This is a genomic window from Marinomonas pontica (genome assembly GCF_036322735.1).
GTDB lineage: Bacteria > Pseudomonadota > Gammaproteobacteria > Pseudomonadales > Marinomonadaceae > Marinomonas > Marinomonas pontica.
Window position 1 is genome coordinate 472,501 of record NZ_AP027271.1, and the last position, 115,343, is coordinate 587,843.

Annotated in this window: 99 protein-coding genes, 2 rRNA genes, 1 other RNA gene and 1 pseudogene (2 of these 103 only partly in view); 43 read left to right on the forward strand and 60 right to left on the reverse strand. The window is 44.3% G+C overall.

Annotation, left to right across the window (positions count from 1 at the left end; genetic code table 11):
- Both AABA11_RS02250 and rrf read left to right on the forward strand, forming a co-directional pair.
- A 23S ribosomal RNA gene (locus tag AABA11_RS02250) occupies positions 1-2,156 on the forward strand (it extends 734 nt beyond the left edge of the window).
- 235 nt (positions 2,157-2,391) lie between these two features.
- A 5S ribosomal RNA gene (rrf, locus tag AABA11_RS02255) occupies positions 2,392-2,506 on the forward strand.
- A 190-nt stretch (positions 2,507-2,696) separates the two neighbouring features.
- On the opposite strand, the gene ppk1 is transcribed toward rrf, so the two are convergent.
- The 3 genes from ppk1 to AABA11_RS02270 form a co-directional block, all read right to left on the reverse strand.
- The gene (gene ppk1 / locus AABA11_RS02260) at positions 2,697-4,916 is read right to left on the reverse strand and encodes a polyphosphate kinase 1 (RefSeq protein WP_265728629.1); all 2,220 of its coding nucleotides are present in this window, start codon (positions 4,914-4,916) and stop codon (positions 2,697-2,699) included.
- 150 nt (positions 4,917-5,066) lie between these two features.
- Positions 5,067-6,056 (reverse strand): porphobilinogen synthase, encoded by a 990-nt coding sequence (hemB, locus tag AABA11_RS02265; RefSeq protein WP_265728630.1) that lies wholly within the window; start codon positions 6,054-6,056, stop codon positions 5,067-5,069.
- Positions 6,057-6,226: 170 nt separating this feature from the next.
- Complete coding sequence (locus AABA11_RS02270; RefSeq protein ID WP_338265037.1) at positions 6,227-8,152, reverse strand: ABC-F family ATP-binding cassette domain-containing protein; 1,926 nt, start codon at positions 8,150-8,152, stop codon at positions 6,227-6,229.
- 252 nt (positions 8,153-8,404) lie between these two features.
- On the opposite strand from AABA11_RS02270, the gene hslO reads away from it, so the two are divergent.
- Entirely contained in the window at positions 8,405-9,280 is an 876-nt protein-coding gene (gene hslO / locus AABA11_RS02275) for an Hsp33 family molecular chaperone HslO (RefSeq protein WP_265728631.1), read from the forward strand.
- Here hslO and AABA11_RS02280 read toward each other — a convergent pair.
- Positions 9,277-9,684, reverse strand: coding sequence for a CBS domain-containing protein (locus AABA11_RS02280; protein WP_265728632.1), 408 nt, complete (start codon positions 9,682-9,684; stop codon positions 9,277-9,279). The two genes, hslO and AABA11_RS02280, sit on opposite strands and share 4 nt — an antisense overlap.
- Positions 9,685-10,072: 388 nt before the next feature.
- Between AABA11_RS02280 and mqo the strand changes: the two genes are divergently transcribed.
- Together mqo and AABA11_RS02290 are read left to right on the forward strand one after the other, a co-directional pair.
- The gene (gene mqo, locus AABA11_RS02285) at positions 10,073-11,575 is read left to right on the forward strand and encodes a malate dehydrogenase (quinone) (protein ID WP_265728677.1); all 1,503 of its coding nucleotides are present in this window, start codon (positions 10,073-10,075) and stop codon (positions 11,573-11,575) included.
- A gap of 92 nt (positions 11,576-11,667) precedes the next feature.
- Positions 11,668-11,937 (forward strand): hypothetical protein, encoded by a 270-nt coding sequence (locus AABA11_RS02290; protein WP_265728633.1) that lies wholly within the window; start codon positions 11,668-11,670, stop codon positions 11,935-11,937.
- A 62-nt stretch (positions 11,938-11,999) separates the two neighbouring features.
- Here AABA11_RS02290 and AABA11_RS02295 read toward each other — a convergent pair whose 3' ends face one another.
- Both AABA11_RS02295 and rho read right to left on the reverse strand, forming a co-directional pair.
- Positions 12,000-12,728 (reverse strand): NAD(P)H-flavin reductase, encoded by a 729-nt coding sequence (locus tag AABA11_RS02295; protein WP_265728634.1) that lies wholly within the window; start codon positions 12,726-12,728, stop codon positions 12,000-12,002.
- A gap of 147 nt (positions 12,729-12,875) precedes the next feature.
- Complete coding sequence (gene rho / locus AABA11_RS02300; protein ID WP_110576109.1) at positions 12,876-14,141, reverse strand: transcription termination factor Rho; 1,266 nt, start codon at positions 14,139-14,141, stop codon at positions 12,876-12,878.
- A gap of 530 nt (positions 14,142-14,671) precedes the next feature.
- Between rho and AABA11_RS02305 the strand changes: the two genes are divergently transcribed.
- Positions 14,672-16,189, forward strand: a complete 1,518-nt coding sequence (locus AABA11_RS02305) for a Ppx/GppA phosphatase family protein (protein ID WP_265728635.1) — start codon at positions 14,672-14,674, stop codon at positions 16,187-16,189.
- 35 nt (positions 16,190-16,224) lie between these two features.
- On the opposite strand, the gene AABA11_RS02310 is transcribed toward AABA11_RS02305, so the two are convergent.
- Positions 16,225-16,518 carry a hypothetical protein gene (locus AABA11_RS02310; RefSeq protein WP_265728636.1) on the reverse strand — a complete coding sequence of 98 codons (294 nt, stop codon included), beginning with the start codon at positions 16,516-16,518 and terminating at the stop codon, positions 16,225-16,227.
- A gap of 377 nt (positions 16,519-16,895) precedes the next feature.
- Here AABA11_RS02310 and AABA11_RS02315 point away from each other — a divergent pair, with 377 nt between their 5' ends.
- The 3 genes from AABA11_RS02315 (at position 16,896) to amt (ending at position 22,240) form a co-directional block, all read left to right on the forward strand.
- A complete protein-coding gene (locus tag AABA11_RS02315; protein ID WP_338265043.1) occupies positions 16,896-17,312 on the forward strand; it encodes a hypothetical protein in 417 nt (138 codons plus the stop codon).
- A 45-nt stretch (positions 17,313-17,357) separates the two neighbouring features.
- A complete protein-coding gene (locus AABA11_RS02320) occupies positions 17,358-18,923 on the forward strand; it encodes a hypothetical protein (RefSeq protein ID WP_338265044.1) in 1,566 nt (521 codons plus the stop codon).
- Positions 18,924-19,183: 260 nt separating this feature from the next.
- Positions 19,184-22,240: an ammonium transporter gene (gene amt, locus AABA11_RS02325; protein WP_338265045.1), complete on the forward strand. Its 3,057-nt coding sequence runs from the start codon at positions 19,184-19,186 to the stop codon at positions 22,238-22,240.
- On the opposite strand, the gene AABA11_RS02330 is transcribed toward amt, so the two are convergent.
- From AABA11_RS02330 to AABA11_RS02380, 12 genes and pseudogenes are all read right to left on the reverse strand, one after another.
- Positions 22,215-22,592, reverse strand: a complete 378-nt coding sequence (locus AABA11_RS02330; protein ID WP_338265046.1) for a Na+/H+ antiporter subunit G — start codon at positions 22,590-22,592, stop codon at positions 22,215-22,217. The two genes, amt and AABA11_RS02330, sit on opposite strands and share 26 nt — an antisense overlap.
- A gap of 8 nt (positions 22,593-22,600) precedes the next feature.
- Entirely contained in the window at positions 22,601-22,870 is a 270-nt protein-coding gene (locus tag AABA11_RS02335) for a K+/H+ antiporter subunit F (RefSeq protein WP_265728639.1), read from the reverse strand.
- A complete protein-coding gene (locus tag AABA11_RS02340) occupies positions 22,864-23,349 on the reverse strand; it encodes a Na+/H+ antiporter subunit E (RefSeq protein WP_265728640.1) in 486 nt (161 codons plus the stop codon). The genes AABA11_RS02335 and AABA11_RS02340 overlap by 7 nt, the downstream gene beginning before the upstream one ends.
- The gene (locus tag AABA11_RS02345) at positions 23,346-24,857 is read right to left on the reverse strand and encodes a monovalent cation/H+ antiporter subunit D (RefSeq protein ID WP_265728641.1); all 1,512 of its coding nucleotides are present in this window, start codon (positions 24,855-24,857) and stop codon (positions 23,346-23,348) included. The genes AABA11_RS02340 and AABA11_RS02345 overlap by 4 nt, the downstream gene beginning before the upstream one ends.
- Positions 24,858-25,223 (reverse strand): Na+/H+ antiporter subunit C, encoded by a 366-nt coding sequence (locus AABA11_RS02350; protein WP_338265049.1) that lies wholly within the window; start codon positions 25,221-25,223, stop codon positions 24,858-24,860.
- Entirely contained in the window at positions 25,223-28,021 is a 2,799-nt protein-coding gene (locus tag AABA11_RS02355; RefSeq protein WP_338265050.1) for a monovalent cation/H+ antiporter subunit A, read from the reverse strand. The genes AABA11_RS02350 and AABA11_RS02355 overlap by 1 nt, the downstream gene beginning before the upstream one ends.
- A 346-nt stretch (positions 28,022-28,367) precedes the next feature.
- The gene (locus AABA11_RS16665) at positions 28,368-28,814 is read right to left on the reverse strand and encodes a CZB domain-containing protein (protein ID WP_409371092.1); all 447 of its coding nucleotides are present in this window, start codon (positions 28,812-28,814) and stop codon (positions 28,368-28,370) included.
- Positions 28,794-29,456 (reverse strand): annotated as a pseudogene (locus tag AABA11_RS16670) (methyl-accepting chemotaxis protein); the annotation flags it as partial. The gene AABA11_RS16665 and the pseudogene AABA11_RS16670, both read right to left, overlap by 21 nt.
- 220 nt (positions 29,457-29,676) lie before the next feature.
- Positions 29,677-30,288, reverse strand: a complete 612-nt coding sequence (locus tag AABA11_RS02365) for a Yip1 family protein (RefSeq protein WP_265728643.1) — start codon at positions 30,286-30,288, stop codon at positions 29,677-29,679.
- 236 nt (positions 30,289-30,524) lie between these two features.
- Positions 30,525-31,172, reverse strand: coding sequence for a putative periplasmic lipoprotein (locus AABA11_RS02370; protein WP_265728644.1), 648 nt, complete (start codon positions 31,170-31,172; stop codon positions 30,525-30,527).
- Positions 31,173-31,677: 505 nt separating this feature from the next.
- The gene (locus AABA11_RS02375; RefSeq protein ID WP_338265054.1) at positions 31,678-33,102 is read right to left on the reverse strand and encodes a zincin-like metallopeptidase domain-containing protein; all 1,425 of its coding nucleotides are present in this window, start codon (positions 33,100-33,102) and stop codon (positions 31,678-31,680) included.
- A gap of 83 nt (positions 33,103-33,185) precedes the next feature.
- Positions 33,186-34,373 carry a hypothetical protein gene (locus AABA11_RS02380; RefSeq protein ID WP_338265057.1) on the reverse strand — a complete coding sequence of 396 codons (1,188 nt, stop codon included), beginning with the start codon at positions 34,371-34,373 and terminating at the stop codon, positions 33,186-33,188.
- Positions 34,374-35,855: 1,482 nt separating this feature from the next.
- Between AABA11_RS02380 and AABA11_RS16675 the strand changes: the two genes are divergently transcribed.
- The 3 genes from AABA11_RS16675 (at position 35,856) to AABA11_RS02395 (ending at position 36,648) form a co-directional block, all read left to right on the forward strand.
- Positions 35,856-36,008, forward strand: a complete 153-nt coding sequence (locus tag AABA11_RS16675; RefSeq protein ID WP_420915687.1) for a hypothetical protein — start codon at positions 35,856-35,858, stop codon at positions 36,006-36,008.
- Positions 36,009-36,081: 73 nt separating this feature from the next.
- Positions 36,082-36,285 carry a hypothetical protein gene (locus tag AABA11_RS02390; RefSeq protein ID WP_338265060.1) on the forward strand — a complete coding sequence of 68 codons (204 nt, stop codon included), beginning with the start codon at positions 36,082-36,084 and terminating at the stop codon, positions 36,283-36,285.
- 21 nt (positions 36,286-36,306) lie between these two features.
- Complete coding sequence (locus AABA11_RS02395) at positions 36,307-36,648, forward strand: hypothetical protein (RefSeq protein WP_338265062.1); 342 nt, start codon at positions 36,307-36,309, stop codon at positions 36,646-36,648.
- A 64-nt stretch (positions 36,649-36,712) separates the two neighbouring features.
- Here AABA11_RS02395 and AABA11_RS02400 read toward each other — a convergent pair whose 3' ends face one another.
- The 15 genes from AABA11_RS02400 to AABA11_RS02470 form a co-directional block, all read right to left on the reverse strand.
- Positions 36,713-39,964 carry a type I restriction endonuclease subunit R gene (locus AABA11_RS02400; RefSeq protein WP_338265064.1) on the reverse strand — a complete coding sequence of 1,084 codons (3,252 nt, stop codon included), beginning with the start codon at positions 39,962-39,964 and terminating at the stop codon, positions 36,713-36,715.
- A gap of 9 nt (positions 39,965-39,973) precedes the next feature.
- Positions 39,974-40,987, reverse strand: coding sequence for a virulence RhuM family protein (locus AABA11_RS02405; RefSeq protein WP_338265066.1), 1,014 nt, complete (start codon positions 40,985-40,987; stop codon positions 39,974-39,976).
- Positions 40,984-42,327, reverse strand: coding sequence for a restriction endonuclease subunit S (locus tag AABA11_RS02410; protein WP_338265068.1), 1,344 nt, complete (start codon positions 42,325-42,327; stop codon positions 40,984-40,986). Before AABA11_RS02410 ends, AABA11_RS02405 begins: the two co-directional genes overlap by 4 nt.
- Entirely contained in the window at positions 42,327-43,814 is a 1,488-nt protein-coding gene (locus tag AABA11_RS02415; RefSeq protein WP_338265069.1) for an HsdM family class I SAM-dependent methyltransferase, read from the reverse strand. The genes AABA11_RS02410 and AABA11_RS02415 overlap by 1 nt, the downstream gene beginning before the upstream one ends.
- Before the next feature lie 101 nt (positions 43,815-43,915).
- Complete coding sequence (locus tag AABA11_RS02420; protein ID WP_338264436.1) at positions 43,916-47,032, reverse strand: HsdR family type I site-specific deoxyribonuclease; 3,117 nt, start codon at positions 47,030-47,032, stop codon at positions 43,916-43,918.
- Positions 47,033-47,062: 30 nt separating this feature from the next.
- Positions 47,063-48,049, reverse strand: a complete 987-nt coding sequence (locus tag AABA11_RS02425; protein ID WP_338264438.1) for a virulence RhuM family protein — start codon at positions 48,047-48,049, stop codon at positions 47,063-47,065.
- Positions 48,050-48,113: 64 nt separating this feature from the next.
- The gene (locus AABA11_RS02430) at positions 48,114-49,313 is read right to left on the reverse strand and encodes a restriction endonuclease subunit S (RefSeq protein WP_338264440.1); all 1,200 of its coding nucleotides are present in this window, start codon (positions 49,311-49,313) and stop codon (positions 48,114-48,116) included.
- Positions 49,310-50,863, reverse strand: coding sequence for a type I restriction-modification system subunit M (locus tag AABA11_RS02435; RefSeq protein ID WP_338264442.1), 1,554 nt, complete (start codon positions 50,861-50,863; stop codon positions 49,310-49,312). Before AABA11_RS02435 ends, AABA11_RS02430 begins: the two co-directional genes overlap by 4 nt.
- A gap of 54 nt (positions 50,864-50,917) precedes the next feature.
- Positions 50,918-51,115 carry a helix-turn-helix domain-containing protein gene (locus tag AABA11_RS02440; RefSeq protein WP_115469689.1) on the reverse strand — a complete coding sequence of 66 codons (198 nt, stop codon included), beginning with the start codon at positions 51,113-51,115 and terminating at the stop codon, positions 50,918-50,920.
- Between the two features lie 81 nt (positions 51,116-51,196).
- Positions 51,197-51,652 (reverse strand): hypothetical protein, encoded by a 456-nt coding sequence (locus tag AABA11_RS02445; RefSeq protein WP_338264446.1) that lies wholly within the window; start codon positions 51,650-51,652, stop codon positions 51,197-51,199.
- Positions 51,633-53,666, reverse strand: a complete 2,034-nt coding sequence (locus AABA11_RS02450) for a hypothetical protein (RefSeq protein WP_338264448.1) — start codon at positions 53,664-53,666, stop codon at positions 51,633-51,635. Before AABA11_RS02450 ends, AABA11_RS02445 begins: the two co-directional genes overlap by 20 nt.
- A complete protein-coding gene (locus AABA11_RS02455; protein ID WP_338264450.1) occupies positions 53,663-55,393 on the reverse strand; it encodes a site-specific integrase in 1,731 nt (576 codons plus the stop codon). Before AABA11_RS02455 ends, AABA11_RS02450 begins: the two co-directional genes overlap by 4 nt.
- Positions 55,386-56,651, reverse strand: coding sequence for a site-specific integrase (locus tag AABA11_RS02460; protein WP_338264451.1), 1,266 nt, complete (start codon positions 56,649-56,651; stop codon positions 55,386-55,388). Before AABA11_RS02460 ends, AABA11_RS02455 begins: the two co-directional genes overlap by 8 nt.
- Before the next feature lie 71 nt (positions 56,652-56,722).
- A complete protein-coding gene (locus AABA11_RS02465) occupies positions 56,723-57,415 on the reverse strand; it encodes a type I restriction-modification system subunit M N-terminal domain-containing protein (RefSeq protein ID WP_338265071.1) in 693 nt (230 codons plus the stop codon).
- Positions 57,416-57,491: 76 nt separating this feature from the next.
- Positions 57,492-58,352, reverse strand: a complete 861-nt coding sequence (locus AABA11_RS02470) for a hypothetical protein (RefSeq protein ID WP_338265073.1) — start codon at positions 58,350-58,352, stop codon at positions 57,492-57,494.
- A gap of 127 nt (positions 58,353-58,479) precedes the next feature.
- Between AABA11_RS02470 and AABA11_RS02475 the strand changes: the two genes are divergently transcribed.
- Positions 58,480-59,636, forward strand: a protein-coding gene (locus tag AABA11_RS02475; protein WP_374058263.1) for an IS3 family transposase whose coding sequence is annotated in 2 segments (ribosomal slippage) — positions 58,480-58,725 and positions 58,728-59,636 — 1,155 coding nt in all. Because the reading frame shifts where the segments join, the coding sequence is not laid out codon by codon here.
- Positions 59,637-59,643: 7 nt separating this feature from the next.
- Here the strand turns inward: AABA11_RS02475 and AABA11_RS02480 are convergent.
- The gene (locus AABA11_RS02480; protein ID WP_338265075.1) at positions 59,644-60,561 is read right to left on the reverse strand and encodes a relaxase/mobilization nuclease domain-containing protein; all 918 of its coding nucleotides are present in this window, start codon (positions 60,559-60,561) and stop codon (positions 59,644-59,646) included.
- Positions 60,561-60,911, reverse strand: coding sequence for a plasmid mobilization relaxosome protein MobC (gene mobC, locus AABA11_RS16680; RefSeq protein ID WP_420915688.1), 351 nt, complete (start codon positions 60,909-60,911; stop codon positions 60,561-60,563). Before mobC ends, AABA11_RS02480 begins: the two co-directional genes overlap by 1 nt.
- 321 nt (positions 60,912-61,232) lie before the next feature.
- Between mobC and AABA11_RS02485 the strand changes: the two genes are divergently transcribed.
- The gene (locus AABA11_RS02485) at positions 61,233-61,631 is read left to right on the forward strand and encodes a hypothetical protein (protein WP_338265077.1); all 399 of its coding nucleotides are present in this window, start codon (positions 61,233-61,235) and stop codon (positions 61,629-61,631) included.
- Positions 61,632-61,678: 47 nt separating this feature from the next.
- Here the strand turns inward: AABA11_RS02485 and AABA11_RS02490 are convergent, their stop codons facing one another.
- From AABA11_RS02490 to smpB, 3 genes are all read right to left on the reverse strand, one after another.
- Positions 61,679-63,811 (reverse strand): tyrosine-type recombinase/integrase, encoded by a 2,133-nt coding sequence (locus AABA11_RS02490; RefSeq protein ID WP_338265079.1) that lies wholly within the window; start codon positions 63,809-63,811, stop codon positions 61,679-61,681.
- 121 nt (positions 63,812-63,932) lie between these two features.
- Positions 63,933-64,294: a transfer-messenger RNA gene (ssrA, locus tag AABA11_RS02495) on the reverse strand.
- Between the two features lie 111 nt (positions 64,295-64,405).
- Positions 64,406-64,885, reverse strand: a complete 480-nt coding sequence (smpB, locus tag AABA11_RS02500) for an SsrA-binding protein SmpB (RefSeq protein ID WP_265728647.1) — start codon at positions 64,883-64,885, stop codon at positions 64,406-64,408.
- Between the two features lie 181 nt (positions 64,886-65,066).
- On the opposite strand from smpB, the gene AABA11_RS02505 reads away from it, so the two are divergent.
- Genes AABA11_RS02505 through AABA11_RS02515 form a run of 3 tightly spaced genes read left to right on the forward strand, consistent with a single transcriptional unit; the run spans position 65,067 to position 67,138 of the window.
- Complete coding sequence (locus tag AABA11_RS02505; RefSeq protein ID WP_338265082.1) at positions 65,067-66,425, forward strand: sodium-dependent transporter; 1,359 nt, start codon at positions 65,067-65,069, stop codon at positions 66,423-66,425.
- A gap of 1 nt (position 66,426) precedes the next feature.
- Positions 66,427-66,858, forward strand: coding sequence for a type II toxin-antitoxin system RatA family toxin (locus tag AABA11_RS02510; RefSeq protein WP_265728649.1), 432 nt, complete (start codon positions 66,427-66,429; stop codon positions 66,856-66,858).
- A 1-nt stretch (position 66,859) separates the two neighbouring features.
- Positions 66,860-67,138, forward strand: coding sequence for an RnfH family protein (locus tag AABA11_RS02515; protein ID WP_265728679.1), 279 nt, complete (start codon positions 66,860-66,862; stop codon positions 67,136-67,138).
- Here the strand turns inward: AABA11_RS02515 and AABA11_RS02520 are convergent.
- Positions 67,135-67,452 (reverse strand): outer membrane protein assembly factor BamE, encoded by a 318-nt coding sequence (locus AABA11_RS02520; protein WP_265728650.1) that lies wholly within the window; start codon positions 67,450-67,452, stop codon positions 67,135-67,137. The two genes, AABA11_RS02515 and AABA11_RS02520, sit on opposite strands and share 4 nt — an antisense overlap.
- Before the next feature lie 69 nt (positions 67,453-67,521).
- Between AABA11_RS02520 and fur the strand changes: the two genes are divergently transcribed.
- Positions 67,522-67,932, forward strand: a complete 411-nt coding sequence (fur, locus tag AABA11_RS02525) for a ferric iron uptake transcriptional regulator (RefSeq protein WP_265728651.1) — start codon at positions 67,522-67,524, stop codon at positions 67,930-67,932.
- Between the two features lie 76 nt (positions 67,933-68,008).
- On the opposite strand, the gene recN is transcribed toward fur, so the two are convergent.
- Positions 68,009-69,679, reverse strand: a complete 1,671-nt coding sequence (gene recN / locus AABA11_RS02530; RefSeq protein WP_265728652.1) for a DNA repair protein RecN — start codon at positions 69,677-69,679, stop codon at positions 68,009-68,011.
- Between the two features lie 185 nt (positions 69,680-69,864).
- On the opposite strand from recN, the gene grpE reads away from it, so the two are divergent.
- The 3 genes from grpE (at position 69,865) to dnaJ (ending at position 73,786) form a co-directional block, all read left to right on the forward strand.
- On the forward strand, positions 69,865-70,443 hold the full coding sequence (gene grpE / locus AABA11_RS02535) for a nucleotide exchange factor GrpE (RefSeq protein WP_265728653.1): 579 nt from the start codon (positions 69,865-69,867) through the stop codon (positions 70,441-70,443).
- A gap of 102 nt (positions 70,444-70,545) precedes the next feature.
- A complete protein-coding gene (gene dnaK, locus AABA11_RS02540; RefSeq protein WP_265728654.1) occupies positions 70,546-72,459 on the forward strand; it encodes a molecular chaperone DnaK in 1,914 nt (637 codons plus the stop codon).
- A gap of 196 nt (positions 72,460-72,655) precedes the next feature.
- The gene (gene dnaJ, locus AABA11_RS02545) at positions 72,656-73,786 is read left to right on the forward strand and encodes a molecular chaperone DnaJ (RefSeq protein ID WP_265728655.1); all 1,131 of its coding nucleotides are present in this window, start codon (positions 72,656-72,658) and stop codon (positions 73,784-73,786) included.
- Between the two features lie 39 nt (positions 73,787-73,825).
- Here dnaJ and AABA11_RS02550 read toward each other — a convergent pair whose 3' ends face one another.
- Positions 73,826-74,437, reverse strand: a complete 612-nt coding sequence (locus AABA11_RS02550) for a uridine kinase family protein (RefSeq protein ID WP_265728656.1) — start codon at positions 74,435-74,437, stop codon at positions 73,826-73,828.
- A 128-nt stretch (positions 74,438-74,565) separates the two neighbouring features.
- Between AABA11_RS02550 and AABA11_RS02555 the strand changes: the two genes are divergently transcribed.
- From AABA11_RS02555 to gcvA, 4 genes are all read left to right on the forward strand, one after another.
- Entirely contained in the window at positions 74,566-75,123 is a 558-nt protein-coding gene (locus tag AABA11_RS02555; RefSeq protein ID WP_265728657.1) for a uridine kinase, read from the forward strand.
- Between the two features lie 33 nt (positions 75,124-75,156).
- Complete coding sequence (locus AABA11_RS02560) at positions 75,157-75,486, forward strand: DUF3392 domain-containing protein (protein WP_338265088.1); 330 nt, start codon at positions 75,157-75,159, stop codon at positions 75,484-75,486.
- Positions 75,487-75,748: 262 nt separating this feature from the next.
- The gene (locus tag AABA11_RS02565) at positions 75,749-77,122 is read left to right on the forward strand and encodes a glyceraldehyde-3-phosphate dehydrogenase (protein ID WP_265728659.1); all 1,374 of its coding nucleotides are present in this window, start codon (positions 75,749-75,751) and stop codon (positions 77,120-77,122) included.
- A 552-nt stretch (positions 77,123-77,674) separates the two neighbouring features.
- A complete protein-coding gene (gcvA, locus tag AABA11_RS02570) occupies positions 77,675-78,613 on the forward strand; it encodes a transcriptional regulator GcvA (RefSeq protein WP_265728660.1) in 939 nt (312 codons plus the stop codon).
- Here the strand turns inward: gcvA and AABA11_RS02575 are convergent, their stop codons facing one another.
- From AABA11_RS02575 to AABA11_RS02585, 3 genes are all read right to left on the reverse strand, one after another.
- Entirely contained in the window at positions 78,614-79,384 is a 771-nt protein-coding gene (locus tag AABA11_RS02575; RefSeq protein ID WP_265728661.1) for a TSUP family transporter, read from the reverse strand.
- A gap of 125 nt (positions 79,385-79,509) precedes the next feature.
- Positions 79,510-81,009, reverse strand: a complete 1,500-nt coding sequence (glpD, locus tag AABA11_RS02580) for a glycerol-3-phosphate dehydrogenase (RefSeq protein WP_338265091.1) — start codon at positions 81,007-81,009, stop codon at positions 79,510-79,512.
- 184 nt (positions 81,010-81,193) lie between these two features.
- Positions 81,194-81,964, reverse strand: a complete 771-nt coding sequence (locus tag AABA11_RS02585) for a DeoR/GlpR family transcriptional regulator (protein ID WP_265728663.1) — start codon at positions 81,962-81,964, stop codon at positions 81,194-81,196.
- Positions 81,965-82,134: 170 nt separating this feature from the next.
- Between AABA11_RS02585 and glpK the strand changes: the two genes are divergently transcribed.
- Both glpK and AABA11_RS02595 read left to right on the forward strand, forming a co-directional pair.
- Positions 82,135-83,619: a glycerol kinase GlpK gene (gene glpK, locus AABA11_RS02590; RefSeq protein WP_338265094.1), complete on the forward strand. Its 1,485-nt coding sequence runs from the start codon at positions 82,135-82,137 to the stop codon at positions 83,617-83,619.
- Positions 83,620-83,711: 92 nt separating this feature from the next.
- A complete protein-coding gene (locus tag AABA11_RS02595) occupies positions 83,712-84,002 on the forward strand; it encodes a hypothetical protein (protein ID WP_265728665.1) in 291 nt (96 codons plus the stop codon).
- Positions 84,003-84,111: 109 nt separating this feature from the next.
- Here the strand turns inward: AABA11_RS02595 and AABA11_RS02600 are convergent, their stop codons facing one another.
- The 3 genes from AABA11_RS02600 to AABA11_RS02610 all read right to left on the reverse strand — a co-directional run bounded on the left by AABA11_RS02600 (position 84,112) and on the right by AABA11_RS02610 (position 86,696).
- Positions 84,112-84,624 (reverse strand): DUF501 domain-containing protein, encoded by a 513-nt coding sequence (locus AABA11_RS02600; RefSeq protein WP_338265097.1) that lies wholly within the window; start codon positions 84,622-84,624, stop codon positions 84,112-84,114.
- A gap of 36 nt (positions 84,625-84,660) precedes the next feature.
- Positions 84,661-85,071 (reverse strand): energy transducer TonB, encoded by a 411-nt coding sequence (locus AABA11_RS02605; RefSeq protein ID WP_265728666.1) that lies wholly within the window; start codon positions 85,069-85,071, stop codon positions 84,661-84,663.
- 212 nt (positions 85,072-85,283) lie between these two features.
- Positions 85,284-86,696: an aminotransferase-like domain-containing protein gene (locus AABA11_RS02610; RefSeq protein ID WP_265728667.1), complete on the reverse strand. Its 1,413-nt coding sequence runs from the start codon at positions 86,694-86,696 to the stop codon at positions 85,284-85,286.
- A gap of 252 nt (positions 86,697-86,948) precedes the next feature.
- Between AABA11_RS02610 and AABA11_RS02615 the strand changes: the two genes are divergently transcribed.
- Both AABA11_RS02615 and AABA11_RS02620 read left to right on the forward strand, forming a co-directional pair.
- Positions 86,949-88,925 carry a methyl-accepting chemotaxis protein gene (locus tag AABA11_RS02615; RefSeq protein ID WP_338265102.1) on the forward strand — a complete coding sequence of 659 codons (1,977 nt, stop codon included), beginning with the start codon at positions 86,949-86,951 and terminating at the stop codon, positions 88,923-88,925.
- Between the two features lie 62 nt (positions 88,926-88,987).
- Positions 88,988-89,467 carry a peroxiredoxin gene (locus AABA11_RS02620; RefSeq protein WP_265728669.1) on the forward strand — a complete coding sequence of 160 codons (480 nt, stop codon included), beginning with the start codon at positions 88,988-88,990 and terminating at the stop codon, positions 89,465-89,467.
- A gap of 91 nt (positions 89,468-89,558) precedes the next feature.
- Here AABA11_RS02620 and AABA11_RS02625 read toward each other — a convergent pair whose 3' ends face one another.
- The 3 genes from AABA11_RS02625 to AABA11_RS02635 all read right to left on the reverse strand — a co-directional run bounded on the left by AABA11_RS02625 (position 89,559) and on the right by AABA11_RS02635 (position 92,401).
- Positions 89,559-90,827, reverse strand: a complete 1,269-nt coding sequence (locus AABA11_RS02625) for a TRAP transporter large permease (RefSeq protein WP_338265105.1) — start codon at positions 90,825-90,827, stop codon at positions 89,559-89,561.
- 2 nt (positions 90,828-90,829) lie between these two features.
- Complete coding sequence (locus AABA11_RS02630; protein WP_338265107.1) at positions 90,830-91,303, reverse strand: TRAP transporter small permease; 474 nt, start codon at positions 91,301-91,303, stop codon at positions 90,830-90,832.
- Positions 91,304-91,384: 81 nt separating this feature from the next.
- Positions 91,385-92,401 (reverse strand): DctP family TRAP transporter solute-binding subunit, encoded by a 1,017-nt coding sequence (locus tag AABA11_RS02635; protein WP_338265109.1) that lies wholly within the window; start codon positions 92,399-92,401, stop codon positions 91,385-91,387.
- Between the two features lie 659 nt (positions 92,402-93,060).
- Between AABA11_RS02635 and AABA11_RS02640 the strand changes: the two genes are divergently transcribed.
- Genes AABA11_RS02640 through AABA11_RS02665 form a run of 6 tightly spaced genes read left to right on the forward strand, consistent with a single transcriptional unit; the run spans position 93,061 to position 98,027 of the window.
- Positions 93,061-94,068 (forward strand): amidohydrolase family protein, encoded by a 1,008-nt coding sequence (locus AABA11_RS02640; protein WP_265728673.1) that lies wholly within the window; start codon positions 93,061-93,063, stop codon positions 94,066-94,068.
- A gap of 29 nt (positions 94,069-94,097) precedes the next feature.
- Complete coding sequence (locus AABA11_RS02645; protein ID WP_265728674.1) at positions 94,098-94,775, forward strand: 4-carboxy-4-hydroxy-2-oxoadipate aldolase/oxaloacetate decarboxylase; 678 nt, start codon at positions 94,098-94,100, stop codon at positions 94,773-94,775.
- Positions 94,768-95,856 carry a 4-oxalomesaconate tautomerase gene (locus tag AABA11_RS02650; protein WP_265728675.1) on the forward strand — a complete coding sequence of 363 codons (1,089 nt, stop codon included), beginning with the start codon at positions 94,768-94,770 and terminating at the stop codon, positions 95,854-95,856. The genes AABA11_RS02645 and AABA11_RS02650 overlap by 8 nt, the downstream gene beginning before the upstream one ends.
- 49 nt (positions 95,857-95,905) lie before the next feature.
- Positions 95,906-96,778, forward strand: coding sequence for an amidohydrolase family protein (locus AABA11_RS02655; protein ID WP_338265115.1), 873 nt, complete (start codon positions 95,906-95,908; stop codon positions 96,776-96,778).
- A 32-nt stretch (positions 96,779-96,810) separates the two neighbouring features.
- A complete protein-coding gene (locus AABA11_RS02660) occupies positions 96,811-97,173 on the forward strand; it encodes a protocatechuate 4,5-dioxygenase subunit alpha (RefSeq protein ID WP_338265117.1) in 363 nt (120 codons plus the stop codon).
- Positions 97,173-98,027 carry a class III extradiol dioxygenase family protein gene (locus AABA11_RS02665; protein ID WP_338265119.1) on the forward strand — a complete coding sequence of 285 codons (855 nt, stop codon included), beginning with the start codon at positions 97,173-97,175 and terminating at the stop codon, positions 98,025-98,027. Before AABA11_RS02660 ends, AABA11_RS02665 begins: the two co-directional genes overlap by 1 nt.
- Positions 98,028-98,110: 83 nt before the next feature.
- Here the strand turns inward: AABA11_RS02665 and AABA11_RS02670 are convergent, their stop codons facing one another.
- Both AABA11_RS02670 and AABA11_RS02675 read right to left on the reverse strand, forming a co-directional pair.
- A complete protein-coding gene (locus AABA11_RS02670) occupies positions 98,111-99,436 on the reverse strand; it encodes a methyl-accepting chemotaxis protein (protein ID WP_338265121.1) in 1,326 nt (441 codons plus the stop codon).
- A 209-nt stretch (positions 99,437-99,645) separates the two neighbouring features.
- Positions 99,646-100,596, reverse strand: coding sequence for a LysR family transcriptional regulator (locus AABA11_RS02675; RefSeq protein ID WP_265727706.1), 951 nt, complete (start codon positions 100,594-100,596; stop codon positions 99,646-99,648).
- Between the two features lie 166 nt (positions 100,597-100,762).
- Between AABA11_RS02675 and AABA11_RS02680 the strand changes: the two genes are divergently transcribed.
- Positions 100,763-102,178 carry an acetyl-CoA carboxylase biotin carboxylase subunit gene (locus AABA11_RS02680; protein ID WP_338265123.1) on the forward strand — a complete coding sequence of 472 codons (1,416 nt, stop codon included), beginning with the start codon at positions 100,763-100,765 and terminating at the stop codon, positions 102,176-102,178.
- 17 nt (positions 102,179-102,195) lie between these two features.
- Positions 102,196-104,004 (forward strand): sodium-extruding oxaloacetate decarboxylase subunit alpha, encoded by a 1,809-nt coding sequence (gene oadA, locus AABA11_RS02685; protein ID WP_338265125.1) that lies wholly within the window; start codon positions 102,196-102,198, stop codon positions 104,002-104,004.
- Between the two features lie 58 nt (positions 104,005-104,062).
- Here oadA and AABA11_RS02690 read toward each other — a convergent pair whose 3' ends face one another.
- The 5 genes from AABA11_RS02690 to AABA11_RS02710 form a co-directional block, all read right to left on the reverse strand.
- On the reverse strand, positions 104,063-104,884 hold the full coding sequence (locus AABA11_RS02690) for a sugar phosphate isomerase/epimerase family protein (RefSeq protein ID WP_338265127.1): 822 nt from the start codon (positions 104,882-104,884) through the stop codon (positions 104,063-104,065).
- Between the two features lies 1 nt (position 104,885).
- Positions 104,886-105,641: a hypothetical protein gene (locus AABA11_RS02695; protein ID WP_338265129.1), complete on the reverse strand. Its 756-nt coding sequence runs from the start codon at positions 105,639-105,641 to the stop codon at positions 104,886-104,888.
- Between the two features lie 188 nt (positions 105,642-105,829).
- Positions 105,830-106,813: an aldo/keto reductase gene (locus AABA11_RS02700; RefSeq protein WP_338265131.1), complete on the reverse strand. Its 984-nt coding sequence runs from the start codon at positions 106,811-106,813 to the stop codon at positions 105,830-105,832.
- Positions 106,814-106,889: 76 nt separating this feature from the next.
- On the reverse strand, positions 106,890-107,837 hold the full coding sequence (locus AABA11_RS02705) for a Gfo/Idh/MocA family oxidoreductase (protein ID WP_338265132.1): 948 nt from the start codon (positions 107,835-107,837) through the stop codon (positions 106,890-106,892).
- A 148-nt stretch (positions 107,838-107,985) separates the two neighbouring features.
- The gene (locus AABA11_RS02710) at positions 107,986-109,200 is read right to left on the reverse strand and encodes a LysR family transcriptional regulator (RefSeq protein ID WP_338265134.1); all 1,215 of its coding nucleotides are present in this window, start codon (positions 109,198-109,200) and stop codon (positions 107,986-107,988) included.
- A gap of 252 nt (positions 109,201-109,452) precedes the next feature.
- Between AABA11_RS02710 and AABA11_RS02715 the strand changes: the two genes are divergently transcribed.
- From AABA11_RS02715 to aroQ, 6 genes are all read left to right on the forward strand, one after another.
- A complete protein-coding gene (locus AABA11_RS02715; RefSeq protein ID WP_265727699.1) occupies positions 109,453-109,800 on the forward strand; it encodes a protocatechuate 4,5-dioxygenase subunit alpha in 348 nt (115 codons plus the stop codon).
- Entirely contained in the window at positions 109,800-110,648 is an 849-nt protein-coding gene (locus AABA11_RS02720) for a class III extradiol dioxygenase family protein (protein WP_338265138.1), read from the forward strand. Before AABA11_RS02715 ends, AABA11_RS02720 begins: the two co-directional genes overlap by 1 nt.
- 191 nt (positions 110,649-110,839) lie before the next feature.
- Positions 110,840-111,694, forward strand: coding sequence for a shikimate dehydrogenase family protein (locus tag AABA11_RS02725; RefSeq protein WP_338265140.1), 855 nt, complete (start codon positions 110,840-110,842; stop codon positions 111,692-111,694).
- Between the two features lie 108 nt (positions 111,695-111,802).
- Positions 111,803-112,501 carry a GntR family transcriptional regulator gene (locus tag AABA11_RS02730; RefSeq protein WP_265727348.1) on the forward strand — a complete coding sequence of 233 codons (699 nt, stop codon included), beginning with the start codon at positions 111,803-111,805 and terminating at the stop codon, positions 112,499-112,501.
- A 54-nt stretch (positions 112,502-112,555) separates the two neighbouring features.
- Positions 112,556-113,488 carry an AEC family transporter gene (locus AABA11_RS02735; RefSeq protein ID WP_338265143.1) on the forward strand — a complete coding sequence of 311 codons (933 nt, stop codon included), beginning with the start codon at positions 112,556-112,558 and terminating at the stop codon, positions 113,486-113,488.
- Positions 113,489-113,531: 43 nt separating this feature from the next.
- Positions 113,532-113,984, forward strand: a complete 453-nt coding sequence (gene aroQ, locus AABA11_RS02740; protein ID WP_265727346.1) for a type II 3-dehydroquinate dehydratase — start codon at positions 113,532-113,534, stop codon at positions 113,982-113,984.
- Between the two features lie 28 nt (positions 113,985-114,012).
- On the opposite strand, the gene AABA11_RS02745 is transcribed toward aroQ, so the two are convergent.
- Together AABA11_RS02745 and pcaQ are read right to left on the reverse strand one after the other, a co-directional pair.
- Positions 114,013-114,954, reverse strand: coding sequence for an AEC family transporter (locus AABA11_RS02745; RefSeq protein ID WP_338265145.1), 942 nt, complete (start codon positions 114,952-114,954; stop codon positions 114,013-114,015).
- Positions 114,955-114,990: 36 nt separating this feature from the next.
- Positions 114,991-115,343 carry the final stretch of a pca operon transcription factor PcaQ gene (gene pcaQ / locus AABA11_RS02750; protein ID WP_338265148.1) on the reverse strand. The gene runs 610 nt beyond the window's last position, so 353 of the gene's 963 nt are visible here — the last part of the coding sequence; the start codon falls outside the window, past its right edge — the gene reads right to left on this strand; its stop codon occupies positions 114,991-114,993.

Sequence of the window (115,343 nt, forward strand, 5' to 3'; positions counted from 1 at the left end):
TTGAAAAGGCTGGGGATGACTTGTGGATAGGAGTGAAAGGCTAATCAAGCTCGGAGATAGCTGGTTCTCCTCGAAAGCTATTTAGGTAGCGCCTCGTATCTCACCATTGGGGGTAGAGCACTGTTTGGGCTAGGGGGTCATCCCGACTTACCAACCCCATGCAAACTCCGAATACCAATGAGTGCAATTACGGGAGACACACGGCGGGTGCTAACGTCCGTCGTGGAAAGGGAAACAACCCAGACCGTCAGCTAAGGTCCCAAAGTGCCAGTTAAGTGGGAAACGATGTGGGAAGGCTTAGACAGCTAGGAGGTTGGCTTAGAAGCAGCCATCCTTTAAAGAAAGCGTAATAGCTCACTAGTCGAGTCGGCCTGCGCGGAAGATATAACGGGGCTCAAACTGGCCACCGAAGCTACGGATGCTTAGTTTACTAGGCATGGTAGAGGAGCGTTCTGTAAGCCGTTGAAGGTCAAGCTGTAAGGCAGGCTGGAGGTATCAGAAGTGCGAATGTTGACATGAGTAACGATAAGGGGAGTGAAAAACTCCCCCGCCGGAAGACCAAGGTTTCCTGTCCCATGTTAATCAGGGCAGGGTGAGTCGGCCCCTAAGGCGAGGCAGAAATGCGTAGTCGATGGGAAACAGGTTAATATTCCTGTACTCGTGCATATTGCGATGGAGAGACGGAGAAGGCTAGGCCAGCACAGCGATGGTTGTCTGTGTTTAAGGCGGTAGGTTTAGGGCTTAGGCAAATCCGGGCCCTTTTAAGACCGAGAACTGATGACGAGCCCTCTTTTGGGCGAAGTGGTTGATGCCATGCTTCCAGGAAAAACTTCTAAGCTTCAGATATGCAGGAACCGTACCCCAAACCGACACAGGTGGTCAGGTAGAGAATACCAAGGCGCTTGAGAGAACTCGGGTGAAGGAACTAGGCAAAATGGTACCGTAACTTCGGGAGAAGGTACGCCGGCCGGTGTGAAGGACTTGCTCCGTAAGCACTAGTCGGTCGAAGATACCAGGTGGCTGCGACTGTTTATTAAAAACACAGCACTCTGCAAACACGAAAGTGGACGTATAGGGTGTGACGCCTGCCCGGTGCTTGAAGGTTAATTGATGGGGTTAGCGCAAGCGAAGCTCTTGATCGAAGCCCAAGTAAACGGCGGCCGTAACTATAACGGTCCTAAGGTAGCGAAATTCCTTGTCGGGTAAGTTCCGACCTGCACGAATGGCGTAACGATGGCCACACTGTCTCCACCCGAGACTCAGTGAAATTGAAATCGCAGTGAAGATGCTGTGTATCCGCGGCTAGACGGAAAGACCCCGTGAACCTTTACTATAGCTTCACAGTGAACTTTGAACCTACTTGTGTAGGATAGGTGGGAGGCTTTGAAGTGCAGACGCCAGTTTGCATGGAGCCACTCTTGAAATACCACCCTGGTATGTTTGAGGTTCTAACTCAGGTCCGTAATCCGGATCGAGGACACTGTGTGGTGGGTAGTTTGACTGGGGCGGTCTCCTCCCAAAGAGTAACGGAGGAGCACGAAGGTGTGCTCAGCATGGTCGGAAATCATGCATAGAGTGTAAAGGCAAAAGCACGCTTAACTGCGAGACAGACACGTCGAGCAGGTACGAAAGTAGGTCTTAGTGATCCGGTGGTTCTGTATGGAAGGGCCATCGCTCAACGGATAAAAGGTACTCCGGGGATAACAGGCTGATACCGCCCAAGAGTTCACATCGACGGCGGTGTTTGGCACCTCGATGTCGGCTCATCACATCCTGGGGCTGAAGCCGGTCCCAAGGGTATGGCTGTTCGCCATTTAAAGTGGTACGCGAGCTGGGTTTAGAACGTCGTGAGACAGTTCGGTCCCTATCTGCCGTGGACGTTTGAGATTTGAGAGGAGCTGCTCCTAGTACGAGAGGACCGGAGTGGACGAACCTCTGGTGTTCCGGTTGTCACGCCAGTGGCATTGCCGGGTAGCTATGTTCGGACGGGATAACCGCTGAAAGCATCTAAGCGGGAAGCCTCCCTTAAGATAAGATCTCACTGGGACATAAGTCCCCTAAAGAGCCGTTCGAGACTAGGACGTTGATAGGTTGGGTGTGTAAGTGCTGTGAGGCATTGAGCTAACCAATACTAATTGCTCGTGAGGCTTGACCATATAACACCAAAGTGGTTTTAGATGAAGAGAGTGAAAGCTCAAGATCATCAAAATGACAAAGACACAGATACGATACAACATCAGCAATGATGAGCATCGGTTTGATACTTGGTTATCACTATTTCAAAATGAATTGTTAAAGATCCAAGCACGTATTCGCGTGTTTTGAGTCAAGCTAACCTTAAAAGGTCAGCGCACAACACAGTGCAGCTCAGAACAAACGCAAAACGAATTGCTTGACGGTCATAGAGGCGTTGAACCACCTGATCCCATCCCGAACTCAGAAGTGAAAAGCGCCATCGCCGATGGTAGTGTGGGAGATCCCATGTGAGAGTAGGTCGTCGTCAAGCTTTAAACAAAGAGAAACCCCATCCTGCTATGCAGGGTGGGGTTTTTTCGTTATGGGCGAATATTTATTTTTCCTTCGTTTTACTTACTCCGACTCTATTTTGTTTTTATTGGAATATTCTGAGGATAACTCCTAATTTTATACACAAAAAAAGCCCAGCTAATGCTGAGCTTATGTTTAAAAGTAACTATTTATCGTGTGTTGTCTGCTAGTTCACTTAATAGCGCCCGTTGAGCGCTACGGTATTCGCCTTTTCTTGGCTTGGATAGCTGATATGAGCCATCGCTTTGTAAAATCCAGCTTTGCGTATTATCTGTTAGGTAATACTCTAGTTCCTTTTTCACTCGGCGAGTCTGTTTATAATCTTGAAGAGGAAAGGCGACTTCAATACGGTTATTGAGGTTACGATCCATGCCGTCAGCACTAGATAAATACACTTGAGGGTTTCGGTTGTTGTAGAAGTAGTAGACGCGGGTATGTTCTAGGAAACGTCCTATGATGCTTCTTACTCTAATATTAGAAGATATGCCTTTAATACCAGGTCGTAACGTACAAATGCCTCGAACAATCAGGTCGATTTTTACACCAGCTTGAGAAGCTTTATAAAGCGATTGAACCAGCCTCTGCTCTGTCAGTGAGTTTACTTTTATGATGATTCGAGAGGGTTCGCCTCTTAGCGCATTTTCTGCCTCTCTGTTGATCATTTCCAATAAGCGGTCGCGAAGAGTAAAAGGGGCGTGCAATAGCTTTTTCACCTTTAACTCTTTACTCATTCCCGTTAGTTGCTGGAAGACACGATGAACATCGTCACCAATCTCTTTATCACATGTCATGAAACTATAGTCTGTGTAAAGACGAGCGTTACCTGCGTGATAGTTGCCTGTGCCTAAGTGAACATAGCGAGTTAAGTCAGCACCTTCACGACGGACGATTAGAATCATTTTCGCGTGGGTTTTATGTCGAACAACACCATAAACCACAATTGCACCTGCGTCTTGTAAGCGGCTTGCAAGCGCTAAGTTCTCAGCCTCGTCGAAGCGAGCACGCAATTCGATGACTACAGTAACTTCTTTGCCGTTTCGAGCGGCTTCCACCAATGCGTTGGCAATTGGTGAGCGTGAACCTGTTCGATAAAGAGTTTGACGGATAGCAACCACATTGGGGTCTTTGGCTGCTTCGCTTAATAAATCAATGACAGGTGAAAAGCTTTCAAACGGGTGCATGAGTAGATAGTCGCGTTGATGAATCGCCTCAAATAAGCCGCCAGAGCTGGCCAGTTTGCGTGGCAGCCCTGGAGAAAAAGGAGGGTACATCAGGTCAGGACGATCAACGAGCTCAAGGACTGCCATAAGACGACTGAGGTTAACAGGGCCGTCAATGCGGTATAGATCTTGTTGCTCTAGATCAAACTGTTTTAACAGAGAGTCGACAATATGGAGAGGGCAGTTTTCTGCGATTTCTAAACGTACTGAACTGCCGTAATGGCGACTTTGTAGTTCTGTACGTAGCGCGCCTGCCAAATCGACGCCGATGTCGTCTGAATCTACTTCTAAGTCAGCGTTACGAGTAAGCCGGAATTGGAAACACCCTTTGACCGTCATGCCAGGGAATAATTGATCCGCATGAGCGTGGATAATAGAAGACAGAAAGACCAGATTGTCTCCACCTTCGCAGACGTCATCAGGTAATTTTACCAAGCGGGGTAATGAACTTGGTGCAGGCACAATGGCTAAGCCGTTTTCACGTCCAAAAGCATCACGACCTTCTAATTCGACTACGAAGTTGAAGGTTTTGTTTGCCAGTCGAGGAAATGGGTGAGCTGGGTCAAGGCCAATTGGGCTGATAATAGGCAATACGTTATCGCGGAAGTATCGTTTCACCCAAGCGGCTTGTTTTTCGTTCCAAACAGTACGACGAATAAACTTAACGTTTTCTGTTGCTAGCTTAGGCAAAATAATATCGTTGAGAATTCGGTATTGGCGACGTACTAGCTTGTGAGCATGTTCGCTAATTAGACCGAGTACTTTCTTGGGGTGCATCCCATCGGGGCCATTTTTTTCACGGCTGTATTCCAATTGGCTTTTTAGACCCGCGACACGGATTTCAAAAAATTCATCCATGTTAGAGCTAAAAATGCACAAAAACATTAATCTGTTTAGGATAGGGTGGTTTTCGTCCATGGCCTGCTCAAGCACTCGAGCGTTAAATTGGAGGTGACTCAGCTCGCGGTTGAAATAGAGTTCTGGATCCGCCAGATCAATTTCTTCTGGGAGACGCTCCTCAATTGCTATTTTGTTAGGGTCTTGAGGTTGTTCCGGAATGGGTTCCAATACCAATTCAGCGTCCAGCTCCAGAGGGACGCTAGGCGTGGATTCTTTTTTATCTATTTCGTTCACCGACTGCTCAGACATGTGCTTATATTCTCTCTAAATACCATTTTATAGTGTTGTTGGTATGCTTGTTCCTTTTGCCTACAAATGTAGGCATATACTAACAAATTACACCAACGCAGCCTGCTGGTCACCGATTCAATGTACTTATTTCACTAAAAGGTTGAATTGTTAACTTTTTAGCAGGCGTGCTGCATCTTTTGCGAAATAGGTAAGGATGCCATCTGCACCAGCGCGTTTGAATGCCAGTAGTGATTCCATCATTACTGTGTTTTTATCTAGCCAACCGTTTTGAAAAGCGGCCATGTGCATGGCGTATTCACCGCTTACTTGATATGCGAAAGTTGGCACTTCAAGCTCAGTTTTAACTCGACGTACAATGTCTATGTAAGGCATACCGGGTTTTACCATGACCATGTCGGCGCCTTCTTCTATGTCGAGCATCACTTCGCGAATGGCTTCGTTAGAATTGGCCGGGTCGATTTGGTAGGTAAATTTATTGCCTTTACCAAGGTTGCCACTTGATCCAATTGCATCACGGAAAGGGCCGTAATACGCAGAGGCGTATTTGGCGGCGTAGGCCATGATTAAGGTGTTAATAAAACCTTCGGCTTCCAGTTCATCGCGTATTTCACCAATGCGCCCATCCATCATGTCTGATGGTGCAACAACATCAGCGCCAGCTTGCGCATGGGATAAGGCTTGCTTGACAAGCGTGTCAACGGTGATGTCGTTTAAAACGTAACCGCTATCGTCAATGATGCCATCTTGGCCGTGGGTGGTATAAGGATCCAGCGCCACATCTGTTAATACGCCAAGTTCAGGGAAGTCAGCTTTTAGCGCGCGAACGGCCCGTTGTACCAATCCATTTGGGTTGTAAGCTTCTTCGGCGAGCAATGACTTTTTGTCGCTTTCGATGACAGGAAATAATGCAATCGTTGGAATACCCAATTCGACCAGTTCTTTTGCTTCTAAAAGTAGTAAGTCGATGGATAGGCGCTCAATGTTTGGCATTGAAGGAATGGCTTCGCGCACATTTTGGCCTTCGATAATAAACATGGGGTAGATTAAGTCGTCTGCAGTTAGGCGATGCTCGCGCATCAGGCGGCGAGAAAAATCATTTTTACGCATTCGGCGCATACGAGTGTATGGAAATGTCATCCAATATCTCTCCTTTTCGCTGTGTATGAATGTACTTTAGTATTGTTACAATATTAAGACAGTGCCTTTGTAAAAGCGTTGTGTTAGAGCAAAACTTTACAGATTAATAGCACTTAGTCTTTGTTTATTCTCTCTTTTTTAGCGAAGTCACCCAATAAGGTTGGTTAATTTCACAACAATAGCGCTTCCGCTTCTTCGAGTTGCTCTTGTGCTTCAAACCACGCTTCTTCACTTTCTGCTTGGGCTTTTTTCCACTTGGCTTCTTCGCTTAGGAGTTTTTGTAGCTTGTCCCTTTGGTCCGCTTCATAAAGGCTTGAGTCCGCCATGTCCTCAGAAATTCGATCAAGATGCTCTTGCGCTGTTTGAACGGCTTTTTCGTGTTTTTCAATTTGTTTACGAAGAGGGCGTAATTTTTCTCGCATTTCAGCGGCTTTGCGGCGCTCTTCTTTGCGGTCCACTTTGTCGATTTTATCCCCAGCTTGTTCGCCTTTTTCTAGCTGCGCCGCCGTGGCTTGTCTTGCTTGCAACCATGCATGATAAGTGGGCAGATCACCGTCGAAGGCTTGGATTTTGTTGTCAGCGACAAGGTAAAACTCATCAACGGTGCTGTTCAATAAATGGCGATCGTGAGACACCAATAAGATTGAGCCAGGAAACTCTTGTAAGGCCTCGGTTAAGGCCTGACGCATTTCAATGTCCAAGTGGTTGGTTGGCTCATCAAGCACCAATAAGTTTGGTTTTGTCCAAGAGATTAACGATAAGGCAAGACGGGCTTTTTCTCCTCCAGAAAAGCCTTTGACGGGACGAAGTGCGTCATCACCAATAAAGCCAAAACCACCAAGATAACGACGAATGTCACTTTCAAGTATTTTGGGAGTGAGGCGTTGGATATGGAGCAATGGCGAAGCGTCTAAATCGAGGGCGCTGAGTTGGTGCTGAGAAAAGTAACCGATTTTTAGATTCTCTCCCAAGATTCGATCGCCCGCCAATACACCTATTTCGCCAACAATGGATTTGATTAGAGTCGATTTGCCTGCGCCGTTTGGACCAAGCAGGCCAATGCGTTGTCCATCACGAAGGGCGAAATTGGTCTTGCCAAGCTGAACGGTTTTAGCGCCAGATTCAGACGTATAACCTAGGTCAGCTTCCGATAAATTGACCAACAGTTGAGATGTTTTTTCGGCCACAGGAATCGAAAATTCAAATTGCGAGTCAATATGAGCTGGACCAATAATTTCCATTTTCTCAAGCATTTTCAGACGGCTTTGTGCTTGTTTGGCCTTGTCTGCTTTATACCGGAAGCGGTCCACATATTGTTGTAAATGCGCGCGTTTCTCTTGTTGTTTCTCATAGTTGGCTTGTTGTTGCGCTAGATGTTCCGCGCGTTGGCGCTCGTAGTCGGAATAGTTGCCTTTATAAAGCACTAGCTGTTTTTGATAAAGATGAACAATATGACTACAGATACCGTCTAAAAAATCACGGTCATGGGAAATAAGTAGCAGCGTTCCCGGATATTGGCGTAGCCAGTTTTCCAGCCACATAACCGCATCCAAATCCAAATGGTTGGTTGGTTCGTCAAGCAAGAGAACGTCGGAAGGACACATCAAGGCTTTGGCAAGGTTTAGACGAATGCGCCAACCACCTGAGAAATCTGACACTGGTCTTTTCATGTCTGCCATTTTGAAGCCTAGACCTTGCAGTAGAGTCTCCCCGCGTGATTGTGCCGTATAACCGTGGGCGTTTTCGTACTCTCCTAACCAATGGGCATGGGCCTGATCGTCGTTGTTTGCTTGTGCTTTGGCAATATGGCTTTCTATGTCTCTGAGTCGATCATCGCCATCCAAACAATACGCTAGCGCACTGCGTTGAGTCTCTTCTACTTCCTGGGCCATAAAGGCGATGCGACGTTGGCCTGGTAAAATTACTTCGCCAGTGTCGGCGTGTAGTTCGCCTTTGATCATGGCAAATAAAGACGATTTTCCAGCGCCATTGGCACCGATAAGTCCCACTTTTTGGCCTTCAAAAATGGTGAGCGTAGCCTCTTCCAGTAAAAATTGGGTGCCGCGCTGTAAACTAACTTCCGTAAATTGGATCATAAAAACTCGAAATCTCTTATCTCGATGAATGAGAAGTGATGTGGATCGTTTTAATCGTCTTTTCAATAGAAAGCACAATGCGAACATTTTAGAGTGCTGTCAAAGTAAACGAAATAGCAAGCGTGCATATTCCCAGTACATATTCCCAGTTATCACTGTTTAAAGTGGATGATTGCGTTGCTCAAGGGTAAAATGGCGGGATTATTAATTTGAACTTTTTACGTCAGGCTTGCGCCAGACAAGGTGTGCTTTGTGAATAATCCAACCATAAATGAAATACAGCGTTTTTCTTTTGATAACAGCAATGTTCGTGGTGAACGTGTGTTATTAAATGATGCTTATCAAGAAATTATTAAGCGTAAAGACTATCCGCTGGCATTAGAAAAACTCCTTGGTGAGTTTGTTGTAGCAATCGCGCTATTGCGAGACATTGTTAAAATAGACGGTGTGTTGTCTATTCAAGCCAAAGGTAATGGTTTTTTATCGACTTTGATGACGGAATGCGATGAGCATCAAAATCTTCGTGGTATTGCGCAATGGGATGAATCTCAAGACGTTCCTGATGTGATTTCGTTAAAAGAGGTGCTTGAAGGTGGGTACTTAGCCATTACGATTCAGCCTCGCAATGGACAGCGCTATCAAGGCATTGTTGAGATTGTTGGTGATACGTTGGGTGAATGCCTTGAGCAATATTTCTCACAATCTGAGCAATTGCCAAGCCGAGTGTGGCTGGCGGCGAATGGTGCACAATGCGGTGGTTTATTCTTACAGCGTTTACCTGAAGAGCAAGCGAAAGAGGGCGATGAAGATGCCTGGGAGCGCTTAACTCATTTGGCGTCCACCGTGAAGGAAGAAGAACTTCTGGGCCTTGAAACGGGTGAACTGCTGCATCGCTTGTACCATGAAGAAGAAGTGCGATTGTATGACATCAAGACAATGCAGTTTGGTTGCTCTTGTTCCCGCCAGCGTACGTTGGATGCTGTGATGTCCCTTGGAACAGAAGAAATTCGTGAGCTTTTAATTGAACAAGGCAGCATCAAGGTAGATTGTCAGTTCTGTGCTGAAAAATATGAGTTCACAGAAAGCGATTTTGTGGGTTTATTGGGCGACCAAGCACAAACCCACTAATCTTTAAACGTGGCGTGATTGACTAGATCGCGCCACGATATGATGCCAATGACATGTTCTTCGTTGTCGGTGACGGGTAAGCAGGAAATGTCTACTCGTTTTAGCCAAGCAACAATGTCCTCCACTGGCGTGTCTGCTTTTACTGTAATGGGTTGGCGTGTCATGACTTGATGTGCGGCTCGATTAAGCGTGTCTAAGTCTCTGGCTTGCTCAGAAACACTGTCAATAAAAGGGCTAATCAAGCGCAGTAAATCTCTGTCTGATATGATACCAACCAATTTGCCCTTTTCGGTGACAGGAAGGTGGTGAAAGCCGTTGCTCTGCATGAGGTTTTTCACAACCGGTAAGCGTTCATCCATGTCCACACAGATGACATTTTTTACCATGATATCTTGTGCTTTCATCGTCATACTCCTCAGTATCTAAATGGAGAGGATTTAGTATATTTATATTGAATATTTTTAATTCAATATAGCAGCATAATCGAAGCATGTTTTTTATTAATGTTGCTAACATCGTCCTTCTTGTCGCTAAAGTCAATAAAATGTCTGGAATCATGAGTGTTGAAATGTGGATATATCTACATTCTTATACTAAGGTCTCAAGACATTGTTTTTCAAAATCCGTATAATCAAATCACACCTGCTCAGAATCCCTTAACCGCTGTTAGTTTGTTAACTTCAGCATACGAGCAAAGGCGTTCTGAAGAGGGGAGTGGAGAAGCAGACAGTGGATTCGACATATCTGCTGTTGGCCAAAAGCCTAATTTCTCCGCCACTCTCAAATTCACAATTGGCTATGACACGGCGAAATCATATGACCTCAAATTCTGTAGACGTTTTACTAGTCGGGGGAGGTGCTATGAGCACCACCCTAGGAGTGTTACTAAAGCAATTGGATCCTAGCATGACCATGTTGATGGTCGAGCGTTTAGGAAGCGTTGCAAAAGAAAGTACAGATGGCTGGAACAATGCTGGTACAGGCCATGCCGCATACTGCGAGTTAAACTACACGTCTGAAAATGCTGATGGCTCCGTTAACATTGATAAAGCGGTGAATATCAACGCGGCTTTTGAAATTAGCCTTCAATTTTGGTCTTACCTAGTCGAACAAGGTCTGATGCCTGCGCCACAAGAATTTATCCATCGTGTGCCTCATCAAAGTTTTGTTTGGGGTGAGCGCAACGTCAAAATGTTAAAAGCACGTTATGACGCAATGAGTTCGCATCCTGCTTTTAAAGAAATGCAATACACAGAAGATCGTGAAAAAATGCAGGAGTGGATGCCTCTTGTTATGAACAATCGTGATGACAGTGAGCCTCTTGCAGCGACACGAGTGGAACACGGTGCTGATGTCAACTTTGGTGCCATTGCTCGTAATATGAGCAAGCATTTAGAAGCCCTAGAAAACTTCGATCTAGAATTGAACTGCGAAGTAAAAGATCTGCAGAAACGTGCGGATGGTCGATGGGATGTCACACTTGAACAAAATGGCGCTCGTACAACGGTTGACGCAAAATTTGTCTTTTTAGGCGCCGGTGGCGGGGCGTTGCCTTTGCTGCAAAAAGCAGAAGTTAAGGAAGGGAAAGGTTTTGGTGGATTCCCTGTTAGTGGTCAGTGGCTAGTGTGTGAGAAACCTGAATTGGTAGAACAGCACTTTGCTAAAGTGTATGGTGCTGCGCCTATTGGTGCGCCGCCTATGTCTGTACCGCATTTAGACACTCGGATTATTGATGGCAAAAAAGCCATCTTATTTGGTCCTTTTGCTGGTTTTACGACCAAGTTTTTGAAAACAGGGTCGTTCTTTGATTTACCGAAGAGTGTGCGCTTTGACAACATTAAACCCATGTTAAGCGTTGGTAAAAACAACATGGATCTGACTCGTTATTTGATCAGTGAAGTGATGCAATCTCATAAAGATCGTTGTAATTCATTGCGTCAATTTTTCCCTGATGCAAAAGACGAAGATTGGGAGTTGGCTTACGCTGGACAGCGCGTTCAAATTATCAAGAAAGACGATAAAACGGGCGGCAAACTGGAGTTTGGTACTGAAGCCATTACGACAGAAGACGGTTCTCTTGCGGCATTGCTAGGCGCTTCTCCTGGAGCATCAACGACGGTGAATACTATGATTGGTATTCTAGAGCGCTGTTTTGTTGAGCGTGTTAAGTCGGCTGATTGGCAATCTAAAATGAAAGAAATGGTTCCGTCCTACGGTGAATCATTGGTAGACAATACAGACTTGCTTCTTTCTATTCGTGCTAAAACGCTAGAAACCTTAAAGCTAAAACCTTAATCTACTTCGCAAGTAATGAGCGTAAAAAAGCTGGGCACTCCCCAGCTTTTTTGTATTGCAGGCGATAAAAAACGAACATGGTGAGATGGAATATGACGATGACTTTTGCAGAGCGCGCAGACCAATTGTGTGACACATTACGAGATATGGAGCACCACGCTGAAGAAGGTGATCAGCTATTTTACTGTGCATATTTACTGGGTCTATTAGGGCTGCATAGTAGTGTTGAAGGTGAAGGGCAGAGCGAATTTGACGCTGCTTTTACGGGTATCCTGCAAGAAACGCTGGTGGCAGAAGGCGTTACCGATGCAGACCAAGAGAATATTACAGCATTGTGGGACACAGTTCGTACTGCGGCGTAATTTTTCTACGATTACCGTCCGTAGATAAAAAAGAGACAACACGTGTTGCCTCTTTTTTTTGTTTACAGTTTTGGTTTGTCTGGGTGTGGCGCATAAGCAAAAACATCAGAAAAACACCGCTCTTTGCTGAGCCCTTTTGCTTCCAGCTGATCCAGTGTTCCATATACCATACCGACAGAGCCACTGATAAACGCCGCACTTTTACTTAGATCAGGATGGTCTGCCAAAACCGCTTCATACAACCAACCGCTTCGGCCGTGCCACTCATCGTTGCTGTCATTGACAATCACATCCAGTGAAAAAGGCGTGTATTTATGTGCTTCTTCCAGCCAGTCTTGAGCAAAAACATCCATAGGGGTTCTTAATCCCCAATAAAAGGAAACGTTCCCAGTAAAGTTCTGCTCCACCAAATGGCTGAATACACTTTTAATTTGGGCAAATCCGGTTCCGCCAGCGATCAATAAAATATTATCGGGGGCAGTCTCTAAAACACCGTTAGCAATATGGCAGTCACCACCTGGTGCTTTGATGGTAATTGAGTCGCTTGATTTAATGTGTTCAACGACTTTGTTGGCCAGTGAGCTAGGATCTGAAACCAGCACGTACAGGGTTAAAGTAGGTAATTCATGCGGTGCGCTGCCGATAGAGTAAGGAACTTGTTCGCCTGTGGGCAGCATAATCATTAAGTATTGACCCGCTTCAAAAGTAAAGTCTTCTACTTTTAAGGTAATGCGGTAAACATTTTGGTTCATTAATTCGACAGCGTTTACCGTCGCGGTAATCTCTTTCATTTAAACTACTCCAATATAGGTTGCCCTTACCTTGAATACGGAAAGCGAGCAGACGTTGATAATGCATCATGTTTATTGTGTAAGTAAAAAAAAACCACTTCGGAAAGTGGTTTTTGATAGCAGACTTTATTACTGCAAAAAGTCTACTTACTTGTTTTTGCCTTTCATTGATTCAAAGAACTCGTCGTTCGTTTGAGTGACTTTCAGGCGATCGATAAGGAATTCTGTCGCAGCAACATCTTCCATAGGATTCAACAGCTTACGAAGAATCCACATACGTTGTAATTCATCTTCTGATGTTAAAAGGTCTTCACGACGAGTGCCAGAGCGACGAATATTAATCGCAGGGAACGTACGTTTTTCAGCGATCTTACGGTCTAAGTGCAATTCAGAGTTACCAGTACCTTTAAATTCTTCAAAGATAACTTCGTCCATTTTCGAGCCTGTATCAACAAGCGCTGTGGCGATGATGGTTAAACTGCCACCTTCTTCAATGTTACGAGCTGCACCAAAGAAGCGTTTTGGACGTTCTAAAGCATTTGCATCGACACCACCCGTTAGTACTTTACCGGAAGATGGAATGACGGTGTTGTAGGCTCGAGCCAAACGAGTAATGGAATCCAACAAAATGACCACGTCACGTTTGTGTTCTACAAGACGTTTTGCTTTCTCGATGACCATTTCGGCAACTTGAACGTGTCGTGCAGGTGGCTCGTCAAATGTAGAAGCGACCACTTCACCGCGAACGGTACGAGACATTTCTGTAACTTCTTCAGGACGTTCATCGATCAATAAAACGATCAAATGACATTCTGGATTGTTGCGAGTGATCGCATTCGCGATGTTTTGCAGCATGAAGGTTTTACCCGCTTTTGGTGGAGAAACCACCAAGGCGCGTTGACCTTTACCCATTGGAGCAACAAGGTCGATGATTCGAGATGTTACGTCTTCAGTCGAGCCATTACCCGCTTCCATTAATAGGCGCTCATCTGGGAACAACGGTGTTAAGTTTTCAAAAAGAATCTTGTTACGCACACTTTCTGGTTTATCAAAGTTGATTTCATTGACTTTTAATAAAGCAAAGTAGCGTTCGCCATCTTTCGGTGGTCGAATCTTACCGGCAATCGTGTCACCAGTACGAAGGTTAAATCGTCTAATTTGGCTTGGAGATACATAAATATCGTCAGGGCCAGCTAAGTATGAGCTGTCCGGTGAACGAAGGAAGCCAAAGCCATCTTGAAGAATCTCTAAGATACCGTCGCCGTAAATGTCCTCTCCACCTTTTGCATGTCGCTTTAAGATTGAGAAAATAACATCTTGTTTACGTGAACGAGCCATGTTGTCTAGGCCCATTTCTGCTGCGATGTCTAAAAGTTCGTGTACTGATTTCTGTTTTAAGTCGGTAAGGTTCATAAACGGGTTTTGTATTAGCTCATTTGAGGAAAAATGACGGAATTAGAGTTAATCAATAAATAACAATAATTTGTGTCTGGAAGTATCTAACAATGTATCAGCTACTCGGCACCCATAAACACAAAACAAGATGGTTAGATAGTTGTTCTGGTTTAAAGTAGCCCGGATAGGGCAAAGCCAATACAGCGCGAAACAATTTGATTGGGATCTTAATGGCGCATGTTTGTATAAACATCGCAATTAAGACCATCCATACTATAGTTCGACTTAAAGGCGAGGTCTATAGTCAAACTCAGTAAAAAAACACTTTCTGGTAATTTTTTGATCAAAGCAAGGTGTTTCTCCGTATCTACTTCGCTTTTTTGGCGTTCTTATGGCTTTAAACCCTTGCATTTCGAGAAAACGGATAAAATTTTATAAAAAATTCATCTAATCTGATGTTGTTTTTGGCCGCTTGTTGGCAATGACAGCATCAAGTAACTGATATACTCTTGTTCTAAATAAGACTTCTGTAACGTAAGGCTTTCTGAATGCAATCACTCTTTTTGCAACAATCTCATGACTTTCCGTTTGAAAAAATTGCGGCCATTGATTTAGGGTCGAACAGTTTCCACATGGTTGTCGCTCAGGTTACACATGGACAATTACGTATTACTGGAGAGTTTGGCGACAAGGTTCAGTTGGCCGCAGGTTTAGTGAATGGTCGATTAGACGACGAGTCACAGCAACGCGGCTTAGATTGTTTGGCGCAGTTTGCCCAGGTTATCGAAGACATGCCGCCAGGCTCTGTTCGTGTAGTGGGCACCAACGCATTAAGAGTGGCGAAAAATCGCTATGATTTCATTGGCAAAGCCATGGACATCATGAGTCACCCTGTTGAAATTATTGCCGGTCGGGAAGAGGCGCGATTGATTTATGTGGGTGTCGCTCGAACCATGGATCATGGTGATGCCAAACGACTGGTTGTTGACATCGGTGGTGGCAGTACAGAATTCATTATTGGCAAACAACTGGAGCCAATCCTGACAGAAAGCCTTCACATGGGGTGTGTGAGCTTTAAACAGCGATTCTTTGATGATGGCGTGATCAATAAGTCGAACTTCCAAAAAGCGGTGACAGCCGCTCGATTGGAGCTATTGAGCATACAAGACGATTATCTTGATGAAACATGGGATGTGGCGATTGGTTCGTCTGGAACGATCAAAGCGGCCTTTAATATAGTCAAGGAGAACAATTGGAGTAAAAAAGGCATTACTCTAAAAACGTTGAAGCAAATACAGAAAGCATTATTTGCGGCTGGTCATGCAGATAACATTGATTTAGTGGGACTGAAGCCAGAGCGTAAAAGTACTTTTGCTGCTGGTATTGCCATATTGACGGCGGTCTTTGAATGCTTTGATATTAAACAAATGGATTTCTCGAACGGCGCGCTGAGGGAAGGCGTTCTATACGATATCATGGGGCGTTACGCTGAAACTGATATTCGTGAACGTACCGTTAACTACATGCTGAACCAGTATCATATCGACACAGAACAAGCGAAATTAGTGACCCATACCGCCTTGTCTGCTTTGGCTCAGGTAAAAGAAGATTGGAATCTAAACAGCATCTCTAGTGAAGATTTGCTACGTTGGGCTGGCTTGCTTCATGAGGTTGGGGCTGGAATTTCTCATAGCCGATACCATAAGCACGGCGCATATATTATCAGCGAATCAGATATGCCTGGATTTTCGCAGCAGGAACAACAGGCTTTGGCAAACTTGATATTGCGCCATCGTCGAAAATTTTCGCAATCCTTGGATTACCGTTTCACGAAGAGCGACCAGCAGGATTTGGATCGTCTGTCTATTTTATTAAGGCTGTCTATATTATTGCACCACGACAGAAAAGAGGGCGATATGCCTATCTTTACCTTAAAAGCGGACAACAAAACCCTTCATGCTGAGTTTTTGCCTGGGTGGCTTGATAGCCGACCATTAACTCTAGCGAATTTACAACGTGAAGCCGATTCCTTGGTGTCGGAACAATATAATTTAACCTTCAGTTAATGGCGTTCAGTCAATAGCGATAGGTGAAGAAGGGGTTAGGTTAATTTATCGATTGATCGATACAAGGCCGCAACCTCTTCTCGCTGCAACCCAGTCACCCTAGAAAGTCGACCTATACTGGACGAAATCTGGACAGATTCTTTGCCTTCTTCTTTGTTTAACTCGTCCGTCTCTGTTGGCTGGCGCTGAGCTGAAAGCATTTGTTTTGCTCTATCGGACAATTGAACAGGGTCTTGTTGTCGAGTTGAATCAGGGCGAACGTCTGTATCTGCCTGAGACGGAAAGCTAGGCATGTACAAAAGGTTGTTTGATACCGACGAAATGGACACAACTCTCACCTATAAAAATCATCTTAAATCTTTTAAATTGTAGTACAAAAAATGATCTTAATAGAAAGAAATTCGTTTTTTTACCGCATTAAATCGAATCACTTCCTTTGAATGCGAGTAAGACGTAGCGTGTTCGCTGTGTATCGGGGTTCTTGCCGTCTCTGTCCGGATTATTTTGACGTTAATTTAAACCTACCTATCGCATATTAGTGTCATTGCCATATTAAGGATGATATTGTTTGCACAATGTCTACTAACAAGACAACGAATTACGTAGAGCATTTAACGGGTAAACTTTCCGCTTAATAACAAGCTTTTTTGGTTAATGGTGTGAATATTTGTCTGTTGTAAGTTATTAGCTTCAAAAAGGATGCCGCATGAGCCAAGAAAATCTTCCAATAGAACACCTTTATTTTACTGAGACAAACTTAGAGCAGATCTTAGAAAATCTGGATGTTGTTCGTAATCGAATTCACCCGCAATTGGCGGATGAAGAGAATACTAATGATCAAGTGTTTCCCTCTGTGTGCCTAATTGGGTTAGGTCGTTGTGGATCAAATATCGCGTTAGATGTTGCATCGCTTGTTTACGATGCAAGAGCCAACTACATGCGAGAAGTAGAAAGCCAAGAAATCTTAGACAGTGAAAGAGAGTTCCGACCAATGCGTTGGATTCGTAAACACCTTCCGATCGAAGGAAAAGACGGCTTTAAGCCTGTTTTTCTCATTGAACCAATCGTTTTACTTGGTGATTTGGATAAAGACATTGAAGGGCGAATTCGTTTTTCAAACTAAGAAGGTAGAACGAAGTTTTTAGAAGAATACAAAAAGTTGCAGATAATGGACTTGTCAGAAGTTCATGCTGGTGGTGCGGGTAACGCGCCTATTTTAGGGCAGTATCTTGCAAAAATAATTTTGAATAAAGACGCAACGACTTTCCGCAATGAGCACTGGAAGAACATGCATTCTTATTTAGTGGACTCCTGTGGCATTAAAGCAAATCAGTCGCGTCTGTATTTTTATATCTTCAGTGCAGGCGGTGGTACGGGCTCTGGTATGGCGTCTGAATTTGGTTTAGCTCAGCAGTTCTCGTACTTGAGTAAGACCTTCGATTACCGCTCTGATCAGAGTCAAATGGCGGACAAGCGCCATAGTTTCGTGTTTGAACCTATTTTCACGTCCGGTATTTGTATTTTGCCTAATATTTCTGGCAAAAATGTTGAAATCTCAGAAGCCTTACACATTAATGCTGGCCGCTTACTGACGAAGTACATTTCAGAAGAGTGGAACTTCTCTTACAACGAAGAGCGTGAAGACGATGAAGTACCAGCAGATGTGATGGAGCGCATCCGCCCGTGGAACTCCATGATGTTGATTTCCAATGACATTATGCGTTATGCGGAAGAAGAAGATGGCGGTGATGCTGATAACATTGATGTGAATACGATGGAAAAATACGCTAACCAGTATATTTCCCAACAAATCTTTAATATTTTGACCGCTCAAGCAGTAACAACGGATTACGATGAAGACTATTTCCGTCGTGCCGGCATTGATATTGCTGAAACCATCCGTTTGGATGCCAACGATTTGTTTATGAGTTTGGCTGGTCCTGTAGCGGTTGCTTACGCTGAAAGTGTTGTGAGTGAAGGGACGCACCAAGATACAGTCGACATTGATGATTTGTTCTGTCGATCTATTGAGTTGCCACATTTTAATAACGACACATCGGCGATTGAAGGGGTGAGTGTATTGCCCGTTGAATCAGATCGATATCGTGAGGCGATCAAAAATTATCGTAAGAGCGGTTACGATGCGAGTGAACTAAATCACCTGCATTTCTTTAAAAACTGTTCTTCGATTGTGTCCATTATTTCTTTGCCGCGAGATTACAAACTGTCGTTTACTGCATTGAATCGTTTGAAAATGCATCTTAACCGTTTGTGCCCTAATACAACGTTGAAACGCTATGCTTTGGTTATTGGTGCGTCAGCAAACTTGTCATTAACGACATTGATCGCAAAAAGCCCATGCCTAAGTGATGACTTCTTAACGCTTATGGTGGCTTACATGAAGCGCTGTTTTGCTCGTGATGATTACCGTTACACAGACGAAATCGATAAAGCCATTATCCAGATGATTCAAGATGATGAGTTTGATGATTCGTTGGTCGATAAGTTTTTTACGACATACGAGAATCCAGCAAAAATCTTAGACACTAACTGGTACGCGATTAAGCCGATGTACGAGAAAAAATACCGTGAATTAATCGATAATAATCAACGCTTTGTGTCTATTAATGATATCCGTTTGGATATTAATAATGTGAAAAACGCAATTAAGTATCTTCGTGAGATTTACCGTCATCGTATTAGTAAGACCAATGTTCTTACCTTAAACGGTTAATTTTCGGATCGTTTGACCGCATGATTCATTATGCAATAACAGCCACTTAATACATTGTTAAGTGGCTTTTTTGTTTTTATTGCATGCTGATGAGGCCAGTTGCCAATAGTTGGCTTAACAATTGAATGATAAAAAACAGGGCCTTGTGGCGATGGCAAGTGTCGAACTCTGAGACTTGAGCTTTTATGCAGCGTGCATTTTAGGCGCTTCGTTATGTTGCGTGAATCTTTTTGGTGCGATTTCTACTATTTAGGGTGTATATGACGGAATTCTATTGGTTGTTAGTCGCCTCCGCATTGGTGTTTATGATGCAGGCTGGCTTTTTGTGCTTAGAAAGTGGCCGCATTCGCAGTAAAAACAGCATTAACGTCGCGGCAAAAAACATATCCGACTTTATTATCTCAACCACTCTTTTTTGGTTGTTTGGCTTTGGCATCATGTTTGGGGATTCGGTTGCTGGTGTGTTTGGCAGCAGTGACTTCTTATTTGATGACCAGCACTCTCCTTGGGAAATCAGTTTCTTTCTTTTTCAGATGATGTTTTGTGGCACCGCGGCAACCTTGACCTCGGGTGCCGTAGCTGAACGCATGACTTTTATTGGTTATCTGGCGATCACCGTATTATTAAGTGCCATTATTTACCCTGTTGTGGGGCATTGGGCATGGTCCGGTATATACCCTTCAGTAGGGCCAAGTGGCTGGCTTGAAAACCTTGGCTTTATTGATTTTGCAGGATCGACCGTGGTGCACTCGGTGGGTGGCTGGGTTGCTTTGGCCGCGGTCATTATTATTGGCCCTCGATTAGGGCGTTTTGAGGAAGGTATACGTTTACCACCGGGGAACAATTTACCGCTGTCCGCTCTGGGGACCTTGTTAATTTGGTTTGGTTGGATTGGTTTTAACGGCGGCAGTACTTTGGCATTGACGAGCGATGTGCCAATGATCATTTTGAACACCTTTATTTCGGCGGCGTGGGGGGGATTAATCGCGGCCGGTATTAATTATTTTAGAGACGGTTATGTGGAAGTGGGTTTTGTGCTGAATGGCACCATTGCCGGTTTGGTGGGTATTACCGCGTCCTGTCATGTTGTTTCGCCTGCTGCGTCTGTCGTTATTGGAAGCGTGTCTGGTGTAGTGGTGTATTACGGCAGCCTATTTATGGAGCGTTGGCGTCTTGATGATGCTCTGGATGTGGTGCCCGCGCATTTATTTGCTGGTATGTGGGGAACGTTAAGTGTGGCGTTGTTTGGCCAGCCGGACAAAATAGGCAACGGTTTGAGTTTTACCGAACAGCTTTGGGCACAAGCGCTTGGCATTGTGGTTATTGGAGTTTACTGCTTTATTGTTGGTTACGCTGGCATGTGGCTGTTAAATCGCTATATGCCATTGCGAGCCACTAAGGAGCAAGAAGAGCAAGGCTTGAATGTGGCCGAGCACAGAGCGACTACAGAGCTGTTTGATTTGTTGACCTCCATGCAGTACCAGCAAAATAACGCGGACTTTTCCAAGTCGGTTCCTGAAGAGCCATTTACAGAAGTCGGGCAAATTGCGCGAAAGTACAATCAAGTCATAGATCGTGTTAACTCGGAAATTGCTCAGCGTGACGATGCATTGATGCGTTTTCAAGAAAGTGAGATGCGCAAATCGGCCATTTTGAATTCTTCTATGGATTGTATTGTTACGATCAACCGTTTTGGTTCTGTTATGGAGTTTAACCCTGCCGCAGAGCGCACGTTTGGGTGTTTAAAGACCCAAGTTCAAGGTAAAAGCTTTATTGGATTGTTTGTATTGGAAGAAGACCGGATTAAAATTTTTGATAGCTTAAATTCGGGGTTTTCTTCATCGAATGGGCTTATTTTAAACAGACGAAACCCTTTTCGTTTACAGCGTGGTCCTAATCACCATTTTCCTGCTGAAATAGCCATTACCAAAGCAAATACCAAGACATTGCAAGAAAGTGAGTACACACTTCATATTAGGGATATGACGCGGCACGCCAAGTTGCAGCAACGTTTAAAGTTTCTGGCTTACAGCGATCCATTGACCAGTTTGTATAACCGAACCTATCTAATGGATTCACTGGTGAGTGCTCTACTGTTTGCAAGTCGCCAAAAAACATCCGTTGGTTTGCTGTTTTTGGATTTGGACAATTTTAAAATCATCAACGACACATTAGGGCATAAAGCAGGTGACGAACTGTTGTGTGAGGTGGCTAGACGGTTAACCGCTGTCTCCGATTCACGAGATGTTATTGCTCGTTGGGGAGGGGATGAGTTTGTCTTGATGATGACACACAGCGTCAGTGACGCTCGAATGTCTGAGCGTGCTGAGAAAATACTCGAAATCATGCGTGTTCCGGTTCAGTTAAATGATCAGTACTTTACGATTCCAACCAGTATTGGGATTGCGCGAAGTGGTGAGCAAGTATTGGATGCGGATAAGCTGATTCAGCAAGCGGATATAGCGATGTATTGGGCAAAAGAAAAAGGACGAGATAATGCGCAATTCTTTACCCCCAATATGACCAACGCCGTGACGAAAAAATTTAGTTTTGAGAAAGAAGTGAATGACGCATTGGCTTCGGAACAATTCTATTTGGTTTACCAGCCGAAAGTGCAGATGGAAAAGGACAACATATTAGGGTTAGAAGTGCTAATTCGTTGGAATCATCCTGTGAAAGGCTTGGTTCCTCCTGCGGATTTTATTCCCATTGCCGAAGAGTCAGACTTGATCATAAAAATAGACGAATGGGTCATTGACCAAGCTTTAATGCAACTCAAGGCGTGGCGAGATCAGAATTTATCAATAGTTCCTGTTGCGGTTAATTTATCCGGGCGGCATTTGGTCTCGGATGCGTTGGTGACTTATATTTCAGAGAGGTTGTCGTACTATGGTATTGAAGGTCGCTATCTAGAAATTGAGATTACCGAAGGGGTATTGCTTCAAGATATTCAGCGTTGCATCGATGTGATGGCAGAACTGAAAGCATTGAACATAAAAATATCGGTCGATGACTTTGGAACAGGTTACTCTTCATTAAGCTACTTGAAGCGTTTGCCTTTGGATATTTTAAAGATTGATCAGTCGTTTGTGGAGGAGTGCGACTCTCATACGGAAGACGCAAAAATCTGCGAAACAATTATTTATCTGGCACGCAGTTTGGAATTGTTGATTGTCGCGGAGGGCGTAGAAACCGCTCCGCAAGTGAACATGCTGAAGTCTTTAGGATGTGAGATTTTTCAAGGCTACTTCTTCCATAAACCCATGAAGAGCCCGTTAGTAGCGAAATTGCTTATTCCTCGTGCTGAGATTGCTTAGGTGACTCGCGATCTCTAACGATGTCGATCAATTCTGGGTTTTTGGTTTTTTCCACCGGCTGCGTCCGCTGATGCAGTGCTGTTTTCGCAATCATGTTGGCTGCCACAGGCGCAGTGATCAAAAGAAACAAGGTAATCAACAGCTCTTGAATCGATAAAAAACCTTTCAAATGGCTTTGGAAAATCATCGATGCCAGCAATACCCCAGTAATGCCAAGTGTGGAAGCTTTTGTTGGGCTATGTAGCCTCATATATAGGTCTGGCAATCGAACCAAACCATAAGAGCCAACCAGCAAGAATACGCCACCAATCAACAGCGAGACACAAATTATAATTTCTAGATAAAAAGGCATGATAAATCCTATTCGATGATGTCGCCGCGAAGTAAATATTTACATAAAGCCGCCGTGCTAACGAAGCCCAGCATGGCGATCAACACCGCCGCTTCAAAATACAGTGCACTTTTTACATAAATTCCGTACAACAAGATGAGTGCGATCGCATTAATGTACATGGTATCTAATGCCAGAATCCGATCAGATACGGTTGGGCCTTTCATTAATCGCCACAAATTTAAGATTAACGCCGCACAAATACACACTGCGACAATGAGAATTGTCCAACTTAGCATCCAAAAATCTCCTTAATAGGCGCTTCGTAACGCTGCTTAATGGATTCAATCAGTTCGACTTCGTTATCCAAATGCAACGCGTGAATATACAACCAGGCTTTGTCTTTTGAGACCTCAGCACTAACGGTGCCTGGTGTTAGTGACACGGTACTGGCCAAAATAGTAATGCCTAAATCTGAGCTGATATTAATCGGAACAGCAACAAACCCAGGCTGTAGCTTTTTAATTGGACCAACAATCAACAAGGCGACTTCCACATTGGCTGTCACGATGTCTTTCATTACCATCAGCACGTAGCGAATGGCCAACCAAGGTTTGAGTATCTTTGGATGCTCATCGCGCATGCCTGAGACGAGCCAAGGAATTGTGATCGCAAAAAAAGCCGCGAGAACCATGTGGCCCGCACTGACAGAGTTATTTAACAGTAACCACACGACAAAAAGCAGCACGCTGTGGAAAGGCATAGGGAATAACATCATTGGGCCGCTCCAGGTAAAAGTTGATAAGCAGAGGCGTGAATGTCGTGCAAATAACTGGCCGCTTGTTGCGTAAACGTTGTCATGTCACCGCCAAAGATAACCAACACTGGAGACGCCAAAAGTAGCAATGCGACCCCTGCTATTTCCAGTTTCTTAGCGGGCTCGGCTTCCGCCGCAGCCGTGCCATTGTGTCGCCAAAATAGCGTTGTTCCAGCTCGTGAAAATGTGATCAGAGCGGCAAGGCTGCCAAGTAGAATTAATGGCCATACCCACATGGTTTGAGTACTGGATTGGGTTGCTTGCAAAATCATGATTTTACCAACAAAACCAGAAAGGGGTGGCATACCCACCAAAGCCAAAGCCGAAATGGCAAACGCAAACCCTAATAATTTAGGCTGTACAAAGGGGCGAGAGCGCACAAATCGATCTTCCGCCTTGCCACGCTGTCTCGCCATGATATCGGCAATTAAAAACAACGCCGCGGATGCCAATGTACTGTGTACCATATAATAAAGCGCCGCAGAGGTTGCCTCTTCGGAGTTTATCGCTGCACAAGCGAGCAAGCTACCACTGGACACAATGACCAAATTCGCGCTCAAGGTTTTAATGCTTGGGCTGGCAAAGACGCCAATGGCACCAATAGTGATAGTGAGTAAGGCCAAAGGCCACAGCCATGGCGTTGCAATATTGGCCAATTCACCAGCGTGTTCCCCAAAAAGGACGGTGTAGACTCTGAAAATACTGTACACACCCACTTTGGTCATAATGGCAAACAAAGCCGCAACGGGAGCGGTAGCACTCGCGTAGGTTTTTGGTAACCAGAAGTGCATTGGCAGCATGGCGGCTTTTAGGCCAAAAACCACCAATAGTAACAGCGCCCCTGTTTTCGCCAATGTCGCTGTTTCGCCTTCTAGTTGGCCGACTTTTATCGCCATGTCAGCCATGTTTAATGTGCCTAACGTACCGTATAAAATCCCCAGTCCAAATAGAAATAAGCTCGATCCAACAAGGTTGAGAATGACGTAATGCATGGTGGCTTGTGTTTTTTGTTTACCACCGGCATGGATTAGCAAAGCGTAAGAAGCGATCAGTAATACTTCGAAAAAGACGAATAAATTGAAAATGTCGCCCGTTAAAAACGCGCCGTTTATACCCATAATTTGGAACATAAACAAAGGATGGAAATAGGCACCGCCTTTGTCTTGTCCTGCTACCGCGTAAAGCATGACCGCGAATGCCAAAAAGGCGGTCAGTAATACCATCAAACTGGATACTTTATCGGCAACAAGGGCAATACCAAACGGCGCTTGCCACCCACCCAGTGCGTAAAGTTGAACGCCTTCTGAATTGACCGTGTACAGCAAAACAGCGGAAGAGATGAGCAGAAACAACGTGCCCACAACCGACGCAATACGCTGGGAATTGATATCTCGTGAGATGGGCGGCAACAACATGATTGCCCCAAATAACAAAGGAATCAGAATGGGAAAAATGCTCAGGTGTTGCATTTACGGTTTTCCTCCTGACTGTTGAGCCGTGTCAGCGGGTGAGACGGGCAGCGTGCCATCAACATGATCATTGCCTAAATCGGCACGAGCGCGCATCGCAAGAATAACCGCGAATGCCGTCATCGCAAAACCAATTACGATGGCGGTTAGTACCAAAGCCTGAGGCAGCGGGTCACTGTATTGTTCAGATTCACCCAATACCGCTGCGGCATTGAGCTTGAGTCTTCCGCTAGCAAACAAAAATAAATTGACCGCATAAGACAGCAGCGTTAATCCAATAACGACAGAAAAGCTACGGCCTCGCAATGCGAGAAAAATGCCGCAAGCGGTTAATAAACCAACGCAGAATGCGTATAAACCTTCCATTAATCATGCTCCTTCTGAATCGGGCGCTCGCTGGTGGTTAATTGACCAAGATTGGCAAGAATCAACATGGTTGCTCCGACTACCGTCAGGTAAACGCCAAGATCAAATACCATGGCGCTGGCTAATTCGAATTTCCCAATCACGGGCAAATAGAAATAATCGAACCAAGAAGACAAGAAAGTGTGGCCAAAGACCCAGCTTCCTAAGCCGCTTAAGGTGGCAATACCAATGCCCGATCCGATCATGATTTGGTAGTCCAACTTGATGCGTGTTTTTATCCATTCAACACCATGGGCTACATATTGTTGAATGATGGCAACCGAGGTAATAAGTCCGGCGATAAAGCCACCGCCTGGCATGTTGTGGCCACGCAAGAAAATATACGCCGATACTAACAGCGCCAAAGGCAGCAAGCTCTGCGAAATCACCGCTAACAAAATAGGGTGACGATCCTCTGACCATGCCAAGCCATTATCGTCACTGGACGGCATGTAAAGACGCATGCGTGCGATGAGTTTATAGATCCCCAGCGCGGCGATGCCCAATACCGTAATTTCTCCTAAGGTATCGAACCCCCGAAAATCCACCAGAATGACGTTCACAATGTTGGTGCCACCACCACCTGTTTTGCTGTTCTCGGTAAAGAAAGTCGAAATGGTGTCCAATGGGCGAGTCATTAGGGCGTAGCAAATAGTGCCAATTACACCCCCGATCAGAGACGCCAATCCAAGATCACGCACCACGCGTCGTGGAGACGACTCTTTCGGTGTTTTCTGCGGTAAGAAGAACAAAGCCAAAATCAACAAAATGACCGTTACAACTTCAACAGACAATTGAGTCAGCGCTAAATCTGGCGCGGAGAATTGCGCAAAGGCCAATGACACAATTAAGCCCACAACCGACAAGGTCAACAGCGCAACGACGCGCCGTCTATGCCATATCACCGTCGCTAACGCTGAAATACACAACAATATTGCACACGTAATCGACAACGCATCAAGTGGGATTTCTGGACGCTGTCCAGCCGTTGTATTCAACTTCATTAATGATGACGCGGTCATAACGACTGACAACGCCAGCACACAAAAGATATAGCGCTGTAATGATCCGTTCTCCGTCATACTGATGATGCGGCTGGCTTTGTTGACCAAGTACTGAATGACGCCTTCAAACACCATTTTAGGGTCGCTGGTAGGAAATTGCGCCTGGAACTTAAACAAATGTGAGCGGTTGTGGTACATATAAAGACCACCAATCAAAGCAATCACACTCATCAATAGAGGGAAGTTAAAGCCATGCCAAATGGCAAGACTGTAGGTAGGTGCTGGACCATTTAACGTCGCACCCGCCGCTGCAAATAATAGATCGCCTACAACCAAGCTTGGGAAAATACCAACCAGCAAACAAAGACCCACTAATATTTCCACCGGAACTCGCATATAACGAGGCGGCTCATGCGGTGTTTTCGGCAAGTTAATGGGCTCACCATTAAAGAACACATCATGGATGAAACGGGTGGAATAAGCGACGGCAAAGACTCCGCCCAGCGTTGCCAATACTGGAATAAACCAAGAGAGAGAGCCAAGAGAAGCTTGGTGCAGGGTTTCTGTGAAGAACATCTCCTTCGACAAGAAACCGTTCATCAACGGAACCCCCGCCATCGACGCCGATGCAACCATCGCCAATGTGGCTGTATAGGGCATGTATTTCCATAGGCCATTTAACTGACGCATATCGCGAGAGCCAGACTCGTGGTCAATAATGCCTGCCGCCATAAACAACGACGCTTTAAAGGTTGCGTGATTAATAATGTGGAAAATGGCGGCCACCGCGGCAAGGTCTGTTCCCATACCGAGTAGCAAGGTGATAAGTCCTAAATGACTGATGGTTGAGTTGGCTAAAAGGCCTTTTAAGTCGTGTTGGAACAGTGCGATATATGCGCCCACCAAGAACGTCGCTAAACCAGTCAAGCTCACGATCAAAAACCACAGATCGGTATTGGCTAAAGCCGGATAAAAACGCGCCATCAAGAATATACCGGCTTTTACCATAGTGGCAGAATGTAAGTAAGCGCTGACGGGGGTTGGTGCCGCCATGGCATTGGGTAGCCAGAAATGGAAAGGAAATTGCGCTGATTTTGTAAACGCACCCAATAACACAAGCACCACAATAATAGGATAATTTGCACTGGCTTTTATCAGGTCGCCACTATCAAGCACATCTTGTAAGCTAAAGCTGCCCACGGTATTGCCTAAAATAAGCAAGCCAGCTAACAAGGCCAAACCACCGGCTCCGGTAATAGTAAGCGCCATACGAGCGCCTTTTCTGGCGTCTGTTTTGTGCCCCCAGAAGCTGATTAGCAAAAAGGAGCTTATGCTGGTCAGTTCCCAAAAAAACCACAGCTGGATTAAATTGTCAGACAGCACCACGCCAAGCATGGCAAACATAAACAGCATCAGATACGCATAAAACTTCCCGATGGAATCCTGAGCCGAAAGATAATAGCGCGCGTAAAGAATAACCAATAAGCCGATGCCCAGAATGAGAATGGCAAACAGTAATGCCAGACCATCTAAACGAAAGGCGAGCTCAAGTCCGATTGCGGGGATCCAAGGGACAGCGGCTTGAAAACGCTCTCCTTGAAAAATATCACCGGCATGGGATAAGACCAAAAACAAAGTAAGGGCAGGCAAGGCCGCGGTCATGAATGCACATGCCGTCCGGCTGAATCGAGCCGTGATATGGGGAATTAATGTGCCTAGCAGTGGAAGAAAAGGGAGCCAAATCAGGGAACTCAAGGGCAACACTCCTTTCTAGTAAACGATAGTATTATCTCAACGAACAGTGCGAGCATGGTTGTTATCCTAACAATCGGTCTCTTTGTGTAGTGTGTTAGTTTTCGCTTCAAGGCAAGCTAACAAGGCAGAACGTAATAAGCATAGCCTTTTACTAATTTAATCAATAGCCTAAAACCGTAATCATCAGAAAAAAAACGCTGCTTGGTGTACGAATTAGTCAGAAGCTAAGAACGTAGAGTATCGGAAAAGTTCCGCGAAGTAAGGCGCAACACAAAGCGACTGAAATCACCCCCAGTGTGGTTCTTTGGCGATTTCAGTCGTGGGTGAATGGTTGAAGTCTATGGCGTTAGTGGTGTTTCACTTCTTCCATAAGGCTTTCAATGTGTACGACAACTTGCAAACTTGCTACTTCCATTTTATCTAATTGGGCGAGCATAGCGTGGGTGTCACCTTCTTTAGCTGCTTTGAGTGCTGCCCGTCCAGACTCATGAACGGTTTTGTGTGGCACTTCTATGGCTTTGAAACTGTTGGATTTTTGGAAGTGGCGGCTGCCATACCCTTCGTAATACCATTTACCTAAACGACACTCGGTATGTAAATTGACCTCCTCATCGAATTTTTTCTTATCGATGCGATTGTAAACATCATTTTTCCAAACGGCATGATCCAACTTTACTGTGTTCAAAAAAGAGTGAGTAGCCGCTAGGCTGATTACTCGTTGCATGTGATTAGAGCGAGAGATGACATCGTCCACAACTTGGTCAATTTGAACCGAAGATGAGGAAATGTCCATCGCACTGACTTGGTTATTATTCACCATGCTTTTGATTTGATCCGTCTGCAATATCACTTGCTTTACGAGCGTTTCAACTTGTTCGCTTGCGCTGTGGGTTTTTCCTGCGAGGTTACGAACTTCGTCGGCAACCACGGCAAAGCCGCGTCCAGCAGAGCCTGCTCTAGCGGCTTCTATTGCCGCATTTAATGCGAGTAAATTGGTTTGCGAGGAAATCTCTTGAATGCTTGAAACGAGCTGACTAATGCCATTTGCTGTTTTATCAAGCACATTGGCAGCGCCCATGCTGTCATTGGCCTGCTCGTTGATTAGGCTGGCGCGTTCGCTCAATCGAGTTAAAGCAACACGTGTTTCGTCGAAAATATCATCCAGTTTAGCTAAGGCTACCCGTTCTTCGATGAGGCTTTCTGCGCTGTCTGCTAAGCCAAAGCGGATTGAGTTGAGCATCTCTCCACCGCGCAATTGATAACGAATTAGCTCTAAACTGTCGCCTGAATGATGTCTCGATGCATGCAATTCTTCCGTGACGGCATCGAGCTTCGCTTGGAGCGTTTGCATGGCTTGCTGATGGCTAGCGCGTTCGCTTTCTAATTGCAGAGTCAGTTTTTTTGCTTGTTGTTTTAATTGAGAGTTAAAAAACATAAAGGGGTCCAATCCAGATATTGAAAAAGCTCAATAATTGAACGGACAGTGTATCGAATAAAGCATGGCTTGCCCGTGAGGGTAATCAAATTAAGGGCCATGAGTTTGTTGTAAAATGGTAACGAACTGTAAAAAGTGTATTGTTTTACCTAAATAAAATGCCGCTCAAAGCAAATGAGCGGCATTTCTAGGGTGCTCCTGAAGGTGATGACAAAGTTTGCTATTGGAAGAAACGCCAGACAATACTGTGCTCCGACCCTAAGCTCCATAAAAGAACCACCGCAGCCAGTAGCGCCTCTAACACCAAAACCCCAATACCTAATGTCGTGCTTGAAAGAATAAAGCCCTGTTTATGACTGATTCCTAAGAAACTAGGGGTTCCTTTGTATAGAAGGTAGCCCGTGTACGCGACACCCATTACGCACGCCAATAAACACAGCCAAATAATAGGGTAAATAGCAAATAACCCACTCAGAAACATCGGCGTTGCTATGTAGCCTGCAAACACAATGCACTCTTGGCGGGGTGGACGGTTTTCGAAATTTCGTGCCATCCAATGAATAAGGCTACCGACCGCCGAGACCGCAACTAAAATCAGTGCATAGAACAAAACACCCAACCCCAAACCATCCATTAAAGACACTTTTATGGCTTCTTCACCGCCTAGTGTCCAGCCGAATTGCGTCGTCCCAATAAAAGTACTGACAACAGGAATGGTCGCCATCCATAAAACATGATGAAAGTACAAATGACTGACCGACTCATGCTCCTTGTTAATTTCTCGCCATTCTTGATCTGGATGATGAATAAGACCCCAAACATGATTGATCATGGATTCCCCCTTGCTGCACAAAGTGCGCATATTGGTTGTGGAAAAAGTCCTGATACAGCCACGCCCAAACAATAGTGGCTTATACACAGTATAGATGGATACGGGAAAAGAGAGGGAAAAGGTGATAACGTTTTTTTATAAGTGTTTTGCTGTTCAGACGAATTGGTTGTAAACAGAGAGGGGAAAACAACAGCCAAGAATGCAATATGGCGTCTAGGCTGTTGTTTCAAATAGTGTTATTGGCAACTATAGTCTTCTGTCATTTCCACCGTGTAAGGTTTGTCGACTGGGTCGTTAAAGTTGGCTCGTAAAATGGCGTCTTTTGCCAAAAACTCGAACATCTTCCATTTTGAACACTCCTCATGCATCACAGTGTTGCTTGAATCCAGAATAAGATTGCCCGCTTTATCCGTTAGCTTATATTGAAAAGTATAAAGGTTAGTGGGTGTTTCTACCTTGTCGTAGCCTTTCACGATAGGTTCCATAAAATGGCGGTAGCGCGTGTAGCAGGTTCTTGCGTTCGTAGTTGGGTTTCTATGGCAAACGGTATAAGGAGTATTCCGTTCATTATTAAAAATAGGCACTTTCTTCGTTTCGGTGATTTCTTCCGAAGTAAAGTTAATCGCTAAACGATAGTCGGGATTGCTGGTGGAATCGGACACATTGCTAAACCCACGCTCTTTCAGCGCGTTCATAACATTGGCAATGTAGCGCTTGTTGGTCAACTGATCACCATCCTTATCCGGAACCACAGTAATGCTGGCCGATTTATCGATATCGACAGTGGTGTCCACATTACTAACATTATGGCCCGACAGCTTCACATTAGATGAACAGCCCGCGAGAAACACTGAAAACAGCACCAAAAAAGAGAAAAACTTCATAACCCCGAACTCCATGGCGTACCAAACACAACAAATATCAGAACGATATCAAAGCACAAATTATCCACAAAACCGAGTCATGTCATTCGTCTTACACGCGTTTTTCAAAAACCTTACTGTTAAAAGGCGCAACTATGGAAGGCGTTTTGGTTAGCTGGTGGGCGAGAGAGTCGGTTGAAGGGGAGGAGACAATAAAAAACCACCCGAAGGTGGTTTTTTATATGACTTACAAACAGTGTGTCGTTTGTCTGTCGACTTCATTTAAAAAGTGCAAATTCTTTCAAAATCAAGCGCTTGATTGGTGGAGATGGGTGCCTCCGAACCAAATTGAAATCTCATAAATAAAAAAGACAAGTGATTGATTAATAAAAGTATTTATCTTCGTGTTTGGTGGAGTGTATCACGTACTTGGCTCATTTTTCACGCTCATTTTCCATAAAATCGTATGCGATATATGTACTCTAATTTTGAAAAAAAAGGCTTGTCTTTCTGTTGTTACTTATCATTAAAGCCTATGCCTAAAACTCTGATTAAGTTGTTGGTTATCTGGTTTTTTTGAGGCACAAGGGTGGGTGATCTCTTCATTAAATAAAGACTGTTTCATTTCTAACTCAGAGAGTTTTCGCTTGAAGGTCATTGCGGCTGCCCCCTGCAGTTTAACACTCTTTTCTTCGCTAAAAACTTCAATGCCTTCTGAAATGCGATTAAAGCCTATGATTTTTTGACCTTTAAGTGGAATGACACAACCAAACGTATTGGCTTCTTTAGCAATAAACAGCGCCAGTTCTTCTGTGTATTTTTCTGTTAAAGCGAATTTGCTGTCAATGTTGTTTGGAACGACATATTTGGGTTGATTTGCCAGTTTTTGTTTGTGCTCGATGACTTTATCACTGATGTATTTTTGTGCGTCTCTTGCCTGCTTACAGACGCTTAAAAGCACTTTTTTCTTATCCTCAAAGTGGCTTGCCCAACTTTCAAGATATTGAGCGTGAGCGTTAAAAGTGTCCAGACCTTCTTCTAAACACATAAACAAGGTGGCCGTTTCAGCGATCAACTCTTCTTTCATATAGCCAACCGATCCAAAAGCGTGATTTATGTCTCGTCCTAAATCACGAGAAGTTGAATGGCTAAGTTCATGCAAAATGACCGCGAAATAGGCTTTATCTGATTGAAACTTGCTTCTTGGCGGAATAATAATTTGATGCTTATTAGGTAAGTAGTAAGCGCGATCTTGATAGCTTTCAATGACGGGAACACCTATCGCCTCAATGATTAGTTGTGCTTTCTCTACAAACAGTAAGTCCTGCATTTCAGGTGTCATTCTTTGCTGCTCAAGTGCTTCTTGCTCTGCAAAATATTCTCTTTCATCAATGAAAACTTGTGGTAAAAGGTGTTTTATTTTTTCGATCGGAAAGACATTGTATGGTTTTAAACCGTTGCGTTTTTGGTAGCCTCTTTCTTGTATTTGCTTTAATGAAAGTCCTTCTGTCGCACTCTCAAATTGGCTTTTGCTTATCTTTCCACCATCTTTTTTATAGGTTTCAAGATACTTCACAATTTGAGCGTCTAACTTGAGGCCCTTGAGCGGTTTGTTTGGGTCAAAATGGTCTGATTTTTTTGGTAGTTGGCCTTTATATTGCTCTAATAGATCAGTCACTTGTTTGAATGTTGCGTAAATTGGCACTTTTATAGAGTTTTCTTTTTGATATTGAAGCAACATTATAATGTTGACTCCGTTATAAGTATTATCGTGAAAATTCTTTGGTAATGCGTTGAGAGAGCATTTGTAAAAACTCACTTCGATCTCATTTTCAGAGGTAGGTTTTTGGCCTTTTGGGTGTGAAAAATAATCGAATAATCTGTCTAAAATGAGATTTTGTTGGTCTGTTCTTGAGGCCGTGTGCCTGACGCTCGGTTTTTTTTTCTTCATAAGTAACTCCTTTGTGGTTACTTATGTCTTATCACTGCATTTAAAAAAGTGAAGGCCAGACAGAGGTGGCCTCTATTTTTGCTTTAAAAATCAAACGTTTTAATTTTTAAAGCACTCATATTTTCAGGATTAATTTGGATAAATGTCGCATCTTTTTCGCTTGTTGTGCAGATGCTAACTTTTCCTTTTTCACACTTAAACCAATAATCTGAATCGCCTAAGAACGCGCTGAGAAAAGCATAATCTATCTCGTCTACTTCTATTGTATTTCGTGCTTTTAGCTTCTTTTCCTGCTCTTTTTTTGCTTTAAACGCGAAGAAATCAACAACATTATTTTTTGTGGAGTGTGGCTCCGCTGGTTGGTTATCAAGGGCTTTCAATTGAGGAAAGCTGGGTAAGGTTTTTCCTTGCTCTTGGGGCTTTTTATCACTCCTATTGAGGGTTTTACTGATTGGAGTGTAGGGCTGACAATCCTGTTTTTTAGAGGCAAAATCAGGATCAAAGCTGTTGATAATGAAGCGTGAGAACTTTCTTTGGCTGTTAGACGTTATGCAAACTTCTTTCGTGTAATCAATCGCGTTTTTGGATGATAGACTTTTCATCGCGATAGAAAGCTTTTTATTCACATCTTTGGTTATGCCTAAAATATCAGAAATGTATCTCTTCGTTAAAAACGCACTGTTAATGCCTCGCATTGATTGAAAAATGAGAAAAAGAGGTGTTTGATTTTTTCTTTTTACAGCCAAAAAGTCCGTGATTTGAACGAATGTTAAGCTGTATTTTTTTTGGTTGAGATAATCAATGAACTTTTTAGAGAACTCAAAAAACAGCTGCTTATCATCAGGATCAACAGAAAGTATTTTGAAAATATAAATAGGCTCATCATTGACATAAAAAGGCTCTTTGATGAATTTCTCTTCAAACTGAAACAGTTTTTGTTCAATTTCTGAGATAGTGTAGTTTCCTTTTTGCTTTAGATATTTTAAAAGTTTCGAACCTCTACCGTAAGGCTCGAAAGAGCGGCTCATATCGCTACATTTATCGAGTGCATTGGCTTGGTGTGAAATGAGCGTATAGCTGAACAGAAGCGTGTCTATGGTGGTGTCGCAGTAAAGGCTGTTGAGCTGATACTTATTTTTAGTCAGAGAGTGCTGAATGATTTTCTGGCCTTGTTCCTCTGTATTGCGAAAGAAACCGACTTGCAATAGTTCGGTTGGTAGTACAAGCGTTTTACTTGATAAGTATTGATAGTCGTTTAGTGCGTTTTCCATATAGATCTCCTTGTGATTTAACAAGAAAACCTCTGCCAAAACCTCTTTTGTGTTTGTTATTGGGGCACCTTTCTTGTCCTTCCTGTGTTGTATCTTATTTTATTAATACGTCAATGTCCGAAAGACTTTTTTTTAATGGTTTTTCCTTTTTTTTTGTAAAAAACTCATTAAAATCAAAGTGTTAGTTTTTGCTTTTTTACAGGAGTGTTTGTCGATTTGACCTGTTTTAAGGTCTTTTTATTATAAAAAAGTATATCTATTGGTGGAATGTAGTGGAGTAAGGTGGAGGAATGTAATGGACTTTTATAGGAATGTAATGGATTTAGCCCAGTGTTTTATCAGCATCGATTGATATTGCATTAATTATGCATCAGAAAGCATAAAAACCAGATAAACAAAATAAAGTCAACAATTTTTTTAGGAAAAAGCTTGACTTTTTGTAATTAATTGCAGTATATTATAGGCATACCAGTTGACAAGTCATTTAATTGGTGTTTAGAAACTCTGTTTCTGAATATTAAATAATGACTGTCATATACATGGTTAATCTGGATAAATCCTCTCATAGGTTTTTCCCATTTTAGCCACCATTACTATGAACTTTGAACAATGGAGTACGGCTTACTTAGATAAATTGTTTTTTTACACAGAAAAGGTCTCGTATCAGTCTGACTGACAATCGCAAGAGCGTTGGTAATTAGAGTGATATCGATGAACTCGATGTAAATGCAATATCGATGTCCGTCACGTGTCTTTGGCACGAAGTAGATTTTTTTGGCTTGGAAGGCTCGTTTAGAGTGTTCTGGTTGTGTTTATTTTGATAGTGAAATTATCGAAATGAATGTTATGTGTTTTTAACAATATTTAAGTTTGATGTGCTCGTCATTGTGGCGAACTCATTTTTAATTGGTGACTATAAAGAGGAGAAGAATCGTATGTCATTACTGTCTGTCAAAAATCACAATCAACTGCGACTTTTGTTGAACTTCAGCAAAGCTTTTGCGCGTCCAGTTTTTATCTCAAAGCATAACCCCTCTTATTTGATGCGCTTCCCTTAGCGCAGTCTTGTGCTTACTTGTATTTAAAAAACTAGACTAATCAATGTCTTATAGATATACGCCTATATGGTGGGGGTTCTTATGCCCACAAAAAGTTAAACAATAAAAAGGAGAATAAAATGAATGTTAAAAAAAATGTAGAAACGATGACCGAGAATGAGATTATGCAGTTAGCTTCTTATGACCATAGTGCGTTATTTGAACTGGTTAGAAGCTTCTTTTCAAGAGAAAAAGAGGTGGTGGTTACTCGTTCAATTATCGTAGCTCTGTTTGCGCTAAGGCAAACTGACTTTGGTTGCTTGACGTTAAAAGGTCTCAATTTATCAGGTTTGGACTTTAAACAAGTTAATTTTGAAGGCTCACAAATTAAAACTGTAACTTTAATGGTGCCGACCTATCAGGTGCAACATTTGAGTCTGCTCATGTGAAGGGGTGCAACTTTGAGCAAGTAACAATGATTAATACATTTATGTATTCAGGAAAGTTCAGTGAGTGCGATTTTGAGAGTGTAGATATTTTTCAAGCACAAATACTTCCTAAGGATTTTGATACTAAAAATTATAATGTAAATACCTGATTGCACTTCTATTCAAAGTAGAAAAGTTATGTGGCTAAAAAACAAAAACAAAAACAAAAAAAAGGAGAAAAATATGAGAAATGTAATTGCGTTTGACGAATTAATTGATATTGACCACGAGCCAAGCTGCTGTTGGCGATGTAAGGGAAATGATGTAGAACTTGAAAATACAGAGTGTGAGGATGAAAGTATCTGGGCTCACTTTATTTGTAATGATTGCTCAAGTGTCTATCAGGTTGGTTATCAGGCTACACAGATTTATATACCAGAACAATAAAAATACTATAAGGAGAAAAATATGAATGATTTTATTGAAAATATTACCAAGATTGAGCAATGGGCTATAGAAGAAATTAATAGTAATTGGACTATTGAATTTAGCGTTGAACTTAAAGATGATGAGCTACTAGAAAGAGTTGTAAGAGACTTTATGGCAACGCACCCATTAGGCGTGTTTCTAGCAGCACCTAATTACGGACGGTTGCTTGTGATACAGATACTCGATTTTTATGATTTACTTTCAGTCGAAAATATCTACTTTGTTGAAAGTGAGCTGAAAAGAGATCTTGACGATTACACTTGCTATGCTAGCTTTATTGATTGCACGCTACGTCAATTAAAGTTGAAAAGAAGTATCTAAAAGCTCTTAAATCACGAAAGCCCGAAAACGGGCTTGTGTGTTTAAGTATTGACTCAATTTGGATTTAGCCTTGTAATTCATCTGTCTTTCCAAGACCCTTCATCAGAACATCGAACATCAATCCTGCAAAACCTTTCGCTACAGCTTCATTAGAAAGTAGCTTCATCGCCATATCGTTATGAACGCCCATACTTTCAATAACAGCATTGTTGATTGAATTAGGGAACTCACCCAACATTGCTTGCTCCTTGGTGTTGCTGCGAAGCTGATCCATTACCGTATCATTTTCTGAAATCTTTCCAGCTATGGTATTAGCGTAATTGAGCATATCATTTTCAGATAAACCATCTTCAATGAATAAGTCATTCATTCTCTCAATAATTTCGTTAAGTAATTCGGTTTTTGGGTCTTTCGGAACAGCCCCAGCACCTTCTTTTGCTGTTGGCAGGTAAGGTTTAGGCTCTTCACCAATTTTATTGCCTAGTTGTAAGTCCGCTTCACGTTGCTCATGTAACCGATAATGGGTCATTACCACATCAGACAGGTCTACATCATTTTCTTCTATATCTAGGCGTAGCAGTGGATGTAGATGCTTTGCAAAGATGCTCAGCTTCTCAAGCTCAATATCATCAAAATTGACTATCTGGGATGTAAACTCATAGTAGCGATAGAATGAGATTAAATCTTTCTTGAATACCTCCAAAATATCGCGAGCTTCTTTGGCGTGTTTAACGCTGTTCTCTGCAAACTTAACCTTTTTGTCGTTCTTCTCTATTTTCGCTTTAGAAAGCTCAGATTGTGCCGATTTAAGCACCTGAGTGGCTTCTTTATATCGAAGAGTAAATCGTTCAACAGCTGGTTTGCATAAATTAGCCAGTTTAGCTTGGTTGGCTTGTTTGTCATTGTATGCATCAACAAAGGCTTCTACTTCGAACCATTGATAAATCCCAACTTTATTGAGTTTCTTCATCAAGTCATAAACGATGTTAGGGTCGGACACACCGGCCAGTTCTGCTGTTTGAAAGTAGACCTTAAACTCTGCCAAAATCTCTTCAGGGTCATTCACAAAGTCGAGCACAAAAGTCTTGTCTTTGCCCTTAAATGTTCGATTTAGCCTTGATAGTGTCTGAATACATTCCACGCCTTTTAATGGCTTATCGACATACATAGCGACAAGTTTGGGCTGGTCAAACCCTGTCTGAAACTTATTAGCAACCAGCATTACCTGATAGTCCGCAGTATCAAATGCTTTACGCATATCACGACCACGCAGATTCGGGTTCATATTGGTTTCAGTGAAAGGTTGATCAGGTAAGTCTGGGTCATTTACTTCACCAGAAAAGGCCACCATTGCATTGACGTTATCATAGCCTTTTGATTGAACGTATTTCTCAAACGCCAGTTTGTAGCGCACTGCTTCTAAACGGCTACTGGTTACAACCATTGCTTTTGCTTCACCGCCCAATAGATGCTTAATCTTGTCATTGAAGTGTTCAATGATGGTTTCTACTTTTTGGGCAATATTGTAAGGGTGTAAGCGCACCCATTTTGCCATTTTTGAAGCCGCTTTCTTACTGTCTACTTCTTCATCTTTGGCAGGGTTATCGTGAGCCAATTGGTAGGCAACGCGATAGCTGGTGTAATTCTGTAATACATCCAAAATGAAACCTTCCTCAATGGCTTGGCGCATTGAATATACGTGGAAGGGCTCTGGCTTGTTTGTATCGCTTGCTGGCTCATCAAGATTAGGTCTTCGACCAAAAAGCTCTAAGGTCTTGGCTTTCGGTGTAGCGGTAAACGCAAAGTAGCTAAGCTTATTGGAGCCTTTACGAGCTTCCAGCGATAAGCGAAGCATATCTTCACTGTCTAGCTCTTCGTTTCCATCTAATTGCTCGGCCATTAGCACTTCACGTAATTTACGAGCGGTCGTTCCTGTTTGGCTAGAATGTGCTTCATCCGCTATTACTGCAAAGCTTCGGCCTGCAAGAGTGGAGTCTTTACGGATAGCCTCTAAAACGTGAGGGAAGGTTTGAATAGTGACGATAATAATCGATGTGCTTGCTCTTAGCTCTCCTGCCAATTGGTTAGATTTAGAGCCTTGTGCTTCCTCTCGATTAACACGAGCAATCATTCCTTCATTATGGTCAAACTGATAAATAGTGTCTTGGAGCTGACTATCAAGCACTGTTCGGTCAGTGATAACGATGACGGAATCAAAAACTTTATCCCCAGCCTGTTTTTCAAGCTCTGGGTGGTCAGTGTGGTAGTGCTTTGAAGCAAGTTGGTGAGAGAGCCACGCAATCGAGTTTGATTTACCAGAACCAGCACTGTGCTGGATAAGGTATTTATGTCCTGTGCCTTCGCTATCAACGGTATGGAGGAGTTTTGAAACGACCGCCCATTGGTGATAACGAGGGAAAATCATCGTTTCTTTGTTTTTAATAGAACCATCTAGCTGCTCAACATCTTTTACTTCAAGATGGATATATCGGCTTAGTATCAGCAGTAGGTTATCTTTTTGGAAAATCTCATTCCAAAGGTATGATGTGGCATAGCTATCATTACCCTCTGTTGATAAAGCAGGAATGTCATTGCCCTTACCACCTTCCTCTGTGCCTTGATCAAACGGCAAGAAGAACGTCTTTTTACCGTCTAAACGAGTGGTCATTGCTACGTTGTATTGGCTCACGGCAAAATGAACTAATGCGCCACGCTTAAATGTTAATAATGGCTCTGGTTTTTTGGTCTTAGGGTCTTTTGGTTGCCTGTCCTTCATGTATTGGACTTTGGCATTATCAATCGACTGTTTAAACTCAGATTTAAGCTCGCAAGTAGCAACAGGGATACCATTGACGAATAAGGTTAAATCTAAACGACCGTCATAGCCATTGGGTGAGTAAACCAGCTCAGGCACAACACGCAGAATATTTTGCTCATATCGTGCTGTTGCCATTGGGTTTAAGTCGTGATCAGGTTTGAAGCTACACATATCAAACTTAGCACCACGATCACTAAGCTTGTTTCTTAAAACCCATAATGTGCCTTCGTTTTTTAGTTCTCTTACTAATAGCTTGAGCAGTGCATCCGTTGTAGCAGTAGGGTTGCGATCAGTTTCAGGGAAATGCTGGGCTAATTTATCCCATTGCTCTGGTTGAGTAGCTTTAACATAAGCCACCGCATCTTCTGGATAAAGGGCTAACTCTTTGTTGTAATTGCTCGACTTACCCAACATCCAGCCGTGAGACAGCATTTGGTCAAGAATGTCGTTTTGGAACTGTGCTTCTCTGGTGATCGCTTCTTGAGATTTATTGCTCATTTGGCACCCTTAATCCTTTTTACGTTCTAAACTGTTTATAGCCTGAGCTAAATCCTTGTCAATTTGAGTAGGGCTTGCATCAATAACGCGGCGGAACTTATCGTATTCAACTTTAGCTTTTTGTTTCATTTGTTCTGATGATATTTTTCCTGAATGCGTCAAAATATCAAAATCACTGAGCTTCAAAAAATCGTCAAGCTTCGTTGCCCAATCAATCATTCTCATTAACTTACCTTGTCTTGCTTGTAGCTCTGCAAACTCAAGGTAGGAAGTCACCAAGCGATTCAATGTATCTAATTCTTGCTCTGAAAGGTAGTTTTTGGCTGTGATTACTTCTTTTCTGGTAGGCTCTATGCCTTTATAGCTTGTTAGTCCCATATGAGGCTTATCGCCATCTGCTCGTTTAAAAACCAGCTCAGCCGCGGTATGGCCATGAGCCGCCCAGTGCATTTTATTTTGCACCTTAGCAAAAAACTGCATACTGGTTTGGGCACTGCCATCGTAATCAATACTCGTGGCATAAATATCACATACCTTCTGCCAAAATAGCTTTTCGGATGAGCGTATATCACGTATGCGATTAAGCAATTCATCAAAATACTGACTGTTTTCAGGTTCTTTTAGGCGTTCATCATCCATCACAAAACCTTTGGTTAAATAGGTTTTTAGGGTGTTGGTTGCCCATTGACGAAACTGTGTGCCTTGCTTAGAACGGACACGATAACCCACCGCTAAAATCGCATCCAGATTGTAATGCGCCACGTCTCTAGATACTTGGCGAGAACCTTCTTGGCGAACTATTCGGTAATTCCTAATGGTTGCATTTTGTTCAATTTCACCTTCTTTGTAGATATTGCTGAGGTGTTCGTTAATCGTAGGAACGGTTTTTTGATAAAGTTCTGCAATCTGGTTTTGATTGAGCCACAGGTTATCGGCTTCAAAGCGACATTCAACTTGTGTATGGCCTTCAGCACTTTGAAAGAGGATAAATTGCCCTTGGGGTGGGGTGAGTTCAGTGCTCATTTTTGATCCCCTTGTGGTTGCCAATTACGTACATCAATTTTACCTGTCACTGCTGCAGAGATAAGAGCAGCTTTACGTTTATTAATTATTTCAATTGCTTTACCAGCGAGTTTGATTAAGTTGTCTATGTTAGTGGTTCTTTGATCGAGGAAATTAACAATATTTTTTGCTTCTGAATCGGAAGGTGTTGGTATTGGGAAACTATTAATATTTTCTTGAGTCATTGTTGGCATACCGCTACCAGTATTGCTAACTTTAATAATTGCCTTGATCAAGTCACTCGACATAACATACGCTAAATATTTCGCTGATATTTTTGACTTTTTCAATAGTGCCATTTGAGGGTTGATAGTCATAGGCTCAGAGTTGCTCTCAACAATTGCTGACTTCCCATATGTCGACCCCGTTTTAACCAATAAAATATCATTAGGCTCTACAATTATTTCTGGGGATTCATAGTATTTATCCCAACTTAAATAAGCCTTAGAATTTAAATCTAGTTTTCCATTTAAAACATTAGATGGACTTAATACCAATGCACCTTCACCTTCATCAACAATATCATCAGTTGTATAGCCTCTGAACCCGATACGACCAAAAATAGAGGTGACAAATTTTAATCGAGAAGTCCCCCAATGCTCTGGCACTTCACCCAACCATTCCACACCAGAGTTTTTCATTGGTGTATTAGGATTAAGCCCTTTGGTCACTGCGTGAGAAATCACCGCTTGGCGTTTTTCTTTTAACAGCTCAATCAGCTTTTCTTGCTTGGTGATTAAGGTGTCGATCTTGGCGGTTTCGTGATCGAGGAAGCTGGCGATTTTTTGTTGTTCTTCATAGCTACAGTAAGGGAGATGAATAGCACCAAACTGCTCATATGAGATGGACTTCCCATCACGAAGGCTATCTGTAGAAGATTGTAGAGCTGCTATGAACGGCTCACATTTCAACAAATACTTATAGAATGCACTGTGCATATGAAGTGAGGCTTCTAGCACTGTATATGCTGGAGAAACACACCCTTCATAAGCACTATGTTCGATACCACCTTCAAAACTTCTAAGGCTAATCACAAAGTTGTCTTTTTCAACGTGTCTAAATGAGTCTGTTCCTTTTAATGCCAGCATCACTTTAGCACTATTCAATTTCATCATAAGAGATTGAGGAACAACACCATATTTCTGGCTTGCGGCTAGCTGCTCATCAGTATCTTTTGCTGCAACCCTAACAGATGAGAAGATACGTTTTGCTCTCCAAATATTCCATTGGGAAGGTATATCTCCCAACCATTTATGGCCAGAGTTCTTGTATTCTGGATATGCTTTATAATGACCTGTCATTACGAATGCACCTCTTGAAGTAGCTGCATAATCTCAGCCGATACCGCATCTAAATCAGCATCAATCGCTTCTAATGCTCTTGGTGGTTCATAAACGTAGAAGTGTCGGTTGAATGGGATTTCATAACCCACCACACCAACTTCACCATCTAGTTCATCGGTCTTTTTGGTATCAATCCACGCATCAGGTACGTGCGGCAGAACTTCACGAGCAAAGTAATCGTCAACGGTTTCAGTTAGAGGCACATTCTCGTTATCACGCAAGTCTGGGTTAGCTTCAATCTTGCCTTTTGTCTCACACACTTCTGCTTCATCATCGTGTTCACCTAGGTGTTTGGTGATTAGTTTCTGCTGGGCTGCGGTGAGCTTGATGCCGTTTGTTTTAGCGATAAAGGTTTTAAGGAACGTATCACGGGATAAGATTTTATCTTCTGTGAATGAACTAAGGGCTACTAAAACGGCTTGCTGAGCGGTTCCATCAAACTTAGTCCACGCTTTATCCGCTTGCAGTGCTTCAAGGCGTAGTGCATCTTTCGGAAATATTGCGAGTTTTAAAGGGCGTTCAACGGTAATTCTGCGATAGCCAAACTCTTTGTAATCAAAGATTTTACTAAACTCGTTTTCTACAAACTGTCCGTATGTTTTAACAATGGTATCAATCGCTTCAGGTGTAAGCTCTTTACGCTTACTGCCCAGTGATTTACGCATTGCTGCATAGAATACATGTTCGTCATTACCTTCAACTTCACCGCCACCACTTCGACCACGGCCGCCTGTTTTAGCGCGCTCTTTTGAAGCGTTGATGAGCTGCACCTTACCTTTACGGTGAGCAGGTTTCTGAGACGATAAAATCCAGATATAAGTGGCTATGCCTGTGTTGTAGAACATATCCGTAGGCAGAGCGACAATGGCTTCTAATAAATCATTTTCAAGAATGTAGCGTCTAATCTCACTTTCACCGCTACCCGCACCACCAGTAAAGAGTGGTGAACCATTCAAGATAATACCAATGCGTGAACCGCCCTCATGTTGTGGGCGCATCTTGCTCACAAGGTGCATTAAGAACAGCAGTGAGCCGTCAGATACTCTTGGTAAACCTGCACCGAAGCGACCTTCAAACCCTTTGTCTGTATGCTCATCGTTAATAGCTTTTTGGATCTTTTTCCAATCTACGCCAAAAGGAGGGTTTGAGAGCATATAGTCAAACTTATTTGAGCGAAGTTGATCATTAGATAAAGTGTTACCCAATTTAATGTTATCGACTTTTTGCCCTTTTATAAGCATATCCGCTTTACAGATAGCGTAGGACTCTGGGTTTAACTCTTGACCAAAAGCAGACAAAGACGCTTTATCATTTAGCTCATAAAGGTATTCCATACCAGAAGACAGGAAACCACCCGTTCCTGCCCACCCGTAACATTGATTACTGGTGACAAGGGCTGTAGGCCATGATTTCTCTGCATTGTAGGCGATTTCCAAATTGTCCATAGATTACCATTCTAGATGGTGACATTTTTATATTTTTGTCACCACGCAATACGGTCGTGATTGCGTGATAACAGCCTTAAAATTAGCTCTGCTTTGTTCTTTTACTCAACGTTCCCACCTACACCTTTAAACTTCTCTACAAACATCGCGATTTTTTGGAAAACACTTTGCTTCTTAGTTTTGTATTGAGGGTTCAGCGGGCTCATTTTGGGAAGAGCTTCATTTAGCGCCGTTCCATTTTCACTGGCATACTCTCGTTTCAAGGATGCTGAGATATAACGCTTAGCCGCATCTTCATTGAGACCTTCGGATTCAATCAACTCCTTAGCCTCTCTTCGCTGCTCTGCCTGGGCAAAGGTAAAGAAGGCATCAATAATGCTAGCCTTATCGCCAATATCATCGAGGTTGGTTTGGTTAATAAAGTCTACGATCAAGCTCTCTTTGGCGCGGTTACCAAGGCTTGCTCGAATCAGGCGACGGACTTCATCAATAAGCTCTGCCTTACTCTTATTCTTCTTGTTGTGCTCAAAAATCAGTTCCAAAATATAATCAAGGTTGATCTCTTGGGACTTCAACAAATCTACCTCAAAGACCACATCATCCCAGTCGATGGTGGACTTTTCTTTCTCGTCTGCTGATTTTTGTCGGCGCTGCCAATCGCGCACATCGTTGTACGTCGAGCGGTAGTCTTGAATCTTACGCTCGGCAGGAAGGCGTATGGCCTGCAACTCAGCCAGCTTTTCATCATCCAGGTAATGCTCGGTTTTAAACGCTTCAACGGCTTCTTCGTCGCTCATGTCTACGTCTTGAAGGGCTTTCAAAGTGGCAAACTCATCATAGTTTTGCAGCACGTTTTCTACACGCAAGTACTCACCAAACAGTTTGGCAAAGTCTTTCTTGTCGGACTCTTTTTCTATAGCTGAGGGATCAGGGAAGCGCTGTTCTAACTCGCTTACTACGTCCATAAAACCCCGCCGTGCTTCACCTGTCACCACATCGGTAAAGCCTTCCATGTATTCCTTGTAGCTTTTTTCTAGCACGACATTCTTGGTGTTCTTGTCACCAAACAGGGTAATGGCATCTACCGTGGCCCGTTCTAGATCGCGGAAGGTGACAATATTGCCGAACGTTTTGGTAGCGTCGTAAATGCGGTTAGTGCGCGAAAAGGCCTGCATCAATCCGTGATAACGCAGGTTCTTATCCACAAACAAGGTATTGAGTGTCGGGGCATCGAACCCCGTTAAGAACATGCCGACTACAATCAACAGGTCGATCTCTTTAGATTTAACCCGTTTCGCCAAATCACGATAGTAATTCTGGAAGCCATTGCTATCGACACTGAAGTTGGTTTTAAAGAAGGCGTTGTAATCATCTATCGCTGCATTTAAAAACTCTTTAGCGCTACTATTCATCGCCGAGACATCAAAGCTCTCATCCAAAATCTCGCCCACTGCATCCTGCTCTTCATTGGCAGCAAAGGAAAAGATGGTAGCGATTCTTAATGGCTTTTCCTTGTTCTTATATGAAGGGTCTGCCTGCAATTTGTTGAGGGATTCATAATACAACTTAGCTGCATCCACACTGCTTACGGCAAACATGGCATTGAAGCCCTTAGCAGTCGACTGTAATCGGTGTGTCTTCTGGCGGAAGTTTTTCAGTACATACTGGGAGATTTCGCGAATACGCTCTGGGTGCAATAAGGCCTGTTTGTTTTCAAGAGCACTTAGTTTCTTCTCATCTTGCTCTGTTTCAATAGCCTTAAACTGTGCTCGCACATCGTTATAGTCCACCTTGAACTTGAGCACTTTCTCGTCGCGTATCGCATCGGTGATGACATAAGAATGCAGCTCACGACCAAACACGCTAGCCGTGGTTTCTGCACCTAATGCGTTTTGCGGGAAGATAGGCGTACCGGTAAAGCCAAACTGATAGAATCGTTTGAATTTCTTGTTCAGGTTTTTCTGTGCTTCACCAAACTGGCTGCGGTGGCACTCATCAAAAATGAACACTACCTGCTTGTTGTAGATAGCTAGGTCGCCCTCGCTCTTCATCAGGTTGTTGAGCTTCTGAATGGTGGTCACGACGATCTTGTTATCATCTTTATCCAAATTGCGCTTTAAACCAGCGGTACTGTCTGAGCCATTCACACTGTCAGGCGAAAAGCGCTGATATTCTTTCATGGTCTGATAGTCGAGGTCTTTCCTGTCGACCACAAAAAACACCTTGTCGACAAACGCCAGCTCTGTGGCCAAACGTGCGGCTTTAAAGCTGGTTAAGGTTTTACCAGAGCCTGTGGTATGCCAGATAAAACCACCACTTTCTGGTTTGCTCCAATTTTTCGCTTCAAAGGAACTTTTCACCTTCCACAATATGCGCTCGGTAGCGGCTATTTGGTAAGGGCGCATGACCAGTAAAGTATCGCTGACATCAAACACCGAGTAATGCAGCAACACGTTAAGCAAGGTATTTTTTTGGAAGAAGGTTGCGGTAAAGTCTTTAAGGTCTTTAATCAGGCTGTTATCAGCTTTAGCCCAGTTCATGGTGAAGTCGAAGCTGTTTTTATTGCGCTGGGTGGTATTGGCAAAATAACGGCTGTCGGTGCCATTCGAAATCACAAACAACTGCAAGTACTTATACAGCGAATGCTCACTGTTAAAACTCTCTTTACTGTAGCGGTGTACCTGGTTAAAGGCCTCACGAATAGCGACACCGCGCTTTTTCAGCTCAATTTGTACCAACGGTAAACCATTGACCAGAATGGTCACATCATACCGGTTGGCGTGGCTGCCAGTTTGCTCGAACTGCTTGATCACCTGCACCTTGTTACGAGCAATGTTCTTTTTATCCACCAGGTAGATGTTTTTGATGCGGCCATCATCAAACACAAAGTCGTGAATATAGTCATCGTGAATCTTACGGGTTTTATCCAGGATGGTGTCGCTGGGCTTATCCAGATAAGTTTCCACAAAACGCTGCCATTCGCCCTCTAAAAACTCTACATTATTGAGAGTTTGTAGTTGCTGGCGCACATTGGCCAGCATAGCCTCAGGATTATTTAAGCCGGGTAAAAACTCATAGCCTTGGTTTTGCAGATCCTGAATCAACTCACGCTCTAAGGCATCTTCACTCTGGTAGCTTTCGGCCACTTTCCAATCTTTTTTGTATTTATCCAGAACAATAAAGTTGTTCGATTCGGCGATGGTTTTATAGTCAGTCATCCTGTGAGCCCTTATTTTTTAACAGCTTTTTCATTTCCCGATCAAAATCGGATTCGATACCTTGCTGCTTATTAAACTTATCGTATTCCGTATGGGCTTTCTGCTCAGCCAGCTGCGCGAAACACTTCCGTAGCCTTCCAGAATCTGATACTCATTGAACGCAAGAAACTTGTTCACACTCTCGGCAAAGCCTTCCATGGTAAAGGTATTGCGACGTTCAATAATGCCCTCTATGTAATCAAAGAAGGCCGACACCGCGCGTTCCAACTTTTTGATGTCGTCTTCGTTTAAGTAATTTTTAGCCACCGTGGCATCCGATTTTAACACCCGCCCGTCTGGTGCATTTTTATAGGTGCTCATGCCCATCAGGGCTTGGCTGGCATCGGCCTTTAGCGAAATAATCTCGGCGGCGGTATGGCCGGTAATGGCAAAGTGAAACTTGTCTTGCACATGGGCGTAAAACTGCTGGGTGGTTTTGGACTTAGGGTCGTAGTCGATACTGCACTCGGCAAAAATATCGGTGATCTGCTGATAGATGCGCCGCTCGCTGGCGCGTATGGAGCGCACCCGCTCCAACAGTTCACGAAAGTAGTCTTTACCAAAAAAACGGCCATTTTTCAGGCGTTCATCATCCATGGTAAAGCCCTTGATGATGTATTCTTTGATGAGTGCAGTCGCCCAGATGCGGAATTGGGTGGCCTGAGCGGAATTGACCCGATAGCCCACCGAAATCACCGCATCCAGATTGTAGTACTGGGTTTGGTATTTCTTACCGTCTTCGGCAGTTGTTTCCAAAATGAAAAGAACTGACTCCTGCTGTAACTCACCACTTTCAAAGATGTTTTTCAGATGCTTGGAAATGGCCGGCACGCCCACGCCAAACAGCTCGGCCATACGCTTCTGGGTAAGCCATAGGGTTTCGCCACTGAGCAGAACCTCTACTCTTACCGCGCCATTAGGGGTGGTGTAGAGTAAAAATTCAGTGGTTTGGTCTTTCAGGCTCAGCTGTTTGGTCATAGGGTTCCTTCCTTATGAATGAATGTCTGGGGACAGTATGCTCCTGTGAGCTTAAGCGGAGACATCAGGCCGCCGCCTCTGTATCAGGCTTAGGGAAGCTTAATAGTAAATCGCGGTAATACTCGTATTGCTTTTGGCGTAGTTCGATTTCTCGGGGTAGACCTTCGGTGATCGAATTGATGAGCGCGTCGAATTTGTCGAGGATGGCGACTATACGGGCTTGCTCAGCAAGCGATTTTTCAGGATCGTTTGGATACGGTATTGGAATAGATGTTTTTTTAATATTGTCATTATACAACCGCTTAATCACTCCACCGTCTGAAACATTCCAGTTTGCTATTTGATAAAAATAAAATAGAAATTTGTTCAGCACCTTACTTTCATCATTCTCAAGCCAAACAATGTTGCTATCTTGAAAATATGCATCTTCGCCATCAAAAATTACAGCTCTACCTATTGTGCCGCTAGCGGAAATAAGTACTTCGCCAACGTTAGGGTAGTTATATTTATCCCTGTACTCCTCGAAAATTTCGCGTGAAATATACGAGTTAGGTTCTTTGCCAAATGTTCCAATTTTAAAAAATGGGATGTCACCCGCGTCTAAAGTCTGATTTTTCATAATACGCTTACACATGCGAACTTCGCCAATCCAGCCTAAAGTCTTCCACTCCACATCCCCTTCTTCAAAACTCAACAACTGGTCACGATAGTAGTTGTATTGTTTTTTACGGGCATTAAGCTCGGTGGTCAGCTCGGTGGTCAGCTCGGTGAAGGTGTCCAGTATACGGACGATTTCGGCTTGGATTTCCAGTGATTTTTTGGGGTTGTCTGGGCAAGGGATGGGAATTTGGAAATTTTCGAGCATTGGCATGGTTATGTAAGGAACAGAACCTTTTCTCGAATTTTGAGTAATATATGCTTTCAAAGTATGTTTCAAATAGTGAAATAAATACATCACCTGAACGCATTCTTGAAAGTCACCAACGATATAAGTTCTCTGGTAGGCGTTAAACTTACCCTTGTAGTAATTTAAGTGGCCAACTTGACTTCCATTCCCTGATATTAAAATAGCCTCCAAATCAAAGGCATGTGTATTTATCTTATAAGGTGCTTCCTTGCACGTAAAAAATGGATAGATGCCATCATCTTCCATAGCATTAGCGTTTAATTTACCCGTTGTAATCAAACCGCACAGAGATTTCAGTGGTAGCCATTTTGTGACTGCTCCACCCAGCAGTTTCTCCATAAAACTCAATTGGCTCATCCCTCAATCTCCGCAACGATCCCATCGATATCTAAGCGCAGTTGATCGATCTTGGTGACAGTAATCTTCAGCTCAGCATTCAATTCTGCAATATTGGTTACCTCGCGGGTATCTTTAGCCTCTACATAACTGCTCACCGACAGGTTGTAGTCGTTAGCAACTTCATCATAAGGCACAGACCTAGCAAAGTGGTCCACATTTGCTTTGCTATCAAATACGTCCATGATCGCTTTGACGTGTTCATCGGTGAGGGTGTTGTTATTGGTTTCTTTCTTAAACAGCCCGCTTGCATCAATAAACTGGGTATTGGTGTCGGTTTTATGTTTGGAGAGCACTAGAATCGTTACGGCGATAGTGGTACCAAAAAACAAATTGGGCGCGAGTGAAATGACCGTTTCGACGTAGTTGTTGTCTACCAAATACTTACGGATTTTTTGCTCAGCGCCGCCCCGGTAAAAAATACCGGGGAAGCAAACAATCGCTGCACGGCCTTTGCTCGATAGGTAACTCAGTGCATGTAGCACAAAGGCAAAGTCGGCTTTGGATTTGGGTGCGAGCACGCCTGCGGGCGCAAAGCGTTCATCGTTAATGAGCGTTGGGTCGTCACTGCCTATCCACTTCACCGAATAAGGCGGATTAGAAACGATGGCATCAAAGGGTTTATCGTCACCAAAGTGCGGGTCAGTCAGGGTATTGCCCAACTGCACATTGAATTTGTCATAGTTGATGTTATGCAAAAACATATTCATACGGGCTAGGTTGTATGTGGTGTGGTTTATCTCCTGCCCGAAAAAGCCTTCTTCAATAATGTGGGCGTCGAAATGCTTTTTGGCTTGCAGCAGCAGCGAACCGGAACCGGCAGCTGGGTCGTAAATTTTATTGACGCTGGTTTGCTTGTGCATGGCCAACTGGGCAATCAGCTTTGATACGTGCTGCGGGGTAAAGAATTCACCGCCGGATTTACCGGCATTGGCGGCATAGTTGGAGATAAGAAATTCGTAAGCATCGCCGAATAAGTCGATTTGGGCAGCATCACTCTTTTCATAAAAATCATGACCAAAATCCAGGCCTGCCACGCCCTTTAAAACAGCGGCTAAGCGCAAGTTCTTATCTTTAACGGTATTACCGAGGCGGTTACTGGTGGTATCGAAATCGGCAAACAGGCCTTTGATGTCGCCCTCAGAAGGATAGCCACTGGCCGAGGCTTCGATAGCGGCAAAGGTGGCGGCTAAATCGGTGTTCAGACTTTCGTTGTTGTTGGCGTTTTTAGCCACAGTGGCAAACAGCTGGCTGGGGTAAATGAAGTAGCCCTTGGTTTTAATGGCATCGTCTTTGATGTCTGGCGTGATCACCTCATCGCCGAGCGCGGCGTAATGAATACTGTCGTCACCGGCTTCAATATAGAGGGCAAAGTTTTCGCTGATAAAGCGGTAAAACAAGGTGCCGAGGACATATTGTTTAAAGTCCCAACCATCTACTGAGCCACGTACATCGTTGGCGATGGCCCAGATCTGGCGTTGAAGGGCAGCACGTTGTTGTGAGCTTGTCATGTAGTCTTCCTGTTTATAATTGTTGGTTCGTTATCTTTAAAAGATTGTTCATTGCTATGCCAGTTCGAGCAGGTCACCTACCTGGCACTCAAACAGCAGGCATAGTTTCTCAATGGATTCTAGGTCCACTTTCTGGGCCGTTTCTTTGTAGAGCAGCGTGATAGTAGCGCGACTAAGCCCCGTCTCTCTGGCAACGTCAGCAATACGCATCTTGTGTTCGCCCATCATACGGGCGAGATGGCAGCGGATCATGGCTGTGCCTCTAGCAATTTGTTATTAGAATTAACACCGTAGCATACCAGCAATTATAGATTTGAGTAGCATTTTGTGAGTTCAACTTAAATTATTTCGATCAGAGAGATGCGTTACTTTACTGCTTGGTAATTGGGCACGAAGCCGTTGGTTTTCTAAGGTAAGCTCCAGAATGCATGTCTGAGCATCTAGCAATTGGCTTAGCGCCTTATCGCGCTGTTCTTCCAGAGACTTGTATTTCTCTTTTAGATCCCGGTTTCTCGATCTTTGAGCAAGCATCATTTGCCTAGACGATTTATGCGTTTGCTCATCTTTGTGGGTCTCGATCCAATCTTGAATCTCTGACACCAACTCAGGAAATCGTGCTCTACGAAGCGCAGAAGGGTCTACGCCAGCTTCTTTAGCAACATTGTTCTGGCTCAGTGGTGTGCCTTTTGGGACTATGTCTGGCTTTCCAAGTTTGAGACGCTCAAAGGCATCTCGAAACTTTAATTCAGCTTTACTGATTTTCTTTGGTTCAAGTGTTTTCGATGACATTGATTGCTCGCTCCGCTGATTCTAATTGTGCTTGTAATGATTCATGCATGGGTGAGCCTTCTTCGGCTTCAATAATTTGAATAGAAACCACTTCTCTAAGCTGATTTATCATCGGTAGTTTGTCTTTATCCAATAATGCAGATTTGCATGGCTTTTCTTCGCCGAACCCCATACAGGCGCTTATATTGCTGATACCACCTAATGGGCAGGGAGGCCCTGAGTTTGCGCAACCACCTAGAAATGTTTGTCGGTAACTAATATTGCCTGCCTTCGCTGCTTTGATTAGCTGCTTATGATCTTTTTCAGTTATCTCGTGAAGAATCTGATCCTTCCGTTTCTCACCATGAGGAGATACATATTGATCAGATTGTAAGGACTTAAATTCGCGTACCATTGCCTGGTACATTTGACGCAGATAATAACCACGGGTTTCATCGTTCAGTGGTTCTTTTAGGCGATAATAGTTTTTGCCATAGTATTGGCTCATGGCGCGACTAGCATGCTTAAGTTGGTACTGAAGTGAAGCTTCGCTCACCAATCCACTAGCAAGCATATTTACCGCACCGGTGCGTCTCAGTTGATGCCAGGCTAATGGCCACACTTTACCTACAGCAAACTTTTCAGGATCAAGCCCGTCAGTCAACCGGTTAGCCATCTCTAGATCTGCTTCTGTAATAGTCAGTTCTTTAGCATCGAAAAGTTTTGGCCAGATGTTCCAAATATCGCCATAGGATCGCGCCTTTTTGTATTTCTTGATAGGTTGCTTTAGCGGAGCCCGTGGGCTCCATGGCTCATGAGGTAGAGACTGCAAGACTGGATTTTCTATATCTTCCTTGGCTAATTTGATAAATGGGTTTTCTATAGCAGCTTTCATTCGCATACTTGCAACAGCTGTCATCGCTTTAACTGCAATATCTACAGTTGGTGAAACAATCCAACGAGCGTCGCCATCTTCAATGGTTTTAGTCGTAATACCTTTTAAAAGATGGATATCATTACCCAAAGGATCGGACTCTAGCTCATAACAGTCGGCTCTTAGTTTTCCAGCTTCTTCTACACGCATCAAAGAGAAGTTCAGAATATACGCAAGGCCAGCTTGGCAAACTAAACTCAAATAGCTTGAAAGAGTCACTGGCGCCATCTTATTCTCAGTGTTGCACCACTTTTCTAGAAGCCCCTCAATTTTATAATTCCTAATCGTGTCGCGAAACTTTCCATAAAACACTTTACCTGATTTCTGCAAGCCGATAGATCGCCTGCCGTTAAATGGGGCGTTGATTCCAATCCCTCCAAAAGCCATCGAAAGACTGCCTCCGGAATTTTTTGCATAGGCATCCAAACAAAAATTGTAACAAGCTTCGATGTCATCTTTATGGGCCATAAAGTCATCCAGACATTCTCGCAATCGGGTGATCTGATAATTCCAAATACGAACAGGGATATAAGCGGTTTGTATTGTCTCAATATTTGGTAAAGCTTCGCTAAGAATTTTTATCCCTTTTTCATTGAGTAAGGTAAACCCTAATTGTTCCTCGGCATAACTCAACATATTTAGGTACGAGATAAGCCGATTGCCCCTAGCAGAGTAATAGTTAGCAACGTCTTTGATTACTCTGGGGAACTTATATAACTCGGATGCAACTATGCCGTTATCTGTGCACGCTACAAATAGCGGCTTGATAGACTCAAACTTATGAACTAAATAACGGGCCGAGCGCACAGCACCCGCGCCCCAAAGCCACCAAGCAACTATTTGACGCAACAAAGAGGCATTCTCTGGACTTATTTTTTTTCCTTGCCCTGGCCCATCGCCGAAATGAATGGTTAGAGTGTGGCCTGCCCATGGAGATAGATCCCAACGAACATCGCCATAACGCGAAACCACATTTCCTTTAGCATCAGCAATCACTGGAAAATCGATCGGAGGCGGCCAACTAGATGGCCTGAAATTTTCCGCGCCAGTCGTAATTATCGGTGACTCAATTTGTAATCCTGGAAGCTCAGCAACATTCATACAATCATCTCCAACAATTTGATATGCCCGTCCCAATAAGGGTGATACCTGCCCGAGCGAATTGAATCTTTTGCTTCTTTGACCCACATAGCTCTAATTTGACTACCTGAGGCAATCGCTTCGAGTTTTTGAGTGATTCGGTCGATAACGCGATAACCTGGGTGTACTTCTTGTTTATTAGACGGTTTATAGAGAGCCGTCTCCAAACTCTTTATGTGAGAATGAGAAGCGAGTTTCCAACAATATTCAGAACTCATAATATCTCGATGCTTGGTACAGAAAAGACAACCTTCCGGACTAACGCAATCTGGTTTTGGCGCTTCTTTGGGAAGTTCTGCTATCGATTCAGGTTTATGGCCTTCGTCAATACAAAGACCGGGGCCAGGCGGTGAAAAAGCAGGATCTGTTGCGTTGTGAAAATTAATAATTTCAGCGGCTGCTGATTGGTGATGCGGCATCTCGTAGTCACGTAGAAGAACACCTTTATCGTGTGCCATTTGTTCAGCCGTGAGATTTAGGTCACGACTACGTCTAAGCAACCAATTTACTCGGGTTTTACGCAGTTGCTTAGGCCCAATGAACGCTAGGTTGATTTTCTTGAATGTCTCTTTGGTAGTAGAAAACTTCACTTTAGCGCCTTTCGCGCGAATCATTCCTCTACTCAAAAGAGGGAATAATCGATTGTCATGATCACTAAACCCCGTTTCATCTAGCCAAACCATATATTTTTCTAGGTGCTCACGATACGATTTGAAACAACGAAAAATGGCTTCACCACTACGGCGACCTTTATAAACACGAAAGACCTCAAGATCTTCACCGTTTGATTTCCATCGATAGCTCTCCTTTTCAAGACTCGCTGCTTGGGTAAGATTCATTCCAGTTTGCGCAATAAATATAAGCAACTCTGCTTCTACTCTTTGGTTAAGTATTCCAGAACGCTTGTGTCTATCGAACAGGCTTTCATCATCCGTCAATGGCGCTCTGGCAATCTGAGCATTGCGCCTCATGGTCATACCTTTAATAGAGTTTGTGTCCATACCTGGGTCTATTAAATTCCCCGCTAACGTCAGCACCATGTCACTGCCGACATCAATCAGTATCGGTAACTTTCCGCGGACTGTTGTTACATCCAAGGCGCCGCATATTTTTGTTAGTACATGACCATACTCGAATGTGTGATTTAGGTTCTGCTTATCGGCTTCGGCTCCTAAAACGCGCTTCTTCTCAGGCGGTTTTCTCATTCTTGTTTGAAGTACTAAGTTTTTACCGGGTTTAGCCCCAGGTAGCTGTAATGCTTTTGCAATTAGATCAGCCATTCTTGATACTTGCCGATAAGCGTAATTGGCGCTGATTTCTTTTTTGACATGAGATCTATGAATTTGGAGCTCAGTCCATCGTTTGAATATATCGATTAGCGTTTCTCGAGAAATATGCTCCGAATTAGCATCTGACCAAGAAAAAAAACGCCAAAGTACTTCCAAGCTTGATTCAACTAGTGCCCGAGATTTTCCGAGGCTAATCATAGAAGAAATAGCTTCATGAAAAGCAATAACTAGTGGGATTCGTTCTTCGATTGGCTTGCCAAATTCACCCTTATCTATCGATAACATCGCCGATTTTCGGGCTACAGTTGCAGCATCTTTGAATAGTAGTATTTTCATATCCCATGGCACTTGATGTGTACCAAGTGGAAAACTAGGAAACGTAAGATCTAGCTCACTCATCAGCAGATCCTCTAGCAAGCCCCATGAATAAGCTAGTAAATGCATCTGCCGCTTCGGACATTGCCTTATTAGCTTCGATGAACTTTATGTATTTCATGGTTGTGCTTTCATCTTTATGAAGACAGGATTCCCTCACATACTGAATGGCATCACCAACCGGCATGAACTTAAGTGCAACCCGCATTAACTCCGTTGCAAAAGTTGCTCGAGTTCTATGAAAATAAAATCCACGCAGCACTTTTATGCCTTCTTTTTTACCAGCTGACCGTAGGCGCGACATTTCCACGTTGACGGCTCGGCTATCATCACCACTATATGAATTTCCATAACGTGTAAGAAAAAGCAGACCTTGATCTTCAGGACTTGCTAATGCTTGCCGCTTTAGTCGTCTTGTACTGATTGAATAATCGAGCAGAAGATCAAGTAACTCTTCAGGAATTGGCACCGCCCCAGAAACACTAAATTTTGTTGCCACTGGCGGCCTTGCTCCGGGTCCAACTGCCAAACGCTTCCAACCAACCTCTGGAACAATCGTGGCATCCATTAATGTTTTTACTTTAAGGTCAGTGATGGAACCTAATCTCAAGCCAGTGAAGAAACCTATCCTAAGCATCAGCGAAAGCTCTTCTGTAGACACGTTATCTACTAAAGCTAGTATTTCTTTCATTGCTGAAATGGACACGGGTAATAAGCCATCTTCCAGTTGGATTGCTCCGGCAACTTTGCGATTAGGTATCGAGAGATCAGTACTAGACACACGCATAGTGTGTTCGAGACCAAATGAATTCGTGAGAGTTATTCCTACAGAGCGCTCTTCCCACATTGGCCATTCCGGTGAAATAAGCCGACGTGAGAGCATCCATTTATAGAAACGGATCACTGCCGCCATTCTCTGTGACGCAGTGCTTGGCGCAAGCTCGCCATTATTTCTTGCTGCTACCAAAGCCCCTCTGAAACGAATAAGGCATCGCTCACTTTCTCTTTCAGGGAAATGCCTCCAAGTCATTGACTCAGCTTCCAACCATTTCGCATACGCAAGAAGGTGAGATATATTAGAACGGACTGTTTTTAAATCACGCTTCGAGGATGTGGCTTGATCCAACGCCCAAAGATTAGCTTCAGCCCAAGTTGAATTATCTTCCCAAACAATTTGTGGAAGATTTTTGATTGGTTTTCTTTTTAAGTCTTTCCACTGAAGCGAGCCATCATTTATCTCTGCTCGTCGTGGTTGATAATGGATAAGCTCAAGACTGGCCATTAGGTTCCTCCTTGAATAGCTCAATACTAGTCAGCAAGGATTTCCATCTGAACAAAGAGCTTTTTAATTTGTCACCATTGAAGCATGTATGGTGTGGGATTAAAAGAAGGTATGTAACGTTTGCCCGCAGTAGGGTCATAAATGGAGCGCACCAGTCCTGCTTGCGTTAAGGCTTCATCGTCGTTAGCAAAAGCCAATGAGGTGGTTAAACGGACGATATCTCTAGGTGTAAAATGCTCACCAGCGGTTTCGTTAGAGCTTTCAGCGAAGCGTCTAATCAATTCTTCAAACACCAACCCCATTCCGTAGTTGCTTATAGTATCTGGGTGAAGGTCTGTAGACGCAAAACGCTTGGCTACCTTGTAAAGAAGGTCGGCTTCTTCAAGCTTGTCGATAGTGTTGATGAAATCAAAGTGTTCGAAGATCTCACGGGCGTTTGGGCTAAAGGATTGAATATAGCTCTCTAGGTTACTTGCCACTCCAGTTTCACCAAGGTGGTTTAAATCCATTTTTGAAGTGTTGTAGAAACTCAATTGAGCTGCGTGCGTCAGTAATTTATCTTGAGCTTCATACGGCATCGATTTTACTGCCTCGTATTTTTCAAGCACGCTTGGCTTTGTTGCCTCAAGCACACACTCTAAACGCCTTAGTAATGTAAAAGGCAGAATGATACGACCGTATTGAGATTGCTTAAAATCACCGCGAAGAAGGTCGGCTACCGACCATAAAAAAGCAGCTGTTGAAGAGAAGTTTGATGTTGTCATAGTAATCGTTCCGTGAATAAATGGTTTGATTATAACGCTAAACGTTTAAGTTATGTGGTTGTCATTTTAGCAGTGCTTATGAAGGTCTTAGTTTACTGTCTATGGCTCTGTTCGGTCTATTTTGTTTCTGCAAGTGTGTATCATTAGCCAGTTGCTCTTGAATGTCTAATAACACCTTATTTTTTTCTTCTGATGAGCTCTCTAAACTACTTCTGCTTCTTTGGGTGGTGTCAGTAGGTTGGTGTATGAAAGTCTGATGGATGCCATAAAATATTAACTCTTCTGGTGTTTTCGTGTCTAAAACTTCTATATTAAACCCATTTTCTAAAGCGAGTGCATAGCCCTGATCTGAGATATTATCTGAGTTGGACGTTAATTTTGTTATTAGTTCCAAATGAACCATTTTTATATCTTTTTCTTTGATTAGCCTGTTTTTTAACGCTGTTTTAAGGTCATCTACCGTAAGGTTGTCTTTGATTTCTTTAAGGTCTATAAGGCTTAGTGCGTGAGGTGTTTCTGGCTTGACGAAGAACAACAGTTTAGGGTCTTTTGTATAAGCGGCTTTCATCATTTTTTTTAAAAACTCAGGACTTGAGTTGGTTAATGTCGCGCTTTGCCAGCCATTTTGCAGGGCAATACCAATTGAAAGAGACAAGTCGTGATGGTTTGGGGTGGATGGTCCGAACCTTATCAGGTCTCTATTTTGTGAGAGTTTGAGGTTATAGTTGTAAGGTCGTGCTTCAACATTTTTTTTACCAAAATAGATTAGAATATCGCCATTTTTATTGTTTTTGTGCTGTTTATAATACTTGTTGATCTGCTCAATCTGAAAGTCCAGCACCTTTCGTTGTGGCTTGTGCTTTGGGTGCAAGGAAGGGGGCTTTTCGAGAGTATGGATAAAACTCGGAAAACGCTTTTTTATTTTGCCCAATGTCATAGAGCTTGAGATTTTACCGCCTGAAATTGTTTCTCCTTGGTAGTGAAAGGCGACCCCTTTATTTGAATCGCCACTAATTAGCTAGACACCTTTTAGTTAGATAAAATGATCTAAGTGAGAGGTATTTATGAGCAAAGTACGTTACCCAGAACAATTCAAAATTGAAGCGGTTAAGCAAGTGACAGAAGCAGGCTTTAGTGTTGCTGAAGTCGCTAATCGCTTAGGCACCACCACCCACAGTTTATACGCTTGGATTAAACGATATGGCCCAGAGGCAGAATCGTTTGCAGAGGCCTCTGCTGAGTCGAGCGAGATTCTTCGTCTTCGAAAAGAACTCAAACGAGTAACGGAAGAGCGCGACCTGTTAAAAAAAGCCGCGGCGTACTTCGCAAGCCACCCAGACTAAGATACGCCTTTATCAGGGATCACAGTGTCGATTTTTCAGTAAGACGACTATGCAATCTCTTCGATGTTCACCCTAGTGGCTATTATGTTTGGCTGAAAGAGCCAAAATCAAAGCTGGCTAAGGAAAATGAGAGGCTAACAGGTCTTGTTAAACAACTGTGGCTGGAGTCGGGTTGTGTCTACGGTTATCGAAAGATCTATCACGACCTGAGATCCTTGAATGAATCTTGTGGTATTAATCGAGTGCATTATCTGATGCGAAGAGCAGGACTCAAGGCTCAAGTGGGTTACCGCAAGCCTAGGGCTCGTACAGGAGAAACACATACGATAGCTAGCAATGTGCTTGAAAGGCAGTTTAATCCAGAAAGCCCGAATACAGCGTGGGTTACTGATATTACGTATATCCGAACTCATGAAGGCTGGCTGTATTTATCCGTCGTACTCGATCTCTATTCGCGTCGAATAATAGGCTGGAGTATGGGCCCGAGAATGGTGAAAGAACTTGTTCTTGATTCACTGATAATGGCGGTATGGAGAAGAAAGCCAAAGCATAGGGTGACGATTCACTCAGACCAAGGCAGTCAGTTCACAAGCTATGATTGGCACAGTTTTTTGGACGATCACAACTTACAAGCCAGTATGAGTCGACGAGGGAACTGCCATGACAATGCTGTTGCTGAAAGCTTTTTCCAGCTTTTAAAGAGAGAACGAGTGAAGCGGAAGATTTACTCGACAAGGAGCGAAGCAAAACAAGACATTTTTAATTATATCGAAATGTTTTATAACCCTGTAAGACGCCACAGTGCCAATGATATGCTGTCACCTGTTGAGTATGAAAAACTGTTCGAAAAGATGATTGAGAAGTGTCTACTGAACTAGTGGCGATTCAATTCTTACTTGATTTAGTGTATTTCAGTATCTCTACCGTTATTTCCTGCTGTGCTAACTGCTCAATAAAGTCTGCTTCATCGGCTGCTGATTTGTAGAGATTTAGAATTGTCTGCTTAGTCGCTTCAAGCCTTTGGTTCACTTGTTTCTTTTCCGCCATCTTCTGCTGAAATTGCTCATACGCAATATGTTCTACTATCTCCTCTTTACTTTGATAATTATTTTCCATCACTAAGTCATAAGATTTACGTTTTAGCGTGGTTAGTAGAGCATCTTGATGCTTGATTTTGCTGAGGTTTTTCTTGTGTCTGTATTCAGCTTCCAATTGACCGTTTTTCATTACTTTAGCCATTGGGTCATTGGCTGGGCGTATCTCGTTAGAAACATTATTACCAGTGTGTGTAAGGTTGTATTTTCGCTCTATGTCTTCACACGATTGGCGCATTCTTCGCTTAGAGTTTTTAACTCTCTGGTATATTCCGCTTGAGTTATACATTGATCTTACAATATGGAAGTGTAAACGCCCGCTGTCTTTCTGCGGCCAGACAAGATAAGGAGTGTTTTGCATATCATATAAAGTAGATAGTAGCTCTATGCTGATTTTAGCCAGTTTGGCTTCACCAAGGCGAATGTTGTCCTTATCATCAAAACTAATCACTTCGTGAGCATAGAGCTTTGTTTGGCGTTTATTTTTTGATAGTGATTGGTTGAGTGCTATTTCGTCGATAAAACAGTTCATAAAGTCTTGGTAATTCTCAGCATTAGCTATATCAATAACCCCTAAGTTCGAAAAAGGTTGAAGTAAGCGAGGGTTATCAGCTGAGTTAAGGTGTTCTTTGGCTACAGTGTTGTATTTTATAACGCTTTTTAATTGCCTAATCGTCTCTCCTTCGTGAAGTAGCTTTGCGATTGCCATTACTTACTACCTTCAATTACAAACGTCCTTAAAACCTTGCTTTTGATAGAGGATATTTGTATCGCTAGCTTTTTGAGCTTCACTGTGTCCGATACAGTTATTGTTTTGCTGCTATTAGCCACTTTCGTTATTTGATTGAGGTTATTGCCGCAACGCCTCAGTTCCGTCAAAATCTCGAGCAAATATTTGCTGTCTTGAAGTATGACTTTAGGTGCTTCGATTTTTTTTCGATGTAGAAGCTTCTCTAACAATTCTAACCACGTTCGTGCGTTCAATTGTGTTTTAGCTTGTATAAGTGTCGCTTTCTCTGCGTCAGTGCAGCGTATTATGACTTTTGTGTTATTCCTCATGTAATCAATCCTCCAAATGAAATGCGGAAATTTAGACGTCTTTTGAAAGTTTGTTTCTCTAAAAAGTATGGCTTGGCTTATTTGCGTTTTTTCACTTTTTAGTATTTAAAATGTCAAACATTGTCTTTTCAAACAAGTGCTTTGGGGAACCCAAGGCTCAACTTGCCGCTACCGTTTCTGTCTTAATCTCTTATCTTCAAAAGAGCATATTTTGACACTTTGTCAAATGGGGACCTTTGTGATCTTTCTTCTATTTTCTGGCTAACCCCTTGCTATTCGGTTTTTTTGTGATAAATAAATTAAATTGAATAGGAGAAAAAAATGAAGAAAAAAGAAATAGAAAACACATTGCTGGTAAGGGCCAGAGCAGAGCTGCAGAAAACTAATCAATCCATTTTTTCAGGTGGTGCAAAAGATAGGTTATTTGAAAAAATTGATAAAAAGCTTGGTGAGGATGTTATTTTATTAAATGACCTTCAGGCCGCAGGCCTCGAGCCTTCTCAAAAATTGACAGACAGAATTACGGGTAGAGAAGAAGCGTTGGCAGATTTACAGGCAGAGATTAGTTCTAGAGTGACTGAGCTGCACGGTAATTTAGATATAGCTAAAAGTGCGATAGCTGAATTGAGAAAAGTGAACCCGAACAAAGCGAACGAGTTAGAAAACAGCCTTTCATTGAAAATCGAAGGAAAAAAGCGTTCTATTAAAAATAAACGATGAGAGTAATAAATCGTTGTAAAAGACCTACTACTCTTTATCAACGTTAGTTAATCTGTGGCTGTATCTTTACGAGGCTTTCTGGGAACTTCAATAGGCGGTGCTATGTTCAGCACCTTGGCTAATGCCTTATGAACAAATTTATTCGAATGAATGCTCTTTCTGTCGTCCACAAGAGTGTATTTTCGTAAACTGCTTTTTGGCTTAAACTCTTTCCAAAGTCTAAAGGGTTTTATTCTTTGGATCTGTAATTCAGTCAAAGGCTCATAGTTATCTAGAGTGGATTTTTTAAGCGTTATTTTATAGCCTTTAGCATAACGCCCAAGTGTTTCACCGACTATTTCGTGCCCCAATAACTCTGCCGTCATCGTCGGGTTTTCATCATTCTGTTTACGTTCATCTGCGAATGTATGGCGAAAGCTGTGAAACGACTTGCCGGGCGCTTTTATATTGAGAGAACCAATGTATCGGTCAAAAGACTTACTGCTGTTGTGACCATATCCATCACGTCCTTTGACCAAGTCAGGGAAAAGCAATTTGCTGTTAGTTGTTTTGGCTTTGTAGCATTCTTGAAGGTGCTGAACATATTTTACAAAGCCGAGCTTAACAAGGGTTTTGTGAATAGGCACTTTTCGAATACTGTTTACCGTTTTGACCGCTTTATCTTCTTGATCATTGATATCTATAAGCCAAACATTGTCCTCTTTATAAATGTCATCCAAACGTAATTGAGATAATTCACCCAATCGAGCACCAGTATACAAACCAAGCAGCGGTAACCAGTATTCGTAGGTTCTGATGTGTGTGCTTTTGACGTATTTATCAGAGCCAAACATCTGATCTAAATCATCAGCGTTAAAGCGTTCTCTTTGGTCTTTAGCCTGAACCTTCTGAGCTTTATCCTTAATCCGCATCTTATCAAGAATATTGACTGGCATATATTTACGCTGGACGGCCCAGATGAAAACACTTTTTACTTTTTCGATGTTTTTGTTGGCATTAGTCGTTTTCATAGGCTCAAAAGTCCCTTCCATCGCCAGTAAATCCTCAATGGATTTATCACGAAAAGCTGAAAGTTTGTTGCGATTTGCGGGGAGTTTTCTAAGCGTGTTGATGTAGGTATTTGCTACGTCATAATCTAACTCATCAACAAATAGGTCGCCTACGATATCAATAAACGTTTTGTAAAAAGATAGGTTGGTTGAATGGGTTTTTTGATCGCGCCATTCCGCACTTTGTTCGTCATAAAATTTGTTGAATAACTCAGATATTTTTAACATAGATTTCGGGACGATAACAGGCTTTGAAAATGCTTCAAAGTCTTTGGTTTGAACACTTTCACCTTTTTCTAACAGTGAGAGCAGCTTCACAAAGTTATGCGTATCTTCTTCATTATCTAATGAAATATTCTCTAAAATAATATCTTCATATTGGTTGTTCGTATTCGTTCGCACGGCTGGAGTGGTGCCATCTTGCATTTCCCCTTTTATCAGATCAACGACCACGCTACCTGCATTATTACGGCTGGCTTTTGCGTATCGAGTGAGCTGGGATGGTGTCGATGGAGGTGGGGTAGGTTTATGGCGTTTTACGACCATACGACCGATGTTGACAGACTTCAAGTTTGAAGAGGTGTCGTAATTTACTAAACCTTTCTTTTGCTTAAATTGGATTTGTGAAATATACGGCTCTGGATCAGATAATGTGGGTGATGAAAGTAGGTCAATAATGGCAATAAACCGATTAATTTTATCTACACTACCTAAATCAATATCTGACAATGAATAAGGTCGAAGGGCATCAATATTATCAAACGCTTTTTTGATGCGATCTTTGCGCTCCAGTAAAAAGAACAATTGTTGGGTAAACTGCTGGTCGTTAATTGCCTCAACTGCTCGTTGTTGCAACATTAATTCGCGTTGTTGCCCTTCATCCAGTTCTGAAAAAAGGGTGGTCATCCATTCTCGCTTCTTCATACTTTCTCTTATTTCGCCAAATAATAAGTCAAACATTACCTTGTGATGTCGTGCGGCTTCGATGGCTTTGGTTCGACATTTGGTCTGAAGGCTTATTTTAATTTCTTTTTTGGCACAAGGTATGGCATTAAGAATATCGAAAGGGGTGCGTTGGCGAAAGTAAAAAGTATTAAATCGATTGGCGTAAATGAATTGTTTGCTGATCATAATAGTGTGGCTCACCTATGTGGCTCACTTGCTTATAACCGTTATTTGATAAGATTTGCTTTGAAACGGGCAAAAAAAAGACCTATAAACCATTGATTTATAAGTCTTTTTTATTTCTAATTGGTGGAGGCGGGGGGGGTCGAACCCCCGTCCGTCAGTCCGCTGCCATCGGCTCTACATGCATAGTCACTTCTATTATTTGACCACGAACCGCCCGAAGGACAGGGTGTTAATGGCGAGCCTACTTAATCTTATAACCTTATCCCTAGGCGGGGCATCAGTTAGCATCTCGTAATTTATGATACTGCAGAGTCTCTGGCTACAAGCAACCTGAGGGCAGCACACTAGCAGCGGTTTAGGCTGCTAAAGCGTAGTTTTCGTCGTTTGCGACTATTAAATTGATGCGGGGGATTTACGAGATCACGCATCACTCTCGACATGCACCTTTGGGTTTGTAACCGACGTCGAAACCATGTCGCCCCCAAAAAGGTAGCGCTAGTCTATCGCAAACAATGTGCTTACGCTAGAGATAACGCTGAAATGCTTAATCTGTTCATATTCATACACTATTCAGCATAGTCTATGGGTCGCATGCTAAGCACTGTGTTTCATTAATCGTTCTTTGTCTCTTGACCAGTCGCGATCACGTTCGGTATCCCGTTTGTCGTGTTCTTTTTTACCGGTTACTAAGGCCACTTCGCATTTGATTTTGTTGCCTTTCCAGTACAAAGCCATGGCCGCACAGGTTTTGCCTTTTTGCTCGGTAACTTGGATGATGCGATCAAGTTCTTTGCGGTTAAGTAAGAGTTTACGCTGGCGTAGCGGTTCACATACTACGTGCGTTGAGGCACTTAGTAATGGTGTGATACGCGCGCCAACAAGCCACGCTTCGTTTTGGTGGATAATCACGAAGGAGTCGACTAGTTGGGCTTTGCCTTCACGCAGACTTTTTACTTCCCAACCAGATAAAACCAAACCGGCTTCGAACTTCTGGTCGACAAAGTAGTCGTATTTTGCACGTTTATTAAGCGCGATTGTGCCCGTGCTGCTGGATTTTTTCTTTGCTTTACTCATAGTTAGAAATTATACGGTCGATAGAGGCAAAAACCTATGCTTTTCTTGAGGTATGCGCCTGAATGTTAGAAAATTCGTACTTGTTGATTAATTTGTCTGGTTAGGTATCGCGGATGTGTTGGCCACGTGTGCGTTTTATTCCTATCCTTAAACACTTGTTGTGTATTTAGAGCCTAAATTTATGCCGGAAAGTCGATGTTTACAAGGTATCTGGTCCAGTCCGTGGATATTTATTTTTGCAGCTAGCGGATCGGCGGTCGGATTAGGGAATATTTGGAAGTTCCCTTATGTGCTTGGCCAAAATGGCGGCGGTGCCTTTTTGTTGGTGTATTGCTTGTGCTTGTTGTTGGTTGGATTACCTGTGTTGATGGCCGAAGTGGCTTTAGGTCGTACGGTGCGTTCAAACCCTATTGATACGGTGAACGATTTAAGCGAACGTCGGATAGTGCATTCGGCGTGGGTGTTTGTGCCTTGGTTAGCGGGTGTGACGGGCTTTTTAATTCTGACTTTTTACAGTGTTATTGCGGGTTGGTCTTTGGGGTATTTAGATCGGGCTGTTTCTGGCGATTTTGCAGGTATCACGCAAGCTGGTGCTTCGAATATGTTTGATACTTTGTTGGCGACCCCGACAGAGATGTTATTGTGGCATTCGGTGTTTATGGCTTTGGTGGTGTTGACGGTGGGGCAGTCGGTGACCCGTGGTTTGTCTGCTGTGGTGCGTATTCTTCTGCCGGTTCTGGTTGTGACTTTGTTGTTGCTGGCTTGTTATTCCATGATGATTGGTGACATGAATCAGGCGTTGGATTTTATGTTCCGCTGGTCTTGGAAAGACATCACGTTTGATGTGGTGCTGTCGGCAGTTGGATTGGCGTTGTTTAGCTTGAGCGTTGGCATGGGCGCCATGTTTGCTTACGGTGCGTACATGAGTAAGCGAATGTCCATCGCCCGTGCTTGCAGTATTGTCGTAGGCGTGGATTTGTTGGTGGCGATTCTTGCTGGGTTGGTGATTTTTCCATTGGCATTTTCGTTCCAGATTGATGTCGAAGCGGGGCCAAGCCTGACGTTTGTGTCCTTACCCATTATCTTTGGCGGCTTACCCGGCGGTCAATTTTTTGCCGGCGTGTTCTTCTTGTTGCTTGTGGTGGCGGCGTTAACGTCGGCGATTTCTATGTTGGAGCTGTTTGTTGCTTGGCTGCATGAAAAATTTTATATCGCCCGCTTGAAAGCTGCGCTATTGATGGGGATCGCAGTTTGGTTTGTGGGGATTGCGGTATTGTTGTCGTTTAACCATTGGGACAGCAAGCTTTTGTTTGGGCTAAACTTTTTTGAATTGTTGGATGAATTTACGTCTTTGATTTTACTGCCAGTTGGCGCAATTTCTTTGTCTATTTTGGTGGCGTGGTTTATTCCTCATTCTATGTTGCAGAATGAGATGATTACAAAGCAGGTTACTCATTTTCAGTGGTGGTATAAGACGTTGAAATACATCAGTATTCCCGCAATGATTGTGATTACTTTTGCGGGTTGGATAGGAGCGTAGTTTGAGTCATATAGAGCGGTTCGCACATGTGAATTACAGTTGTGAACAGATGTTTGCTTTGGTTAACGACATAGATGGTTACCCTGAGTTTTTACCCGGTTGTATGAGTTCTACATTAATTTCAAAAACGCCTACGGAGATCGTGGCGTCTTTGGAGGTTGGTAAAGGGCCTGTTCGACAGTCTTTTACCACCAAAAATTATTTACAGGCGTGCAATAAAATTGAGATGACCTTGGTAAAAGGGCCATTTAAAAGTTTGCATGGTGTTTGGACATTCACAGAGTTGTCGCCAACAAGTTGTAAAATTATGTTGAGTATTCAGTTTGAGCTGAGTGGCATGTTGAAGTTTGCTTTTGGTGGTGTCTTTAGCCAAATTGCAAATACCATGGTGGATTCTTTTAGCAAACGTGCGAAAGTGGTATACGGTGAGTAGTATGAGAGTGGAAGTGGCGTATGCTTTACCTGAAAAGCAAAAAATTATTGCTTTAGAGGTGGAAGAAGGTTGTAGCGTTCGAGACGCGGTAAGACGTTCTAATATCAATGCTTTTTTTCCGGACGTAGATGTAGAAACGGTAAAAGTTGGCATTTTTGGTAAAGCGGTACGAAATGCCGAAGAGCAGGCATTAAAAGAAGGCGAGCGAGTAGAGCTGTATCGCGAGCTGAAGGTTGACCCTAAACAGGCTAGAGCCAACCGTGCAGCAAAGAATGGTTAATTGTTTTTGATTTCGGTTAAAACGCCGTTGTTAAAAATGAGTACTAGATCGTCGACATCGCTTTTTTTGGCGTCTGGTGCCGTATACAGAGATGTGTACAAGTAGTGCCATTCATTTGGCTTGAAGGTGTCTCTTAACATGGGGTTTCCCAATAGATACGTAACCTGAGACTCGGACATGCCAATTTGTAACTGTGAAAGCTGATCCTTCGTTATTTGGTTTCCTTGTGAGACCGGAACCTTATAAGGAGGCGGAAATAAACTGCAAGCACCCAATGACAGTGCTGCGCATAGTATTAAAACTGTTTTTTTCATTTGTATTATCCTTAGTCTGATATGCTAATGATAAAGTAATTATCAACAAGATCGAATAGAGAATGACTCATGACTAGCGAAAATCAAGAGCTAAAGAAAGCGGGACTGAAAGTTACCCTACCACGCGTGAAAATTTTACAAATTCTTGAAAGTGCGGGCGACCGTCACATGAGTGCGGATGATGTGTATCGCACCTTGTTGGATCAAGGGGAAGATGTTGGCTTGGCGACGGTGTATCGCGTGTTGACGCAATTTGAAAGCGCCGATCTTGTTCAGCGTCACCATTTTGAAGCAGGCACGGCGGTGTTTGAGTTGGCGAAAGGTGATCACCATGATCACATGATCTGCTTAGACACGGGTAAGGTGATTGAGTTTGTCGATCCGATTATCGAGAAGCGTCAGCATGAAATTGCCGAAGAGCATGGTTTTGAAATTGAAGATCACAGTTTGATTATTTACGTGCGCCCTAAGAAAAAATAAACCTTAGGGTCGTAAAGTAGTGTAAGTGTTAAACAGAAAGGTCTAAATGTTGTCATTTAGACCTTTTTTGTGGGGGTTATTGAAGTTGCACGTTGCCCAACATTTCTCTGGCATGGGCTAGCGTTTGTTCGGTGAGCTCTAAGCCACCAAGTAGTCGTGCGATTTCTTGGGCGCGGTCTTGATCCTTGAGTTGTTCGACTTTGGAGGACGTGGCTTGGTTCTCGACCAGTTTACTGACTCGTAAATGCTGGTTGCCTTGCGCGGCGACTTGCGCCAAGTGAGTTACGCAAAATACTTGGCCGCGTTTGCCAACGGAGCGCAGCATACGGCCAACGACTTCCGCGATACCACCGCTGATGCCTACGTCTACTTCGTCAAACACCAGTGTCGGAATAATCGACGTGTGTGCGGTAACGACCTGAATGCCTAAACTAATACGAGACAATTCACCGCCAGAAGCCACTTTGCGCAGTGGTTGCGCTGGCTGGCCTGGGTTGGACGCGATCATGTATTCAATGTCCTCAAAGCCATTGGCTGTGACTTGATTGAGTGGTTGGCATTGAATATAAAAGCGAGCATGTGGCATGCCCAGACCATGTATTTGCTCTTCAACTTTTTGGGCAAGGTCGTCTTTGGCGACAATGCGCTTTTCTGTCAGCGTGGTGGCTAGTGCGGTGAGTTTTTCATAAGCCAGCTCTTCTTTTTCCTTTAATGACTCTAGGCTTTCTTCGCTGCCTTGCAGGCTGTTTAGCTCTGCTTCTACGCTTTCTCGCAACGCTAATAATCCTTCGGGCAGGGTTCTGTGTTTGCGAGCGGTATCGTAAATGTCAGATAAACGCATCTCTATGTCGCCAAGGCGTTCAGGATTTTGCTCTAATGTGTCTTGATAATGGTGCAGGCTGTCCGCGGCTTCTTGGGCTTGGATTAATGCGACATTCATCATTTCTAATGCGTTTTCCAGTTCTTTGGTGGCCGGACGAATCTGGCTGGCGCTGTTAATGGCTTGATGCAATAAAGAGCATACATTGCCTTCGTCGCTGTCGATCAAAATGCCACTGGCTTGATAGGCTTTGAATTGTGAGTCGGCAATGTTGGACAAAAAGGCTTGCTCGTTTTCTAGTTCTTCGATTTCGCCTTCTTTTAGATCCAATTGTTGAAGTTCTTGTGCTTGGTAAGACAGCAGTTGAACTTTGGCGTCTTGTTCAGATGAGCGGTTTTGCATCGCGGACAACTCTTCTTTGAGCTGTCGCCATGTGGTGTATTGCTGGCTGACTTTTTTGCTCAACTCGGTCAATTGGCCGTATTCGTCAAGCTGCTGGCGTTGTGCGTTCTTCTTGAGTAGCGATTGGTGTTCGTGTTGGCCGTGAATGTCGACCAGTTGACTGCCGGCCTCTTTTAAGTCGCTAAGTGTGCATGGACGGCCATTGATGTAGGCTTTGGAGCGACCCTCTTTGCTGATAACGCGGCGTAAAATGCAGTGTTGATCTTGTTCTAGATCGCGTTCTTCAAGCCACTTATAAACATGCGGGTAGTGCTGTATGTCGAAACTGGCGCTGATGTCGGCTTTTTTCTCGCCGTGTCGAACAACGGCGGCGTCAGTTCTATCCCCTAAACAAAGCGATAAGGCGTCCACCATAATGGATTTGCCCGCCCCTGTTTCACCAGAGATCACAGTCATGCCTTGTTTGAACTCCAGCTCTAGGGATTCAACAATGGCGAAGTTGGAAATAGCGATGCTTGTCAGCATAGAGTGCTCCAATTAGAGAATAGATTTATATGGTTATTTATACAGTACTTGGTTGTTTTTTGACAAGTAGCAGGCATAAATTTAATTCCCATAAAATTTATGCGGCCATAGTGTTGAAAGGTCAAAAGCTGTCCCCATATAAGCAGCACAGACAAAGAATTGTTTCTGTTATTTGGAGTTGAAGAATGAGTGAGCAGCAAAAAAATCCTAATCTAGAGGCGGAGCAAGTTTTGAACAGCGAGACGCAGAACGAAACAGTAGAAGAACTTTTAGAACCTGAAGTAGAGGTTTTGGAAGAAGTTACTGAAAACGAAGAGCTTGCAAAAGCGCTGGAAGAAGTCGCTCAGTATAAAGAAGCGGCGCTTCGTGCACATGCTGACGCACAAAATGTTCGTCGTCGTGCTGAACAAGATGTTGAAAAAGCGCACAAGTTTGGTTTAGAAAAGTTTGCTAAATCCATTGTGAACGTTGCAGACAATCTTGAACGTGCCTTGGCCTCTGCGCCAGACACAGGTGAATCTGATCCTGTGCGTGAAGGTGTCGAATTGACGCTGAAAGATTTGCTAGAAACACTGGCGCGTTTTGAGGTTAAAGTGGTTGATCCACATGGCGAACCATTCAACCCAGAATTACACCAAGCGATCACTATGGTGCCGAACCCAGAGCTAGAAGCCAACACTGTTATGGATGTTGTGCAGAAGGGTTACACCATTAACGGCCGCCTTTTGCGCCCAGCAATGGTCGTGGTTTCAAGCGCCGCTTAAAAATACTGTCATTTTTTTGACACTGGACGCTTGAAATACTTTTAAGCGTACCCAAATACAGAATTATCATTGTAACAAACGAATTTATTGGAGATACAAACCATGGGTAGAATCATTGGTATTGACTTAGGTACAACGAACTCTTGTGTTGCTGTTCTAGATGGCGAGAAAGCGCGCGTTATTGAAAACGCAGAGGGCGATCGCACGACGCCTTCTATCGTTGCCTTCTCTGAAGACGGCGAAGTATTGGTTGGTCAGTCTGCTAAGCGTCAGGCGGTTACTAACCCAACAAACACTTTGTTCGCTGTTAAGCGTTTGATCGGTCGTAAGTTCAAAGACGACGTGGTTCAAAAAGACATCTCTATGGTGCCTTACAAAATCATCTCTGCAGACAATGGCGATGCGTGGGTAGAAGTGAAAGGCGACAAGAAAGCGCCACCACAAATTTCAGCTGAAGTTCTTAAGAAAATGAAGAAAACAGCAGAAGACTACCTAGGTGAGAAAGTCACTGAAGCGGTTATCACCGTGCCTGCTTACTTCAATGACTCTCAGCGTCAAGCAACAAAAGATGCGGGTAAAATCGCTGGCCTAGAAGTGAAACGTATCATCAACGAGCCAACAGCGGCGGCTTTGGCTTACGGCCTAGACAAGAGCTCTGGCGACTCTACTATCGCGGTTTATGACCTTGGTGGTGGTACATTCGATATTTCTATCATCGAAATCGCTGACGTAGATGGCGAGAAGCAATTCGAAGTATTGTCTACAAACGGTGATACTTTCCTAGGTGGTGAAGATTTCGACATGCGCGTTATCGAATACCTAGCGGCAGAGTTTAAGAAAACATCTGGTATCGATCTGCACAACGATCCTCTTGCGCTACAGCGTTTGAAAGAAGCGGGTGAAAAAGCGAAAGTTGAGTTGTCTTCTTCTTCTCAAACAGAAGTTAACTTGCCTTACATCACGGCTGATGCGACTGGCCCTAAACACTTGAACGTAAAATTGACACGTTCTAAGTTGGAGTCTTTGGTTGAAGAGCTCGTGTTGAAGTCTCTTGAGCCTTGCCGTCAAGCTCTGAAAGATGCGGATCTTTCTGCTTCTGATATCGACGAAGTTATCTTGGTTGGTGGTCAGACTCGTATGCCATTGGTGCAAGCGAAAGTAACAGAATTCTTCGGTAAAGAGCCACGTAAAGACGTGAACCCTGACGAAGCGGTTGCCATCGGTGCGTCTATCCAAGGTGCGGTATTGTCTGGTGATGTGAAAGACGTTCTTCTTCTTGACGTTACACCTCTGTCTCTAGGTATCGAGACAATGGGGGGTGTGATGACGGCGTTGATCGAGAAAAACACGACGATTCCGACTAAGAAATCTCAGACATTCTCTACAGCGGAAGACAATCAAAATGCGGTAACTATCCACGCATTGCAAGGTGAGCGTAAGCAAGCGTCTCAAAACAAATCTCTAGGTCGTTTTGACTTGGCTGACATTCCACCTGCTCCACGTGGTGTGCCTCAAATCGAAGTAAGTTTTGACATCGATGCCAACGGTATCTTGAGCATTTCTGCGAAAGACAAAGCAACCGGTAAAGAGCAGTCTATCGTGATTAAATCTTCTTCTGGTCTAAGCGATGAAGAAGTTGAAAAAATGGTTCAAGACGCAGAAGCGAATGCGGAAGAAGACCGTAAGTTTGAAGAGCTTGTTCAAGCTCGCAACACAGCTGACGGCATGATCCACGCAACACGCAAAACATTGACTGACGCTGGTGACAAAGCAACAGCGGAAGAAAAAGAAGCGATTGAAACAGCGATTACTGAGCTTGAAGAAGCATTAACGTCTAACGACAAAGAGAAGATCGAAGAGAAAACCAATGCGTTGACTCAAGCGTCTGGTTCTTTGGCTCAGAAGATGTACGCAGAAGCTGAAGCCGGTGCTCAACCTGCTGAAGGTGAGCAAGCTAAATCTCAGGATGATGCGGTTGACGCAGAATTCGAAGAAGTAAAAGACGACAAAAAATAAGCGTTAACCCCTTATTTTGCCCTGATTAACAGGGTCGTTTATGGCAAGCACGGTTTTGAACCGTGCTTTGCTGTTTACACTATCTATGATTGATGAGCACGCAGTGGCATATCTTTCCCTTGACGCTTTTCCGCTCAGACTATCTTAGATACAGAATATTTTTAAATTCAGACTTTTCAATTCAGGAATGCCTGCGATGAGCAAAAGAGACTATTACGACGTTCTTGGGGTGGCCAAAGGCGCGGATAAGAAAGACATTAAAAAAGCTTATCGTTCTTTAGCGAATAAGTACCATCCCGATAAAAACCCAGACAACCCAGAAGCGCTGGATAAGTTCAAAGAACTTGCCGAGGCGTATGAAGTTTTGTCTTCTGACGAAAAACGTTCTGCTTATGATCGCTTTGGTCATGAAGGCGTTAATGGTCAAGCGGGCGGCTTTGGTGGCGGCGCGGGAGCAGGTGGCTTTAGCGATATTTTCGGCGATGTGTTCGGTGATATTTTTGGCGGCGGAGGTGGCGGCGGACAGAGCCGTACTCGTCGTGGTTCGGATTTACGATACACGTTAGAGCTGGATCTTGAGCAAGCGGTTTGGGGTTGTGAAGAAAAAATTCGCATTCCGACACTCGTTGGTTGTAAAACGTGTGACGGTTCTGGTGCGAAAAAAGGATCGACGCCGAAAACTTGTGGCACCTGTGGTGGTGCTGGTCAAGTTCGCATGTCACAAGGTTTCTTTTCTGTGCAGCAGGCGTGTCCAGAGTGTCACGGTGCCGGTCAGGTGATCAGCGACCCTTGTAACGACTGTCATGGCCAAGGTCGTATTCAAGAATATAAAACGCTTAACGTTAAGATCCCAGCTGGTGTCGATACGGGCGACCGTATTCGTTTGTCAGGTGAGGGCGAAGCGGGAACACATGGCGGTCCAGCGGGTGATCTGTTTGTTCAGGTTTCTGTTAAGCCTCACAATATCTTCGAGCGCGATGGCGCTAACTTGTATTGTGAAGTGCCCATCAGTTTCACTACCGCCGCATTGGGCGGGGAAATCGATGTGCCGACATTGGACGGGCGTGTGCGTCTAAAAGTCACGGCTGAATGTCAGTCTGGTAAGTTGTTCCGTTTGCGCAATAAAGGGGTAAAACCTGTGCGCGGAGGTCCAGTTGGTGACTTGATTTGTAAGGTTGTGGTAGAAACGCCGGTGAACTTAACGTCACGTCAAAAAGAGTTATTCACGGAACTGGCAGAAAGCATGGGAGAAGGAACCGATCACTCTCCTAAGCAAAAAAGTTGGTTTGATGGTGTGAAACGTTTTTTCGATGATATTAAGAAATAAACGTGTTTGAGCGATAGCTGCTTCAAGTAAAAAAGGCGCTTATTTAGCGCCTTTTTCTTTTAATAAGTAGTCAATGTAGCTGCGTAGTAAGTTAGCGGCATTGGTAAAACTTTTGTTGTTTGGAATAATGAAATCCGATTTGCTGCGAATGTCGATGGTCTTCAGCGATGCTTGACGGACATGGCGCATGTAGCGGCTGGTCACTTCATTCACATCGCGTCCGCGCTCTGCAATGTCTCGCTTCAAGCGTCTTACGATAGCGATGTCCATGTCGGTATCAACATACAGTAGGTAGTCCACAGCGTCGCGAATGCCTGGGTCTTGGAACATCATGTGCCCTTCAACCAGAACCACATGAGTGGGCTCTAGATTACGATAACCAACACGCTTATGTTGAGAGTGATCGTAAACGGGGATTTCATTTGGCTGCTGGCGGTTTTTGCAGTTATGGATCGCAAGCGTGATGCTTTCTAGGTCAAGCGAGCTTAGATCGTCAAAATTATAAACGTCTGGGTCTATGCTGCCGCATCCATTATAGAAGCTGTCTTGACACAGAACGGTAATCTTGTCGCCTTGGTCTTCTGCTAAAAGAGAACACAGACGGCTTTTTCCGCTGCCAGAAACGCCTGTAATGCCGATTACAAGTGCCATGGGTTACCTCAGTAAATAAAGTGTTGGAGCGCCTTGAATTGAAGGGGCTTATGGTGTTGTATTATACATCAGGTTTGGTGTTTTTTGCTCGCCAAACTGAATCGAGAGACAGTAATAGGGAAGATTAAATGCTCAGTAAAGTGGCCTCAATGTTGATTGTCTTCGCACTTGCTTTATCCTACGGTGAGGCGATGGCTGCAACAGCGGACAATAAGGAAAGTTCGACATTTTCGACGGTGGCTGAGTTGTTTGGTTTGCCGTTGAATGATTTGAGTCTGTCTCAATTAGAAAGCCGGCTAAATACAATGGGGCTGAGTAGTTATCCGTCTTACAAACAAGGTGTGATGACTTACAGTTTGGGGCCTGAAGGAATTTTGGGTGTGACGAATGCTACCATTTATTCGAATCGTTCTGGTTATGTTCGCCAAGTCTTATTGTCTGGTGTCGTTGAAAGTAACGAAAAGCGTAAGAATTTGGGGACGTTGTTGGGGAAAAAATACGGCGCTCCAACGGAAGGTTTTTTAAACAATGGCCTTGGGCGTTCAAAGTGGCACTTTAGTGATGGCACCTCCATTGATTTTCGTAATACGACGTACGATGTTTCTATCTTGTATGTGGATGAACAGCCTAAAGTGGCAACGCGTTCTGGGCAAATTGATGTGGAAGCCTTGTCTCGTCAGAAGTAGTGTTTGTCTCGTTTTTTATGTAGTTAGTTGTATATGATTATTTTAGACCTTAATTTGCGTTTGGCGTATTTTATTCAGCCGCACTTACAAGACATTTCCTTAGCGTTGGTTGCCACTTGTTTGGTTGTGTATGGCGATAAGGTGAATGGCTTTTTGAAAAATTTAGTGTCTTCTTGGGTGTTTATTGCCCGAGTGGTGGCGTTCATTTTGATGTGTACTTTCGGGTATGGTCTCTTAACTTTGTGGAGTCAGCCTTTGGTGTACTGGGGAATTACTCATATAGATCTGATCTATCGGCCTGCTTTTATCCTTTCTTGTTTTTGTATTTTAGGTGTTTTGGCTGAAAGAAAGCGGCATTTGTAAAATAATTCATGAAATTTCCTGTCAGTTTCTGTTGCGAAATTACAACATAATGGTGTCGTAAGTGGCAATGCTTGGCGAAAACGGCGCATTATGTAGTAAAGTTTCTAGACCTTCCGCGTTATTTCGTTATTTCTATAAAAAAACACCCTAAAGTCCCGTTTTTAAAGGTTTTTTGTAGTCTTCTTACAATTTGTTTTTGCCTTATTCTGCCGTTAGACTGCGCCCATATTGATATTACAAAGTCTTTTTTCGGGGGCAGAAAATGACAAGCACTTGGTTACAGGCACTTTCACAAGCAGAATCTATGATTCCTCTTTTGGGTAAACTTGGTCGTGAAAAAGCGGTAAAAGTTCAGTTAGCAGGCAACACCTTAATGGCGGATTCTGTTACTGGTCTGATGGCTGCGTTTGACCAGCATCCTGAATTAGATCTTGTTCAAGTCTATCAAGTGTTGGAGCAAGTATTAGCAAGCGGCGTGTCTCATACCGTTGTTGAGTTAGAAGAATTGATCGCTGAAGCCGATGTGGCGTCTGTATTGGCAAACCAATCGAGCGATGGTTCTGAAACACCTGTTGTGCTGTATGGCTTTGGGCGTATCGGGCGACTATTGGCTCGTCGTATGTGTACTCTTGGGCACACGACTCCAGGTATGGCATTGGCAGCGATTGTTGTGCGTAAAGCATGCGACAACGATCTTGCTAAGCGCGCTAGCTTATTGAAATACGACTCTGTTCATGGCACTTACGAAGGCTTGGTAAAAGTCGACGAAAAAAATCAGTCTCTTATCATTAACGGTTTGACTGTCAAAGTGATTTACGCCTCAGACCCTGCTGAGGTTGATTATCAAGCATACGGTATCAATAACGCATTGTTGGTTGATAACACAGGCCGCTGGCGCGATCACGATGGTTTGAGTGTTCATTTGAACCGTCCTGGTATCGAGCGTGTTGTTCTGACGGCTCCTGGCAAAGAAATGAAAAACATCGTGTTTGGCGTTAACGATGGTGACGTAACTGATGCCGATCGCATTGTTTCTGCTGCGTCATGTACTACCAATGCCATTACTCCTATCTTGTCTGTACTGGAAAAGCAGTATGGCATTGAGTCGGGTCATGTTGAGACTGTTCATGCTTACACCAATGACCAGAACTTAATCGATAACATCCATAAAGGTGACCGCCGTGGTCGTGCTGCTGGCATGAACATGGTTATGACAGAAACAGGCGCAGCGAAAGCGGTTTCTAAAGCGATTCCTTCATTAGAAGGCAAGTTGAGCGGCAGTGCGATTCGTGTACCTGTGATTAACGTATCGATCGCTGTATTGAGTCTGAATTTGAAGTCGGCAACATCGGTTGAAGCCATCAATGAATTGTTGAAAGCGGCGTCTAACAGCGTTGAATTGACGGGACAAATTGGTTTCAGTGAAGAAGCGGACGCAGTAAGTTCTGACTTTATTGGCTCTCAGCAAGCGGGCATTTTGGATTCCTTGTCCACCAAGGTTCGTGGTAATCAAGCGACTTTGTACGTTTGGTACGATAACGAATACGGTTACAGCTGTCAGGTTGTGCGCTTGATGGAGAAGCTAGCCCAAGCAAATTTTACGAATGTTGAGTTGCTTGAGAACGAAGCAGCTTAAGAAATGACCGGACACATTTAATGTGTTATTCAACGGCGGCCTTTAGGTCGCCGTTTTTTTTGGCCATTTTTTGTCACCATCATTGGTTGTATTTTTTGCGCAAAAAAAAGCCGGACAAAGGTCCGGCTTCAACAAAAGTAACTAGCAGTTGTGAATTACATCATCCTGTGGGGAATGGTGAAACTCGCCTAAATTATGCTGTGGGACATAATTTAGAGGCGATACAGTTAGGGCTGTATCGGTAAATATTAGGTCGCTGTTCAACCTAAGAGATGAAGGTATTCTAGCTTTTTAAGTCATGATGACAAACGATATAAATTGATTTGTTGGATTAGTTGAATTAATGCAAAATAAGCAGGCTTTGGCTTCTATATTTTTTGCTGAGTTTGTTTTTTAATTAATTTTTCTGGTTTTGTTGAAAATAGCGACTTATCGCGTCTTTTTTTATATCAATATCCGCCGAATTGATTTTTTGTCGCTTTAATTGTATTTCTGAAAATGTATTTCTTTACGATCTTGCAGTAGCTGAGGTCGTCTTACTTTGGTGATTGTATGAAATCTATTCCATTGGCTGGTCTGGGCACATTTGCGATAGCCGCGCGTCATTTAAGTTTTACTAAAGCCGCGCAAGAGATGCATTTAACGCAAGGTGCCGTCAGTCAGCAAATCCGGCAGTTAGAAGAGCGGTTGGGCGTGACGCTGTTTGTTCGCTACCATCGACGGCTTGAGTTGACGGTGGCAGGAGTGCGACTGGCGGTGCAGCTTAATCATAGCTTTACTGAAATAAGTGACCTGATCTTAGAGCTACAAGAAGAAGAAACCTCTAATATTTTGACGGTGTCAGTGATGCCGTCGTTTGCAACAAAATGGTTGATCCCTAGGTTAGGGAGTTTGCAAGAAGCGTATCCAGATTTGCAATTACGCATTCAGGCGAATGACAGAGAAGTCAATTTCCAGCGGGATCGAATCGATGTGGCGATCGTGCACAGCCATGTGCATAGTTCAAAGGGCTATATTGTTCCTCTGATGAAGGATCAAGTTTTTCCTGTTTGCAGCCCAGCGTTTGCGAAGCAACGTGATTTGTGTGAGCCTAGCCAACTGGCTCAAGTTCCTTTGTTGAATGACGATTCAGAGTGGCGCTTTTCAAGTCCGTATGCAGAGTGGGAAAAATGGTTGCTGCTGGCGAATACTAAAGGGATAAAGGCATCTCGGGGGATAAGCTTTAATCGCGGAGATTTGGCTGTTCAGGCTGCCATTGCAGGCCAAGGGGTGGCATTGGGAAGAACGCCTTTGGTCATGGATGATATTCAGCAAGGGCGATTAATGCGGCCTTTTGAACAAGCGCTGGATGAAGGGCACGCATACTTGTTTGTTTGCCCTGAAATGCAGCGTCAGCGGGAGCCAGTTCAGCAGTTACTTAGTTGGCTGGTCAGTGAGTGTTGTCACTATTCCCCAGAAGATGCGCTGACAACACCCGACCAACTTAACTAATCAGTTGTCCATTATCAGTTTTATGGAAATAGCTAAGCACATAATGATCACCATTGGACGAATCAATGTTGCGCCTTTGGTGATGACAAGACGAGACCCAATTTGTGCGCCAAACCATTGGCCAATGCCCATTACGATGCCTAATGCCCAAATAAGGTGACCGCTAAACGCAAACATAGCCAAAGACGATAAGTTGCTGGTGGCATTCAGCACTTTGGTGTGAGCTGTGGCGGATACCACGGTTAATCCCATCAAACACAAATACGCCGTTGAGAAAAAAGCGCCTGTCCCGGGGCCAATTAACCCATCATAAAAGCCTATGCTGGTGCCAATGATGACCGCAAATTGCACATGAGTCAGTGAGAATTTACTGGCAATGTAAGGCTGAACTTTGGGCAGAAAGAAAAAGAAGATAGCGACAGCAATCAGGATGATAGGGACGGCTTTTAGCAATAAGCTACTGTCCAAATAGGACACCAGTAATGTGCCGCAAACGGCACCGAAGGCGGTCATTGCAATGGGTAGCCACATGTCCGACAACCTGACTTGGCCTTTCTTAATAAAATGATAGGACGCCGAGACAGTTCCGGCGCAGCCTTGCAATTTGTTGGTCGCTAGAGCTTCTGCTGGTGACAGACCCGCGGCCAATAATACTGGTACCGTGATGAGCCCACCGCCACCGGCGATCGCATCGATCGCGCCCGCCAAAAAAGCCGCGCCAAATAGTGCGAGATACACCCACAAAGAGATATCAAAAAATACAAAGTCCATTAGTGCTTTTCCTATCCGGCAGGCAGAGTGGTTTTAGTGATCGATGACTTGGTAGTAGAGCAAAAAAAGCCTATCTAGACAATCATCTAGATAGGCTTTCGGTCTTTTCTTAAAAAGTTGAAAGGTTAGTGTGCAGCGTTAACTTGGCTGGTTATGTACTCGTCAAGAGCGCTGGCTTGCTCTGGTGTAAACTCAAGTCCAAGCTTGGTGCGACGCCATAATACGTCTTCTGCGGTACGCGCCCATTCGTGGTTGATCAAATAGTCGACCTCCACTTGAAACAGTTGATTGCCAAAATGCTGGCCAAGATCGCTTTCGGTGTTGGCCTTGTTTAGCAAGGTGTGAGTCAGTGTGCCGTAGCTGTTCGCAAAACGGCGAGCAAGCTGAGCGCCAATAAAGGGGTAGTCTTTTTGTAACTTCATTGAAAACGCGTCCAGCGGCATACCTAAATCGCCACCCGGTAGCGGTTTGCTGTGCGTCCACTCACCCCCAAGTTTATCAAAATAAGGGGCGAGTTTTGTCATTGCAGAAAGCGCAAGTTTTCGATAAGTCGTTATCTTGCCGCCAAAAATACTCAATAAAGGTGCGTGTTGGTTTTGGTCATCAAGGTGTAATGTGTAATCACGAGTGACGGCAGATGGGTCAGATGATTCGTCTTCTAAAAGTGGGCGAACACCGGAATAGCTCCAAACCACATCGGCTGGCGTCAGTGTCTTTTTGAAATGATCATTGGCCACTTTTAATATGTACTGTGTTTCGTCTTCCGAAATCGCAACGTCATTTGGGTTGCCTTTGTACTCCACATCAGTGGTGCCCAATAAGGTGTAATGCTCACGATAGGGAATAGCAAACACAATGCGTTTGTCGGTGTTTTGCATGATGAAAGCGTTTGAATGTTGGTACAGTTTAGGTACCACAATATGACTGCCTTTGATCATTCGAATGCCATAAGGGGCTTTCTGTTCTAGTTTTGTTTCAATAAATGAAGACACCCATGGACCGGCTGCGTTCACTAACGCTTTTGCCGTGATGTCTAGGATTTCGTTTGTGGTTTGGTCTTCCAGTTGAATGTGCCACTGATTATCAACGCGTTTTGCAGAAATACAGCGTGTTCTGGCAAAAATAGACGTGCCATTTTGTTGTGCGCTCAATGCATTGGTTACGACCAAGCGAGCATCATCAACCCAGCAATCTGAGTATTCGAAACCTTGTTTGATGTCGTCTTTTAGTGGGCTGTCTGCGCCATATTTCACGCCTTTTGAGCCTAAGAGCGTTTCGCGCTTGCCTAGGTTATCGTACAAAAATAAACCGATGCGGATCAGCCAGGCTGGGCGCAAATGCGGTCTGTGTGGCATTTGAAAGCGCATCGGTGTGACAAGGTGGGGAGCGACTTTGAGTAGCACTTCTCGTTCTGTTAGCGCTTCTTTCACCAAGCGAAATTCGTAATGTTCAAGGTAGCGCAGTCCACCGTGAATCAACTTGCTGCTGGAGGAGGACGTTGCGTGTGCCAAATCTCCCATTTCACATAGGCCAACATTCAAGCCTCTTCCTGCTGCGTCTGCTGCGATTCCTGTGCCGTTAATGCCGCCACCAACAACAAATAGGTCAAAATGGGAGTGATTCATGCAAAGCCTCACGGTTAAAAAACGAATTTACATGTTCGAAAGTGAACATTTGTTTTCGATATTAAACCTCTATTGTGCTCATGACAATACGGCTTTGTGAAGTTTTGGTGAATATTTGATCTTATTGCATCGGGTGAGGAGGGTGTTATGCGTATAAAATATACGCGATTTCTGCGCCCAAGGGTTACTTGGGCGAGCAGAGTTCTAAGCGAACTTTGTGTTCCTTCATGAGTTTTATGATGGCTTTAGGGGGCTGCTCATCTGTGAAGATTCGATCGACTTGAGTAATGTTACCCAGTCTAACCACTGCATTGCGGCCAAATTTTGCGCTGTCCGCTGCAAGGAAAACCGTACGTGAATTGTTGATGATGCTTTGTGCGACACGTACTTCTTGATAGTCGTAATCCAGTAACGAACCGTCATTTGGGTCTATGCCGCTGATGCCAATGATCCCGAAATCAACTCGAAATTGGTTGATGAAATCAATGGTTGCTTCACCCATGACGCCGCCGTCTCGCGAGCGAACGGTGCCGCCAGCAATGATTACCGTAAAGTCTTCTTTTCCGCTTAAGATCGCGGCAACATTGAGGTTGTTGGTGATGACCTGTAAGCCTTGGTGGTTCAATAATGCGCGTGCAACGGTTTCTGTGGTCGTGCCAATGTTAATGAATAGTGAGGCGTGATTCGGGATTTCAGCGGCAATGCGTTGAGCTATTTGCTCCTTCGCTGGCAGCTGTAAAATTTGTCGAGTGGCGTAGGCGACGTTGGTTGTGCTGGAGTCATAACTTGCTCCGCCATGGTGGCGACGTATCTGGTCGGCCTTTGCCAATTCATTGATGTCGCGGCGGATGGTTTGTGGCGTCACAGAAAATTGGCTCGCCAGCTCATCGATGGTGACATACCCTTTTTCTTTTACTATGGCGACAATATTGTCTTGGCGAGATAGCTGTCCCATGTTGTTTTCTTCTCCTGGTAAAAGACATTACTTGTTAAACGAGACTTGCTAAAAGAGTGTGCATTGGTTTTTAATAGAGAATATTCGTATTTGAATATTCATGTTCAAAAAACAAAACAACAATTAAGTCGCTTATTCTTGAGTGACTGTGATTTCAAAGAGAATTCACCATGACCCATTATATTCTTGCTATTGATCAAGGCACCACTAGTTCTCGGGCTATTTTATTCGATGAAAAAGGCGCGCGAGTCGGCCAATCTCAGCAAGAGTTCCCACAGATATTTCCCGATGACGGTTGGGTGGAACACGACCCTGAAGACATCTGGTCATCTACTTTAGCTGTCTGTCAGTCTGTTCTCAAGGATACAGGGATCGATTCTCAAGCGATAGCAACCATCGGCATCACCAATCAGCGTGAAACCACGATTCTATGGGATACGGAGACGGGGAAACCGGTTTATAACGCCATTGTATGGCAAGACCGACGTACCAGTGGTTTTTGCCAATCGTTAAGCAATCAAGGTTTGGGTGTCAAAGTTCAAGAAAAAACCGGCTTGTTGATAGATCCCTATTTTTCGGCGACGAAAATTCGTTGGATATTAGACAATGTGGAAGGCGCTCGTGAAAAAGCGCAAGCAGGTCGTTTGGCATTTGGTACGGTGGACAGTTTTTTGCTGTGGCGTTTAACGAATGGCAAATCACACAAAACCGATGCGACTAATGCAGCTCGAACAATGGCGTTCAATATACACACTCAAGAATGGGATGCAGAGCTAATCGAGTTGCTTGGTATAGGGGATGTTTTATTCCCTGAAGTCATGGATTGCAGTGCGGATTTTGGTGTGATTGACGCGAGTTGGTTGGGTGCTGAGATCCCTGTTAATGGTATTGCGGGCGATCAGCAAGCGGCTTTGATTGGGCAAGCCTGTTTTACTCCCGGTATGGTGAAAAGTACCTACGGAACAGGTTGCTTCATGATTCTGAACACGGGTGACAGTGCCATTCATTCGGAACATAAGTTGCTGACGACAGTAGGGTATCGCTTAAATGGACAGGTCACCTATGCACTTGAAGGCAGTATTTTTGTCGCGGGCGCGGCGATTCAATGGCTGCGTGATGGATTGAAGCTATTTTCGGATGCAAAGGAAACTCAAAGCCTTGCCAAGCAAGCTCTTAACGACGATTCCGTGTATTTGGTGCCGGCGTTTACGGGGTTGGGCGCACCCTATTGGGATCCGGATGCGCGTGGTGCCATGATAGGCTTAACGCGCGATACCAGCGTATCCGATATCGTCAGCGCGGGGCTGCGTTCGGTTTGTTATCAAACCCGAGACTTGGTTGGTGCGATGGCACAAGATGGCGCAACCTTCAGCTCTTTGCGCGTTGATGGCGGCATGGTGATTAACGATGTAATGGTGCAATTCCTTAGTGACTTATTGGAAATTACGGTTGAACGTCCTTGTGTGACTGAAACAACCGCATTAGGCGCTGCCTTTTTGGCTGGGCTGCGTGTGGGGCTTTATGATTCATTGGAGGATATTGAGGCATTGTGGAAGGCGGATAAGAGTTTTGAGCCAACCATGGAAAAAGGTACGGGGGATAAGTTGTATCAAGGTTGGCAAAAAGCAGTTGATCGGGTGCGAACCCGAGAATAAGTTTTTACGATTTGATACATGCTTTGGCTTGTACGAACAGTCAAATATGGCTAACTTTAACCAAGGATATCTTTTTATAAAGGGTTTAGAGAATGTCAAAACAGTTTGCCGAAGTACAACAAGACGATTTTATGAAGTTTGGTGGGGAGCGACCAAGCTATTTAGAAATTGAAGATGCATTAATGAAGCTAGGCGGACATGGTGTCGGTGGCAACAATTTCAAAAATGAGATGGTGAAATTGGCAGGTTGGACGGGCGGTGCGTTGACGACATACGCACAGCGAGCGGCTGTGGCTCAGGCTGCGTTCAATCGCATTCGTGAAGTATTGCCAAAAGCGTCTTCTGCGGAAGAGCTAAGAGCGATCTTGAAAAGCTTGAAGTAGATGTTCTAGCGCATTTAGCGATTGAAAAATAAAGGGGGAGTGGCGCTGAATCACTCCCCCTTTATTTTTGTCCGTGTTTTCGCGGCATCCATCTTTTGGGCTGCCGTCTTTACTCGGCGTCTGCGATGGCTTTCATGCCATATTCTTCATCTAAGATACGACCAATGACGTTGTTGCCTGCCAGATGGTGAGCGTATTGCATGTGAAGGCAACGAACTTGGTCCCAGTTGGCTATGCCACCGATCCCCAGTTTATCAAATAAAGGCTTAAAGCCTTTTTCTTCTATTATCGCTTTGTGTTCATCACTCATTACTTCCCAGCGTCTAGCAATGTAGTCACGGTGTGACGCATGGTGTGCTTCTCTGAGCGTTTCATCTTCTTTTATGCGTTGTTCTAGTTCTTTTACGACACCTTGGCTTTCGATTTTTGCCAATGCTTTGTCGATGGCTTTACTGGACAGCCAGTAGAGCGTTGGGAAAGGTTGTTCAAATACCCAAGTTTCCATTTCTAATACTTGAGGAATGCCATTTGGCGAGTAGTGCGCGATGGCGCTGATGCCGCTAGGCGTGCGCCCAAGTTGGGCCGTGATGATATCAATATCATGCTGAGAAAGAGTGGTCATAATGTCTTATTGAGTTGTGTCTTCTTGGCGGAAGAATTAAATAGTAAACGCAGGAAAGCTTGCGGCGAATTTCTGAATCCACTCTGCGGCGGCTTCATTGTAATTGAGTCGTCGCCCTTGGACTTTTGCTTGGCGTCGATAATGTTCTATCTGAGAAAGCTGCTCGATCATGCGAACGCAGTAGCACTCTTCCTTGGTCGGAAATTCGATGGCAATGTGGTAGCCGTCGTCTTCTTTGTTGCACCACGCTACACGGCCAGAGACGCAAAAATTTGGGTCAATCTCTTCCAATGTAATTCTTACAGATCGTCCATTATCAAACGGACGAAGGGCAACATATGTGATACCGACAAACCCAACTCTTTCTTCGTTCATTGGAGGAAAGGGTTGATCTTCAATTAGCGTAATGTCTAAAGGAAGGTCTCTCGGATGTGCAACAAATTCCATCGCAACAAGCCAGCTACTGTTTCAGATATTTATGTTATCGGCCAAGGAGGCAGAGTGTTTAAAAAAGAATGCGAATTGTACGCTTTTTGCTCTGTCTGTACAGATGAATTTTAAGATGTGTTAGAGCAAAAACATAACTTTTACTTATATATGAGATCGCCCCGTATCCAGCACTCTGTCTGGGGTTGTCTCATATGTATCATTCACTTTGGTCAGCTTACTAGCTGTTGGCAAAGTTTGCCTAATTCTTTTAGTGCAGCGTCTGTTTTATTGTCCCAGATTAGGGCGTAATTTAACCTGAAATGATGGTTAAATTGTGCTGTTAAGCTGAATGCTAGGCCGGGTAAGAATCCAATGTTTTTCTCAAGCGCCTGAGCATGTAATGTCATTGCATTTACCGTGCCGGGTAAAGTGACCCACAGCAAAAAACCCCCTTTCGGCTGTGACGTGGTGGTCCCTAATGGGAAATGCTCAGCGATCAGTGCTTGGCATCGCGCGAGGTTGTCTTGGTACGTTTGTCTTGTTTTTCGTAAGTGTCGGTCGTAAGCGCCATTCTCGAGGAAATTGGCGATCGCTGTTTGAGTTAAGGTAGGAATGGCTAAAGATTGAACGTAGGCATAATGTTCTATTTTTGCCTGAAAAGGCCCGCCCACAACCCAGCCAATTCGAAATCCCGGGGCGATGCTTTTTGAGAAGGAGCTGCAATAAATCACAGTATTGTGCGTGTCGTCCGCTTTTAATGAGCGTTCACGTTTGTCTTTGTAGCTAAGCTCGCCGTACACATCGTCTTCAATCAAGGTGAAGCCAAAGGTCACGGATTGTTTAATGAGCCGTTTTCTGGCTTGGTAATTTAAGGTTGCCCCAATGGGGTTTTGATTATTGGGAGTGACGATGCAGGCTTTTATGTCCCACTCTTCTGCCGCCTCTTCTAACAGGTCTAGGTTAATACCGGTTTCTGTACAGCAGGGGATTTCTACCGCTTTCAAGTTCAATACTTCTATGACTTGCAAAACGCCGTGATAAGCAGGGCTTTCGATGGCAATGGTGTCGCCGGCTTTGGCAACGGCTTGCAGCGACAGCATGAGGGCGTTTTGGCAACCAAGGGTAATGGTGATGTCGTCGGGTTGCAGTTGGCAGCCATTGTCTAGCATGCGAATCGCAATTTGGCGACGCAAACTCAATGAACCGGGGGTAAATTCGTAAGCGGCACATATCTCAGGTTCTAGGCGCATTAAACGGCCTACGGAGCGTTGTAGTTGTCTGATGGGAAGGAATTGGCTTTTGGGAATGGCCGCCCCAAATTGAATGATGTCGTTATTTTGCGAGGCGTGCAGCAAGCGGCGCAATAAAGTATGTATGGTGCCGTCGTTCTGAGTCGGTGCAATTTTTGCAGGGTCAGAAGGTTGTAGCCGATGCTCTTGAACAAAGTAGCCTTTTTGTGGGCGTGCTTTGATGGCGCCTCTGTCCTCTAATAAGCTGTAAGCTTGCAGAACCGTGGCAACACTGACTTCCATTTGTTTGCTGGATTTGCGAACCGATGGGATTTTGGAGCCTGGTAAAAAAATACCTTCCTGAATTTGTTGTTCAATCAGGTTGGCGATTTTTTCGTAGAGAGGGAGTTCCATAAGGTGCGAGTCAGTTTCAGAAGAAAGAAAGGCTAATTTATCAGATCGCAAGGGTGAATGAAATCTATGTGACTGGACGACTGTTGGCGTGGATGGGGCGGTTTTTTGAGTAATCGGACGTTTCTGGGGCGTTCTTAATCGTAAGTAAAATGTTATGGTATTCCTGTATCATTGGTCAGGTATAGAAAAAGAGTGGGTGTCTAGAGTAGGCGCATGATAAATGTGAAGCAGATGTTAATGTAGAGGTCGATTATGTCGTTGTCCGTCATCCAAAGAATTTTATTTGGCTTTGGTGTTTTGTTACTGCTTTTGTTGATGATTGCTGCATCCGGATTTGTGGGCATCAACAAAATTGAGGACAGGTTAAACGTGGTCACTGGGAAGGTCGCCACTATCTCGTCTACCAGTACCGCGTTAAAAGAAGATTTGAGCTTGGCGAATGCGTCGGTATTGCAGTATTTGTTAAGTAAGTCCCCCGATGCCTTAGAAGAATTGTCCGGTCGTTTTTTGAACTATAAACAAGAGTTTGATGATGTCTCGAATCAGTTGTCTGTGCAGCTGCAGGGGCTACCAGAGATGAGCCAAGCGTTAAGCCGAATAAACGATGAAGTGGGACGCTTTTTTAATTACACCGATGTGGCCTTTTCTAACCACAAAACCATGTTAGAGCTTCAGGCGATGGTGCCGGATGAAAAGCTGGATTTAAAAGACGCCATTACTTTTGCCGCGGAAGACTTGGGCATATTAGTCACCGACGGTGATACGTCAGAAATTCAGTTTGCGGCTTCCTATATGCACAGCCAAGTCGAAAGCCTACAAGTGTCAGTAAATGATTACTTTGATGTGCGTAGCTTGGAAAAGATGCAGGACCTTCGTGACAGCATGGCGTCCATTATTACGAGCTTAAAAGACAAGCAGTCTTATGTGAACGACGACAATATCAATGATTTGGTCAGCGAAATTGAAAACAGTGTTGTGTCAGACGATGGTGTGGTCGCGAAGCAATATGAAAACACCCGTCTTTTACAGGAGTCTGAAGTACTGGCCAAAGAACTGTCTGAAAGTATGGCCAGTGTGACTACATCGGTACAAGAGTTGTTGTCTGAAGCTTCATTAATGGGGGTAAAGGCGAAAAAAGAAGCCAGCGATGCGGCGGATTTGTCGACTCTTATTATTGAAGTGGTGCTGGTGGTTTCTATTATCATAGCGGTGTTGGTGGCGCTTTGGGTGAGTCGTAGTATTCGACAGCCGCTAAAAGAAGTGATGTCTGTATTGGGTAAAATTGCGGATGGGGATTTCACTCAACGAAGTGCTGTAAAAACCAAGGATGAGTTTGGAGAACTGTCTAATTGGGTCAATGACCTAGTTACTAAGCTGCAAACCGTGATGTCAGAAATCGATCAGGCTTCCAATAAAGTGGCCGCTTCCGCGGGGAGTAATGTGCGTTTGGCCAGCGATTCTAAGCGACTAATGGCCGCGCAAAATGAAAGAACCACAGAAGTTGCGTCTTCGATGTCGGAAATGGTGTCAACCGTTGATCAAGTAGCGAAAAGCTCGGAAGTGATTTTGCATCAGATTCAGTCTGTTGATCAACGAGCAAGTGAAAACCGTGAACAAATGGACGCGAACATTCACAAAATTGAGCAATTGCTAGAGCAAATTGAAGCCTCAACAGTGGTAGTAAATCAGCTGGACGAGCATTCGAAAAGCATCGATCGTATTCTGGACGTGATTCAGGACATTGCTGAACAAACCAACCTACTTGCATTGAACGCAGCAATCGAAGCGGCGCGAGCGGGTGAGCAAGGTCGTGGTTTTGCGGTAGTGGCAGACGAAGTACGTACTCTGGCGACGAGAACTCACAGTTCTACAGAAGAGATTCAACATGTCATTGTGCAGTTGCAACAAGGCGTGACAAAAACGGTGGGAAGTATGGAGGTGAGCAGACAAAGTGCCACTTCCAGCGCGGAAGAGGCGCGCGTTGTTGGCTTGTCTTTGGTCGAGCTGCAAAACAGCATGGCGGAAATCCGAGACCTGAGTACACAGATAGCAACGGCTGCAGAAGAACAATCAGCGGTAGCGCAAGAAATTAAGCAAAATGTTCTCGAAATATCTGAAATGTCGGAACAGGCTGCGTTGGGGTCTGACCAAAGTGAGAAAGACAGCGAAGGTTTGTCAAAATTAGCGTCTCACCAGAAGCAGTTACTTAGTCAATTTAAGATTGTTTGATGGTTTTTCTAACTTGGGTTGCGTTACTATGAGTGCAACTTAATTCTCAGGAGATATTGTCTATGTCGATTCTTGTTGGTGATATGTTGCCCCATGGTACGTTTCAAGTCATGGGGGAAGAAGGACCAGAGACTGTCGATGTTACTGAATTTTTTGCAGGGAAAACGGTGCTGATGTTCGCCGTTCCTGGGGCTTTCACGCCGACGTGCAGTGCCAGTCATTTACCTGGTTTTGTGGTGCATTTTGATGCTTTGAAAGAAAAAGGAATAGACGACATTGTCTGTCTTTCTGTGAATGACGTGTTCGTCATGAACGCGTGGGACAAGGCAAATAATGCCGAAAACCTAGTGATGGCAGCTGATGGTTTGGCCGAGTTTACGTGTTCAATGGGGTTAGAGTTGGACATTTCTGCTGCCAAAATGGGTATTCGTAGCCGTCGATATGCCATGTTGGTAACTAACGGTATTGTTCAGCAACTTTGGTTGGACGAGCCGGGCGAATACAAAGTCAGCTCTGCGGAATACGTATTGTCTCAGCTATAAAATTTTTTTACAGGGCCTAAAAAAAACGACGCACTTGGCGTCGTTTTTTTGTCTAGTACAGTTCAACCGATTGTTTTGACATGGTGTGGTGTTAATAACCAAATAAGGTCGGCAAGAAAGTGACCGTACTTGGTACAAAGGTAATTAAGATCAAAACCGCAAGCTCTACTAAAAAGAGTGGCATGATTTGCTTAGAAATGGCCGCGATGCCAACATTGGCAATCGAGTTGGATACGAACAAACAAATCCCCATAGGTGGTGTCACCAAACCAATCATTAGGTTGAAAATAACCACAATACCAAAGTGCACCGGATCAATGCCAAGGCTCATCGCAATAGGATGAAGGATCGGCAATAAGATCAACATGGCAGCGATCCCTTCTAAGAACAGCCCAACCACCAGCAAAATAACGTTCACAAGAATCAAGAACATCCAAGGGCTGGATACTTGTTCTAGTACCAATTGGCTAACGGTTTGAGGCACGCGTGAGAAGGTCAGTAGCCAGTTCGCCGCCGCCACTACCCCAATGACGATCAAAATAACAGAAGAGTCGCGCATGGCTCGAATGAAAATACGCGGCAAGCTCGATAGCTTGAGGCTTTTCAGAATAAAAATGCCGGCAAGCAAAGCATACGCCGCCGCAAATGCCGCGGCTTCGGTTGGTGTCACGATGCCCGTCAGGATTGAACCCACGATGAAGATCGGCATGAAAAGCGGAATCCATGCATCAACAAAGGCTTTCCAGCGCTCTTTCATAGAAAGTTTTGCTTTGATTGGCGCGTAATGTCCTGCGAAGAAATAGACATAAATCGACAAACCAATCGCGAGGAACAGTCCTGGTGTAACCCCCGCAAGGAACAGGGCCGGTACGGAAACGCCAGTGGTGATCAAAGCATAAATGATGACGGGAATGCTGGGTGGAATCATCGGGCCAATAACGGACGACGCGGCGGTTAATGCTGCCGCGAAGGCGCGAGGGTAACCCTCTTTTTCCATCGTGGGGATGAACACGCGGCCAAGTGCTGATGTGTTTGCTACGGCAGAGCCAGATAGTCCAGCAAAAATCACCGACGCCCAAATGTTGACGTGCGCTAGACCCGCTTTCATGTGACCCACTAATGCGTTTGCGAAATTGATGATGCGGCTGGTAATGCCGCTTTCATTCATGAGCTCGCCCGCCAAGACGAACAATGGGATGGCTAGAATAGAAAACGAATCCAATCCGCTAAAAATACGTTGTGCGACAAGGCTGACGTTGAATGGCAGCGTATAAACGTGTCCAACAGCGGCCAATAAGATGGCAAAGGCAATTGGGCTACCAATCACCAAAAGAACAATAAGAATTCCAAAACCTAGCATGATTATTGTCCCTTCTCTAATGTGGGAGACTGAAAGTATTCAACAAGTCGAATGGCGGCCGCGACGGTAAGGCAAACTCCTCCAATGACCATAGCAACTTGGAAGTAGTACATTTGAATGCCAGTGCCTGGTGCTTGGATCGCACCACGTTTCATCATGAATAAGTAGCCTGAATAGGTAATGACAACGCCACTTACAAGGGCGATAAGGTCAGAAACAAAATGCAGAAGATGGCGGATTTTTTCCGGCACCATGTCTTCTAAAAATGTAAATCGAATGTGAAGCCCTTCTAAATAACACAATGCCATACCAAACATGGTGCCGTAGATCATGGCGTACTTGGCGACTTCTTCGCTCCATTGAATCGGCGAATTTAATAAATAGCGGCTAAGGCTACTGACTAATACGACGGCAAAGATAACGAATAGGGAAGTGCCGGTGAGAATTGCGAGAGTTTTTTTATAGAAGCGCTTCATGGTGAGCTTTCCGGGTTGTGACAAAGGGAAGAGAACCGAACACTTCTAATGACGCGTTCGGTTCTCTGATTTCAATGAGCGTTATTTGTTGGAGTTACTCACTACTTTTACAGACATTTGAGCACGTTCGATCCATTCCGGTTGAACTTCACCTTTCAACCAGTTGATCACCGCTGGCTGAGCGGCATCGCGGAACTTCGTCATTTGCTCTGGTGTCGGTGTGGTAATCTGCATGCCGTTTTCTGCCAGCGATTTTAAGCCTTTTGCAGAGTTGAATTGCTGGATGGCACGACCCATGGTACCAGCCACTTTGGCAGCACGGTTAATGATCGCTTTATCTTCATCGCTAAGAGACTGGTAAACGTCTTCGTTTATCAACAAAAAGTCTGTTCCGTACACGTGTCCATCTAAGGTTAGGTATTTTTGGAACTCATAAAACTTGTTCGCTTCGATTACGCTGACAGGGTTTTCTTGACCATCAACAACACCCGTTGTGAGCGCAGAGGGTACTTCAGGCCATGCGATTGGGGTTGGCTCTGCGCCCATTGCTTTGACCATTTCAACGTATAAAGGCAGAGTTTGAACGCGAATTTTCAGGCCGCTCATGTCTTTGGGTTCTGCAACAGGGCGTTTAGAGTTGGTGAAGTTACGGAAGCCTGTTTCGCCGTAAGCCAGCGTACGTAATCCACTTGCTTGCAAACAATGCTCAGATAGGGCCTTACCAAATTCGCCATCGAGCACTTCCCATGCGACTGGCGCTGATGGGAATAAATAAGGGATTTCTAAAACGGACGCTTCTTTACACACTTTCGCAAACGCACCAGACACCATCGCCATGCTTAGCGTGCCTTCTTGTGCGGATTGAACCAGATCTGTCTCGCCGCCAAGTTGGCCTGATGGGTATACATTTACTTCAATACGGCCGCCGGATTCTGCTTCAACCAGGTTTTTAAATACCTCGGTAGCGGCGCCTTTTTTTGAGGTGCTCCAGTCTTGGGGATCTACATGGCCAATGGTTAGCGTTAAATCCGCTGCGCTAACGCTGCTTACAGCGCCTGCTGCAAGTAAACCAAGTGTCAGTTTTTTTGTTAATTTCATCTTTGCATCTCCAAGCTCGGGACGTTCCCGATCATTTTATTTTTGTATTTCTACACTATAGTTAACTATAGGCAGGTGGTTCAGAATTCGCCATTTGTATCATAAGCCTAATAATATAGGATCATTTTGAAAATACCCTATATTTTTTCGATTAGGATCAACAATGCCCGAATCCAGCTTGCGTTTAGATTAGTGTTTTCATGTGTTTCAGAAAGCTTAGCTTTCGGCTTTGTTTTGTTATCAAAGCATTACCAAAATGTAGCAATTATTGTGATTTTAGAAATGAATTTTTTATGTCTCACGTATATCGAAAAAGGAATATAAAAAAATAATTCTACTGGTTTTTTTTTAAAAAAGTCATAAAAATCAATGTTTTTTTTGTGCTTTTTGTCTGAAGTGGAAGCCTGTTTTTTGTGAGAAATTTAAATTAAATGTCTTAAGTGAGTAAATTCAGAACCTGTGTTAAAAAGTGGCTATCTCAAAATGCAATACCCTTTCGGTTAAATTGAAATAGCCAAAATGTCTCAGCATAAGAATACTCTTTGCAGATTTTATGAAATGACGGTGTAAACCTAGAAGACATTAAGGCGTATCGCGTCACTGCCAGCCTTTCTGTATCACCGTGATTGTTACCTTAAATAAGAATAGAGAGCAGTAACATGATTATAGATTGCCATGGACATTATACGACCACTCCACCAGGTGTGGGTGAATACCGCGATAATCAAAAAGCACAAGTTGCTAAAGACCCTGCGTTTGTAGGTGAAAAAGGTAACGTTGTTGTTTCCGATGATGAAATCCGCGACAGTATTATCAACAACCAGCTTCGTTTGCAGCAAGAGCGTGGCACGGATTTAACCATATTCTCTCCTCGCGCTAGCTGGATGGGCCATCACATTGGCAATGAATACACGAGCCAATACTGGACTGAGCACCAAAACGACTTGATCCGTCGAGTGTGTGATCTTTTCCCTGAAAACTTTGCTCCTGTTGCGCAATTACCACAATCGCCTGGTGTTGATCCTGCTAAATCGGTTGGTGAAATCGTACGTACAGTCGAAGAAATGGGCTTTATTGGTATCAACTTGAACCCTGATCCAAGTGGCGGTTATTGGCAAGATAAGTCTTTGGCCGACCGTTCTTTTTACCCTATCTATGAAAAAATGTGTGAGTACGATATTCCTGCCATGATCCATGTAAGTGCGGCTTGCAATGATTGTTTCCATACTACAGGTTCTCATTACTTAGGCGCGGACACCACTGGCTTTCAACAGCTAATGATGTCTGACGTGTTCAAAGATTTCCCTGAATTAAAAATCATCATCCCTCATGGTGGCGGTGCGGTTCCTTATCACTGGGGACGTTTCCGCGGTATGGCGCAAGATCAAGGTTTTGACCTGGCTGAGCGCGTGTTGAATAACATCTACTTTGATACCTGTGTTTACCATCAGCGTGGTATTGATCTTCTATTAGATATTATTCCAACGAAGAACATCTTGTTTGCTTCTGAAATGATTGGCGCAGTGCGTGGTATCGATCCAGAATCTGGTCATTATTTTGACGATACAAAACGTTATATCGATAACAACACCGTATTGTCTGCCGCGCAGAAACAAGAAATTTTTGAAGGCAATGCTCGTCGCGTCTTTTCAAGACTAAAAGCGTAAGGCTTTCGATTACAAGGGGATAAAACATCATGCGAAATAATGTAGTAGTACAAAATATTGAACGTGCAGACCAAGCGGTAATCGACGGTTTGGCGGAGTGCGGCGTAGCGACAATCCACGAGTCTCAAGGTCGCGTTGGTTTATTAGCGCATTACATGCGTCCGATTCAGATGGACAAAACCATTGCGGGTTCTGCAGTGACTATTTCTGGTGCCGCTGGCGATAACTGGATGATGCACGTAGCTATTGAGCAATGCAAAGCGGGTGACGTGATGGTGTTTGCTCCAACGTCTCCTTCTAATCATGGCTTCTTTGGTGACTTGCTTGCGACGTCTGCACAGTCTCGTGGCGTGGTGGGTCTGATCATCGAAGGCGGTGTTCGCGACACGCGTGATTTGCGTCAAATGAACTTCCCTGTGTGGTCAAAAGCGGTATTTGCAGAAGGTACGATTAAAGAAACCGTTGGTTCCGTTAACGTTCCTATGGTTTGCGCTGATGCCTTGGTGAACCCAGGTGACGTAATTGTGGCCGATGATGACGGTGTGGTTGTAGTGCGTCGTGAGAATGCTGCTGAAGTATTGGAATTGTCTCGTAAGCGTATGGCGAATGAAGAATCAAAACGCATACGTATGGCGAATGGTGAATTGGGCTTAGACATTTATGAAATGCGCCCACGCCTAAAAGAGAAAGGCTTAAAGTATGTCTAAACATTCAGGCGTTATAAAGAGTGCGCCTTGTATGTGGATGCGGGGTGGCACGTCAAAAGGTGCTTACTTCTTAGCCGCAGATTTACCGACTGATGTTGATGCTCGTGCGCAGTTTTTATTGCGCGTGATGGGCTCTCCTGATGAACGTCAAATCGACGGCATTGGTGGCACAGATCCATTGACGTCGAAAGTCGCCGTGGTGAAAAAATCGGAACGCGACGATGCCGATGTAGACTATTTGTTCTTGCAGGTGTTTGTTGATCAAGCGATTGTTACCGATGCGCAAAACTGCGGCAACATTTTAGCCGGCATTGCACCGTTTGCCATCGAACGTGGCTTGGTTGCGGCTCAGGAAGGCGAAACCTCTGTGCGTATCTTCATGGAAAATACAGGACAAATCGCGGTGGCTCGTGTGTTAGTAAAAGACGGCGAAGTGCAGTACGAAGGCGATGCTCGCATTGACGGCGTACCGGGCTTTTCAGCGCCAGTTCCCATTGTTTTCCAAGATACGGCGGGCTCCAGTTGCGGTGCTTTATTGCCAACAGGCAATGTGGTCGATGTGATTGATGGCGTGGAAGTGACGTGCATCGATAACGGCATGCCAGTGGTGATTATGCGCGCAGCGGACATGGGCATTACGGGGACAGAGACTCGTGAAGAGCTTGAAGCCAATGACGTATTGCGTGCGAAGCTAGAATCTATTCGCTTGCAAGTTGGCCCTATGATGAATTTGGGTGACGTGAAAGAAAAATCCGTTCCTAAGATGACCATGGTGAGCGCGGCGACCAACGGTGGCGCGATTTCCACTCGTACTTTTATTCCTCATCGCTGTCACGCTTCTATTGGCGTGTTGGGTGCGGTGAGTGTGGCGACTGCGGCGGTGCTGAAAGGGTCGCCTGCTAATGAAGTGGCTAACTACGAATCAAGCGCGCGTATGACATTAGATGTAGAGCATCCGATCGGCGCAATGACGGTTATTTTGGATCAAGAAGACAATGGCGATGTCGGCTCAGCGGCTATTTTACGCACTGCGAGAAAATTATTTGATGGGCAAGTGTTTGCTCATGGTAATGGTCTATAACGCTTTTTCTTATTGATGATAAAACGAATTATAAAAAAGGTATTTGAACATGATGGACAAAGATTATATTCCATTTCATTCGGCACCAAGTAAGCCAGAATTTAAAGCGCCAGCGGGCGCGATAGACGCGCATTGCCATGTTTTTGGTCCTGCCGATAAATTTCCTTACCATCCAAAACGCAAATACACGCCTTGCGATGCTTCGAAAGAGCAGTTGTTTGCGTTGCGTGACCATTTGGGTTTTTCTCGCAATGTTATCGTACAAGCCTCTTGTCACAGTACCGATAATTCCGCGTTGATTGATGCTTTGGAAACGGCGGGTGATTTGGCGCGTGGTGTTGCGTTTGTGGATGATTCTATTACTCACGAAGACATTGAAAAAATGCACGCTGTGGGCGTCCGCGGAGTGCGTTTTAACTTTGTGAAGCGTTTGGTAGACAGTACGCCAAAAGAAGTATTTTTCTCCATCGCAGACAAAATTCGCCCTTTCGGCTGGCACATTGTTGTGTATTTTGAAGCGGCCGATCTTGAGGAATTGATTCCTTTCTTGAAAGAGTTGAATACCACGATTGTGGTTGACCATATGGGGACGCCAAATGTTGCCAATGGCGTGGATCATCCTGACTTTAAACGCTTTGTTAACTTCATGGCGGACAACGATAATGTGTGGTGTAAAGTGAGTTGCCCTGAGCGTTTGACTCAGCATGCGCCAGATTATTCGGATGTGTATCCTTTTGCCCGTACTTTGGTTGAGCAGTTCTCTGATCGTGTATTGTGGGGAACCGATTGGCCGCACCCGAACATGAAAGTGGAAGCGCCAAACGATGGTCATCTTGTGGATGTAATTCCTCATATTGCGCCAACGAAAGAGTTGCAACAAGCGTTGTTGGTGGACAACCCAATGCGTCTGTATTGGGCATAAATCTAACGACATATAAAGCAGAGGCTACCCATATGGCGAGTAACTATTCAGACAGACAGTTTCAGGGCACGTACCTTTTTGATGGCAAAATGGCCAAAAAAGGCTACGGATTAAACAAAATGTGCTTTTCGTTCAACGATCAAGCGGCACGCGATGAGTTTAATGCGGATCCAGAAGCGTACTGTGAAAAATTCAAGCTGACGGAAGCGCAAAAAGAAGCCATCCGCAACAAAGATGTGATTGGCTTGCTGCGCGAAGGTGGCAGTATTTATTATTTGGCTAAGTTTACCGGCTTGTTAAAGCTAAACATGCAAGACATTGGCGGCTTACAAACTGGCATGAGCACCGATGAGTTTAAAGCGATGCTTGAGAAGAATGGGCGAGGAGAAGTCTAATGGCGAACATTATTGGCGCGGTAACCACGTCTCACATACCAGCCATTGCGAATGCAATGGCCAATGGGTTGGAACAAACCCCTTATTGGAAACCGTTCTTTGATGCTTATCCTCCTGTGCGAGATTGGCTCAATGAGAAAAAGCCAGATGTGATCATTCTTTTTTACAATGATCATGGCTTAGAATTTTTCATTGATAAAAAGCCAACGTTCGCGATGGGTGTGGCGGATGAATACCATAACGCCGACGAAGGTTGGGGAATCCCGACGATTCCACCGGTGACGGGTGAATCGGAACTGTCTTGGCACATTGCGAACAGCATTGTTGACGAAGGTTTTGACATGACTATTTGCCAAGAAATGAAGGTTGATCACGGTCTAACCGTGCCGCTGAACTTGATGTGGCCAGGACACCAATACGGTCATGTGAAAGTCATTCCTGTGTGCATTAACTGCGAACAATATCCAATGCCTCAGCCTTGGCGTACGTTTGAACTGGGGCGAGCGATCGGTCGTGCTGTTCAGTCTTATGAAGAAGACATTAACGTCGTTGTGTTTGGTACGGGTGGCATGTCTCATCAATTGGATGGCGAGCGTGCAGGTTTTATTAACCGCGCATTTGATATCGATTGCTTAGATAAGCTGGTGTCTGATCCAGAAGCGTTAACCAAGTACACCAATATGGATCTTGTTGAACAAGGCGGCGCGCAAGCCGTTGAATTGAACATGCACATCGCCATGCGCGGTACTTTGCTGGGAAAAGTGACGGAATTACACCGTAATTATCATGCGCCTATTTCCAACACAGGTTCTGGTCTGATGTTGCTAGAGCATGAGATGCCGAAAGGCGAGTAACTTCTTGCTGCTGAAAAAGGCGATTCATTTGAAACTCAATGAGTCGCCTTTTTTATTGGGCTAAAAACTCGGTTCTTAAACGCTTAACTCTTTTCTATATCCAGTAGCTTATTGACTGTGTTGGATACATGAAGCGCGCCTTTTAATATCTCATCAATGATGCCTGATGCTTCATCGATTAATTGGGCATTTTCTGTCGAGCGTTCACTCACTTTGCTCATGCTGGACTTGGCTTGTAAGGTTAAATTGCTGTTTTGCGCGACCATTTCTTCAATTTCAATGGTTGATTTACTGGTGCGTGAGGCCAGCGTTCGGACTTCGTCAGCCACCACGGCAAAACCACGGCCATGTTCGCCAGCGCGAGCGGCTTCTATCGCGGCGTTTAGCGCCAACAAGTTCGTTTGGTCGGCAATCGAACCAATGGTGGTGACTATTTTGGCGATGCTCTCAGACTGCTGGTTAAGCTGTTCAATAAGGTTTGTTGACGTTTCCACATCCGCGACGATTTTGTCAGATGTTTCTACTGTTCTGCGTAATATCTGCGCGCCATTTTCAGATACCTGAGCGGTTTCAACGGACGTCGAATGCGCTATCTCAGCGGCATGTTGGATCGCCAGTTGGGAATTAACTCGTTCCGTAATGTCAGAGGCAACTTTAATGACCTTAACAACTTTCCCAAATTGGTCAAACACCGGATTGTAGCTGGCTTCTATCCAAACATTTTGTCCTTGTTTATTGATTCGTTTAAATTGGCCTGTTTTAAATTCACCACTAGCCAGCTCTGCCCAAAATCTTGGGTTTTCTTGATAAAATTCTGGTGGGCAAAATTGACGGTGATGTTTGTTGGTTATTTCGCTTACCGATTTGTAGCCCATGGTGTTAACGAAATTGTTGTTGGCGGTAATAACTGTGCCATCAGGTAAAAATTCGATTATCGCAGAGGATCGATCTATTGCTTTGAAAATAGAGTTTTGACTGTCTGCTGCCATCTTATTTTGGGTTACGTTAGTGGCAATTTTAATGACTTTAACGACTTTTCCTTCTACTTCAACAGGAAAGTAAGTGGCTTCTAGCCAAATATCTGAGCCGTCTTTGTGTTTGCGTAATACGGTGCCTTCTTTGCTTTTTCCGGCGGCTAAATCAGACCAAAAATGACTGTAATCTGGGCTTGAAGTTACTTTGCTTGGGCACAGCATCGCGTGTTTTTGCCCTGCAATTTCTTCTAAACCATAGCCTACTGTGCTGAGGAATAATGAATTGGCGTCAATGATGGTGCCATCAGGTAAAAAGCTAATGGTCGCACAGAATTTTTCCATGGCATTAATGAGGGCTTTGTCTTCTTGATAAGAAGCCGCTGCCTCAATCGCTTTAATGTTTGCGCTTGTTTTATCTTTTTTTGTAAAAAACATAGTGATTCCTCGATCGGGATCTTCAATAAGCCAACCTATTCCTTGTCGTTGTTTGTTTGATTGTCGAAATTTAGTCGATTTTGTGCTTTTTTAATGTTGATGATTTGTTGTATACGTGTGAGGTGTGTGAGCGGTGTATGTGTTTACGTAACCGTTTGGGAAAGTATTTGGAATGAAAGGTTGTATTTGTGTGCAGTAGAAAAGGCGGATTATGGCTCCGCCATTCTTGCAAAGGTTTTCTCAAATTGACCGATATTTTGCTGGATATAGTCGATAAATGACCGCATTGTTGGGGTTGGATGACGACCCTGTGGGTGGATTAAGCACCACGATCGGCGAAGGGGAAAGTCTTTGATCGGCACTTCGACTAAGGAGCCAAGAGCCAGTTCAGACAGAATGCCTAGTTTGGGCAAGACGGCAACCCCCAACCCTGAAATCACGGCGTGCTTGATGGCGTCGTTAGAGCCAATTTCCATTTCCGCTTGTAAGCGAATACGTTGTTTTTGACAGTGAAGTTCCAATGCCAGACGGCTGCCCGAACCGGGCTCTCTTAATAATAGATGTTGGTCTAAAAACGCACTTAACGTGATGTCTGGTGTTTTTAAAATAGGGTGGTTTTTGGGCACGACTGCGATCAGTTCATTGTTTAAAAACGGTATGCTAAACATGGGTTTATCGTTTGGTACCATGCCCATGATCGCAAGTTCATCGTGGTTCTCATTAAGCCGTTCAATGGCGGCGGCTCGATTCATGACGCTGACTTTAACTGTGACATTAGGGTGCAGGCTGGTATAGGCACGAAGTAGGTATGGCACCACATACTGCGCTGTGCTCACCGCCACTAAGTTTAGCTCGCCAGATATCAATCCAGTTTCTTGAGATAGATCGTCTTGAAAGCACTGTATTTCATCGAATATGGCATGAATGCATTTTGCCAAACGTTTGGCTGTAGCAGTGCTGTATAGCTGTCGACCAACGTATTCAAACAGTGGCTTTTCCAGTGCCTGCTCAAGCTGTCGTATTTGGTTGCTGACGGCGGGTTGACTGAGCCCCAGCATGTCACCAGCTCGGCTATAGCTGTTTAGCTCATACACGCTTTTAAACACTTGTAATTGTCTAAATGTCAGTCTATTGACTAAAGTTTGAACGCTTTGAGGCATTGTTTTTGTTTCCTCTTAACTTTTTAGCTCGCTTTTATCTATAAGACTCTTATCCATAAGGTATAGGTTATACATAACCATCGTAATATCAATTTTTACTTTGGTTAATCTTTGAGTAGTCTGCTAAGTGTTCAATAGAAATGCTTCAACAATAAAGGAGTGACTCATGTTAAAAAAAGTGTTGATCGTTAACCGAGGTGAAATTGCGGTTCGTATCATTCGCGCTTGTTCAGAGGCTGGGATTCGCTCTGTTGCTATATTTACGGAACCGGATCGATACGCATTGCATGTAAAACGTGCCGACGAGTCGTACTCGTTGGGCGAAGATCCTCTTGCCGGTTATTTAGACCCGTTGCGTCTTGTCAACTTAGCCATAGAAACGGGTTGTGATGCGATTCACCCAGGTTATGGCTTTTTGTCAGAAAATGCCCATTTTGCGGAATTGTGTGAGCAAAAAGGCGTTACCTTCATCGGCCCTCATTCGTCTGTTATCCATAAAATGGGTGATAAAACCCAAGCCCGCGACAGCATGCGTGCCGCGGGAATTCCCATCACTCCAGGCTCAGAAGGCAATTTAGCCAATCTTGAAGAAGCCTTGGCATTGGCTGGGAAAGTAGGGTATCCGGTGATGATTAAGGCCACGTCAGGTGGTGGCGGTCGAGGTATTCGACGCTGTGACACACCAGAAGAATTAACTTCGCAATATCCTCGAGTTATCTCGGAAGCGACCAAAGCCTTTGGTTCCGCAGAGGTGTTTTTGGAAAAATGCATCGTTGACCCTTGTCACATCGAAGTCCAAGTATTGGCCGACTCTCAAGGCAATGCGATCCACTTGTATGAGCGCGATTGCTCGATTCAGCGTCGTAACCAAAAACTGATCGAAATTGCGCCAAGCCCACAACTCACCCCAGAACAGCGCCAGTACATTTGCGACCTCGCCGTACGCGCCGCCAAAGCGGTGGGTTATGAGAACGCAGGCACAGTGGAGTTTTTATTGTCAGGCAATGAAGTGTATTTCATGGAAATGAATACGCGGGTGCAGGTGGAGCATACGATTACCGAGCAAATTACAGGTGTTGATATTGTTCGTGAACAGTTGCGGATTGCGTCTGGAATGCCACTGAGTTTTCGTCAAGAAGACATCGCCTACCGCGGCTATGCGATGCAGTTCCGTATTAATGCGGAAGATCCAAAGAACGATTTTTTACCCAGCTTTGGTCGTATTACGCATTATTACGCTCCGGGTGGTCCGGGTGTTCGTGTGGATACGGCGATTTACACAGGTTATGAGATCCCACCTTATTTTGATTCCATGTGTTTGAAGCTGGTGGTGTGGGCATTGACTTGGGATGAAATGGTTGCGCGTGGTCGTCGGGCTATTGACGATATGCGTTTGCATGGCATTAAAACCACGGCCAACTATTATCAGCAAATTCTAAAGCATCCAGATTTTATTAAGGGCGAGTTCAACACGGGATTCGTTCCAGCGCACCCTGAATTATTAAATTATTCTGTTAGACGCCACCCAAGTGACATCGCTTTGGTGTTGGCAGCCGCTATTGCAGCGCACGTTGGTCGATAATCCGCAGGAGGAAGAAAATGAGTCAAGTTAAACAAAAAATAGAAGTGACAGATGTTACCTTGCGTGATGCTCACCAATCGCTTATTGCCACGCGTATGCGAACGGAAGACATGCTGCCGATTTGTGAGAAGCTCGATCAAGTGGGCTTTTGGTCTTTAGAGGTGTGGGGCGGTGCGACCTTTGATGCTTGCGTGCGCTTTTTGAAAGAAGACCCTTGGGAGCGTTTACGCCAACTGCGTGCTGCTTTGCCAAATACCCGTTTGCAAATGTTGTTGCGCGGTCAGAACCTGTTGGGTTATCGCCATTATGCTGACGATGTTGTGGAAGCTTTTGTGCAAAAGGCCGCCGACAACGGCATCGATGTTTTCCGTGTGTTTGATGCGCTAAATGATTTGCGCAATATTGAAACAGCCATGAAAGCGGTAAAAAAAGCCGGTAAACATGCGCAAGGTACGATTTGTTATACGACCAGCCCAGTGCATACCCCAGCCTTGTTTGTCCAGCAAGCTAAAGCCATGCAAGCCATGGGCGCAGATTCCATTGCCATTAAAGACATGGCTGGTTTGTTAACACCCTATACGACGTATGACTTGGTGAAAGCCATCAAAGAAGCGGTTGATTTACCTTTGGTAGTACACAGCCATTCAACCTCAGGTTTGGCGCCTTTGTGCCAGCTTAAAGCGATCGAAGCGGGTGCCGACCGTATTGATACGGCGATTTCATCCTTTGCCAGCGGCACCAGTCACCCAGCGACGGAAACTCAAGTAGCGGCATTAAAAGACACAGATTACGACACCGGCTTGGACTTGACCTTGTTGTCCGAGATTGCCGATTACTTCCGTGATGTGCGCAAAAAGTACCATCAATTTGAAAGTGAATTTACTCGTGAAGATGTATCTGTGCAGGTAAATCAAGTGCCGGGCGGCATGATGTCCAACTTGGCGAATCAGTTAAAAGAGCAAAATGCGTTAGACAAAATTCGTGACGTGTTTGCTGAAATCCCTCGTGTTCGAGCTGACTTAGGTTATCCGCCGTTGGTGACACCAACCTCGCAAATTGTGGGAACGCAGGCGGTGTATAACGTGCTGGCGGGGCAGCGTTATAAAACCATTACCAATGAAGTGAAACGCTATTTGTTGGGTGGTTATGGTCAGCCGCCCGCGGCAGTAAATGCGGATGTGCAGAAAAAAGCCGTAGGCAATGAAGCGGTTAATGACGCTCGCCCTGCAGATTCGTTGTCGCCAGAGCTTTATAAACTGCGCAATGAAATCGGTGAGTTAGCGAAATCAGAAGAAGACGTACTGACTTATGCTATGTTCCCTGAATTAGGTCGTGAATTCTTACAGCAACGTGCTGACGGAACCTTGGTTCCAGAAGTCTTGCTACCGCCAGAACAAGCGAGTCAAAGTGCAGCCGCAGGAGGCTTGGCTACCGAGTTTAAGATTGATGTGCATGGTGAAGTCTACAACGTGGAAATCACCGGCGTGGGTGACTTTGGGGTTGGTAAGCGCAAACTTTACCTGTCTTTAGATGGCATGCCAGAAGAAGTGGTATTCGAATCGCTGAATGAATACGTTGCGGAGGGTGGCGCAGGTCGAGCGCGTGCCACAGAGCCGGGTCACGTTAGTGCGGCGATGCCGGGCAATATCATTGATGTGCTTGTTCAAGAAGGCGATGCCGTGACGGCAGGTCAAGCCGTACTCGTAACGGAAGCCATGAAGATGGAAACCGAAGTCCACGCCAATGTGTCTGGAACAGTTAAAGGTGTTTTCGTTAAGAAAGGCGACCGTGTCACACCGGGTGAACTGTTGATTGAGATCGCTTAATTGACATGACATTGAAAGCGCCTTTTCATAAAGGCGCTTTTTTTTGCATTTTTCTGAGTTATAGAACGTCTTGGCAACGAGCTTGGAAGGCCTTTAGCTTTTCGATTAATTCGTTGGTTTCTTGTGATTGGTATTGAGGGTGGTTGGCCTGAATGGAGTAGTGGCCACGATAGCCTTTTTGATGCAGGTGTTCCATCACACTCAAAATACTGCTTTCGTAATATCCATCGCCCGGAATCAGGCGTTTATGGTGATATGTCTCTATTTGATCTTCGAGCGAATAGGTCATGCTGCTATTGAAGTCTGAACATTGCACGAGAAAAATACTGTCGGTTGGAAGGGTTTCAAGTGCATCGATATCTTCCGACTCACTGAGAAAATGAAACGTATCAATCACCAAGCCAAAGTTGGGGCTGTTGACGTCGTTACAAAGTGCGGCCGCGGCTTGGTAACTGCCAATGTAAGGCGACCAAGGCAACGCTTTTAGTGCAATTTTAATACGATAGGGAATCGCTAAATTGGCCAAAGCGCGAAGGTCGGCCAAGATTTGCTGATTGTCGATGTTTTTGGAGCGGATGGTCGGCGGTGTAACAACCAATAAACGACAATGTAATTGCGCGAGTGTTTTTAAATAATTGCGCGCCAAATCCATATCGTATTCGTGGATATGGTTGGTGTTTCCACCAAACTCTCGCAAACTGGAGGCGCTGCTGATTTGAATGTTGTGACGTTTTGTCAGCGCTGCGATGTGTTCGATATCGCGTCTGTCTGCCCCAAAGTCTTTATGTGTCAAATCAATGTGAAGAAATCCATGCTGAGCCAATTCATGGAATCTGCTGTCTAATGTGATGGGTAATAAGTTAGCCGCAACTGTAAGCATGTTATACGACCTCTATGGCAAAGGCGCGATCATCACTGGCCAGTGTTTGCAGCAACGCGGGATGGTGTTCGCCTGCCTTAAAGGTGACGTTACTGAAGAATTCGTTGTCATGCTGTGTCGCGGCCATCTCGACAAAACGAAGGCGTGCAGAGTGTTGTCCGGGCAATTGTAAACACTGCGAATCGACGGCTTGGAAGCCAAATAATCGTTCAAAAAACGTTACCCAAGTGGCGGCTCGGTCTGGATCAACTTGGACGGTAAACTCTTCATAGTGGTCTAATGTATGCGACACATGCGCATTTTCTGTGGCGGCGATTTTTTTGAAATCAATGTCATACACGCTGAGATCATCACGCACTTGATCCACCAAATAAATTAATGTGCCGCCAACGCTTTCGATGCCAGGAATGTTCACTTCCATAGGGCCAGAATGGTTTGAAGAATCCCACGCGCCGCGTTTGATTAGTTCGGCGTGAGCCGCGGAGGCGTCATCACATTTAAATGCCAGCGCAAAAAGCGCAATTCCCATATCGGCGACATACGCCTGTAATGCAGGATCTTGGGAGCAGTTTATGATGATTTTTAACTGGTTCTGCCGAAATAAGAAGACATCTTTGCGGCGATGTTTGGCCGACAGTGTGAACCCCAGTTGATTCAATAATGGCGTCACACTGTCTAACGAGGGCGCCACTATTTCGATAAATTCGATGCCTAGTAAGTTTGCAGTAGACAACGGTTCGATGCCATTTTGACCCATAATATGATCCAGAAAAAGATGAATAATGCTTAGCACATCTTATGAACGCGCTAATGTATAACTCTTTTAACATATAAGCAGGATGGCGGGTGCGCAAATAAAAAGTGCGATTTAGGTATGAAGAAATGATCCAATCGAATCGCTAAAAAATTATAGATTCGATTGGATGGTCGTTATCAAAGGAAGCGTTAGCTAAATTCTTCGGTGTCTATTTCCGCTTGTTGCGCGGCGGTATAGCGTGTTCCATGCACATTATTTTGGTTGATCATTTCGTCTAGCAAACGGACTTGTTTGGCATCCAGTGTTAACTGCCCAGCGTCAAAGTTGTCTTTCATGTGATTGACCGAACGCGTGCCTGGGATAGAGATAATGTTGCTGTCTTTTGCTGTGAGCCAAGCCAAAGCCAATTGAGCTGGAGTGCAGCCAATGTCTTTCGCGAGATTGAAGTAATCATTCAGCAAGGCAAGATTATTCGGGTAATGTTCCGCGTTAAAGCGTGGCATATTGTTACGAATGTCTTTGGCTTCTAAATCGGCAATGTCTTTTAGTGTGCCGGTTAAAAAGCCACGAGCCAAAGGACTGAAAGCCACAAACGTAATGCCTAGTTGTTTGCAGGTTTCCAGTACGGCAATTTCTGGATTGCGCGTCCACAAAGAATATTCCGACTGGATGGCGGTTATTGGGTGCTCGTTATGGGCGCGAGTTAAGGTTTCCGCTGAGACTTCAGACAAACCGACCGCGCCAATTTTGCCTTCTTTTACCAAGTCGCCCAATGCCCCTGCGCTTTCTTCGATAGGTACATTGAAATCCAAACGATGCAAATAATATAAGTCGATGTGATCCGTTTGTAGGCGTTTTAAGCTGTCTTCACATTGCTTGCGAATGTTTTCGGGTCGACCGTTGATCTCCTTTTTGCCATCTACCATGGCCATGCCGCATTTGCTGGCAAGGAAAAAATCATCACGGCGATCTTTCAGGGCTTTGCCGACCAAAAGCTCATTATTACCACCGCCATAAAGTGTGGCCGTGTCAAAGTGTCGGTAGCCCATCTCGAATGCCTGATGGAGTGCCTCAATGGCCTGCTCTTCGGCCACGGGCGAGCCGTAAGCGTGAGATAAATTCATACAGCCTAGGCCGATATTTGGGTTGGTCAGATGTGGATGTTTTGACATAAAAAAATCCTTAATAAAAACAAGGAGCCGAAGCTCCCTGTTTGTGTTTTATCGTAGTATTTCGAGAGCGTCGAACTTAAGCGTCTAGGCATTCTTCTAAACGATGCAAGGTTTCCATTGCTTCAATCGCTTGCGTTACACACGAGTTTGGCGCGCGACCTTCTTGGATAGCGGCAATGAATTCACGATCTTGCAGCTCAATGCCGTTATTTGAAACAGCAACGCCAGTTAGGTCGATTTTGTTGTCGTTACCATCGAACAAGTCGTCGTAGCGCGCTAGGTAAGTGCCATTGTCGCAGATGTAACGGAAGAATGTACCAAATGGGCCGTCATTGTTAAATGACAAAGACAAGGTGCAAATTGCGCCATTAGGCACTTTCATGCCAATGCTCATGTCCATTGCAATGCCAAGCTCTGGGTGAATTGGGCCTTGAAGTGCTTGTACCTTGCTGGCCGTTTCGCCTGTTTGGTACTGGAATAAATCGACAGTGTGGCAAGCGTGGTGCCATAGCAAATGGTCAGTCCACGAGCGTGCTTGACCAAGGGCGTTTTTGTTTGAGCGGCGGAAGAAGTAGGTTTGCACGTCCATTTGTTGAACGTTTAATTCGCCTGCCATGATTTTGTTGTGAATCCACTGGTGTGACGGGTTGAAACGGCGAGTGTGTCCAGCCATAGCAACAAGATTGGTCTTTTTGTGAACTTCAACGACTTTGCGCGCGTCTTCAATGGTGTCAGCCATTGGAATTTCAGACATGACGTGTTTGCCCGCTTCTAGGCACTGGATAGTTTGCGCTGCGTGCATTTGAGTTGGAGTAGCTAAGATAACCGCGTCCACGTCGTCACGAGCCAAACTTTCAGCCAGGTCGGTTGTGTAATGTGGAACGCCACGTTCTTCTGCGAAGGCTTTGATAGCATCGATTTTAGTGCCAACGACAGAAACGACCTCAGCGCCTTCAATTGCCGCAATGGCATCCATGTGTTTCATGCCGAAAGCGCCTGATGCGCCTGCGATACAAATTCTCATTAGTCTACTCCTAAAAGTGCGAGTGTTTATTGTGAGGGCGAGTCGCCCGAGTCTTATATTAGCCACAAATCTAGCATTCGACATCTAATGGGGATAATCAATAAACCGCATTAGCTATTCATTTTATGCAATGCCTCATTTTTTTCACTTACCTGAAGTGCTCGGAAATTTCTCTCAATAAACTCAGAAAATGCGATTGCGTTACCGTTGGAAGCCAGCTTTTACGGACACAAAGGCCAATAGGACGGCGGGTGTGGTCCAATGGGAAATTGAGTACATTGAGTAATTCAATATTAATTTCACGCTCGACTTGATGCGCTGAAATTAATGTAAGTCGGTCGCTTTCGATGAGGAGTTCTCGAATAAGAATTTGAGAACTGGATTCAACCAATCGTGTGGGTAAGGCAACCTTAGCGTCGTGAAAGATGTCTTCAAAGGCTTGCCGAGTCGGTGTGCCTTTGGCGGGAACCACCCAAGCAAACTGGGCTAGTTCTTCGGCGCTAATATGGCGTTTGTTCGTCAATGGGTGTCCTTTACGAGCGACCACCGACAAGGGGGGAGCCCATAGTTCTTCTTGAACCACATCGTCAGCCGGTGTTGGATGACGTAATGCTCCGAGTATGATGTCGATGTCGCCTTGGCGCAGGTGATGAAGTAAGTCGGCGTAGGGGCCTTCAGTGACGTTGATGTTGACGTCTGGGTGGCGCTCGTTAAATTGCAATATGGATTTTGGCAAGATGGTCATACGCGCCAGAGGCATGCTACCAATGGTGATCATACTGACGTCTTTGCTTTGTAGGGCGTTGATCTCATAAATGCCTTGACGTAATTCACTAAACGCCAATTTGGTGGCTTTGGATAATGTCTGTGCGGCTTTGGTCGCGCTGGTGCCAAGGCTGTTTTTTTCGAATAACACCACACCCAGCAGACGTTCTAGATCCCGTGCGGCACGATGAACGGACGATTGCGACACGGCCAAATTACGGCTGGCAATACTGAAGTTTTGGGCTTCACATACCGCGATGAGTGCTCGTAATTGGGTGGTGCTGATCAGCGCGATGAGATTCTTTGGCGTACGTTCTTTTTGGGTGTTGTCTTTAACAATATCGAGGGTTGCCGCATGGATGTGATCTATCGCTCGACTGACTCGTTTTTGCCACACTTCACCCGCTGCGGTGGGGTACATTCCGTCAGAGTGACGTTCGAACAGCGGCGCGCCGAGCAAGCCTTCGAGCTTTGCAATGGCTTGGGTAATCGCGGGCTGAGACAAGAAGATGTGTTCAGACGCTCGGGTGATGCTTTTTAACTCAGCCACAGCAAGAAATACGCGCAAGTGTCGTAAGTTGGGTATCGCAATCTCCATATGACCTCCTGTTTTTTTTAAACTATATCAAAAATGAATATCAAAGAAATCAAAATGAAGGATTAATTGCCTGTTTTTTCCTATATATGGCCATTTTTTTCACGGTTGATAAATATATTAAAATGAATGCGTTCTATTTTTTAAATGTATAAAAATAGATTTAGGTCAAGGATTGTACAAGGTGTTTGTTTTTATACTCGCTGCTAATGAACGTCAGTTCTGTTAAGTACTTTGACTTTTTGTGAGGAAAAAATGAATCAGCTTGGTCCCATTCCGGGCAATATCCTGTTTGATGGCCCCATGGCTACGAAAGGGTATCCCTTAAATAAAATGTGTTATTCGTTCAATAAGGCGGATGCTCGAGCGGCTTTTCTAGCAGATGAAGAAGCCTATTATGACACCTTTGGGTTAACAGAGGATCAGAAGGTGGCGGTCAGAAACCGCGATGTTATTGCCATGTTGGAAGCGGGGGGCAGTATTTATTATCTCGCTAAATTTGCCGGCATATTGGGGTTGAATGTGCAGGATGTTGGTGGATTACAAACCGGCATGTCGACTGACGAGTTTAAAGCGTTTTTAGTGAAGCAGGGAGAAATATAATGGCGAAAATATTGGGCGGCATTGCAACGTCACACATTCCTGCTATTGGTGTGGCGATGGATAAAGGACTTGAGCAAACACCGTATTGGAAATCGTTTTTTGACGCTTATCCACCGGTTCGCGAATGGCTGTATGCACAAGAAGCGGATGTCGCGGTGATTTTTTACAACGATCATGGATTGGAGTTTTTCCATGACCGTAAGCCAACGTTTGCGATTGGTGCGGCGGCACAGTATGAGAATGCCGATGAAGGTTGGGGGATTGCCGAAATTCCACCGGTGACGGGTGAGACGGAGCTGTCTTGGCATATTGTGAATGAATTGGTGGAAAACGAGTTCGACATTACGGTGTGCCAAGAGATGAAGGTCGATCATGGCTTAACTGTACCATTAACCTTGATGTGGCCAGGGCACAAATACGGTCACATTAAAGTCATTCCAGTCGCCATCAATTGTGAACGTCACCCCATGCCAAAGCCAAGCCGCTGCTTTGACTTTGGTAAGGCCATTGGTGATGCTATTCGTTCTTATGCTGGGGATCAGAAAGTGGTTGTGTTTGGCACGGGTGGTTTATCGCATCAATTGGATGGTCAACGAGCGGGTTTTATTAATAAGCCGTTCGATTTGTATTGTATGGATAAAATAGTAGATGAACCTGAAGAACTAACGAAGTTGAGTAATTATGACTTAGTTGAAAAAGCCGGTTCTCAGGGCGTAGAGCTGAATATGTGGTTGGCGATGCGTGGCGCTTTGCAGGGCAAGCTGACTGAACTTCATCGCAGTTATCATTTGCCTATTTCGAACACGGGGGCTGGCTTGCAATTGTTAGTCACAACCGATGCTATTTAAAACAGGGCTTTATCAATTTGTCATGCTGATATAATTTTTCCAATCAAAATACATGTCAAATTGTCATACAACAAAACGTGAGTTTTGGTATACGCTTTCATTATCAAGGATAAAGGAAGCGTTTTTTTTCTTTATCGCTCAATTTTTGTTGTTATGACATTCTTTTTTGGAATACGTTGGAGGCAATTACAATGTTACATCTCGGTCTTATTGGTCAGGCGATTGCCGCTTCGCGCTCTCCTTCTTTGCATATGATGTTAGGCGAGCTAAAAAACTTGCCAGTGGATTATCAATTGCAAGTGCCTGAAGACGATAGTGCTGCCTCGTTTAATGCGAAATTGGCCGAAATTCGCTCTTTAGGTTTTGTGGGAACGAACGTCACTTTTCCTTATAAACAAATTGCTATCGACAGTGCAGACGAAGTGAATGACGCGGTAAAAAAAGTCGGTGCAAGCAATACGCTTTTATTAAAAGACGGCAAGGTGTGCGCGTTTAATACCGATTACACGGGATTTATTCGTGGCTATAAGGGTCGTGTTGGCGATTTGCCTGCAGGTAAAGTTTTGATGATCGGTGCGGGCGGTGTGGGCCGCGCGATTGGTTTTGCTTTATTTGAAGTTGGCGCGACAGAGTTGTTGGTGTCTGACCTAAGTGAGCGCAGCGCGCAATCTCTAGTCGATGCAATCAACGACGCGGGTTATAAAGCGCGTGTCGTTGCAAAAGAAGACATCGCCACAGCGGCGGCCGAAGTCGACGGTTTGGTAAACTGTACCCCAGTAGGCCATATCAAAAGCCCTGGAATGCCATTAGCGGCTGAGTTTATTGAAAATCAAAAATGGGCATTTGATGCGGTTTATACGCCGATGGACACTGAATTTTTGATAGAAGCCAACAAAAAAGGCTTACAAATAGTCTCCGGTTTTGATTTATTCTTTTACCAAGGAATCGATGCGTTCGAAATTTTCACGGGTGAAGTCGTGACGGATGTAAAACCAGTGTGGGATCAGTTTCGTGAAAAATACGATGTCGTTAGTTCATTGATCTAGAGATTGTTGGCAAGCGAATAAACCCATAGAATGAGTGAAAAAAGACGCCTAATGGCGTCTTTTAGTTTGGGTATTACTATAAAAACGCCATGACCCTGAGATTTTTCTATGATTAACCCAGATGACCGTAAGTTAGTAGGACAATCTGTTTACGAACAGCTTCGTTCCGATATTGTGACTGGAAAACTACCACCAGGTGAAAAGCTCAAGCTAAACGCTTTGCGTATTCGGTATAGCGCCAGTGTGAATACCTTACGTGAAACCTTAATGCGTCTGGTGTCGGATGGTTTTGTGCTGTTTGTTGATCAAAAAGGTTTCAGTGTAAAACCGGTTTCTACGGCGGATTTACGAGAGCTATTGGAGCTTCGTCAGATGCTGGAATTATCTGGGGTGCGCAAATCCATGGAAAATACCGTCGGTCATGTGGAATGGAAATCCGCTTTGATTAGTGCACACTTTCGTTTGAATTTTGCTGAAAAGCTGATGATGGAAGATGAGAAAAACCACGTTCAAGTTTGGGAAAAAGCGGATCGAGATTTTCACATTTCTATGGTGTCTCACTGTGGTTCCCAACAACTTATTCGTTACCATGCATCGGTCATAGAACTTTATATGCGCTATCAGGTGTTGGCCTTACATCGTCGCCCATTTCGTGGGCAGGCGTCTGTGTCAGAGCACCAAGCCTTACTTCAATGTCTTCTTGATGATGACGTTGAGTCCGTGATGACCATGTTGGATTCCCATATTCAAAAAGGCTTATATCTTCCAGCCCCTGAATTGCCAATGACGAGTGCGGCCATGGTGTGAGGCAAACGATTAGCTCTTTCTATATCGCATTATTAATCTTGAGGACATGATGACATGGATGCTGTATTAAACATTACTGCTCCGATATTTTTTCTTATCTTGCTTGGGTATGTCGGCGGGCGTTTTCATTTTATTCCGAAAGAGTTTCTACCAGGACTCAGCAAGTTTGTAATGTATTTTGCTTTGCCAGCGTTGGTGTTTACTAAGTTGCTGAGCATGGACCTTCAGTCATTAATTAACCCTCATTATCTTGTGATTTATGCGTTAGGTGGGGTGTCGTCTTTTGCGTTTACCGTGCTGTTAAGTCGGTTGCTGTTTCGTGATCAGTGGGAACAAAGTGGCTTGAGAGGGTTGGGCGCTGCCATGCCTAACAGTGCGTTTGTTGGCTTTCCTATATTGCTGCAGTTTTTCGATCATTCCATGGTGCACGCTTTTGCTATGGTGGTGATGGTTGAGAATGTGATTCTTTTTCCAATTGGACTGATTTTTATTGAAACTGTTTTAGGGAAACGAAACGCAGGAGACAATGCTATTTTTGTTCCTGTAGCGAAACGCATTATAAGTAACCCCATCATTGTAGCCGTGTTCAGCGGCGTTGTTTGCTCGGCTCTTGGCTTCAGCTTTCCGGCGTTCATGATGCGAGGCTTAGAGATGCTCGCTATGGGCTCTGCTCCAGCGGCCTTAATTGTCATTGGTGGTTCATTAGTTGGTTTGTCAGTAAAAGGCAGTCTGGGGCAAATGTCTTTGGTGGCCTTTTCTAAGCTGGTGTTTTTTCCTTGCGTGGTTGCCCTGTTGCTTACCTTGGCTCCGAATATGGCAAGTGACCTGAAAGTGGCGATGATTATTTTTGCTGCATTGCCCATGTTTAGTATTTACCCCATTGTTGGAGGGGAGTATGGCGAGCAAAGTTTTTGTGCCAGTACCTTGTTGATCACAACGGTATTGTCATTTTTTACCTTGAGCGTGTTGTTGCGCTTTTTGGTGTGATAGAACGATTTAATGTTTACGCATAAATTTAGGAGAAACAATTATGTCTACCATTATGGTGTTGAACGGCCCAAATCTTAATTTGTTGGGGACCCGCGAGCCAGCAACGTACGGTTATGAGACCTTAGCGGATGTGGAAGTGATGTGCCGTGATGCTGCTGCGAAGCTTGGCCATGAGGTGGAATGCCATCAATCTAACCATGAAGGTGTATTGATTGATCTAATTCATGAAGCAGGTCGCCGTATTAAAGCGGGCGAAGTATTGGGCGTTGTTTTCAATCCCGGTGCGTATACCCACACATCTGTTGCGTTGCATGACGCCATTAAAGGTGCCGATGTGCCTTTAATTGAAGTGCATATTTCCAACGTACACGCTCGTGAAGCTTTCCGTCATCATTCATACATCTCGCCAGCCGCAGCGGGTATTGTGGTTGGTATGGGCGTACAAGGGTATGTATTGGGCATTCAGGGCTTAGTGCATAAGCTCAAAGCGTAATGTAGACGGTGATTGTTGAGGGCTTGGGTTAACTTAATCCCATCAAAGACAAAATAATCGCCAGTGTGACAAAGGATGTGAGCGTGGTGATGAGCAGTGTGCTGGCACAAAGCGAGCGGAAACCATATTGGCTGCCAATTATTGGGTAGATGCTCATCATAGGTACGGCCGCAATCAAAATGCCTCCGAGCAAGAGGTTGCGGTCCATTTCAGGCATAAATAACGCTACGATAGCGATCATTAATGGGTGTAGTACTAGCTTACCAGCAGTGACAAAACAGATGTCTTTGATATTGCCAGTCAGGCTGGTTCCTACGAGAGACCCTCCAAGTACAATCAGTGCAAGCGTAGCGGATGCGCCAGACAGCATCACTAACACACGGTCAATTACATCTGGCAGTTCCAAATGAAACGTCGATGCTAATACGCCTCCTGTGACGGCCAAAATCAACGGATTTTTAATCAACCTTTTCACGACAGTATAGAGCATACTGAGAGGGTTTAAGCCCTGCCCGCTGGATGAACTGATTTCCAGAATAATAAAGATAATGGGTAAAACGAATAGGTTTTCTACAATCAGCGCCATGGCAAAAGCGGCGGTTGGTGGATCGCTAAAGGCGAGTAACATAACAGGGTAGGCAAAGAACGCCGAGTTAGAGCAGGCCATTCCTGCGCCTTTTAATGTGCTTTCGATTAAAGGGCGCTTCATGATTTTTGAGCTAATGAACATGCCTATCAACAGCGCTAATAGTGAGCCGGTGGCGTAGGTCGCTATGTAACTCGGAATGATGACTTGATCGAACTCCATTCTTGCCAAGGTGCTGAATATCAAGGCGGGAAGCGTAAAGTACATGACGATTTTTGCCATACCCGCAATCGTTTCACCAGGGACTAGGTTAATCCGAACGGCAAAATACCCCAATAAGATCATAATAAATATGGGGGTGGTGATGGCAACAATAGTCAACATGTGAGCGTCCTATCACGGTTTTTATTTAATCAATGCTCAAATAACAGGGCCATCTTTATGATGATCCACAGGTTTATAATAACTGTCCAAAGTCTGTGCAGTGTCCCTAATCGCATTCATAAAAAGTTTTAATGCCATCGAGGGTATGGAGTCGGCTCGAGTGGTGAGTCCAACGGCACCTAGCGTTTCTTTTGTATCAATTGGCAGCTCATCTAATTCACCATCCGCGATTTCTCGCGCGACAACACCACGAGAAATGATCCAGACGGCATCGTTATTACGGATGAACTCCTTGCCAAATGAATCGGATACCGTGTCGATTCGGTCGGTCAAGGTTCCTACCCCTTGAGACAATAAAAAGCGGTCCACGTAAGGTGCTGTAATGGAGC

What these genes read in the sequence shown, in the direction of transcription:
- hemB (WP_265728630.1), bottom strand. Translation starts at nt 6,056, where the DNA reads ATGACATTTCCATACACTCGTATGCGCCGAATGCGTAAAAATGATTTT.
- glpD (WP_338265091.1), bottom strand. Translation starts at nt 81,009, where the DNA reads ATGAATCACTCCCATTTTGACCTATTTGTTGTTGGTGGCGGCATTAAC.
- AABA11_RS02700 (WP_338265131.1), bottom strand. Translation starts at nt 106,813, where the DNA reads ATGTCAAAACATCCACATCTGACCAACCCAAATATCGGCCTAGGCTGT.
- oadA (WP_338265125.1), top strand. Translation starts at nt 102,196, where the DNA reads ATGAGTCAAGTTAAACAAAAAATAGAAGTGACAGATGTTACCTTGCGT.
- AABA11_RS02450 (WP_338264448.1), bottom strand. Translation starts at nt 53,666, where the DNA reads ATGAATGTTGCTGAGCTTCCAGGATTACAAATTGAGTCACCGATAATT.
- AABA11_RS02350 (WP_338265049.1), bottom strand. Translation starts at nt 25,223, where the DNA reads ATGGAAGGTTTATACGCATTCTGCGTTGGTTTATTAACCGCTTGCGGC.
- AABA11_RS02420 (WP_338264436.1), bottom strand. Translation starts at nt 47,032, where the DNA reads ATGACTGACTATAAAACCATCGCCGAATCGAACAACTTTATTGTTCTG.
- AABA11_RS02335 (WP_265728639.1), bottom strand. Translation starts at nt 22,870, where the DNA reads ATGCTAAGTTGGACAATTCTCATTGTCGCAGTGTGTATTTGTGCGGCG.
- AABA11_RS02410 (WP_338265068.1), bottom strand. Translation starts at nt 42,327, where the DNA reads ATGACAGGTCATTATAAAGCATATCCAGAATACAAGAACTCTGGCCAT.
- AABA11_RS02640 (WP_265728673.1), top strand. Translation starts at nt 93,061, where the DNA reads ATGATTATAGATTGCCATGGACATTATACGACCACTCCACCAGGTGTG.
- AABA11_RS02610 (WP_265728667.1), bottom strand. Translation starts at nt 86,696, where the DNA reads ATGGAACTCCCTCTCTACGAAAAAATCGCCAACCTGATTGAACAACAA.
- AABA11_RS02565 (WP_265728659.1), top strand. Translation starts at nt 75,749, where the DNA reads ATGACAAGCACTTGGTTACAGGCACTTTCACAAGCAGAATCTATGATT.
- AABA11_RS02630 (WP_338265107.1), bottom strand. Translation starts at nt 91,303, where the DNA reads ATGAAGCGCTTCTATAAAAAAACTCTCGCAATTCTCACCGGCACTTCC.
- AABA11_RS02480 (WP_338265075.1), bottom strand. Translation starts at nt 60,561, where the DNA reads ATGGCAATCGCAAAGCTACTTCACGAAGGAGAGACGATTAGGCAATTA.
- gcvA (WP_265728660.1), top strand. Translation starts at nt 77,675, where the DNA reads ATGAAATCTATTCCATTGGCTGGTCTGGGCACATTTGCGATAGCCGCG.
- AABA11_RS02720 (WP_338265138.1), top strand. Translation starts at nt 109,800, where the DNA reads ATGGCGAAAATATTGGGCGGCATTGCAACGTCACACATTCCTGCTATT.
- AABA11_RS02320 (WP_338265044.1), top strand. Translation starts at nt 17,358, where the DNA reads ATGGACTTGTCAGAAGTTCATGCTGGTGGTGCGGGTAACGCGCCTATT.
- AABA11_RS02430 (WP_338264440.1), bottom strand. Translation starts at nt 49,313, where the DNA reads ATGAGCCAATTGAGTTTTATGGAGAAACTGCTGGGTGGAGCAGTCACA.
- AABA11_RS02425 (WP_338264438.1), bottom strand. Translation starts at nt 48,049, where the DNA reads ATGACCAAACAGCTGAGCCTGAAAGACCAAACCACTGAATTTTTACTC.
- aroQ (WP_265727346.1), top strand. Translation starts at nt 113,532, where the DNA reads ATGTCTACCATTATGGTGTTGAACGGCCCAAATCTTAATTTGTTGGGG.
- AABA11_RS02660 (WP_338265117.1), top strand. Translation starts at nt 96,811, where the DNA reads ATGGCGAGTAACTATTCAGACAGACAGTTTCAGGGCACGTACCTTTTT.
- AABA11_RS02330 (WP_338265046.1), bottom strand. Translation starts at nt 22,592, where the DNA reads ATGCCTTTTTATCTAGAAATTATAATTTGTGTCTCGCTGTTGATTGGT.
- AABA11_RS02635 (WP_338265109.1), bottom strand. Translation starts at nt 92,401, where the DNA reads ATGAAATTAACAAAAAAACTGACACTTGGTTTACTTGCAGCAGGCGCT.
- AABA11_RS02555 (WP_265728657.1), top strand. Translation starts at nt 74,566, where the DNA reads ATGCTCAGTAAAGTGGCCTCAATGTTGATTGTCTTCGCACTTGCTTTA.
- AABA11_RS02645 (WP_265728674.1), top strand. Translation starts at nt 94,098, where the DNA reads ATGCGAAATAATGTAGTAGTACAAAATATTGAACGTGCAGACCAAGCG.
- AABA11_RS02505 (WP_338265082.1), top strand. Translation starts at nt 65,067, where the DNA reads ATGCCGGAAAGTCGATGTTTACAAGGTATCTGGTCCAGTCCGTGGATA.
- AABA11_RS02470 (WP_338265073.1), bottom strand. Translation starts at nt 58,352, where the DNA reads ATGACATTGGGCAAAATAAAAAAGCGTTTTCCGAGTTTTATCCATACT.
- AABA11_RS02370 (WP_265728644.1), bottom strand. Translation starts at nt 31,172, where the DNA reads ATGAAGTTTTTCTCTTTTTTGGTGCTGTTTTCAGTGTTTCTCGCGGGC.
- AABA11_RS16665 (WP_409371092.1), bottom strand. Translation starts at nt 28,814, where the DNA reads ATGGACATTTCCTCATCTTCGGTTCAAATTGACCAAGTTGTGGACGAT.
- AABA11_RS02695 (WP_338265129.1), bottom strand. Translation starts at nt 105,641, where the DNA reads ATGGGTCAAAATGGCATCGAACCGTTGTCTACTGCAAACTTACTAGGC.
- AABA11_RS02315 (WP_338265043.1), top strand. Translation starts at nt 16,896, where the DNA reads ATGAGCCAAGAAAATCTTCCAATAGAACACCTTTATTTTACTGAGACA.
- AABA11_RS02675 (WP_265727706.1), bottom strand. Translation starts at nt 100,596, where the DNA reads ATGCCTCAAAGCGTTCAAACTTTAGTCAATAGACTGACATTTAGACAA.
- AABA11_RS02605 (WP_265728666.1), bottom strand. Translation starts at nt 85,071, where the DNA reads ATGGAATTTGTTGCACATCCGAGAGACCTTCCTTTAGACATTACGCTA.
- AABA11_RS02485 (WP_338265077.1), top strand. Translation starts at nt 61,233, where the DNA reads ATGAAGAAAAAAGAAATAGAAAACACATTGCTGGTAAGGGCCAGAGCA.
- dnaJ (WP_265728655.1), top strand. Translation starts at nt 72,656, where the DNA reads ATGAGCAAAAGAGACTATTACGACGTTCTTGGGGTGGCCAAAGGCGCG.
- grpE (WP_265728653.1), top strand. Translation starts at nt 69,865, where the DNA reads ATGAGTGAGCAGCAAAAAAATCCTAATCTAGAGGCGGAGCAAGTTTTG.
- AABA11_RS02585 (WP_265728663.1), bottom strand. Translation starts at nt 81,964, where the DNA reads ATGGGACAGCTATCTCGCCAAGACAATATTGTCGCCATAGTAAAAGAA.
- AABA11_RS02340 (WP_265728640.1), bottom strand. Translation starts at nt 23,349, where the DNA reads ATGATGTTATTCCCTATGCCTTTCCACAGCGTGCTGCTTTTTGTCGTG.
- AABA11_RS02490 (WP_338265079.1), bottom strand. Translation starts at nt 63,811, where the DNA reads ATGATCAGCAAACAATTCATTTACGCCAATCGATTTAATACTTTTTAC.
- AABA11_RS02305 (WP_265728635.1), top strand. Translation starts at nt 14,672, where the DNA reads ATGCAATCACTCTTTTTGCAACAATCTCATGACTTTCCGTTTGAAAAA.
- AABA11_RS02710 (WP_338265134.1), bottom strand. Translation starts at nt 109,200, where the DNA reads ATGGAGATTGCGATACCCAACTTACGACACTTGCGCGTATTTCTTGCT.
- AABA11_RS02445 (WP_338264446.1), bottom strand. Translation starts at nt 51,652, where the DNA reads ATGTCATCGAAAACACTTGAACCAAAGAAAATCAGTAAAGCTGAATTA.
- AABA11_RS02415 (WP_338265069.1), bottom strand. Translation starts at nt 43,814, where the DNA reads ATGGACAATTTGGAAATCGCCTACAATGCAGAGAAATCATGGCCTACA.
- AABA11_RS02295 (WP_265728634.1), bottom strand. Translation starts at nt 12,728, where the DNA reads ATGAAAGAGATTACCGCGACGGTAAACGCTGTCGAATTAATGAACCAA.
- AABA11_RS02550 (WP_265728656.1), bottom strand. Translation starts at nt 74,437, where the DNA reads ATGGCACTTGTAATCGGCATTACAGGCGTTTCTGGCAGCGGAAAAAGC.
- AABA11_RS02670 (WP_338265121.1), bottom strand. Translation starts at nt 99,436, where the DNA reads ATGTTTTTTACAAAAAAAGATAAAACAAGCGCAAACATTAAAGCGATT.
- AABA11_RS02345 (WP_265728641.1), bottom strand. Translation starts at nt 24,857, where the DNA reads ATGCAACACCTGAGCATTTTTCCCATTCTGATTCCTTTGTTATTTGGG.
- AABA11_RS02440 (WP_115469689.1), bottom strand. Translation starts at nt 51,115, where the DNA reads ATGATCCGCTGCCATCTCGCCCGTATGATGGGCGAACACAAGATGCGT.
- AABA11_RS02705 (WP_338265132.1), bottom strand. Translation starts at nt 107,837, where the DNA reads ATGAGAATTTGTATCGCAGGCGCATCAGGCGCTTTCGGCATGAAACAC.
- AABA11_RS02395 (WP_338265062.1), top strand. Translation starts at nt 36,307, where the DNA reads ATGAATGATTTTATTGAAAATATTACCAAGATTGAGCAATGGGCTATA.
- ppk1 (WP_265728629.1), bottom strand. Translation starts at nt 4,916, where the DNA reads ATGTCTGAGCAGTCGGTGAACGAAATAGATAAAAAAGAATCCACGCCT.
- AABA11_RS02595 (WP_265728665.1), top strand. Translation starts at nt 83,712, where the DNA reads ATGTCAAAACAGTTTGCCGAAGTACAACAAGACGATTTTATGAAGTTT.
- AABA11_RS02280 (WP_265728632.1), bottom strand. Translation starts at nt 9,684, where the DNA reads ATGAAAGCACAAGATATCATGGTAAAAAATGTCATCTGTGTGGACATG.
- mobC (WP_420915688.1), bottom strand. Translation starts at nt 60,911, where the DNA reads ATGAGGAATAACACAAAAGTCATAATACGCTGCACTGACGCAGAGAAA.
- AABA11_RS02270 (WP_338265037.1), bottom strand. Translation starts at nt 8,152, where the DNA reads ATGATCCAATTTACGGAAGTTAGTTTACAGCGCGGCACCCAATTTTTA.
- AABA11_RS02380 (WP_338265057.1), bottom strand. Translation starts at nt 34,373, where the DNA reads ATGGAAAACGCACTAAACGACTATCAATACTTATCAAGTAAAACGCTT.
- AABA11_RS02515 (WP_265728679.1), top strand. Translation starts at nt 66,860, where the DNA reads ATGAGAGTGGAAGTGGCGTATGCTTTACCTGAAAAGCAAAAAATTATT.
- AABA11_RS02455 (WP_338264450.1), bottom strand. Translation starts at nt 55,393, where the DNA reads ATGAGTGAGCTAGATCTTACGTTTCCTAGTTTTCCACTTGGTACACAT.
- fur (WP_265728651.1), top strand. Translation starts at nt 67,522, where the DNA reads ATGACTAGCGAAAATCAAGAGCTAAAGAAAGCGGGACTGAAAGTTACC.
- AABA11_RS02745 (WP_338265145.1), bottom strand. Translation starts at nt 114,954, where the DNA reads ATGTTGACTATTGTTGCCATCACCACCCCCATATTTATTATGATCTTA.
- AABA11_RS02650 (WP_265728675.1), top strand. Translation starts at nt 94,768, where the DNA reads ATGTCTAAACATTCAGGCGTTATAAAGAGTGCGCCTTGTATGTGGATG.
- AABA11_RS02560 (WP_338265088.1), top strand. Translation starts at nt 75,157, where the DNA reads ATGATTATTTTAGACCTTAATTTGCGTTTGGCGTATTTTATTCAGCCG.
- AABA11_RS02715 (WP_265727699.1), top strand. Translation starts at nt 109,453, where the DNA reads ATGAATCAGCTTGGTCCCATTCCGGGCAATATCCTGTTTGATGGCCCC.
- glpK (WP_338265094.1), top strand. Translation starts at nt 82,135, where the DNA reads ATGACCCATTATATTCTTGCTATTGATCAAGGCACCACTAGTTCTCGG.
- AABA11_RS02600 (WP_338265097.1), bottom strand. Translation starts at nt 84,624, where the DNA reads ATGACCACTCTTTCTCAGCATGATATTGATATCATCACGGCCCAACTT.
- AABA11_RS02725 (WP_338265140.1), top strand. Translation starts at nt 110,840, where the DNA reads ATGTTACATCTCGGTCTTATTGGTCAGGCGATTGCCGCTTCGCGCTCT.
- AABA11_RS02460 (WP_338264451.1), bottom strand. Translation starts at nt 56,651, where the DNA reads ATGGCCAGTCTTGAGCTTATCCATTATCAACCACGACGAGCAGAGATA.
- AABA11_RS02615 (WP_338265102.1), top strand. Translation starts at nt 86,949, where the DNA reads ATGTCGTTGTCCGTCATCCAAAGAATTTTATTTGGCTTTGGTGTTTTG.
- AABA11_RS02375 (WP_338265054.1), bottom strand. Translation starts at nt 33,102, where the DNA reads ATGAAGAAAAAAAAACCGAGCGTCAGGCACACGGCCTCAAGAACAGAC.
- AABA11_RS02575 (WP_265728661.1), bottom strand. Translation starts at nt 79,384, where the DNA reads ATGGACTTTGTATTTTTTGATATCTCTTTGTGGGTGTATCTCGCACTA.
- rho (WP_110576109.1), bottom strand. Translation starts at nt 14,141, where the DNA reads ATGAACCTTACCGACTTAAAACAGAAATCAGTACACGAACTTTTAGAC.
- AABA11_RS02290 (WP_265728633.1), top strand. Translation starts at nt 11,668, where the DNA reads ATGACGATGACTTTTGCAGAGCGCGCAGACCAATTGTGTGACACATTA.
- AABA11_RS02520 (WP_265728650.1), bottom strand. Translation starts at nt 67,452, where the DNA reads ATGAAAAAAACAGTTTTAATACTATGCGCAGCACTGTCATTGGGTGCT.
- amt (WP_338265045.1), top strand. Translation starts at nt 19,184, where the DNA reads ATGACGGAATTCTATTGGTTGTTAGTCGCCTCCGCATTGGTGTTTATG.
- AABA11_RS02625 (WP_338265105.1), bottom strand. Translation starts at nt 90,827, where the DNA reads ATGCTAGGTTTTGGAATTCTTATTGTTCTTTTGGTGATTGGTAGCCCA.
- AABA11_RS02620 (WP_265728669.1), top strand. Translation starts at nt 88,988, where the DNA reads ATGTCGATTCTTGTTGGTGATATGTTGCCCCATGGTACGTTTCAAGTC.
- AABA11_RS02730 (WP_265727348.1), top strand. Translation starts at nt 111,803, where the DNA reads ATGATTAACCCAGATGACCGTAAGTTAGTAGGACAATCTGTTTACGAA.
- dnaK (WP_265728654.1), top strand. Translation starts at nt 70,546, where the DNA reads ATGGGTAGAATCATTGGTATTGACTTAGGTACAACGAACTCTTGTGTT.
- AABA11_RS02690 (WP_338265127.1), bottom strand. Translation starts at nt 104,884, where the DNA reads ATGCTTACAGTTGCGGCTAACTTATTACCCATCACATTAGACAGCAGA.
- AABA11_RS02400 (WP_338265064.1), bottom strand. Translation starts at nt 39,964, where the DNA reads ATGAGCAATAAATCTCAAGAAGCGATCACCAGAGAAGCACAGTTCCAA.
- AABA11_RS02390 (WP_338265060.1), top strand. Translation starts at nt 36,082, where the DNA reads ATGAGAAATGTAATTGCGTTTGACGAATTAATTGATATTGACCACGAG.
- AABA11_RS02655 (WP_338265115.1), top strand. Translation starts at nt 95,906, where the DNA reads ATGATGGACAAAGATTATATTCCATTTCATTCGGCACCAAGTAAGCCA.
- AABA11_RS02435 (WP_338264442.1), bottom strand. Translation starts at nt 50,863, where the DNA reads ATGACAAGCTCACAACAACGTGCTGCCCTTCAACGCCAGATCTGGGCC.
- smpB (WP_265728647.1), bottom strand. Translation starts at nt 64,885, where the DNA reads ATGAGTAAAGCAAAGAAAAAATCCAGCAGCACGGGCACAATCGCGCTT.
- AABA11_RS02665 (WP_338265119.1), top strand. Translation starts at nt 97,173, where the DNA reads ATGGCGAACATTATTGGCGCGGTAACCACGTCTCACATACCAGCCATT.
- AABA11_RS02680 (WP_338265123.1), top strand. Translation starts at nt 100,763, where the DNA reads ATGTTAAAAAAAGTGTTGATCGTTAACCGAGGTGAAATTGCGGTTCGT.
- AABA11_RS02365 (WP_265728643.1), bottom strand. Translation starts at nt 30,288, where the DNA reads ATGATCAATCATGTTTGGGGTCTTATTCATCATCCAGATCAAGAATGG.
- AABA11_RS02735 (WP_338265143.1), top strand. Translation starts at nt 112,556, where the DNA reads ATGGATGCTGTATTAAACATTACTGCTCCGATATTTTTTCTTATCTTG.
- AABA11_RS02405 (WP_338265066.1), bottom strand. Translation starts at nt 40,987, where the DNA reads ATGAGCACTGAACTCACCCCACCCCAAGGGCAATTTATCCTCTTTCAA.
- recN (WP_265728652.1), bottom strand. Translation starts at nt 69,679, where the DNA reads ATGCTGACAAGCATCGCTATTTCCAACTTCGCCATTGTTGAATCCCTA.
- AABA11_RS02465 (WP_338265071.1), bottom strand. Translation starts at nt 57,415, where the DNA reads ATGACAACATCAAACTTCTCTTCAACAGCTGCTTTTTTATGGTCGGTA.